Source organism: Paraburkholderia lebeckiae (genome assembly GCF_050436325.1).
GTDB lineage: Bacteria > Pseudomonadota > Gammaproteobacteria > Burkholderiales > Burkholderiaceae > Paraburkholderia > Paraburkholderia tuberum.
The window spans coordinates 229,680-344,341 of record NZ_JBNDLZ010000001.1; the positions used below are offsets into that span (position 1 = coordinate 229,680).

Here is a 114,662-nt window from a genome sequence, read left to right on the forward strand (position 1 = left end):
GGTTCCGCCGCGCTGCTCGCTGACTGGCTGGCAAGCAGCACCGGCCACGAACTGCGCCGCACGTTCGCCCTTTCCAATTAATGCCGCGATGCGATGCGTTTCGCGAGCGCGTTCCCCCTACCTGATCAAACCCGCATGACAGCAAAGCCCAACATCCTGGTAATCGGCACCGGCGGCACCATTGCCGGCCGGGCCAAAGCCGCCGTCAACACGTCTGCCTACCTGTGCTCGGTGCTTGGCATCGACGAGGTTCTCGATACCATCCCTCATGCCTTGGCGCTGGCCAATCTGCGCTCGGAGCAGTTGCTGCAAACGGGCTCCGAGAACTTCAATAACGAGCATCTGCTCGCAATCGGCAAGCGCGTTGCCAATGTGCTTGCCCGGCAGGATGTGGACGGTGTGGTGATCACCCACGGCACCGACACGATCGAGGAAACCGCGTATTTTCTGCATCTGACGCTCAAAAGCGTAAAACCGGTCGTCGTAGTCGGATCGATGCGCCCACCGTCGGCGATGAGTTCCGATGCGGCGCTTAATCTTTACGATGCAATCGCGGTCGCGGCGCACCCGTCGTCGAGCGGCATCGGCACGCTGGTCGTCGCCAATAGCGAAATACACACTGCGCGCGATGTCGTGAAGAGCAACAGCTTCAAGCTCGAAGCGTTTCGTTCGCCCTATGGTGCGCTTGGATATGTGATCGAAGGCGTGCCGCATTACTATCGCCGCCCATCGCGCGCGCATACGCTCGACACGCCGTGGTCGCTCGACGGGCTTGCCGGCCTGCCCAAAGTCGACATCGTCTACGGATACGGCGCACTCGAGTCCGTTGCGCTCGCGTCAATCGCCGCGAATGCGCGCGGGCTGATCTTTGTAGGCACCGGCAACGGCAACGTCGCCAGCCATCTGCTCACGACACTTCGGGAAGCAGCGCGGCGCGGCGTGCACGTGGTTCGGGCATCGCGCACCGGCAATGGCATCGTGCTGCGCAACGGCGCGCAACCCGACGACGAGTATGGCTGGCTGACCGTCGACGACCAGGTTCCGCAGAAAGCCCGACTGCTTCTCACATTGGCGCTCACGCAAGGCTGCGACACGAATACGTTGCAGGCCGCGTTCGAGCGCTATTGAAACCGCCGTTCCTGACGACCAACTCTCATCTGACCCGACACAACATCATGCATTTCATTACCGACGACCATGTGCGCCGTCTGATCACCATGCGCGACGCAATTGCCGAACTGCGCCTTGCGCTGATCGAACACGGCGCGGGCCGCGCATCGGTTCAGCCGCGCGTCAGAACGAAGGGCGAGCATGTATCGATTAGTGCGATGGGTGCAATCCTGCCGAGCGCGGGTGTGTGCGGCGCGAAGATCTATTCGACGCATCGCGGCCGGTTCGATTTCGTCGTTCCGCTCTTCTCGAGCGAAGACGGACAATTGATGTCGATCCTCCACGGCGATGCACTGACCGAATTCCGCACCGCCGCAGTCACGCGTATCGCCAGCGATGCGCTCGCACGGCCCGATGCACGCGTGCTCGCGGTGTTCGGCACCGGCCGGCAGGCCAGAGCCCATATCCGGGCGCTCGCCGACAATTCCAGCATCGAGCGCGTGCTGATCGCCGGAATCGACCATGTCGCGCAGACGGTTGCGGAAATGCAGGCGTATTTCCCCGACAAACTGATCGAAGGCAGCCACGCGCATGCAGCCGCTCAGGCCGCCGATGTGATCGTCACCGCGACGCGAAGCGCGACGCCCCTCTTTGACGGCACGTGTGTGAAGGCGGGCGCATTCGTCGCGGCGATCGGTTCGAGCAAACCCGATGCGCGCGAACTCGACGACGCGCTGTTGGCGCGCGCGAGCACGCTTGTCGTCGAATCGCTGGAGCAGGCGCGTACCGAAGCGGGCGATCTGCTGATGGCCGCGTCGGGTGTTGTCGACTGGGACCGCGTCGTCGAACTCGGCGTGGTACTCACGAATCCCCAGATTGCGGATCGCGCACGAGGCGACGTGACAATTTTTAAGTCGCTCGGCTTCGGTCTTTCGGACATTGCGCTAGCCGGCCTGATCACACGCCGTATGACCCGCGAAGAGTAGTAGCACGCCTTCCAGATCATGTATTAAATCGCCGAGACTGTGAGTGAATGACTGGCCGCGATAGCCCCACTTTGAGTCATTCGGCGTCACGGTGCGATGGTCGGTTCATGGCCGCACGCAGCCTTCCGTGACAGGCGAACCGCGTGCCAATCTCTACCCTCCTGCGAATCCAACGAATTCGCGTCGCAAACCCGGCAATTCCAACTTATTTCGCTTCCGGGCCGTCAAACGCGCGACCGAATAAATTGGCAAGTCTTTGATTTTCTATGAGGCCCACTCCAACGTATTCCGTTCCCCAGCAGGAGTTGCAGGGAAACGGAAATCATTGGACTAGCGCCGGATTAGCTGGACTCGAAGACACGGAAATGATTAGATTTTCGCGCTTTTCGTCAGACAGCACTCAACGTTAGATTCAAGTCGCATATTTTGAGGGGTGCTATCCAGCCGCGATTGGCTTGAATTGCCCGGTTGAGGAAGTCGAAGGGGTTACAGGTCAACAGCCTGTAACCGCGGAGCAGCATGGTTGGATGTTGTCCAAGGCGCGAAAAGACTATCGGCCCTCACCACTCTATCTCGCACTGTTGGCTGCAAAAGCCGCATTACGGGATGAGACCGCTCGCCTCAAAGAGGGATGCAATCCGGCCAAGACTAGACGCTCCAAACCTGGCAAAGCGCAGCGGGAAGTAATGGTTCAGCGTAAGGAAGCGCGCCAGTCACAATTGCCGCTGGAGCCCGAACCGGAAGATGTCGCAGGCACGGATCCGAGTCTCGACGAACTAGACGATGCGCAGGAAATCCCGCTTTTTCCGATCGTGGAGTTATCTCGCCAGCGATTCCCGACCAAGATTCCGCTCAATTCTGATTAAGTTTGGACTAGGCCGGTCTTCCGGCCTGCAAAGGAGACTTTGCCGTGAACACCGAAAACTTCATGGAGAACGAAGGCGACTGCGTTGAAGTGGGTTCGCGACCCGTGCGCTCGCGGCCGAAACGGATCGGCCCAGGAAACAGATACAGCAGATCGCCGGACCGGGAGGGGCGCGGATACTCGAACGTCGCCTCCACGATCAGGATCTTTTGACGAATCAGCCATGACGCCACCCCGTGCACGAGCTCCAGCATCAGCTCGCGCGCAAGCCCGCTGACCGGAGGGCCGTCCGAGGTTGCGACGAATTCGATCGTCGCATGCGGCCCGTCCCGCGTCGACTCGAGCCGGCAGTCGTCGAGAATCAGGTGCAAGAACTGCCGGAAGCGATGAAGCGCGACCTCGAGCCGCGGTCCATCGAGGAGGCCCAGGCACAGGAACTTCCGGGTGCCGCTGCGCAGCGGGCGCGAGAAGATGCCGGGCATCTCGTCGTCGAGCTCCGTGTAGAGCGTCGAAAACTGCTCCTCGGTCACGCGGGCCGCGGCCTTGCGGAGCAATTCGTGCGGAATGCCCGAGGGTTCGGCGAGGCGAGCCACCGCCGCCCGGTCGGCGCCGCAAAGGAAGCCGTTGACGACGGAGATCGAAACGGTTGAGGAAGGAAACCTCATGACAGCTATGGCCGCCTATGTTATACCCTGCCCGCCCGCGAGCCGACCACCGTGCGATTCAAGGTTCGGCTACTGCACGGGCCATCAGGAAGCGGCCGGCTCGTCTTCGCCATAACGGCGCTCGACGCAATCGAACATTTCCGTAATGGAAAACTGCAGCGCCACTTTTGCCATCAGACTGTCTCGCTGACGAAGTGCCCGCATCAGCATCGTGCTGGCCGCTTCGCTAACGACGGTCGGCGAGCTGAGTTCGGCATGCACGAGCGGTCCGGCCTGAATCCACAGGTTTTCGATGCAGTTCGTCAACGTCGGACGTCGCGCCTTCTCGTAGAGGTGGAAATGAAAGCGATGGCGCACCGACATCGCGGTTGCCGCGTCGGCTTGAGACTTCGCATCATTCAACTGCCTCGATAGCGAACCGGCCAGCGTCACGTCGTCTTCGGTCAAGTGGGGCACCGCCATTTCGATCGCCTGTCCTTCGAGCTCGATGCGCAAATCCCGGATCTCGCGTAAGCGCCCGCGATCGGCCAAGGGAACCGCCACGCTGCGGTCGCTCAAACTGACCAGCGCCTGCTCGGACACCAATTGCAAAAGCGCTTCGCGCACTGGCGTAATGCTCACGCCGAGCGCCTCCGCGAGCGGCTTCAATAGCAGCTTCTCGCCTGGCGCGAAGTGCCCCCGCATCAACCCCAGCCGCAGAGAGACCGGTACGCTCGCGAACTCAAGCTCCCCTTATCGAACGCGTGCAGATTGGAAAGCTCCAACGCATGAGAGAGCTTATCCGTCGGATCGGTACTTTCTTTAGGTGGAAACGACAAGTCGGAACTCCGGTCTTTTGATCCGAACTACTCGAGAAGCGTTGATTATACTGTTCAAAGGTCCCCCGTATGCCGGCGCAAGGAGAGTAAGGCGCGGCCTTCCCCGCCGCGCCGATACGCGTTCGATGCCGGCGCTCATGCGCTCATGCTCACGGCGGCGTCGCGGTAGCGTTTCAGCCATTGCTCGCGCCTCGTTGCCACCGCCGCCATGTTGCGTGCCTTCACATGGCCGAAGCCGCGAATATCTCCGGGCAGTCCGGCGAGTTGCAGCGCCGCATCGAACCGTTCGGCATTGAGCGACACGCAGAACTCGTCGACCATCGCGCGGTATTCATCGATCAGCGCACGCTCGCCACGACGCTCCTCTGTCTTGCCGAACGGATCGAACACGCTGCCGCGCAAACCCTTCAGCTTCGCGAGAACGCGGAACACCGGCAACACCCACGGTCCGAACGGCCGCTTGACCAGTTCGCCGTGCGTATCGCGCTTCGCCAGCAGCGGCGGCGCGAGGTAGAACCGCAGCCGGTAGTCACGCCCGGGTTCGCCTTCGAACTGCTCCCGCAGCTTGTCGAGATAGGCCGGACCCGCATAGAGACGCGCTACTTCGTATTCGTCCTTGTACATCATCAGCTTCGCGAGGTTCATCGCGACCGCGCGCGTGAGCGGCAGCGTCGCGTCGAGGCGAAGATCCGTCTCAACGGTACGCACGCTCTCGACGGCTTCACGATACGTGCAAGCATAGGCGGCGTTCTGATACGCGGTCAGCATGGTTTCGCGCGAAGCGATCAAGCGGTCGAGCGATTCGGGCATCCTCACGACGACGGCGCGCGGCGACGGTTTCTCGACGTTCGTCCGAAGCATGGCTTCGACCGCCTTCGCGCCGTGCTGCGCAACATAGCGTCCCCAGTTGAATGCCTGCTGATTCTTCGCCACCGCCACGCCATTCAACTCGATTGCGCGCATCAGACTCGACAGCGCGAGCGGTAGCCAGCCCTTCTGCCAGACGAAGCCGAGCAGCAACGGATTCGCATAGATCGTGTCGCCGAGCAGGGCGAGCGCGAGTGCGTTCGCGTCGACGAACGCGCAATCGTCGCCCATGGCATCGCGCAGGTCGCTTTCGATCTGCGTACCGGGAAACCGCCAGCCGGGGTTGTGGATGAACTCGGCAGTCGGCGTGGCGCCGCTATTGATCGCCGCGCGCGTCGTGCCGCGGCCCACGCGCGACAGCACGTCGGCGGCGGCCGACACGATCGCATCGCAACCGACGACGAGGCGCGCATCACCGACCCCGATGCGCGTGGCGTGCAGCACCTCGGGCGAAGCGGCCAGCTGCACGTGGCTTAGCACCGCGCCGCCCTTCTGCGCCAGCCCCGCCATGTCCAGCACCGACACACCCTTCCCTTCAAGATGGGCGGACATGCCGATCAACCCGCCGATCGTCACGACGCCCGTCCCCCCGACGCCCGTAACGAGCACACCGTACGGCCGCGCAAGATCGGGAAGAATCGGTTGTGGCAACGCATCGAAATCCGGGCTTGCCGCGTTTTGCCCCGCGCGCGCGCCGGGCCGGCGCAACTGCGCACCCCGCGCCACCACGAAACTCGGGCAAAAGCCCTTCACGCACGAGAAATCCTTGTTGCACGAACTCTGGTTGATCTTGCGTTTGGTTCCGAGCGGCGTTTCGAGCGGCTCCACGGACAGACAGTTCGACTGTACGGAGCAGTCCCCGCAGCCTTCGCAAACCGCATCGTTGATGAACGCACGATGCGCGGGGTCCGGGTAGGTGCCGCGCTTGCGACGGCGACGCTTCTCCGTCGCGCATACCTGATCGTAAATCAGTACCGTGGTGCCCGACGTGTCGCGCAGCATGCGCTGCACGTCGTCGAGCCGGTCGCGATGGAATACGTGCACGCCTGCCGGCCGGTTCGCCGCGTTGCGATACTTGTCCGGCTCGTCGGTCACGATCACGATGCGTGCCGCGCCTTCGGCGTGTACCTGATGACAGATCTGCGGCACGGTGAGCTGCCCGTCCACCGGCTGGCCGCCGGTCATCGCCACCGCATCGTTATAGAGAATCTTGTACGTGATGTTGGCCTTTGCCGCAATGGCCGCACGAATCGCCAGCAGTCCGGAATGGAAATAGGTCCCATCACCGAGATTCGCGAACACGTGCTTGTCGCCGGCAAAATGCATCTGGCCGATCCACGTCGCCCCCTCGCCCCCCATCTGGCTGAGGGTTTCGGTGCGGCGGTCCATCCACGTCGACATCGTATGGCATCCGATGCCCGCGATGGCGCGCGACCCTTCCGGCACGTGGGTCGACGTATTGTGCGGACAACCGGAGCAGAACCACGGCTTGCGTTCGACCACGATGCGCGGTCGTGCCGCCCTGCGCTCGTTCGCTTCGATCGCGGCGACGCGCGCCAGCATGCGGGCGCGCCCGTCTGCGTCGATTTCGGCATCGGTCAGAAAGTCCGCGATCGTCTTCGCAATGACCGCCGGCGAAAGCTCGGCGTGCTCCGGCAATAAGCGCTCCTTGCGCGAATGGCCACTCGCATCGCTGCGTTCCGTATACTTACCGACGATCGTCGGGCGCACGGGCAAATCATAGAGCGCCTCCTTCAACGCCTGTTCGAGAAGTTGGCGCTTTTCCTCGATCACGAAGATCCGTTCGAGACCGGCGGCGAAAGAGAGCGCCGTTTGCGGGTCGAACGGCCACACGCATCCCACCTTCAGCACGCGCAGCCCAATCCGCGCGCAGGCCGCGTCGTCGAGCCCCAGATCCCCGAGCGCCTGGCGTACGTCGCTATAGGCCTTGCCCGATGCGACGATGCCATATCGTGCTTTCGGCGGGTCGATCACGACCTCGTTCAATCGATTAGCACGCAAGTAAGCAAGCGCTGCCTGCCACTTCTGCTCGACGAGCCGGGCCTCCTGTTCGAGCGGCGGATCCGGCCAGCGGATGCCGAGACCCGCGGCCGGCGCCACGTAATCCTCCGGCACGACGATGCGCACGCGGTCCGGATCCACATCGACCGATGCGCTCGATTCGACGACATCCGTCACGCATTTCATCGCCACCCACAGGCCGGTGTAACGACTCATGGCCCAGCCATGCAGGCCGAAATCCAGGTATTCCTGCACATTGGACGGATAGAGGACCGGGATGCCTGCCGCGATCAACGCGTGCTCGGACTGGTGCGCGATCGTCGACGACTTGGCCGCATGGTCGTCGCCCGCCAGTACCAGCACGCCGCCGCGCGGGTCCGTTCCCGCATGGTTGGCATGCTTGAACACGTCTCCCGTTCTATCGACGCCCGGCCCCTTGCCGTACCACATGCCGAACACACCGTCACGACGAGCATTGGGCCACAGGTTCACCTGCTGGGTACCCCATACCGCAGTAGCGGCCAGATCCTCGTTGACCCCCGGTTGAAACACGATGTCATGCGCTTCGAGATGACGCTTTGCATTCCACAGAGCCTGATCGACCGCGCCGAGGGGCGAGCCGCGGTAGCCGGAAATAAACCCGGCGGTATTCAAACCGGCGCGCCGGTCGCGCGCCTTTTGCAGCATCGGAAGACGAACCAGCGCCTGCGTGCCGCTCATATACGCGCGGCCTTTCTCCAACGTGTATTTATCGTCGATGGATACCGCGCGATTCGCATCGCCGGCCGCTTGTGTCCGGGTTGGGATGGAAGAATTCATTACAGACAATCTCCAATAACACGCAGTTCAGTCATTTCCACAGTCCATCGCATAACACCTCGATCGCAACGGGTCCGGGCGCCGATATGCCATTCCGGAAGCCGGACCCGTGCACCTTTCCTGTTTGACAGTCGTGACTCCAGGCACTCAAAACTTATGTCGCAAGCCGATCTGGAACGTCGCTTCGTTCTGTCCGGAGGCAGCGGTCACATTGGCAATAGACGCCACTGCTGGACGCCCGAACGAGTCGAGTCCGCTTGCATGCTGATAGCCCGCGAGCCCATACACGTCAGTACGTTTGGACAGGAAATAGTCCACGCCGATATTGATCTGGCGGTAGATCGCGCCGATGTGACCTCCAACCGAACTGCCACGTGTGTAATTTCCAGCCAGTCCTGCAAGAAAGTCCGGCGCGAAGTGGTAGACATAGTTCAACTCGACGTTGGAAAATCCAGCCGATCCCGAGTAGCCCATCGGGTTGGGGCCGGACGTTGCGACGTCTCCCAGATGGCTGAACATGGTTCTCGTGTAGATCGCAGCGACCGTCGATTTTCCGAGCGTGTACGAGACCGCGGCGGCGCCCACGTTGAGAGAGCCTGCTGACGCGAATCCCGCATAGACGGGATTCAATGAAGCAGCCGTTGCCGACCCGGCCGATCCAAGATTGTTTCCGCTGGCTCCTGCCGCGTTCGCATTGGTCCCAAAGTAAGAGAGGTTGGGATTGCGCGCATTCAGATACGCGAGCGCCGCCTGAAAACCGCTGGCCGTATAGGACGCGGCCGCCGACCAAAGCGACTGCCGTGCGACGCTCCCCGATACGCCTCCAAGGCTATACATCCCTTCAACCGTCAGATTACGCGTCGCATTGAAGACCGCCTTGATCGAGTTGTTCACCCTTCGCGTGCCCATCGTGTTGTCGAGGTCGTCTGGATGCGCTGCCACGTAGCCAGCCCAGGAGCGGCCGGCGACGAATGACCCGACGGTGTCACTTAGCGGGTCATACTGTCTGCCCATTGTCAGCGTACCCATTCGATTAGACAGCCCCACCCACGCCTGCCGCCCAAACATCGCACCGCCATTTGAAAGCATTCCGTTGTTCACCAGGAACCCGTTTTCCAACTGGAAAACCGCTTGTACCCCGCCCCCGAGATCCTCCTTTCCGAGGAAACCAAATCGGTCTCCGGACAGACCGGTGATGCTATTGAGCGTTATCTGCGTCCCACCTCGCACCGGTATGCCGTTGACCACCGCCGTCTGCGCATTCGTGACGACGTTGATGCCAGTGTCCACGACGCCGTAAAGCGTGACGGAGCTTTGCGCATACGCGCTCGGCGCGCCCACCGCAGCGGCGGCTAGCCAGATGATTGACCCTTTCCTCATTCCATTTGTCTCCATTGAATAGTTATTTACCGTTTTTTTATTGCGAACTACATCGTTGACGCGAGGTGCTCACGCCGGTCGAACAATCAAACGTCGATCCTTCGACCGGGGTCATTTCCTGATTCGGGTGGTGGTCCTCCGGTGCGCGGCTGCTGCAGACATCAGGCGGACTGGCTGCGCTCCTTGATTGCTTTCAACACCCATGAACGGTCGATCGTGCCTGCCTCGATCGCCGCGAGTTGGGCTGCCTCGGCGGACATTTTCGTCAGTGCGCGTTCGATAACGCTTTGCGCGTCGTCCCTCGGAATCGCGACGACGCCGTCGGCGTCGCCGACGACTATGTCGCCAGGGTTCACGACCATTCCGGCCACGGAGACCGTTACGTTGATCTGCCCGGGACCGTCCTTGTACGGACCACGGTGCGTATGGCCACGCGCGAAGCACGGGAAATCCAGCCTCGACAACGCGTCGACGTCGCGGACCGCGCCGTCGATCACGAATCCCGCCAGGCCGCGACGCTTCGCGTAGGACACCATGATCTCGCCGATCAGCGCCCGGCCGAGGTCGCCGCCACCGTCCACGACGATCAGGTGTCCGGGCTCCGCGATGTCGAGCGCGTGGTGCAGCAGCAGGTTATCGCCCGAACGCGCCCTCACGGTGAGCGCCGTGCCCACCACGGCTTTCGGTCCGTGATAGGGCCGCAGCCCGACAGCTCCCGGCAGCCTCGCCATCACATCGCTGAGAATCGACGTTGGAATCGCTTCAAACGCACGCACCAGCCGACCATCCACGCACGAAATCGACGGCTCAATCAGGAAACTATCGCTCATGGGAATCACCTGTCCTGTTGAACGGATGCTTCGTCACGCCTGGGTCCACTCGACGTGCGCACGGACGCATCCTTCCTTCACCCATCCGTGGCGGGAGGCCCAATCCAGCATTTCCCGAAACCGCGCGTCCCAGTCCGGTTCGACACGCCCGGATGCAGTGGCACGCACGAAGGACTCGCTGATCCACGCGTGGTCGTTTCCGTCGAACGCGAGGATGTGCGGCTGATAGCGCTCGACGAGGCGATCCTTCTGCAACGTGCTCACGAGTTTGAACGTCTTGAAATTCGCGCCGTCTTCGAGGGTGCAGTCGCCATCTCCGGAAAACAGAAGCCACATGATCAGGCCTCCTTTAGCGCGGGCGATGCCACGTCGGCCTCGCCCGCCTCCTCGGCCTCGTCGGTCACAGCGTTCAGATGGGGCATCACGCTCTTGCCGAACAACTCCATCGATACAAGCGTTTCAGCGGAACTCATGCCCGGCAGCCCCATAATGAAGCTCATCTGTACGGGTCGAAGCGCTCGACGCTGGCGCACCAGCCGTTCCGCGACCGTTTCTGGATCACCGATCGCGAGGCGCCCGAGCAGTTCGTCGACGGTCGGCTCGTTTGGCGCGGGCTCGTTCTTCATCAACGACCCGTCGAGTTGCGCTTCCTTGTTCTTCATCGCCGCGTGCACGCGTATCACGTAGATGACTGCCTCCGCCGCCTTGCGCGCCGCCTTCGGATCTTGCGTCACGTACAGATACTGGTTCAGTGCGAACGGCATGACAGGCGCTGGCCCGCCACACGCGCGGTAGACTTCCTCGATCTGTCCACGCTTCTCGATGACCCAGTCCGTGGAATTGGCCACCATGGATACGATCGACGCGTACTGGCCCGACACCATGCGCTTTTGCACCGCCGCGTCGGTGGTGCCGCTTGCGATATAGACCTGCGGCGCGCGTTGCTTCGGCCGCAACGTAAACAGCGTTTTGGGGATGCTCGCGAGCGTACCGTCGAACTCGATGGCACCGGTACTCATGTACTGGTTGAATATCTCGAGAAAGTCGGAAAAGTACGCCCTGTTCTTGGCGATTTCGAGGCCGAACTTGTGAAACTCGAACTCCTGGTATCCGCCCCCCAGACCGATGGCCAGCCGGCCGTCGCTCAACTGATCGAGCAGCGCGAGTTCCTCGACGACGCGAATCGGATGATGCAGCGGAACCACCACCACGGCCGGTCCCACCTTGATGCGCGACGTGCGAGCGGCGGCGTACGCGGCCAGCATCGTCGGATTCGGACAAATGGAGTAATTCGTGAAGTGATGCTCCGGAAACCATGCGGTCCCGAATCCGAGCTGCTCCGCGAGACCCACCTGATCGCAGGCTTCCATGAAAATGCTGTTTTGCGATTTGGCCGGGTCACGTTGTGACACCGTACTGAAGAGCGCCAGTTCCATCTCACCCATCCTGATTGAAAGTAAAGACTGTTAAGCGAAGCTCAATGGCGTGGCGGACGTCAACGCGCTGAACTCCCGATTGCAATACATGAGCGGCGATCCCGTCCCGTTCACACACGAACGCACCATGCCGACGACGACCAGATGCGTGCCGAAGCGGCTCGCCTTTTCCACCGAGCATTCGAATATCGTGATCGCGTGTCGCATCACCATGATTCCCGACGCAGAACGGCGCCATTCGGCCGGATCGAATTCATCGGTGCCGCGCCCGGGCCTTGCGAACGACCTCGCGATCGGCACGTCGTCAGCATCCAGCACGCTGACGCCGAGCAGCCCGGAGGTTTCCATCGCCGCAATCAAACGCGATCGCGTATTGACACATGCGAGGAGGAGCGCCGGAGAATCCGAGACTGCCTGCACTGAGGTCACCGTAATGCCGACGTCGTCGTCCCCATTCCTCGCGGTGAGAACGCACACGGTCGACGCCATCCGGCTCATCGCGTCCCGGAATTCCAGTTCGCCGATCATGGAATTTCTGTCAGTCATATGCAGTCCTATTCATATACGAAACGAAAACAGCCTCGTTGCGGCGGGAATCAAACTGTGAAAGGGATGATCAGGCTGCCGGATCAACCACGCGCTGCACCTGTTCGCCGAGGCGCTCCACGCCGAGGCGCATCGTCTGGCCATGACTCAGAAAAATATTCGGCCGCTTGCCCAGGCCGACGCCCGGCGGAGTGCCCGTGGTGATGATGTCGCCGGGCTCCAGTGTCAGACATTGACTGCAATAGCTGACGAGCTCGGGAACGGAGAAAATCATCTTCCGGGTGTTGCCCGTCTGCATGCGCTTTCCGTCGAGATCCAGAAAGAGGTCGAGGTTGCTCACGTCCGGGATTTCGTCCGGCGTGACGAGCCACGGCCCGACCGGCCCGAATGTATCGAAGCTTTTCCCCTTGTCCCAGGTTCCACCGCGTTCGAGTTGCCATTCGCGCTCGGAAAGATCGTTGCAAACCGTATAGCCGGCGATGTACCGGTGAGCGTCTTCGACCGACACCTGTTGCGCACGCATACCGATCACGATCGCCAGCTCAACCTCCCAGTCCGTTTTGCGTGCGCCGGGCGGAAGCATCACATGGTCGTTCGGGCCGCACAGCGAGCCGACCGACTTCAGAAACACCACGGGCGTGTCGGGAGCCTTGACGCCGGCCTCTTCGGCGTGATCGGAATAGTTCAGACCGATACCGACGAAATTGCGCGTGCCGGCCACTGGCGGCCCAAGTCGCGTCGTCGACGGGACGACCGGAAAGCGTTCGAGGTCGAGTGATCGAAGCGCGTCGATCGAGGCCGCGCCGAGTGCACTACCGGCCAGATCCTCGATGACGGAGGAAAGATCGCGGATATTGCCTTGCGCATCCAGAGCGCCGGGCTTCTCAAATCCGGGCAGACCAAAGCGGAGCAGTTTCATGAACGAGTACTCGGGTTAGTTTGGAGTGTGTGTCGAAGGTGATGCAATCGGTACCGCGGCAATGCCGTCAAGCGTCCGGCGGCCCGACCAGATTGTCGATGTTCGTCATCGCAACCCCTTCCCAGATGGGGGTACAGGAGACCGGGAAATCCTGCCGGAACCGGCCGCCCTCAGCCAGAACCGCATCGAGAAAGTGCGGCAGACGCTTGATCGATCCTTCGATCGGCAGGTCGTGCACCACGACGACGGACCAGGGTTGCGACCGGCACTGGTGGAGTGCAATCTTGTCCCACGTATCGCGGTTTTCCCAGTCGCGTGGCAACGCGTTCCACAATACGCAGGTGTACTGCTGCTCGAACAGATAGTCCCGCACCGACGGACTGAGCAGATGTCTGCCGATGGAGCCGCCGTATCCGAACGGGCGGAATAGCCGCTTATGCCCGATGAACGGGCGGATGAGCTCGTGCGTGCGGATGATCTCGTCGGCAACGACGGTGTCGTCGAGACGCTCACCCAATGGCGTCGAGTGCGTGTAGGTATGGTTGCCGATCCAATGCCCGTCGTCGTACGCGCGTTCGCACGCGTCCATCGCCCCGCTCGTCTCGAACTGCTGTCCAACCACAAAAAAACTGGCGGCAATGCCCCGCTCTTTCAGGACATCCAGTACGTACGGCGTGATGCGCGGATCAGGACCGTTATCAAAGGTCATGGTTACATCGAACATTTTCAGTTCCTTGATGAATGCTGACGGGAGCCGGAGCCGTCCGTCTCAAACGCAATGCAGGAGGACACATAGTCCGGCCCGTCGGTGTTCACTAGCTGAAACAGCGTTCTGTAAATCCCGGCAAAGGTGATTACCTCGACAAGCAAAGCGTCATCCAGAACATCGGTCCGTTCGACTGGCCGGTTGTCCAGCACGCCACGGGTAATGCGCGCCACCGCGTCGATCGTGTCGTCTCCGTAGCTGGCGTGAACCGCGACGGCAAGCTTCTCCAACGCGCGGGCGTTGACGCCGGCCGAAAGGGCGAGCGGCACGTGCGCATGCCATCCATACGGGCAGTTCAACGCCCTGGCAACGGTGAGCACCACGACCTCTCGCGCAGGGAGCGATAGCCGACTCGCGCTTTTGTAATAAAGCAGCATGTCGTACATGCATAGCCCGACTTCAGCTGCGCGGGCAAGCGCGTTGAACGGTCCAGGCCATGGCGCGCCCGGTTTCGCCACCGCGGCCGACAGGCGCCGCTGCACGTCACTGAGTCGAGCTGCATCAAGTTGCGGAAAGTAGGACATGGTGCCTCTGGCGCTTCGTCGTCAAGCCGCCGCGAGGCGCCTGTATCCGGCGCCGAAGATGACGAGCGGATCCCCGTCGTGCACTTCGGCAGCTGTGACGTCGCCGATCAGAAGCCGGTGGTCGCCGCTGCTGATCGCGTGCGCGACGCGGCATTCGATCACCGCGGCCGCGCCCTCGATGGCCAGACAGCCGGAGTTCAACCGACGTGTTTTCACGTTGGCGAACTTGTCGTCGATCCGGCTCGCGAACTGGTCGGAAAGCGTCTGCTGGTCTGCGGTCAAATAGTTGATGCAAAAAACCTGCGACGCCAGAATCGCTTTCAGCGAACGCGATTGTTCGCCCGCGCAGATCATGAATCGCAACGGATCGGACGAGACAGGGCTCACCGCCCGCATCGTCAAACCGGCCGGACTGCCGGACACATCGATCGTCGTGACAACCGCCACGCCGCGAGGCCATGCGTTGGAAAGCTGCCGAAACAGGTCCATGTTGGACTGCCCTTGCAGGGGCGGGTGTGCCTCAGTGGTCATGAACTTCTCCATTCAAAGGATCGAGCCGGGACGAGTGGCGCATCGCCGAAACCGCATGATCGGTGGCGTCAGGTCGAGGACGCGTTTCAGAACGTCCCGCGGGAAATCTTTTAGGCAGGACCAGCGGCACGATTGCAGCTACTGCAAAGAACGCGGAAAACCATGCGAGCCCGGCGCTGAAACTGCCGGTTGCACCGCGCATGAGACCGAATGTGTACGGGCCGAGAAAGCCGCCGATATTGCCGACACTGTTGATCAGCGCGAATCCGCCGGCGGCTGCCGCGCCGCTGAGCGCGGCAGCGGGCCCGTTCCAGAAAATCGCCATGTAGCAGAACGACGACCCCACGGCAACCACGATGGCGGCATACGCCAGCACGGGATTCGCGGCGATAGTGGATGCATACAGGGATGCGCCCGCCAATGCGGCCAGCACGACCAAGTGCCAGCGGCGATCGCCGGTACGATCGGAGAATTGCGGGACCGTCAGCAACAGCACCACGCCGAATAAAAAGGGTAAAGCGCTGATCCAGCCAATGGACGCATTGGACAGATGCGCCGCGCTAGCCTTGACGATTTGCGGAAGCCAGAAAAAGAGCGCGTAAATACCCGAGAGAAGCGCGAAGTAGGTCAACGCATACACCCAGACCTTGAAAGACTTCAGACTGCGCAGGAATTGGGTTTCCTGCGGACGCGAGGTCGTGCTTCTCTCGTGCGCAAGTTCGGCCATCAGAAACTGACGGCTGGCGTCCGGCAGCCACGATGCGTGCTCCACGCCGCGCGGCAGCATCCAGTACAGAAAGCAACCGAAAACGACGGTCGGCACGCCTTCAACAACGAACATCCATCGCCACCCTTCGATGCCCAGCATGTGCACACTCAGCAACAATCCCGATACCGGACCGACCAGCACCCCGGCCAGCGGCGACGCCGCCGACCAGACGCCGTTGGCGCTACTAAGACTACGGCGCGTGAACCACAGCGACACGTAATACAGCACGCCAGGCGTAAAGCCCGCTTCGGCGACCCCGAGGAAGAAGCGCAGCAGATAGAAGGTAGTCGCGTTGGATACGAATGCCATCGCGCACGACAGCAATCCCCACGTCACCATGATCCGGGCGATCCAGAGCGGCGCGCCCATTCGATGCAGCAGCAGATTGCTGGGAATTTCGAACAATGCATAGCCGACGAAAAAGATGCCTACGCCCAGTCCAAAGGTTTCCGGTCCGAAGCGAAGGGCGGTGTTCATCTGCAGCGCGGCGAATCCGACGTTGATACGATCGAACTGCAGGAGGAAGTGTGCAATGAATAAAACGGGAAGGATGCGCACTGCCACCAGTCGATATGTCCTTTGCTCCTCTGCGTTCATACGTTGTCTCCTCGTTGGGCGGAGGTCCGTCCGAAATCCAGCACGACCCCTTGTTTATAAGTTATAAAAGATTCCACAAGTTCGAAATTGGGGTAAACCTGCGTCGGATCGCTGCGGCTCGAATGCGTCAAACATACAAAAACCTGACTTTCCCGCTTTTTCAAGGGTTTAATGGTACTCGCGAACCGTGAAGATGTCTGTTTCAGTTGTGGTGACGCTTCCGCCAGCCGGGAAAATTCCGCCGTCCTCCTGGCTTCACTTATAAAAGAAGGCGCCGAGGCGGATTCCGCTCGTCAACCCGCGCCGTAAGACGCTTTTAGAGGAGGACTGTGACCGTGGCAAGCAGAGGATTTGCGCCGAGTCCGGACATCGCGTTGCGGCGCCGGCCGAAGCAGGAACGTGGACGCGTCGCAGGCCGCTCAGCCGCTAAGGTTGTTGTGACTCGCCGGGCGGCACTGCCGGAAACTGGGGGCGGTGGCGCTACTCCGGGCGTTCCCTTTTCACGAAAACTAGCGATTGCACTCGCGAGGGGCGGGGCGCGCACACTGTCATTGCCAATCGTCCGGTTTGCGGGCGAGCCACGCTGAATGCATCCGCTATTTGGTTCTCGGCGCCGTTGGGATCGCTGGCGCCGCATCAAGCCCGGCGATATTCGCGATGTGCTCCACGCCGAAAATGGTTCATGTTCTCGTATACGTTTTCCAACCTGTATCGACGCATCAAGTGCGTGCCTGCATTCGGCGTGCAATCCATACAGTCCAACAGTCCAACTAACTCGTGACACAAATCCGGCTAATCTAACTATTTCGTTCGGGTCTCGCGCCCAGTGTGTCCGAAAAAGTTAGCAAGTCATTGATTAATAAGAAGCCGCAGTCTAGCTAATTCGATCTCCCTGCAGGAGTGTCGGGAAGCCGAATTCGTTGGACTAAGGAGCGGTTGGCTAGACTCGAAAGCACGAAATTGACTGGACTGCCCGGAAACCGCGGATCGAAGGATCACCGGGCGGCGTAGTTCGCCGCCCCGGTACTGTGCTGATCGACGCTTCCTGCGGGAGGGCGAGAGACGCTTTACGTTAAGGGTTAATCGACGCCTGCCCTCATTCACATGGCTGCGCGCGTGCTGCGGCGCGTGCAGGCCGGTGTAGTGGTCAACTAATTTCGGAAAGGCAGATAGGTTCTTTCGCTGTCGGTTTCGCCTCGTAGGCGGCGGGCGACAGATAGCCCAGCGTGGAGTGCAAGCGCACCGGATTGTAGAAAGCGACGATGTACTGGTTGATATCGCGCCGAGCCTCATCGTGGTTGGCGTACCGACGCTGCCACACGCGCTCCATTTTCAGGTTCAGGAAGAATCTTTCCATCACCGAATTGTCCCAACAATTTCCCTTGCGGCTCATGCTGCAAACCACGTGATGCTGCTTCAGCAAGGCCTGGTACTCATCGCTTGCATACCTGGCTGCCCCTATCCGAATGCAAAACCAGTCCCGGCGCTGGCCTACGCTGCTGCAGCGCCATCGTCAATGCCGATATGACCAGTCCAGCCGGCATGGTCGGGGCCATTGACCAGCCGACGACCCTGCGCGAGTACAAGTCCAGCACGACAGCCAGATAGAGCCAGCCCTGCGCCGTGCGGATATACGTGATGGCTACGACCATGACGCTGGCCGGCGGTGGGCAACTCGCCGGGCCAGCAACGCGCAGGTCAAACCGGAGGGCTTCGGAGGAACAGGCTCCCGTTCAAAAAAACTTGACGGACCACCTCAGGGCGTCACTTGGCCGTACACCCAAGCAAAATGATTGTCTGTATCCAGTCCTGCAACGGTCACCGGATCTGCTAATCTCCCGACGAATTTTTCCGGAAATCAACCACGACGCTCGGTCAGTGCTACGAACGCGAAGGCTAGTATTTTGGCCATCGCGTTGCGTCGCCTTCTCCTCTTTGCCGCAAGTTCCGATGGGAACAAAAGCGAGCGATCTTCCGCCGCAGAGTCGCTTAAAATCATCTTTTCGGCACTCTCCGAGGCCAATCATGCGCTCATGGCGGCTTGATCGTCCCAACCTCTCCGGCCATCTGGATCTGTCACGGGCAACGAGCCTGGTCTCGGCCATCGGGTCTAACGATGCGAACGCCTTCGCCGCGGAAGTTCTGAAACTCCTAGGGGACGCCGCAGGCATATCGCAGTGCACCGTCTTTGCTTACGAGTTCAACAATCGTCCTCGGACGGTCTCGGTCGCAGACCACCGTGGCGGTCGATATCTGAGCAACGTCGCGGATACCTACGCCAGGACTTTCTATGCGTTGGACGGAAATCAGACGATTATCTCCTCTGCCCGTCCTCAGAAGCTCGACTCGGCCGTCCTGCTCCACCAGCAGGCCATCGAAGACATCTCGCATGAAGGGTATCGAGCCGCTTGCTATCACCAGCCGGACGTTTCGGGCCGACTCTCCCTTTTGCTGCAACCCTCGCAGGACATCTGGCTCTCCGTCAATCTCTACCGCGACCGCAGGCGCGGCCATTTCCACGCGAACGAGATCGCGCTGATTGAGGCCTTTGCGCCGCTCATCGCCCAGACCGCCAAGCATCATTACGTGCTATGCGGCCAGATTCAGACCGGCATTCCGCAACTGATGCTGGTGCGTATTCGAGGGATCTGCCCCGAGTTGTCGAAGCGCGAACTCGATGTCCTATGCGGCGTTCTGGAGGGCCGTACCGCGAAAGACATTGGAGAACTTATGGGCGTCAAAGCCTCCAGCGTCGTGACCTATCAAAAGCGGGCCTTTCGCCGCCTCGGCATTTCGAGCCAGCGTCAGTTGTTTGCGTTGTGCCTGGCTACCAGCCGAGAATGATCACGCACTGCGTCATCTCTCTGACCGTGCCCGCTCTTCTGCTTGCCTGGCACTGAGGGTTTTTCCTAATCCGTTTCACCCGTCAAGTCGTACCCATTTTGGGGACAGCGCGCGCGGGCGAATCTCCATACTCCACTCATCGCCATACCTCGCCGCCCTGACGAGCCTGACGCGATTGCATTGAGTGCTGCGGCGCTCGACATAGAGCTGAGTTTGGAGACGACCCGTATGGAAACGACCCCATTGGCTGACCGCAGTCCGCTTCCTGGCGGTCCGGCAAACGGTGCTGGATCTGGTGAATCGATGCGAGAGCAGCGTGTCATCGCCAAGGTCTCCCGGCACCTTCTTTGGTTTCTCTTCGTCCTGTTCTTCTTCTCGTTCATGGACCGGATCAATATCGGATTTGCCGGCCTTACCATGATGAAGGATCTCGGCCTCTCCGGCGTCCAGTTCGGTCTGGCGACCACGTTGTTTTATATTGCATATATCGCGTTCGGCATTCCCAGCAACATCGTCCTGGCGCGCATCGGCGCGCGGAAATGGATCGGGACTATCATGATCGCCTGGGGTCTGGCCTCTACAGCGACGATGTCCGCATCGAGTCCGGGAACGCTTTACCTGTTGCGAATCCTCGTCGGCGTGACCGAGGCGGGCTTTCTACCAGGCATCCTGCTTTACATGACGTATTGGTTTCCGAGCGCATATCGCGCGAGGGCCAACGCTTTGTTCATGATCGCGATGCCCGTCACGGCCGCGGTCGGCTCCGCACTCTCGGGATACATTCTGGCGCTGGATGGAACGCTTGGCCTCAAAGGATGGCAGTGGCTCTTCTGTCTGGAGGGTCTGCCTTCGGCGATCTTGGGTCTGGTCGTATTCGGCTATCTGCGCGATGTTCCCGAGAAGGCGCACTGGCTCACTGCCGATGAGAAGCGCACGCTTTCGAAGACCCTCGCGGCCGAGCACAACGCCGACCCCGTGCCGCATTCGCCCGCCACCGACGAAAGAAGCCTTCTCAGCGAGCTCTTCTCGCCAACGGTCCTCAAATTTGCGCTCGCTTATTTCTGTCTGGTCAACACGCTAGCAATGGTTGCCGTCTGGACGCCCCTGATCGTCAAAAGCTTCAGCGCTGACGCGAGCAATCGGACCGTCGGCCTGCTGGCCGCGATCCCGCAAATCTGCACGATCGTTGCAATGATCTGGTGGGGAAGACGCTCTGATCGCAAACAGGAGCGCAAATGGCACCTGATGTTGCCGATGCTGTTTTCCGCTGCTGGCTGGCTTTGCACCGCCTATTCCACCAACCCCGTGATTCAGATGTTAGGCATCTGCCTCGCGTCGGCGGGATCGTACACCGCCATGTCGATCTTCTGGACAACCCCTGATCACGCATTGAGCCTCCGGGCCCGTGCCGTTGGGATCGCAGTGATCAACGCGACCGGCAACATCGGGTCGGCGCTGAACCCCCTGGTCGTGGGATGGCTGAAGGATCTCTCCCATAGCTTCTCGGCCGGATTGCTCTATGCAGCGGCATTGCTCGTGATCGGCTCCATCGTGGTGGCAAGTGCTGCCCGTTCAGCCCAAGCGCTCCCGCGACGCGGAACTATCTAGCAACGCACGTTAGTGCGGATTGCCCTACTTGGGCGAATACGCCGATGGCGTTACGGCAGCATCGAGGCGCAGCTCATGCGCGGCCCCCCGCTTACCAGAATTCGTTAAGGAGCAAACGATGGAATTCAAAGCTTATCCCTTCACTGCAAAAAAGTACGCTGGCCAGATGCCGAATCTTGACAACGGCATCGAGACAAAGCGACATGCAGTGACGATCGTCGGCGGTGGCCCTGTCGGACTCGCCGTGGCACTTGGCCTCGCCAATCACGGCGTTCCTTCCGTATTGATCGAAGCCGATGATTCCGTATGCTATGGCAGCCGGGCCATCTGTATCTCGCGTCGAAGCCTGGAAATCATCGAGCGCCTGGGTGCAGTGGACGGGTTTCTGAAGACCGGACTGCCGTGGGCCGGTGGGCGCAGTTTTTATCGCGACACCGAAGTGCTGCACTTCAAGATGCCGCAGGACGACAACCAGAAACTGCCTCCGATGGTGAACGTCGCGCAATATCACATCGAACAGTTTCTCCTGGACGCCGCGCAACGGAAGTCTGATCTGATCGACATCCGCTGGCAGACCAAGGTGACCGCCATCGATTCGCGTACGGACGGCGCCATGCTTCGCCTCGCGACTCCCGAAGGCGACTATTCGCTCAATACGGACTGGGTGGTCGCCTGCGATGGTGGGCGCAGCACGATCCGCGAGGCATTGGGCTTGCAGCTCAATGGGACGAGCTACGAGGGCCGTTATGTCATCGTCGATATCGAGCTCGAGAGCGAGCGGCCGACCGAGCGTCTTGCCTACTTCGATCCATCGTCGAACCCGGGCTCCACCGTGCTGGTCCACAAACAGCCTGACAATGTCTGGCGCATCGATTACCAATTGCGGGACGGCGAGGACGCCGAACAGGCAGTCAAGCCTGAAAATGTCATGCCACGGGTGCAAAGCCTGTTGGACATGATGGGCGAACGTGGCGCCTGGGCACCCATCTGGATCACGATCTACAAGGCCAATGCCTTGACCCTGGAAAGCTATCGTCACGATCGCGTGCTGTTTGGCGGCGATGCAGCCCATCTGGTGCCGATTTTTGGCGTGCGCGGCGCGAATTCAGGAATCGATGACGCGGACAACCTCGCGTGGAAACTGGCGTTCGTCGTCCGTGGCCTTGCGTCCGAAGGATTGCTCGACAGCTATTCAGACGAGCGCGTCTTTGCGGCCCACGAAAACCTTAGCTACGGTACCAAGAGCACCGAATTCATGGCGCCGCCCTCATTCGCCTTCGAGTTGATGCGCAAGGCCGTATTGAGTCTGGCGATCAAGCATGAACGCGTGCGTTCTCTGATTAACCCGCGGCAGACTTCGGCCATCAGTTATACGGAGTCGCCGCTCAACACGCCTGAAGCGCAGTCGGGCGCGTTTGAGGCTGGTCCTGCGCCGGGGGCCGTGTTGACCGAATGCCCACTGACGATCGTCGAGGGCGGCAGCGCGAGGGAGGCTCATCTGACGGACTTGATCACTCCAAGGTTCACCGCTCTGCACTTCAGCGAAGACGGACGCGTACCGGTGGAATTTGCCGAACTCGAAGCAACGCTTCAAGAGGAAAAGCTGCCTTTCAAGCTGATCCCCGTGACTTCGCATCTTCACCCCGAGACGAAAAACAATCACAACTGGGACCACACAGGTCGGCTGTTCGCCATGTACAACGCCAGACCCGGCACCGTATACCTGGTTCGCCCGGACGGCCATGTACTGGGACGCTGGCATGCGGCAGCGGCTGCAGATGTTGCAGCCGCCATCCACCACGCCCTTCAAATGTGATCACCAAACCGGTAAAGGAGAACGCCATGACCGACAGCGAGCTCGACATCATTTATACCCGGCTGTGCAAGACCATGACTCAACTGGGTCAGCCGAACACTTCGCTTTTCCTCGCGCGCTTCGCCATGCTCGCGATCGACAGGATCGACGACCCCGCCGTCGCACTGAATTTAATCGACGACGCAAGCGAAGGAATGACTGAATCAGCGCCGCGGTAGGGTTCCAATCCACAAGCCCGCCTCGTAGCACTTTTTCTGGCTTCCCATATCCTTCGCAGGAACACGAAACAATGACCGTCAATTATCAAACCGGCTTCGCCAATGAGTTTGCCACCGAGGCGCTGCCGGGCGCCCTTCCCGTGGGGCGTAACTCTCCGCAACGCGTGCCTTATGGCCTATACGCAGAACAACTCTCAGGGACTGCATTCACGGCGCCGCGTCATAACAATCGGCGTTCGTGGTTGTACCGGATCCGGCCAGCGGCCATGCACTCGCCATTCCAGCATATCGAGAACTCGCGCCTGTTGAGCCGCTTCGACGAAGTACCGACGCCACCGGATCAGTTGCGCTGGGATCCCCTTCCGATGCCCGATGCACCGACCGATTTCGTGGCTGGCCTTGTAACCATGGCGGGCAACGGGGCGCCCGATGTAGGGCGAGGATGCGGTATCCACCTGTATGCCGCGAACTGTTCCATGACCGACCGGTTTTTCTACAACGCCGACGGTGAGTTGCTTGTCGTGCCGCAACAAGGACGGCTGCGCGTGGCAACCGAAATGGGACTGCTGGAAGTCGAACCGCAGGAGATCGTCGTCATCCCGCGAGGCGTGCGTTTCCGGGTTGAACTGCCCGATGGCGAGGCGCGCGGCTACGTGTGCGAGAACTATGGCGCGCTGTTCAAGCTGCCCGACCTTGGCGTCATTGGCTCCAACGGCCTGGCGAATCCGCGTGATTTTCTGACGCCGGTCGCGTCGTATGAAGACCGGGAAGGCGACTTCGAACTGATCGCGAAGTTCGAAGGCAATCTCTGGCGAGCCCGGATCGACCACTCGCCGCTCGACGTCGTCGCATGGCACGGAAACTATGCGCCGTACAAGTACGACCTGCGGCGCTTCAACACGATTGGTTCAATAAGCTTCGACCATCCCGACCCCTCGATTTTCCTGGTGCTCCAGTCCCCCACTGATACCCCCGGCGTCGATTCGATCGACTTTGTCATTTTCCCGCCGCGTTGGTTGCCGATGGAAAACACGTTCCGTCCGCCATGGTTCCACCGAAATTTCGCAAGCGAGTTCATGGGACTGATTCATGGCGCGTATGACGCGAAGGCTGAAGGTTTTGCGCCCGGCGGTGCGTCGCTTCACAACTGCATGAGTGGTCATGGCCCAGATGCCGAAACCTTCGCCAGGGCGAGCACCGCAGACACGACCCGGCCTGATCACATCACGAACACGCTGGCGTTCATGTTCGAAACGCCCGCCGTCATCCGGCCGACGCGCCATGCGCTCGAATCGTCGCAGCTCCAAGGCGAGTATTACCGGTGCTGGCAGGGCCTCAAGAAGCATTTCAACCCGGCACAAGCCTGATAGGACGTTGGAGAAATCACATGTCGTTGATCGACGAGACGCACAGCCCGGCTCTGAAAAGTTGGGTGGAACAGGCAAACCGACCGGGGAGCGATTTTCCGATCCAGAACCTTCCATTTGGTCGTTATCGACCGATGGGCACGGACGAGGACTTCAAGATTGGGGTAGCCATTGGCGACCAGATTTTAGATCTGCAGGGCACAGGCCTGATCGACGGTCCGGACATGAACGCGTTGATGGCACTTGATTCAACAACTCGACTGGAGTTGCGTCGCGCCATTTCCCGAGGCCTGGCGCACGGCAGCGAGCAGCAACAAGCATGGTCGACGCTGCTTATCAACCAGAGCGCGGCGCAGATGGCAACGCCTTGCCGAATCGGAGACTACACAGATTTTTATACGGGCATTCACCACGCCATGTCTGTCGGCAAGCTGTTCAGGCCCGACCAGCCGCTGATGCCGAATTACAAATGGGTGCCGATTGGTTATCACGGTCGGTCTTCATCCATTCGCGTGAGCGGCCAGACGTTTCGGCGTCCGCGTGGGCAAACCAAAACGCCGGAGGCCGCGCAACCCACCTTTGGTCCCAGCCGACGACTGGACTACGAACTCGAACTTGGCTACTTCGTCGGTCGCGGCAACGATTTGGGGCAACCCGTCTCCATCGAAGACGCGGAGAATCATCTTTTCGGTGTGACACTGCTCAACGACTGGTCCGCGCGCGACATCCAGGCGTGGGAGTACCAGCCGCTCGGCCCGTTCCTGTCCAAGAACTTCGCCACAACCGTCTCTCCGTGGTTAATCACGACCGAGGCACTGGCACCCTTCCGCGCGCCGTTGACGCGTCCCGACGGTGACCCGCAGCCGCTCCCTTACCTCGACGCCGCCTGTAATCGCAAGGAAGGCGCATTCGACATCACACTTGAGGTGTTGATCCTAACGGAGCGCATGGTCGGGTCAGGCCTCCCACCTCAGCGTTTGACGCTGGGCAACGCTGGCACAGCGGCCTACTGGACAGCGGCACAACTGGTGACCCACCACACGGTCAACGGCTGCAATCTCCAGCCAGGCGATCTGCTTGGTTCCGGTACATTGTCGGGCCCCGCCGCCAATGAGGCTGGCTCGCTACTCGAATTGACCGAGGGCGGCAGGCAGCCCGTCGTGCTGGCCAATGGCGAGCAGCGGACCTTCCTGGAGGACGGCGACACGCTGATTCTGCGTGGATGGTGCGAACGTCCCGGCGCGGTTCGCATCGGACTCGGCGAAGTCCGTGGCACCGTCCTGGCCTAAAAAGGAACCACCGATGACAGTTTCGAACAAGCCGGAAGCGGCGGTCTCAGATCGCGTCCTTTACACATATTTCCGCAGTTCTGCGGCGTACCGGGTGCGCATTGCGCTCAACCTGAAGGGTCTCGATTACCGTACAGTGCCCGTCCACTTGCTTCGTGACGGCGGACAGCAACATCAACCCGAATATCGCGCGGTAAATCCTTTCGGGCTCGTGCCGAGCTACCGCGAGGATGGTCGAACCTTCCGTCAATCGTTGGCCATCATCGAATACCTCGAGGAATGCCACCCCGACCCGCCGTTGTTGCCCGACGCACCATTTGCGCGTGCAGAGGTAAGGCAGTTGGCGCTATCAATCGGGAGTGAAATCCATCCGCTTAACAATCCGCGGGTTCTAAAATATCTGGAGCACGAGATACATGTCGACGAGGCGGCACGGCTAGATTGGATGCGCCACTGGATGACGACCGGACTCGAGGCGTTGGAAACGCTACTGGTGGATATGGGTTCATCCGGGCGCTTCTGCGATGGCGATCGACCCACGCTGGCAGACTGTTGCGTGGTGCCTCAGTTGTTTAATGCGCGACGGTTCGAGGTCGATCTCTCCCAATGCCCGCGTTTATTGGAAATAGACGAGGCCTGCAGCGCACTACAGGCTTTTCAGAACGCGCATCCGAGCAGACAGCCAGACGCGGCGTCGTAAAAGGACCATGACTTATTGTCGACTTCGGAGATTCAGCCATCGCAAGGGCCGTTCTCTGTCGGTTGCTCGAACGGCCGCTATCCGCCGACATACCTAAGCCGTTGGAGTGGCGGCAGATCGCCCCGTCGAACGGCGGAAGTTGGCCGAGGATCGCGGTAGGGATGCCCATTACTGAGCACCCCCCGCACAGATCCCGGCGTGCCCAATTCGGGCACCGGGCTCCTACCTCGGGTGTTTGACGGCGAAGCGCCGGTCAGGCCACGGATGAAGGATTCGCGGGGGCGGAAGCCAGGCATTGGAGATTCGTCTCATTCGCTCCCACGTCATGGCGTCCTTCTGACTGCGCCGCCGGAGCGTGCGCCGCCATAGAGCGGTGACGTGATGTCGAAATGCGCCGAGTGCCCGCGAGTTGGTAGGCACCGCGTGATACGCAAAGTATCCGCGAACTACCTGCCTGAGCCATTGCCCTTGCACTGGAATCGGTTCGTGCATGCGCGTCCGTAGCGCCTCCTTGATCTGCCTGAGTCTCGCCCGCATGCGATCCCCTCGGGTCTTCCGCTGCAACTGGAAAGCCCCGCGACGAGACCGGCCGCAGATCAAGATGAAACCCAGGAAGGTGAAGGTCTCCGGTCGGCCAAGACCCCGGCTCTGGCGGTTGACCGCTGCATAGCGGCCGAACTCCAGCAGCCTCGTCTTGTCCGGGTGAAGCACAAGCGAGAACTCCTCCAGCCTCAAACGCATCGCGTCCCAGAATCGCCGCGCGTCAGCTTCGTGCTCGAAGCCGACAACGATGTCATCTGCGTATCGCAGAATGATGACGTTGCCTTTGGCTTCCCGCCGTCGCCACCGGTTGGCCCAGAGGTCGAAGACGTAGTGCAGGTACACGTTCGCGAACAGCGGTGAAGCCACTGATCCCTGTGGTGTCCCTGTCTCACTGACGCTTATCTCTCCGTCTTCCAGAACACCCGCCTTGAGCCACTTGCGCACAAGACGGATGATGCGCTGGTCGCCGATCCGGTGCTCCATGAAACGGACTAGCCATTCCTGGCTAACCGAGTCGAAGAAGCTCCGAAGATCCGCGTCCAGAATCCAGTTCACCGGGGTGTGGGTGATGGCCGTCGCCAACGCATCCAGCGCATCATGTTGACTACGCCCGGGCCGGAACCCGTACGAGAAACCCAAAAAGTCTTCCTCATATATCGCGTTCAGCACTTCCACCACCGCACGCTGGACGATCTTGTCTTCCAGCGCGGCAATCCCCAACGGGCGCTGTTTGCCGTCCGGCTTCGGTATGTACTGTCGCCGAACAGGCAGTGCCCGGTACGCTCCGCTCTGTACCTGCGCGTACAGGCGCTGGAGATTCTCTTCCAGTCCCGCCTCGTAGTACCGCCACGTCAGGCCTCATCCACTCCGGGCGCCGCATTGCGTTTGAGCGCAAAGAATGCCCCTCGGAGCCGGTCGGCCGTAACGTGATGCAGAAGCGCGGTGAACCGTTCCTTCTTCCGCTGTCTTGCGGCTTGCCGTACACGTTCCAGCCCCTGTGGCACGCTTGCCCGGTTCTGCGCCCGGTGCGTGTGTGGCTGACCCGTGTTCCCCTCGGTCCCCGCCCTTGGCTCCGCCCACTCCGCAGCTGGTTCCCCAGCCTTGTTCGCAGGCTTCATCGCTACTACGGCGGAGTCTGACTTCTCCCGTCCGTTCATCATCAGCTACGGCTCCTCGCCTTCCCGATGCGGACCTGTCCATCCTGCGGCAGGCCAGACTGGAGATCTCCCGGTTCCCGAACAAGGAGCGTGCGCACATGCCAGGTTCTACGACCACGCCGGGTCATCCGGGCGCTCGCGATTGCGCGCTCAGACGTTTCGCCTTCCGCTACACAGACAGCGTCGGCACCCGGGATCAGTTTTCTATCGTGGCTCAATGGCTGGCCTGCACGTACCCCTGCCGACGCTTCGCCGACATCCTCGCGGACGCCTGCGCACGGCTCGGGGCCGATGTGGTTCGCTATTCCTTCATCGCAGTGGACTTGCACCACCTACTCCTTGCCGGTCTCCCGGCGCACCCGTGTGAAAACGCAAAAGTATTCGGTTTTTGGGTGTCGCTTTACCCTTCCCGAGTTGCCACTAGGCCAACACAGAGCGATCTGGAGGGTCAATTTTTTCGAGCACCGCATTCCGCATGCGTTTTCACACGGCCTCGGCCGGCTACTGCCTGATGCGGTCGGCCGGAACCAGCCGAGGCGGTCGATCGGCTTGTTCCTTCTGACGGTATCTTTCCGGCCGACCGGCACCTCTTCGATGACACGGCCGGAGTGGTTGCCCAGGGGGACAAGAGGCGTGGCCCGTAATGGATTGATTGTCGCAACAGTGACAGATTCACGGCGGTCTACGGAAGCGCGGGACGATTTGCGAGAAATCAGGATTGATTGAGCTGCTGCCGAACTATTGACGTCCAGGAGCACGGCCTTTTCACAACCTTTTTGCGGATGCACTCCCTTTCCAATACTTGTACGCATAAGTCGGTGGTGTGACCACCGAAACTGATCCGGCAGACAGCTTCGCTATAATCGGGCTATCTTCCCAGACCACCCTGCTTCGAGTAGATGTCCGTCAAACGAAACCGGTCTCGGACCGGCCAGCCACGCCGGCCGCTGACAAAGGCGCTGTTGTTACCGATGGATCGTGCGTCCGCTAGCGAACAGTCCCTGAGGCTGCATCTGGCGCTGGTCGCTTGTCGTGAGTGCCAGGCCAATAGTCACCTGATCAACGAACTGATGCGCGCCGTCTATCTTGCTTATTTTTTGCAACGCGCGGGCTACGGAAGGCATCCCGCCGCGCACTTCAAGGTCGCCGAGTGCGCTGTGGAGGTGGCGCTGGCGCACGCGTATGGGACGGGCGAATGGCGTCTGACGCCGGACGTCATCGGTGACTTTGAAGAACTGATAGCGCTGTATGACGCGCAACTTGCCCGCGCACCACTGCATGCGGTACGTCACGCCGAAGAGCAACTCAGGGATTTTCTCGCAGGAACCGAAAGTTCGCCTATCGTCGTCGAGGAGTAACGCTCGCGCCGCTGCACTGGCTTGTAGGTGTATGAGTTCAAGCTACGACATTCCTGGGTGTGAGCGGTGATCTCTAGGGAAACACTGATTTATCAGGCTCGGCCGTCATCGCTGACGTGTCCGAGTACGTTATAGAAGGAAGCTCACGGAACGGACCAATAGTGATGAAGCGGCAGATCAGCTTTGCAGAAGCGGAGAGTGCGGGCAAGAAACGGGTGACCAGGCGCCAGCGCTTCCTGACAGAGATGGAGAGGGTCGTACCGTGGCCGCGGTTGCTGTCGGCGATCGAGCCGTATTACCCGAAGGGTGAGCGTGGCCGTCCGCCGATTGGTCTGGAGCGCATGCTTCGAATCTACTTTCTGCAGCAGTGGTACGGCCTGTCGGACGAAGGTCTGGAAGACGCGCTGTACGATAGCATTGCGATGCGCGCCTTCGCCGGCATCGATCTGGCCGTCGAGAACGCGCCGGATGCGACCACGCTGTTGAAGTTCCGCCGCCTGCTGGTCGAGCACGATCTGACGCGGAAGTTGTTCGACGAGATCGGCATCTCGCTGTGTGAGCGCGGACTGATGATGAAGGAAGGCACGTTGGTCGACGCGACGATCATCGAAGCGCCGCCGTCGACCAAGAACGCGGAGAAGAGCCGAGACCCGGAGATGCATCAGACGAAGAAGGGCAACGAGTGGCACTTCGGGATGAAGGCCCACATCGGAGTCGACGCCAATTCGGGTCTGGTGCATAGCGTGGTCGGCACGTCCGCCAACGTGTCGGATGTCTCGCAAGCCCACGCGCTGCTGCACGGGCACGAAGAGGAAGCGTTCGGCGACGCGGGCTACATCGGCGTAGACAAACGCGACGAAATGAAGGGCAAGTCGGTGAAGTGGCGCGTGGCGGCCAAGCGCGGAAAGATCAAGGCGATGCAGGATGGTCCGCTGAAGGATCTGGTGATCGCGGTCGAGCGGGCCAAGGCGCAAATTCGTGCTCGGGTCGAGCATCCGTTTCATATCGTCAAGAATCTGTTCCGTCATCGCAAGGTGCGCTACAAGGGGCTGGCCAAGAACACGGCGCAACTGTTCAGCCTGTTCGCCTTGGCGAACCTGGTAATCGCCCGAAACCGGTTGCGGTCAGTTCACGGGAGTAGTCCGTCATGTGCATGAAAAATGTGAGGAGGGGGCCCCGAATCCGGGCAAACCCCGCCTCGCTTGCGACCGAATTCCTTCGACATTCTGATAATTGCAAGCTGACTCGTCGGCAACGCCGGCGACGAGCTTATTGATCAGTGTTTCCCTAGCAGCGCGAAGCCAAGCCTGGGGATAAGCAGTTTTTCGGCACGTTTCTCGAAAACTTGATCGCGTGGACGCACGATTTCTCCGCGGAGCCCGTCGCTGCAGCAGTTGGTGGAGTCGTTGCGGATGGTCGCCCCACACTGACGCAGTGAGCACGCCGTGGATCCGGCGCGTTGCACGCAACACAGCTCCTTCGATACTCCCGTGCGGCCTACCCCATCTTTCGTCCAGGAAGAAGCGTCAAATATTTGATGCTATAATTGATGCAATTCAGCATCAACTGGAAGTCAAATGCGAACCACTGTTACGATCGACGACAACCTTTACGAGCGCGCTCTTGAGCTCGCCGACCCTGACATGGATAAGGCCGACCTGTTTCGAGTGGCGATGCAGACGTTTGTTCGCGTTCAGGCTGGGAAGCGTCTGGCGTCGCTGGGCGGCACCGAACCCGGTATGCCCGACATCCCGCGGCGCCGATCGGAGCCTGCGGCTCAATGAGCGTCCTCATCGATACATCTGTGTGGGTCGATCATTTCCGTCGCGCGAATGCGAGACTTGTCCAGCTGATCACCAGCGATCAGGCGCTCACCCATCCAGTCGTGCTTGTTGAGCTCGCCTGCGGCACTCCACCTGCACCCCGCGCACGTACGCTCCACGACATCGGGCTGCTGCAACATGCGACGCACGCGACATGGACCGAGGTGATGGCGTTTATCGAGGCAAGACAATTTTATGGTCGAGGCTGCGGCAGCAGCGACCTTACGCTGCTTGCGTCAACTTTGATGACTCCCGGTGCGTCACTTTGGACCTTGGACAAACGACTCGCCCAGCTCGCCGGTGAACTCGGCATCGCGGATATGCATGACATCCACTAGGCGCGGCATCCCCCGGGCACGTCATTCGGCACTTTCCAGGATCAGCGCTATCGCTGTGCAAAAACCTGCGGTCTTACAGCTCACCCACCTGAGCAGTTCCTGACGAGGCTTCTCCGGTCCGCAGGCGGATTTTATATGTCGCATGATACTTTGTTATCCTAATGAAACTGCTAATTCCTTTTATGTCAAATAATTTTCCGGTTGTCGGCCGAGCGGCTGGCGTGGCCTTGGACTAACGACCGGATTCGCCGAACGGCTCAGCAGATTATTGATACACGTTCGGCGAGCCAGCTTTCGCGCTGTTCGCTTACGCGAACAGCGCGACACGGCATAGTTCCTAATGTGTCGACGGTTCGAATGGTCTCCTGGAACCGACCCAAAGTCTCCATCGCGTCAGATAGCCCGGTTTGCACGGTCGTTCTCGACAATAGCTGAACGACGCCACCGGCTCTACAAGTGTCGGTGCGTCGGCCCGGTACGGGGTTGAAGAGACAGCTCTGCGACGTTGGCCAGAGCATTTCTCTCTCGCACCGGAAGCCAACCGCAAACGGCCTCACAAGCGCATGAATTCAGAATGCCGTTGAAACCGCGTTCTTGCTGGGGTTGTTGAGGACCGGCAACTCACGCCGGGTACTCAGCTTCCGGCGAATTCCTGAAGGCGTGTATACGTCGAGGCGTGAACCGGCGCAGCCCGTTTTGAGTCAGGCAGGCGTACATCGGCCATGAGCGATGTACGCCTGCCTTTCCTTCCACCCGTCTGATTTAAGTGAAGGCATGGGCCAACGCGACGCTCGAACTAGCGACGAAATCTTTCGGACATCGCTGAATTCATCGACCCCACGCGATGAGCCAAGGAATAGCAGACGCGAGAGAGGCCGCCCCCGACACTGTTAGCAGTCCAAGCACGATTTTCCGGAACGCGACTTCACTCATGCCGATGTAAAGCCGTGCGCCGATTACGGATGGGACGACCATTGCCGGCGCCACTACGGCAAACATTGGAAGGTCCGTTGCCGTAATCGTTCCGCTGAAAGTGTACATGACCATGGTTACCGAAAGTATCGTGAGATTGAAGTTTTGAACGAGCCCGCGCTGACGATCTTTATCGAATCCACGAAGTACGCACCACAGGTTCGGAAATACACCTGCAAATCCCCCGAGGCCGCTCATGACGCCACCCAACAGGCCAACCACGCCGTCGGCCATGGGACCGCCACGTGAGATCCGCGGCAATCTGCTGGCGAAAAACATGATTGGGCACCATAGCACCAGTAGGGCGCCAAGGAAGGCCTTGAACCGGTTGACGTCCAGTACCGGGAGGAGCGCAGCGCCGACCGGAATCCCAATCAAGCCGCCCAGTATGAGCGGCAAAAGATCCCGCCAGCAGATCCTTCGACGCACGGTGATAACCGACATGATCTGACCGGTCAAGGCTCCAAAAATCGCTAGTGGGGCTGCAAGCTGTGGGTCGAGGCTCCATACCCATACGGACATTGCCACAAGGCCAAAAGCGAAGCCAGAGAGCCCCTGAACAAAGCCGCCCGCTGCAGCGCCTAACGCTACGATAATAACGGAGCTTACTGACATGGTAGCGGCCTTCTTCCTGGCTACGAACTGCGATTGATAGATTGCAACCAATGCACGGTATGCGGACCGACGATCAACCCCGTCGATTCAACGTATCGTGCTCTACGACCGAAGCAACCCGCGGATCGCGGCCGACAACCCCGCATCAGGCTTTTCAGGTGGCTTGGCAAAGCTGCCGATTTTCGGGCTGACCGAGCGCAAGCGGCAAAGCGTCTCTGCCTGGCAAACCGCGCTGGATACGCCATCGACGACAGGTACCGGAAGCCTGTCCGCGACCGTTCGCGCAAGACCTGCTAGCGGCGCACCGGCGAGGATCAGCACGTCGGCCCCGTCTTCCTGAACAGCTCTATCGCACAGACCGAGCAACAGGGATGCATGTTCATCCTGAACCGTTGAAGCGTCGCGTAGGGGACGATCGAGATGGCGTATTCCCCCGAGTCTGCTCAGCATGCCGTATCGATCGACCGTCTCGCGATACCAGGCGGTAATGCGCCGGGAGATGGCGATGATGCCGATACGCTGCCCCATTTGCGCTGCCGTCATCAGCGCAGCCTCGGTCATGCCGACCACCGGCACGTCGAGCACTTCGCGCAGTTCAAGGAGACCCGGATCGCCGAACGCCGCGATCATCACTGCGTCGTGTTGTCCAATGCGCTCACCTGCGATGGTTGCTGCCGCGTGTGCACCGAGCAGCGCTTCAAACCGCGTTTCGATATAGGCGACCCCACTCGCCGCCGTTGCCATTTGGATTTGAGTGTCGCTGGCAGCAACACGCCGCGCTTCGGCCTCGATCAAGTCGGTCACGCCGAGAGATATATTCGGGTTGATGATCAGCAGTTTCATGATTTCACTCTCGAAGGATGACTGTCCAGGCGCAAGCCACGAGGCGGCGACTAGCCGAAGATCGCGGAAAGATCGACTTCCATATCTTCGGGCAGAGAGAGATCAAGAGTTGCCTCGATGTGATCGAGGTGCCCGATCACTGCTGCTACCGCCGCAGTCAGATCGCCCTTCTGCATCAGTTCGACGATTTCCGTGTGTTCGTGATTCGGACACGCGGGCACGTTCGGGGAATCGAACAGCAGGATGATCAGACACGTCAGCGACGCGAGTTCCCGCATCAACTTGGTCAGCGGCGGGCTGCCGACCATCTCGGCGATCAGGAGATGAAACTCACCAGACAGGCGAATGACGGCGTGCTTGTCGCCCTTGTCGCGAGCCGCCCTCTCCTTCGCAATATGCGCGTGCAGCCGGCGGAAATCGTCCTTGTCCGCGCGCTCGACCAATGTGCGAATCAGCGCTGGCTCCAGAATCCGGCGAGCCTGGAAGATATGACGTGCGTCCTGTACCGATGGACTCGCGATATAAGCGCCGCGGTTCGGAATAGTCGTCACGATGCCTTCATGCGTCAGCCGGGCAAGCACCTTACGGATTTGCGTGCGGTTCACCTTGAACACACCTGCCAGCTTCTCTTCCACCATCTTCGTACCGGGCAGGAGCCGGTGCTCCATCACGGCCGTCAGGATGCGCCTGTATATGGCATCGAGCTTGTCGTCATCGACGCCGAGTATCTGTTCGGTGCTGCGCGCCTTGCGCGAGCGTGGCTCTTTCTCGGTCAACACTTCGGGCACCCTCGTCACGCATGTTTGTGTCGATGCAATTGTAGATTGTCACAAACAAAATTGGAATTGTTCAAATGTGCCCTGCCATCGTTCATCAGCACCCCACGTACGCGCTCAACGATAAGCGACTGCACCTGAAGAGTGCCGAAGACGCGTCAGGCATGCGTTCAGCCAAGGTGTCCGCAGGAGTATCACGACATCGCCGATACGGTGCCGATTGTCGCTTGCCTGAGATTCAGATGCTCAAGATGGCTGAACAAGACGCGAATTGGCACACGAGTTGCTTTAACTGTCACAACAACAATCCGTTTTGTGACAAAAAAGGAATCTCCTGATGCAATTTGCCCGTCTCTCTTTCTCTACGCTGATGCGTGCCGCCCGGGCGCTCGTCGCACCCCTCATGATGGCCGCTGCGCTCGCGCCAACCGCCGGCCATGCGAAGGACGCCGATCCGGTTCAGCTTGGATACGCGAAGTGCGCGCATTGCACGCCATTGTCGCTGACTCCCCAGTACGCAACTGGCGTGAAATTAACCGCGGTGCCGTTCAATACGGGCAACGACGTGCTCACCGCGCTGCTATCGAAGAGCATCGATGTCGCACAGGTCACCTACCTGCACTACGTGACCGCACTCGATAAGGGGTTCAAGGTCGTGGCGATCTCCGGCCAGATCAACGGTGGATCGCGCATTCTGGTAGCGAACAGCCTTCCGGTTCAGCCGGGCGACTGGGACGGCCTTAAAAAGCTCATCATGGAATACAAGAAGGAAGGCAAGCCTTTCCGCGTCGCCGCCTCGCGCGGCAATGCGCAGGATATCCATATGCGTGGCGCGTTTCTAACGCACGGCATCGATATCAATAAGGACGTTCAGTTCATCAACATTCCGAACCCGTCCGATCACGCTGCAGCGCTCCGCCGTGGTGAGGTCGAACTGATCACGTCGGTCGAGCCGTTCGCGACGCAGATCAGCGCCGTGAAAGCCGGCAAGTTCTTCGCCTTTCCGTACGACCAGGCCGCGGGCAAGCTGACCAACCTGATCGTCACGCGTCCGGACGTGATCGAGAGCAATCCCCAAGGTGTGCTCGAAACAGTCCGTGCCATCGTTAAGGTCGATGAACTGATGGCGGGTAACAAGCCGCTTTTCATCGACACGATCCAGAAAGTGACGGGCCTCGATAAGGAGATCGCGACGGGTGCAGTACAGAACCTTGATCCGGACTACAAGATGTATCGCACCTCGGCGGTTGCCATTGCCAAAATGATGCACGACCTGAAGTACGTGAACTCGGATGTGAGCGACGCGGTCCAGAAGAATCTCGACTACAGCTTCCTGGAGAAGGTGACCGGCAAGCCCAAGGCTCAACTCGGTTATTAATTCGGATCGCGTGATGACATCGATAACTTCATCGCGTTTCTACCGGCGCATCGAGCGGGGCATTGTCCCGGTTCTGCTGATTGCCGGCTGGGAAGCGTTCTCGCGCTCAGGCATCCTGCCGGCGGCGCTGCTGCCCGCGCCTTCGCAGGTGTTGATCGCCTGGGCTGACTGGATCTTTTCGACCGATGGCAACACCCAGACCTATTCGGGCCACTGGATCTTCGACATTGCGGCGAGCGCCGGCCGCGTGTTCGCGGGTTTTGGAATCGCCACGGTATTGGGTGTCGCAATTGGCATGGCGATCGGGTGGTCGCGATCCGTAGAGTCGCTCGTCGAGCCAACCTTGCAGACGCTGCGCCCGGTTCCACCTGTTTCATGGATTCCGCTCGCGATTATCTGGTTCGGCATCGCCAACAAACCGGCGATCTTCCTGGTGTTCATGGGCGCGTTCTTCCCCATATTGCTTTCGACGATCCACGGCGTCAAAACCTGCGACCGTAACCTGCTGAGAGCGGGCGCGATGACGGGCGGCACGGGCTCCATGCTGCTGCGTCACATCGTCTTCCCGGCGGCACTTCCCAGCATCTTCTCCGGTCTGCGCATCGCCATTGGCTCCGCGTGGATGCTGACGGTGACCGCTGAGATGGTCGCGGTCAAAAGCGGCGTCGGCTATGTACTCTGGGACGCCTACTACTTCCTTCGATACGACGTCGTCATCGCGTCGATGGCCAGCATCGGTCTGCTCGGCTTCCTGAGCGACTACGTGATCAAGGCAATCTCCGCGCGCGTCCTGCGCTGGCAACGGGGTTCCACACTGCAGGCACGGGAGGGCTGAAAACATGGCACTTATCACGATCGATCGCGTCTCGCGCACCTTCGAAGACACAAAGCGCAAGCAGACCGTTACCGCGCTCGACAACGTCAGCCTGAGCGTCGAGCGCAACGAATTCCTATGTCTGCTCGGCCCAAGCGGCTGCGGAAAGTCGACGTTGCTCAACATGATCGCAGGCTTTGACAAGCCTACTGCGGGCACCGTCAGTGTAGGCGGTTCGGTCGTCGAGGAACCCGGCGCCGACCGTGGCGTCGTCTTCCAGCAAGCCAACCTGATGCCATGGCTGCCCGTGTGGGAAAACGTCGCCTTCCATCTGAAGATGCGTAACGTCGGGAAGTCCGAGCGACGCGAGCGTGCACAGCGATACATTGAAATGGTGGGGCTGAAAGGCTTCGAAAACCATTTCCCGAGCGAGTTGTCGGGCGGTATGAACCAGCGGGTCGGCATCGCGCGTGCGCTCCTGATGAATCCGGAGGTGATTCTGATGGACGAGCCATTCGGCGCGCTCGACGAGCAGACCAAGATGGATATGCATGCCGAGTTGATCCGGATCTGGCGCCAGAGCCGCAGCACGATTGTTTTCGTCACGCACGGAATTGACGAATCGCTTGCGCTCGGCACTCATGTCGCGGTGATGTCGGCGCGGCCGGGACGCATCCGCGAACTGCTGCCTATCGAACTGGAACGGCCTCGCGATCCGACCAGCACGACATTCAACGACTACAAGCGGCACATCCTGTCCTTGCTGCGCCCCGAAACCGTGGCGGAGCTGGCCTGATGACAACCTTTGTCACAGGAAGCAGCGGCTTTGTCGGACTGGCGCTGACCGAGCGGTTGCTGGCCGAGGCCGAAACGGTCATCGGCTTTGACTGCAGCGCACCGCGCGATGCCGCGTTGCGCGCGTTCGCCGCGCTGCCCGGCCGCTTTGTTGCCCTGACGGGCGATACCCGCGACACCCATGCGCTGACAGATGCGATGCGTACGCACCGGCCATCGCGTCTGGTCACGCTGGCAGCGATCACTGCGGATGCCGCCCGCGAGCGCGCCATGCCGCAGACCATCTTTGAAGTCAACGTCGGCGGCGCGCTTGCCGCGCTCGACGCGGCAGCGAAAGTGGGCGTCGAACGGATGGTGCATGGCAGCTCCGGCTCGGTCTACGGCGCCAGCGGCCGGCAGAACACGCATCAGCTTAGCGAAGATCTGACGCCGCTGTTACCCGAGGCGCTCTACGGCATCTCGAAGCGAACCGCTGAAGAAGCCGTGCTGCGGCTTGCACGGCTGCATGGGCTCTCGCTGACCATTGGCCGTCTCGGCACATGCTTCGGACCTTGGGAAGCCGACTCGGGCGTGCGCGACACGCTTAGCGCACCGCTCCAGGTACTGCAACGGGCACGCAGAGGCGAGACGGTCATACTGCCGCGCGCTCATCGCCGCGACTGGCTGTACGTGCGCGATGCGGCGGCAGCGCTTGCTGGACTGCTCGCGCACTCATCGCTTCCCCACGTCGCATACAACGTGGCAGCAGGCTTCGAATGGAGCGTTGCGGACTGGTGCGAACGGCTTGCAGCAAGGTATCCCGGCTTCGACTGGCGCATAGCCCGCGAAGGCGACGTGCCCAACATCGATTACTACGCGGACTACGATCGGGCGTCGATGGATATCACCCGCCTTCTGAACGACAGCCCATTCGTCCCCCAATACGACCTTGCTGCCGCGGAAGCCGACTTCGACCGATGGATAAACAGCTGATTCCATGAACGCCAAACCTTATTTGACTGCAAACCTGACCATGGAAGGCAAGGTCTGCATCGTGACGGGCGCCGCATCCGGCATCGGACGCGCCATCGCGCGACAGCTCGCCGCGAATGGTGCGATTGTCGTGGTCGCGGACGTAACGACCGACGTCATCGAAGGCGGTGAGCCGACCGCGGCATTGATCGATCGCGATGGCGGCATAGCACACTTTATTTTTACCGACGTCAGCGACACGGCCCAGGTCGATGCACTCGTTGCGCAGACAGTCGCGCGTTTTGGCCGGCTGGACGTGCTGGTGAACAATGCCTGCATCCGGCATGCGCGCCCCCTGCTCGACATGGAAGAGGCAGACTGGCAGCGCGTGCTCGACGTGAACCTGACTGGCGTCTTTCGCTGCAGCCGCGCCGCCGTGCGGCAGATGACCGGCCAGCCGCCAGTAGATGAAGTGCGCGGTCGCATCATTAATCTGTCGTCGCAACACGGCATGATCGCGGCGCCGGGGGATCTCGCTTACGGTACCGCGAAAGCCGCGATCGACTACATGACGCGGCAGATCGCAACCGACTATGCGCCCCACGGCATTGTCTGCAACGCCGTCGCACCCGGCAAGATTCAAACCGGTGCTAGCGGCCGCGCAGTGGATCCCGTGGTGCTCGATCGCGCGACCCGGCGAACGCCGTGGCCCCGCCTCGGTCACCCGGACGACATTGCGCGCGCCGTTCTTTTCCTGGCAAGCGATCTCTCCACGTTCACGACCGGCACCACGCTGATGGTCGACGGTGGCTGGATGGCCGCATGAGCGAACACGACGATCTGCACGCTCCACTCGATCTGCTGATCACCGATGCCACGCTGCTGCTCGCAAATGGCCAGGCGCAACGGGCGTCGCTCGGTATTCGAGGCGCGCAGATCGCGTATATCGGAGGAGCGGCCGGCGCGGCGCCGCCCGCCGCCCGGCGCGTAATGCCGCTTCCGGGCCGCGTCATCACGCCCGGATTCATCAATACGCACTACCATGCAGGGCTGAACTTCGTGCGCGGCGTCGCGGCGGACTGCGGGTTTGCGCCGTCGTACACGCCCGGCTTACCGCAGGCGTCCTGGCTCACGCCCGACGAAGCGTGCGCGCTGTCGCGGCTCGGCGCGCTCGAAGCCTTGCGGGCGGGATGTACAACGCTCGTCGACAGTTTCGTGCACGCCGAGGCAACGGTCGAAGGCATCGCCCAGACAGGCGTGCGCGTCTTCGCGAGCCAGCGTCTGGCCGATGTCGATTTCACGTCCTTATTGGCGGGCGAACGGCGGTTTGAACGCGCCCGTGGCGAGCGTCAGCTCGAACGCGCCGAAGCGTTCGTTGCACGATGGGCGGGCTGCGCCAACGGACGAATCCAGACCCACCTGACTGCTCACGCGCCCGATACCTGTTCGATCGACATGCTGAAGGATGTCGATGCGCTAGCCCGCCGCCTGAATCTGCAGGTCAGCACGCACCTCGCGCAAAGCGCTGAAGAAGTGGCGTGGGTGCGAGCCCAGTATGACCGCTCGCCGGTCGAACTGCTCGATGAACTCGGACTGCTCAATGAGCGCCTGCTGGCCGGCCACTGCATACACGTCAATGACACGGACATCGCACTGCTTGGCAAGAGCGGCGCACACATCGTCCACATTCCATTGGGCAATGCGATATCTGGACGCGTTGCGCCGACGCGCCGCCTGATGGAAGCAGGCGCGTCCCTGTGCCTCGCCACCGACACCATGCATGGCGACATGATCGAAGCCATGCGCTGGGCGCTCGCCATGGGCCGGCTTCAGGCAGGCGGCGTGGACAGTGATTGGCAACCTCACGATGTCTTCTCGATCGCTACACGTCACGGTGCGTTGGCGCTCGGCCGGGGCGATCGCCTCGGCGAGATCGCGCTCGGCCGTCTCGCTGATCTGGTAATTCTCGATTTTCGCCGCTCACATCTCACCCCGTGCGTCGATGCGCTCGGCAATCTCGTTCACAACGCGAGCGGTGCCGACGTCGAAAGCGTCATCGTCAATGGCGAGTTCGCCGTCAGCGACGGGCACGCTCTGTTTGTCGATGAAGACGCCGTTCGCGCGGAAGCCCAAAGCGTCTGCGAGGCCGTCTGGCGACGCTGCGACACCCCACGGCGTTCCTATCCACCTGCTTCAGCTATTCACTCATGAGCCAACGCATCCGGCTGGGTATTCTCACGCCCTCTTCCAATACTTCACTTGAACCGCTCACGCAGGCACTTGTGGCCGCCCTTCCCGGAGTCAGCGTTCATTTCGCCCGCTTTCCGGTTACACAGATCGCACTTAGCCCCGACGCGCTGGGCCAGTTCCAGCGCGAACGTATCCTCGATGCCGCACGGCTGCTCGCCGACGCGCATGTCGACATGATCGGCTGGAGCGGCACGTCTGCGGGGTGGCTCGGCTTCGATCAGGACGAAGCACTGTGCGAGGCGATCAGCCAGGCCACCGGCGTGCCGGCGAGCACCTCGGTGCTCGCGCTAAACCGCGCGCTCGATGCCCTCGAGATCCGCCGGCTCGGGCTCGTGTCGCCGTACCTCGTCGACGTTCAGCAGAAGATCATCGCGAACTACGCGGCACGCGGTATCGATGCGTTGTGCGAAAGCCATCTCGGCATTCAGGAAAATTTCGCCTTCGCTCTGGTGGACGAACCGACGTTGGACCGCCAGGTGGCCGACGTGGTCGCTGCCGGCGCAGAAGCCGTAACGACTTTCTGTACCAATCTGTATGCCGCGCACCGTGTCGTTCATTGGGAACAGCAGCACGGCGTGCCTGTGCTCGACACTGTGACAACCGTCGTTTGGGACATGCTTCGCCGTCTTAACGTGGACACTCGCCGCATCGACGGCTGGGGCCGACTTTTTCGGGAAATCTGATATGCCTGCATTCGATACTGTCATTCGCAACGCACGCGTGGTCACGGCCGCGGATATCTTCACCAGCGACATTGGCATTCGCGATGGCCGGATCGTCGCCCTCGGACTCAGCCTGGACAGCGGCGAGCGTGAAATCGACGCAGCCGGCCGCCACGTGACACCGGGCGGCGTCGATAGCCACGTGCACTTCGACCAGCCGACCGGGGACGGCTCCATCATGGCCGATGACTTCCTGTCCGGCACGACATCTGCAGCCTGCGGCGGCACGACCACAGTGATTCCGTTTGCCTGTCAGCAGAAGGGACACACGTTGCGCGAAGCGATCGACGATTACCACCGCCGCGCCGGCGCGAAAGCCGTGATCGATTATTCCTTCCACATGATCATTACGGACCCGACGCCTCACATTCTCAAGGAGGAGCTGCCCGCGCTGATCGCCGAAGGCTATACCTCCTTCAAGATCTACATGACGTACGACGCGCTCAAGCTGAGCGACCGGCAAATGCTCGATACGCTGTCGGTTGCGCGCAATGAAGGTGCGATGGTAATGATCCACGCGGAAAACGCCGACTGCATTGCCTGGCTGACAGAGCGTCTGCTCGAAGCGGGTCATACCGCGCCACGCTATCACGCGACGTCGCGACCGATGCTCGTCGAGCGCGAAGCCACCCATCGCGCAATCGCCTTCGCCGAACTGGTCGACGTGCCGATTTTGATTGTGCACGTGTCGGGCCGGGAGGCCGTTGAGCAGATTCGCTGGGCTCAAAGCCACGGTCTCAAGGTCTACGGCGAAACATGTCCGCAATATCTGTTTCTCACTGCGGACTCGCTTGGCTGCGACGACAGTTTCGAAGGCGCCAAGTGCATCTGCAGTCCGCCACCGCGCGACGAGGCGAACCAGCAGGTGATATGGGACGGCCTCGAAAACGGCTCGTTCGAAGTCTTCTCGTCCGACCACGCGCCGTTTCGCTACGATGGCCCGGATGGCAAGAAAGCGCACGGGGAGAATGTTTCGTTCGACCAGATTGCCAACGGTATTCCCGGTGTCGAGACACGCATGGCTTTGCTGTGGTCCGAAGGCGTGCGTCAAGGCCGCATCACGCCGCAAAGCTTTGTCGCCCTGACGTCGACGAATGCAGCAAAACTGTATGGGCTGTATCCGCGCAAGGGGAGTATCGCGATCGGCGCCGACGCCGACCTCGTCATCTGGGACGAAGGGCTTGAATTCGAGATCAAAAACGAAAACCTTCACCATAACGTCGATTACACCCCATACGAAGGCATGCAACTGAGCGCGTGGCCCGCCCTCACGATGGCGCGCGGAGAGGTGGTATGGGACGGGCAGAAGTCTTGCGGGGAATCGGGACGAGGCCAGTTCCTGCCTTGCGCGCGACCCGATCCGGCGAAGCCCCGGCGGCGCAAGACGCTGTTGCCGCTTTGATCATCCGCCTCGAAGTCCGGGGCTCGGCCAGAACAACGCGGCGCTGATGCGAGGGCACGGCTGCATCGTCGTCGGGCGCACATTAAGAGAGGCCGTCTGTACGGCGGTATGCCGCCGGAGAGGCTGCCGGTCGTACAACTGAAGAAAGTGCTCGCAAGCTCCCGGAAGTCACAGCGGCAAACCTCGAGTCGCTACCGGGCACCGGTGGAGTTTGGCGCGTGCCGCCCGGATCCTGTTCTCGGTCCGACGAGGCGACTATTTTAATGTCGATCGATGCGCATCCGCTTTCCCGCACGGGAAGTCGGTCGGCCAGCCCCGGATACACATGCCGGCATGCAGCCGGGAGCGTCGCTCGCGTTCAGTTCAGAACTGCTGCGCGTCCCGGCAGCATTTGCCGCGATTTTCTGCGCAAAATGCTACCCTCTATCAAGTTCATGTCGCTCGGCAATGCGCTGTCAAAGAGGTCTGGAATCGCTTCGGTCGCCGGTTGCCGCGACGGCATTGAGCCGCTCCGGACCTGCGAGAGAACATCCGGCGGCAGCCAGGCATCCTCAATAGCGCCGATGCCGACCTCGATCATCTGCTGCAGGAAAAACGATTGGCCGCGTCCCGTCAATTCTGCCAATAGCCGCAACCTTTGCTCGATCTGTGGGTTGACGCGTACCGCGACCACCTTCCGCTGATTTTCGGCGGTTCGTTTCGCCGCATACTCCTGTCGTATTCTCCGCGCCGCAAACGGGCGCGTTCGTGCGGTGCTTCTACCATGGTGAATCGCGGTTCGCAACGCTAGTTAAAGGACGGGGTTCCTCTATCACGCTACCCGCATTGCCAGACTGAAAAGAAGAACGATGATGACGTAACGTCGAAACCGGGCGCAATGCCGAACAGTGCGAGAAGGCCGCACAGTTTCGTGAGTGTGGCGGCCACCTCTGCGAGGTGAATTGAGATCGGCGCCGACGTGGCGTAACCGCTCGACCAGGATGTCGTCGCATTTGAACTGCGGCCAACTGTGCGCGACGAGTCATCTCGTGGATGTCCCCGCGCTGATCCGTTTCCAGAGAGTAACGGATTGCGTCGGTCACGACGCGCCTGTCATGCGATGCCAAGGCCAGGATCGAACCGGTACACCGCTTCGTCGCACAGTGACAGGAATAGTCCGCGACCAATTCGGGAGTAATTGCTTCATCGATCGTGAGTCCATAGGCGATGGAAAGCTCGTCCCCCGGCAGCACACAGAAGCGACAGCGCCCCAACAAGGCTGATGGCATAGACTCCCGCCCCCTCCGGGGCGATACTTACCTCACCAATTCCCGGGAGAACATCAATGCCTGCACTAACCATTGGTCTGGATATCGCAAAAAACGCGTTTCAGATTCATGGCGTCGACCACCATGGCAAGACCGTTGCACAGCGGAAACTTCGCCGGGCTGACGTGTTGAAGTTCTTCGCAAAACTGCAATCGAGTCTGGTTGGTATCGAGGCCTGTCACGGCTCCCATTTCTGGGCCCGTGAGCTAACCGCGTTGGGCCACACGGTCCGTTTGCTGCCGACGCAATATGTGAAGCCGTTTCTGGTCGGTGGCAAGAACGACGCAAATGTCGCGGCAGCGATTTGCGCGGCAGTGACGCGCTCAGGCATTCACTTCGTTGCAATCAAGAGCGCTGAACAGCAGTCGCTGCAGTCGGTTCATCGCATGCGCCAACGGCTCATCCAGGAGCGGACAGCGAAATCGAATCAGATCCGGAGCATGTTTGCTGAAGAGGGTGTGATCTTCCCGATCGGGCTTCCACAATTGAGAAAAGGAGTGGTTGAGCTCGTCAACAATCTCGATTCCCCCATTACCGCTTTGCTCAGACGGCTTGGCTCGATGTACCTCGAGCAACTAAAGGCACTGCAGCAATGGCTTGACGAACTTGCTGCTGAGATAGCGGAGATCTTCAAGAGCAATGAAGCTTGCCAACGGCTCGCTACCGCTCCAGGAATCGGACCGGTCATCGCGACTGCGCTCCTAAGAAGTGTGGGCGATCCATCGCAGTTCAGGAACGGCCGGCAATTTGCAGCCTGGTTGGGGCTGACGCCGATGCAAAGATCGAGCGGAGGCGCAACCAGGTTAGGCAGCATCACAAAGCGCGGCGACACTTATCTGAGAACCCTACTTGTACAGGGCGCCCGCGCGATGATGCACTTCGTGAATCATCGGGATGACCGTCACAGCCGATGGATCAAAGCCGTAATGCAACGCCGCCACGTGAGCATCGCGGCGATCGCCCTGGCGAACAAGACGGCGCGCATTGCCTGGGCAATATTGACGGGTAATGGTTGCTTCAGGGCGGCGGCGTAACAGGCAACTGACATCGAGAACTGTTTCATTTCTTTCGCGATTGCGCAAGAAGCGGCAAGCATGGCGAACCGGTCGGACCGGGGTCTTGTCGCGATAAGGGCCGTAGGATAAGCAAGTCCCATATGTTCAGGATTGCTTACATTATGAGCGAATGGAATTGCTCGGCAGCATTTTCCGTTCGGCGTTGATGGCTTGCAGGGCGGCCAGATGGGCACCCCTTTTGTCTACGGTGATGGTCTCCGGTTCGCCGTTCTGATCGATGGATTTCTCGAAGTAGCGACGCGCGGCGGCCTTGTCACGATGGGCTCGCAGCAGGAAATCGACGGTCTTTCCGGCCTTGTCGCGCTAACGATTACAGCCTGAGTAAAGCGTATATCAGTAGGACTACTTACACTGCCAACGAGTAGGATTGTTCGGCTGCAGTCGAGGCGACGCCATCGTCACACAACTGCCCCTTGCGGATCATGTGTGCGATCTCTATGCCAGACAGGATGATGCGCGCACTGCGGAAAGCCTTGAACCCCCAGCATCGGTTTGATGATGCGTTTGATGGCACGGTGATCCTGCTCGACGGCGTCGTTCAGGTATTTGTTTTGACGGACCTTGATCGGTGTAATCCCTAGCGCGAGGACACTTGCTTTGCGGCGGCGCTCCTGGTAAATTAAATTCCATATACCGGTATTTAATTCCGTTAAACGGAATTTGGCGGAACAGACGATCTTTCATCCTTATAATCATGCTGGAGACCCCCATTCCATGTCGGCGACTTCCCGTTCGAACGTGCCCAGAGCACGTTGGTACAAAATCGGCTTCCTACTGTTTCTGATCTATCTGATCTGCTTCGCGGATCGCAGCAATATCGGCGTGGCCGCGCCCGAGATGGTGCGCGAGCTCGGATTGAGCGGCGCGGTGACCGGCGCATTGCTGTCCGCCTTCTTCTGGGGATATGTGGTGACGCAGTTGCCGGGGGGCTGGCTCGCCAGCCGTGTCGGACCTAAACGCGTGATCGTCGGCGCGCTGGTGGTCGTCGGCGCGACGGGGTGTCTCACCGGCATCGTCACGCATCTGCCCGCGCTGCTCACCATCCGCTTCGTGATGGGTCTTGCAGAGGGCGTCGTCTGGCCGTCCTTCGCGGTAATGTTCATCAACTGGTTTCCCACTGCCGAACGCGGCCGCGCCGTCAGTCTCTCCCAATACGCGTTGCCGCTCGCCTCGGTGATCATGGCGCCGCTGGCTGGCTGGATGATCCACGAGTTTCACTGGCGCACCATGTTCGTCATGCAAGGCATCCCGGCACTCGCCCTCGCCGTGGTGTTCTGGATTTTCGCATCCGAAGATCCGGTGACCGACCGGCGTCTGTCGGCGGCGGAGCGCGACTACATCGTCGCGGGCCGCACCGAAGCGATGATCGAGGAAGGCCGTTTCGCCGATGTGCTGCGCATGCCGATCGTATGGGGCCTGTGCCTGACCTATTTCTTGTGGATCACCGGCATGTACGCGTTCGGCATGTGGGCGCCCACCCTGCTCAAGCAGCTGTCCACGACCATGGGCATGGATACCGTCGGCTGGCTGACCGCCGTACCGTATGCTTTCGCCACGGTTGCCATGTACCTTGTCTCGCGCGCGGCCGACCGCTCGCGCTTCTCCCGCGGATGGTACGTGTCGGGCGCCTTGTGTCTGGCCGGATTCGCACTTCTAGGCCAGCATTTCGTGGCGAACACGCTGACGATGAACATGGTCATGCTGGTGCTCGCCGGCGTCGGCATCTACGCCGCACTCGGCGCGTGGTGGAGCTGGGCGTTGGCCAACGTGCCGCGCAATCAGGCTGGCCCGGCAATCGGACTGATCAACCTGTTCGGCAATGCGGGCGGCATTTGCGGACCGCTGTTCGTCGGCTTCGCCTCGGCCGGCGGCAAGGCCAGCGACGGCCTCTATCTGATCGGCTTCGCGCTGCTGCTCGGTTCGTTGGTGGCCCTACTGCTTGCCTCGAAGAATCCTGTGACGCAACCGGCCAACGTCAGCCACGTGTTGCACTGACGCACCGGCTTCACACGCGCCCCCCGATCATGAACTCACGCATTTTTCTTGCCGACGACGGCGCCAGGCTTTACTGCCGAGGCCCGTCGGATAGCGCCGCGCACGACGCCGTGCCCGTGCTGATGCTGCATTCGCTGTTCTTCGACGGCTCCATGTTCGACGCCGTCCGCGCTCTGTTGTCCACGGACCTCGCGGTCTATGCGCCGGATCATCGAGGCCAGGGGCGCAGCGGAGCCGGCCGCGAGGCACCCTCGATCGACCGTCTCGCCAGCGACACAATCGGCATCATCGAAACACTGGGTGCCGGGCCCGTGCACCTGGTGGGCAGTTCGATGGGCGGCTATGTCGCGCTGCGCATCGCGCAACGGCGGCCCGATCTGCTGCGCTCGTGCGTGCTGTCCTGCTGCACCGCGCACGCTGAGCGGCAGCCCGAGCGGTTCGCAGCGCTCGAACAGCGTATTCGCGACGAAGGCACCGCGCTGTTGGGACCCACGTTATTGCAAACCATGTTCGGCGAACGCTTTGTCGCCGAAGACGGCGAGGTCTGCCGCGCCTGGCGCCGTCACTTCGAAAGTCTGGGCCGCAGCGCCGCCGACCCGGTTCAGGGCGTGTTCGCCCGTCCCGGCTACGAAGCGCTGCTCGCCGACGTGCGTCTGCCGTTGCTGCTCTTCAGCGGTGAACTCGATCGCGCCAAACGTCCGGCGGATATGCAATACATTGCCGAGCGCGTGGCGGGCAGCCGCCACGTGACAGTGGGCGATTCGGGCCACACGCCGCCGGTAGAAAACCCTGCTTTGTTCGCGGCAGAACTGCTGCGATTCTGGAATGAATCGACACCCGTTGCCGCGCGTGCGCTGAATTGACACACGCGGTCGGGCATTTTTCGAAAGGAGTTTAATCAGCATGCCAACAGAAATCGCCGACCAGACGTCGGGCAGCGGTTACGCGCAGGACGCGCTGCCGTTGCGCGACATTGCCGAGGGACCGCGCCCCGCCACGTTCGAGCTGCGCCATGGCGACGTGCTGCTGCGCGGCAGCCAGAGCCGCTCGTCGGGCAGCAAGGCGTTTCCCGCCCGCGAGGTCTGCATGGAAACCGGCGCGCGCGACATGGAGCCGATGCTGTTCGGCCCGCGCGGCACGCTGTATTCGTTCTCGACGGTACGGGTATCCTCCACCCGCACCACGCCCTATACGATCGGTTACGTCGATTTCCCGAACGGCGTGCGGGTGCTCGCGAATCTTGACCCGTCGATCGATCTGTCGAACTTCGTCTGCGATAGCCTGGTGGAAGTGCGCGCGGACGGCGACGTCTGGTTCGTGACGCCCGTCACGGCACACGCCGGAGAGAAAGCATGAGTGAAGCCTACATCGTCGGCGCTGCGATGATTCCGATGGCCAAACATCGCGAATCGAGCTACTCGGGACTCGCGCTACCCGCCGTGCTGAACGCGCTGAAGTCGGCGGGCGTTCCGCCGAAAGAAGTCGGCGCCGTGATTTGCGGCCATGCGTTCGGCGGCATGCTGACCGGCCAGCGGATCGTCAAGGAACTCGGCATCGGCTCAGTGCCCGTCACCAATGTTGACAACGCCTGCTCGGGCGGTGCGACGGCCCTGCACCTCGCGTGGAAAGACGTGCAGGCGGGCCGCCACGATATCGTGCTCGTGATCGGCGTGGACAAGCTCACCCAGTTCGGCGGCGGCACATTGCCGCTCGTCACCGAAGACCCCGAAGTCCAGCAGGGCATGGTGATGCCCGCGCTGTATGCGATGCGGGCGCGGCGCTACCTGCACGAACGCGGCGTAGGCATCGAGACGCTCGCCGGCGTGAGCGTCAAGGCGCGCCGCCACGGCGCCCGCAATCCGTATGCCCAGTTTCGCAGCGAAGTGACTGCGGAAGAAGTGCTGGCTTCGCGCCCGATCTGCGATCCGTTGACGCTGCTGCAATGCTGCCCGACCGGCGACGGCGCGGCCGCGGTGCTGGTGGTCTCGGAAGCCGCGCGCAAGCGGCTCGGGCGTCCGGCCGTGCGGATCGCGGCTTCGGTCCTGCACTCGGGTCAGGCGACCGCCGGGTTTCGCGACATGCTGCGTCCCGAGATTTCCTATCACTCCGCCGCCGACGCTTATGAAGCCGCCGGCTTCGGCCCCCAAGACCTCGATATGGTGGAGCTGCACGATGCGTTCTCCATCGCCGAACTCGTCTACTACGAAGCGCTCGGCCTGTGCGAACCGGGCGCCTCCGCGGATTTTCTGAGGGCGGGACGCTCGACCTATGGCGGCGATGTGGTGGTCAATCCGAGCGGCGGGCTTTTGTCGAAGGGTCACCCGGTCGGCGCGAGCGGCGTCGCTCAGGCGGTCGAGGTGTACTGGCAGCTCACCGGCCAGGCCGGCGAGCGCCAGGTGACGGACGCCAAACGCGGCTTGAGCCATGTGACGGGCGGTGGCATCGCCGGCCTCGACCACGGCGCCTGCACTGTGCATTGCTTCGAGCGGGCCTGACATGAGGGAAATGGAAACCGCCGCACCGACGCAGGAAGCCACCAGCGGCACCGTGAGCCGCGCGCTGCAGTTGCTCGCGCTCATCGCGGACGCGGGAGGCACCGTGAGCGTCAAGCAGATCGCCGAGCAGATGCGGCTCGCGCCTTCCACCGCGCACCGGTTGTTGAACCTGTTGAAGAAGGAAGGCTTCGTCGACTCGGCGGTCGAGGGTCGTCAGTACGTGATCGGCGCGCAGTTCTACCGCGTCGCCGCTCGCGTGGTCAACGCCGTTTCGCCGCGCGACATTGCACAGCCGGTCATCGAGTCGATCGCCAATGCGTTCAGCGAAACGGTGCTGTTCGGCGTCTATCAGGCTGCCCAGCACGCCTTGCATTTCGCGGCGCGTGCCGACGGCCAGCAGAAGCTGAAATACGAAATCGCGATGAACCAGCCGCTTTCGCTCGTCTGGGGCGCATCGGGCAAGGCGATTCTCGCGTTCCTCTCTCCCGACGTGATTCGCACGATCATCGATCTGGAAGGACCCTCGCCCGCGAACGGCGCCACCTTGCCGCCAATCTCCGAACTTGAACTCGAACTCGCGGAAATTCGCGAGCGCGGCTACGCCGTCAGCGACGGTGAAAAACTTCCGGACGCCCGCGGCATCGCCGCGCCGGTATTCGGCCCCAAAGGTGTGATTGGCTGCATCTGCCTGACATCGCCTAAAGCACGCATGCCGCACGCCGACATCCACGCGATCGGCGTCGAAATTTGCGCGCGCGCCGAAGCGCTTTCCCGCGACCTTGGAGCACCGTCGACATGAGCACCACTCCCCTTGCGAACGCCGCGGCACACGCTTGCCTGCCGCTCGCCGGCTACCGGATTCTCGATCTCACGACCTTCCTGTCGGGCCCGTTCTGTACGCAAATCCTCGCCGACCTTGGCGCGGAAGTGGTCAAAGTCGAAGCACCGGAAGGAGACTCGAGCCGTGCGATTCCACCGCACTTCGTCGGCGACGACAGCGCTTATTTTCTCGGCGCGAATCGCAACAAGAAGAGCCTTGCGATCGACATGAAGCTCCCCGAGGGCCTCGCGCTCGTCAAGCGCCTGATCGGCGAGGCGGATGTCGTCGTGGAAAATTTCCGCCCGGGCGTGGCGGCCCGCATTGGACTCGACATTGCCGCTTTGCGAGCTGTGCAGCCATCGCTGATCTGGGCGTCGATCAGCGGCTTCGGTCAAACCGGACCGTGGCGTGATAAACCGGCATACGACATGATCGTGCAAGCGTTGTCCGGCGTAATGAGCCTGACGGGCGAACCCGGACGCCCCGCCGTGCGGCTCGGCATTCCGGCCGGCGACATGGTGGCGGGCATGTACGCGACGATCGCGATCAATGCGGCCCTCGCAGATCGCGAACGTCACGGCGAAGGGCGGGTGATTGACGTCTCCATGCTCGACTGCCAGCTTGCCATGCTGTCGTATCAGAGCACGTACTCGCTCGTGGCGGGCGTCACGCCGCAGCCGCAAGGCGCGCGTCATGACTCGATCCCCACCTATCGGTCGTTCAGCGCCGGCGACGGCCGCGAACTCGTCGTGACGGCGAATACCGAGCGGATGTGGCGCGGACTGTGCACGGCGCTCGGCCTGGCCGATCTGCCCAGCGATCCGCGTTTCGACAGCGGCGGCAAGCGGCTCGCCAATCGCGAAGCCTTGTGGCCATTCCTCGAAGCCGCATTTCGCACGCGCGCCGCGATGGAATGGATCGAACCGTTGACGGCCAACGGCGTACCCGTCGCCCTCATCAAGACCGTGCCGGAAGCGCTCGACGACGCGCGTGAGGCGGGCCGCAGCATGATCGTCCATCTGTCGGACGATCTGGGCCATAGCGCGGACGTGGTGGGCAATCCAATCAAGTTCGCGGGCGCCGCCGAAGTGCCGGCGACCTATCCGCCGGCGCTCGGCGCCGATGCGCACCGGGTGCTGGACGACTGGCTCTCATGCCCGGCGAGCGAGATCGACCACCTGCAGGACAAAGGCGTGCTGCTCAACCGCGCCGCGCTCACGCCATGAGCGCGCCGGTCATCGCCCCGGTCAAGCTCGGGACACTCGCCACAAGCTGGTTTGAGAGCGGCAGCGGCACCGCGGGCGCGGTGCTGATGCTGCACTCGCTCGGGCTCGACGCCCGCGCGTTCGATCCGCTGCGCGACGCGTTGCCATCCGACTGGCGAGTCGTTTCATTCGACCAACGCGGACACGGTGCCGCAGCGGCGGAATCGCCGCGTTCGCTCGAACAGCTGAGCGACGACGCTTGCGCCGCTATCGAACAATGCGGCGTCAACGGCGTGCACCTGCTCGGCCATTCGATGGGCGGCGCGGTGGCCGCGCTCGCCGCGGTGCGGCTCGGCGGCCGCGTGGCATCGCTCACTCTACTTGCCACGCCGGCCGCGGGTCATCCCGTGTTCGAGACGCGAGCCCAGGCCGCGCTCGACGACGGCATGGCAGCCGCCATCGACGCGACGCTCGAACGCTGGTTCGGCGCGCCCTGCATGTCCTTTGCGTCTCCCGGCTCTCACGCGATCGCTTATGCGCGCGCCGCCTTGAGCGCCATGAACCCAGCCAGTTTCGCGGCTGCATGGCGCGCGCTGGCGCGCTTCGAGGGCTATCCGCCCCTCGCGAAACGGCTGCCGCGCACCCAGCTGATCGCGGGTGCCAAGGACCTGTCGACGCCGGCCGTCGCCATGCGCTCAATCGTCGAGGCCATCATCGCGGGCGGCGCGACCGACACACCGGTTTTCCATCAGATCGAAGACGCGGGGCACATGTTGCCGCTCACGCATCCGTCGATCGTAGCGGCGGCGCTGCTATCCCATTGGCGGGCAGCGGCAAGCCGTCCGTGACAGCGCGTTTTACTTCGGGAATCGAAACATGACTCAACAGAACAAGTTCTCCACGCCCCGCCTGCTGAGCGAATGCGTGGCCGTCGTAACGGGCGGAGCCGCGGGTATTGGCCAGGCGGTCGTCGCCGCACTCGTTGAACGGGGCGCGCGCGTGGCATCGATCGATCTCGGCACCGACGGTGTCCCGCCGGGCGCCGCCGCGCTGGTCGCCGACGTCCGCGATCAGGCCGCGCTGGATCGTGCCATCGGCGAATTCGGCAATCAGCACGAGCGGATCGACATCCTCGTGAACAACGCCGGTGTCAGCTTCGTCGGCACAATCGAGGACGGCAGTGAGGACGACTGGCGGCGCCTGTACGACATCAACGTGATGGGCATGATGCGCGCCACCCGCGCCGCCCTGCCGTTCCTGCGCCAGTCCGGCGCGGCCTCGATCGTCAACATGTCCTCGTGCACCGCCGTCAATGGCATTGCGCAGCGCGCGCTCTACTCGGCGACCAAGGGTGCCGTTCATTCGATGACACTCGCCATGGCTGCCGACCTCATCAAGGAAGGCATTCGCGTCAACGCGGTGGCGCCAGGCACCGTGGATACGCCGTTCATGGTCGAGCTTGCCGCGCGCGCCGCGGACCCCGAGGCGAAGCGCGCGGAGTTCGAAGCGCGTCAGCCGACCGGAAAGATGGTGTCTCCGCAGGAAGTCGCCGAGGCAGTGGCCTATGTCGCCAGCCCGGCGGCACGCTCGACGGTCGGCGCAATCATTAATCTCGACGGCGGCATGGGCCCGTTGCGCGTCATGCGTTGAACGCCCGCGTCGCAATCCTGCCATCACTCTTATTGCCATGTCATCAAAGAAGGAGCACACCATGGATTTCGCAGGAAAAGTCGTCATCATCACCGGCGCGGGTCAGGGCATCGGTCGCGCGTATGCGCTCGAATTCGCGAAAACCGGCGCGTCGGTCGTGATCGCCGATCTGAATATCGAACAGGCGGATAAGGTCGCCGCCGAGGTCACGGCTGCCGGCCACAAAGCGCTCGCGGTCAAGGTCGACGTGGCGAACAAGGAGAGCGCCACGCTGATGGCCGCGGCGGCCATCGAAGCGTTCGGCCGTATCGACGTGTTGATTAACAATGCGGCGATCTTCTCGACGCTGAAGATGAAGCCGTTCGAAGAGATCGACGGCGACGAATGGGACCGCGTCATGGCGGTTAATGCCCGTGGCGTGTTCTTCTGCTCGCAGGCGGTCGCGCCTTCGATGAAGAAAGCGCAGTACGGCAAGATCATCAATATCTCGTCGAGCGTGGTCGTGACCGGCCGGGCAAACTATGCGCACTACGTGGCCTCGAAAGGTGCCGTCGTGGCGCTCACACGCGCCCTCGCGACCGAACTCGGCGAATTCTCGATCAACGTGAACGCGATCAGCCCGCACGGCATCGTCACCGAAGTGCCGCGCGACACGATCAAACCCGAACAATGGGACGCGATCCTGTCAGCTCAGGCGCTCAAGCGCAAGGGCGACGTGAGTGACATGCTCGGCGCGACGCTGTTCCTCGCGTCCGACGCGAGCAGATATATGACCGGTCAGACGCTCAACGTCGACGCAGGGTTGCGTTTCAACTGATTAACCGCCGGCGGCGACGCTGAGTGCCGACATCAATGTCGCGCGCCGCAGTTCAACGACGGACAAGCAAGTCAAAGGAGGCAGTCTCATGGTCACGGCATCTACCGCACAGATCCAACGCACCGGCAATCGCAAACATCGCATCGCGGTGATCGATGGACCGAACATGTCCAATCTCGGCGCCCGCAGCAAGAAGGTCTACGGCAAGATCGGCTCGCTCGACGAGTTGAAGGCCTATGTCGCCGATTACGGACGTCAGCTCGGCGTGGAAGTCGAAAGCTTCTCGTCGAACCATCAGGGCGACATTCTGGAGTTCATTCACGAGTCGGCTGCGCGCGTGGATGGCTACATCATCAATCCGGCCGGGGCGACGACCATCGGCGAAGGCATTCGCCACGCGCTCGAAGACTCGGGCCGACCGGTCATGGAAGTGCATTTCGCAAATATCGCGGCTTCCGCCGGAGCTTCGCGAGGACTCGGTGGTGGCAGCATTCAGTCGAGCTTCACGCACACCGCCACCGGCATGTGCATGGGCATGCGGCAATACAGCTATATCGCCGCGTTGACGGCGCTCGTGTTCGGACTGGACGACAAAGACTTCCTCGGCGCCGGTCACGACCAGTAACGCCGCACGACTCACCACACCGCCTTGACGAGACGGGTTGCGCAAGACAACCCGCTCGCCGCAGCGCATGTCGCGCAGCACCCTCGGGAGACACCTATCGTGGCCAATCAGAACGCAACACCACGCCGCGCGAGTTCGCCGCTGCGCGTGACAGCTGCCAGCTTCGTCGGCACGACGCTTGAGTTCTACGATTTTTTCATCTACGGGACGATGGCGGCGCTCGTCTTCAAGCAGCTGTTTTTTCCGGGCTACAGCACACTTGCCGGCACGCTTGCGTCGTTCGCCACGTTTGCGGTCGGATTCGTCGCGCGGCCGCTCGGCAGTGTGTTCTTCGGTTATATGGGCGACTGGTTCGGGCGTCGCGGCACCCTCGTGGTGTCGCTTACCATGATGGGCGGCTCGACAGTTGCAATCGGTCTGCTACCGAGCTATGCCACCGCGGGTCTCGCCGCGCCGGTGTTGCTGGTGGTTCTGTTGCAATAGCGGAGGCTGGTATGCTGCGGGACCTAACAGAATGATGTGAGCGGCAATGAAAGCGCTGAGTCCGGCGGTAGCCAAAGTGCTGAAGCGGTTGCACTATCCACTTGTGATAATATTGGTTTGCGTGCGTTGGTACGTCGCCTACCCGCTCAGCTTGCGCAATCTCGAGGAGATGATGGCCGAACGGGGGATCCCGGTCGATCATTCGACCGTTCACCGGTGGGCCATCAAGCTGCTGCCGGTGCTTGAAAAGGCGTTCCGCCGCTGCAAGCGCCCGGTCGGCAAGAGCTGGCGTGTCGACGAGACCTACATCAAAGTCAAGGGGCAATGGACCTATCTGTACCGCGCCGTCGACAAGGCCGGCAACACGGTTGACTTCCTGCTGCGAGCCAGGCGGGACAAGGAAGCGGCCCGACGGTACTTCGAGAAGGCCATCGATCAGAATGGCGTGCCCGAAACCGTAACCATCGACAGGAGTGGTGCCAATCTGGCCGGGCTGCACGCCGTGAACGCCGAGCGTGAGACGCCTATCAAGATCCGCCAGGTTAAGTATCTCAACAACATCGTGGAACAAGACCATCGGGCGATAAAGCGCCGTACCCGACCCATGTTGGGATTCAAGATATTTCGTTGTGCGCGCATCTTGTTAAGCGGCATTGAACTTATGCATATGATCGCCAAAGGGCAGATGAAAGACTGTGGTATCGGACAGACTCCCGCGGAGCAGTTCTACTCGTTAGTGGTATAAGTAGTCCTTAGCATGCTGGCCATTGTTCAACGCACTTTTCTTATTCCGACAGAACCTGCCGTGCTGTCTGCGCAGATAATCAGTCGCCCGACCGACCTCCTGCGCCGAGTCGGATTACCCATCGCATCGATCGGCCATAGCCACGCGATTCACGCACCCCAGGGACCGACGTTTAATCGTCAACCCGGGATACGGGCGGGCGCCTCCCTAAAAACTATCCCATTCCCCCGCCTCACTGGTTTGCGCCGTCCGCGCGGGCGGTGATGCAGACCGCTTCACGGCGACTTCCGTGGCGGGCGTCCGAGGGCGCGACGGCACCGTCGTGCGCGTCGTCGGCGCGATAGAACGACTAACCTCAGCGTCGTGTGAACCGTGCAGCTTGAACATCGAAACGGACGCTTTCAGATCGTTCGCCTGCGACTCGAGCGAGCTGGCAGCCGCCGCCGCCTGTTCGACCAGCGCCGCGTTCTGTTGCGTGACTTCGTCCATCTGCGTGACAGCCTGGTTGACCTGGCCGATGCCCTTGCTCTGTTCACGTGAGGCGTCGGTGATTTCACCCATGATGTCGGTCACGCGCCTGATCTCGTGAGTGATCTCGCGCATCTTCGCACCCGCTTCGCGCACATGGCCGGCGCCTGCCTGCACGCGCTCCACGGAATCGTGAATCAGTTCCTTGATTTCCTTGGATGCCGCCGAGGAGCGCTGCGCCAGCGCTCGAACTTCCGAGGCCACCACCGCGAAACCGCGACCTTGTTCACCCGCGCGCGCCGCTTCGACAGCCGCATTCAGCGCAAGAATATTGGTCTGGAAGGCGATGCCCTCAATGATGCCGACAATATTGGCGATCTTGTCCGAACTGGCGTTGATACCGTCCATGGTTTCGACCACGCGGGAAACTACGGTGCCGCCCTGTTCCGCCACCTGGGCGGCCTGCGCGGCGAGCTGGTTGGCCTGACTGGCGTTGTCGGCATTCTGGGTGACGGTCGAGGTCAGCTGCTCCATGCTCGACGCCGTTTCTTCGAGCGACGCTGCCTGCTCTTCAGTGCGCTGCGACAGGTCCTGGTTGCCCGCCGCAATCTGGTGCGTGGCGGTGGCAATCGAGTCGGCGGAAATCTTGATCGTGCCGATCGTCTGGGTGAGCTGCTCCTGCATGCGCTTCATCGAAAACAGCAGGCTCGAACGATCATTCGGCGCCGTCTTCACCTCCGCAGTCAGATCGTTGTCAGCAATCTGGTTGGCGATCTCCGCGGCATAGGCCGGCTCTCCGCCCAGTGAGCGGAAGATGCCGCGGTTGAGCAGCACCACGACGACTGACAAGGCGCCGGCCAGGATCACCAGAATTCCGAGGCTGTGATACAGGGACGAGCGGAATGCCGCATCGATGTCGTCGACATAAAGACCCACCGTAAGAATCCAGTCCCACGGCTGATAGGTCAGGTTGTAGGCGATTTTCGGGGAATATTCGGTTCCTCCCGGCTTCACACCGGAATAGGCGGTAAAGCCTTTGCCATCACGCTTGATGACGGCAACCATATCCCTGAAAAGGTAAATGCCGTTCGGATCCTTGTAGTCGCTGACGTCCTTGCCATTCAATTGCGTTAGCGTCGGGTGCATCAGAACCATCGGCTGCGAATTGACAATCTGGAAATAGCCGCTCTCGCCAAACCGCATGTTCCGGACGGTGTCCATCGCCCGTTTCTTGGCTTCCGCAAGGGGCATTGACCCGGCGGCGGCCTGATCGCCCAAGGTCTTGACGGCACTCAACGCGAGCTCCGCCGTGTGTTGCAGGTCCAACCTACGCTCCTCCATCCGCATCTCCCGCGTCTGGTAGGCGTTGTATATCGATATTCCGGCGAGACACAGCAAACTGAGGATGAGTGGCAGCCAGAGCTTCTGAACGAAAGACAGCTTCATATGTTCCGAACCTTTCAGCGTGAGAGCAGCGAGCGGGCAAAATCGCCAAACGAGACAATGGAGCGTGACTAAATAAATCGTTAATAAGCTATAACGGCAGCCAAGCCGAAATCTCCATACTTATTAAGTTGTCCCTGCCCAATTAGGATTCGATGACCGTCCATCTCTCGAGAGGGCAGCCAGCCGGCCAATGCCACCAGCGCCTCGAACAGACGTGACAGCGGCCCGCTCCTAAAGGCAGCGGCCGCTCAAGCAAAGGCACCGGGTCGTTCCCCGACCCAGGTTTATGCAACGATGCCCCTATGCGTTCACGTATGCGGTCTTGACTGTCGTGTAAAACTCGCGCGCATAACTGCCTTGTTCACGCGCTCCGTAACTTGACCCCTTGCGTCCGCCAAAAGGCACGTGATAGTCGACGCCCGCAGTCGCGGTATTGACCATCACCATGCCGACCTGCGCATGACGCTTGAAGTGCGTGGCGTACTTGAGCGAGGTCGTACAAATCCCGGCCGACAGTCCGAACTCGGTGTCGTTGGCGGTGGCGAGTGCGGCTTCGTAGTCTTTGACCTTGATGACGGATGCCACCGGGCCAAACACCTCTTCGCGATTGATACGCATCGTGGGCGTCGTGTCGGTGATCAATGCGGGCGCGAGGAAGAAACCGTTGGTGCTGGCGGCGACGCGCTCACCGCCGAAGACCGTACCACCCTCTTCACGCGCAATCGCAATGTACCGTTCGTCTTGCGCCAGCTGCCGTTCGTCGACCACTGGACCGATCTGCGTATCCGGCGCGAGGGCGTCGCCGATTTTCAATGTCTTGAGGCGCGCTTTCACCGCCTCAACGAAGCGATCGTGGATGCCTTCGGTGACGATGAGACGGCTCGACGCGGTGCAGCGCTGGCCGGTCGAGAAGAACGCACCGTTCACGCACGCCTCGACTGCGACGTTGAGATCCGCATCATCGAGGACCACCATCGGATTCTTACCGCCCATTTCCAGCTGCACCTTCTTGCCGGTCGCGACGCATTTGGCAGCGATGCTGCGCCCGGTCGATACGGAACCGGTGAAGCTGATGGCGTCCACGTCCGGCGAATTGACCAGCGCCTCACCAATCACCGAGCCACGGCCCATAACCAGATTGATGACGCCAGCGGGCGCGCCCGCCTCCGCAATAATTTTGACGAGTTCCCACGCGCTGCCCGGAACCAGATCGGCCGGCTTGATGACGACGCAGTTGCCATAGGCAAGCGCAGGCGCAATCTTCCAGGCCGGAATCGCAATCGGAAAATTCCACGGCGTGATCATTCCGATCACACCAAGCGGTTCGCGCGTCACTTCAACTGTCATGCCGGGACGCACGGACTGCACGATCTCGCCGCCTAACCGTAATGCCTCGCCAGCAAAGAACTTGAAAATCTGGCCGGCGCGGCCTGCTTCGCCGATCGCCTCCGGCAGCGTTTTGCCTTCCTCGCGGGCGAGCAGGCGGCCAAGCTCTTCCTTGCGGGCGAGAATCGCCGTGCCCGCGCGGTCGAGGACATCGAATCGCTGCTGCGGTGTCGACAGCGACCAGCTCGCGAATGCCTTGCGCGCGGCCTGGATAGCACGTGCTGTCTGCTGCACGTCCGCCTGGGAATACTCACCGACTACGTCGTCGACGTCAGAGGGGTTTACGTTGCGCGAAAAGGTCGGGCCGTCCAGCCATTCACCATCGATGAAATTTGCGTAGCGGGTCATTCTATTTATGCTCCATGTGTGTCGATTCTATTGGCGTCGCCGGGTATCCGAAGAACCCGCTCAAAGCAGTCCGCGCTTCGCGAGACTTGCATACAACGCTCGCACACCGAAGGTCCACGCAGGAATACCGGTAGAAAGTTGCACGGTGCTGACCAATGCACCTAGGGAAGGTGTGGCAATCGTCACGACGTCGCCCAGATGGTGCGTAAACCCGCCGCCAGGCGCATCGCGATCCTTGATCGGCGAGAACATCGTGCCGAGGAACAGCATGAAGCCATCCGGGTATTGATGATGCGCACCGTAGGTCTGGTTGACGAGGTCGGCCGGGTCGCGGCTGATCTCGGTCATATGGCTCACCCCTTCGAGAACGAAATCATCGTCGCCCTCGATCCGCAATGACAGGCTGGCCCCGCGTACCGTATCCAGGGTGAATGATTCGTCGAACAGACGTACAAACGGTCCAATCGCGCACGAACCGTTGTTGTCCTTCGCCTTGCCAAGCAACAACGCCGAACGGCCTTCGATATCGCGCAAATTCACGTCGTTGCCCAACGTTGCGCCAACGATCCCACCCGCGCTGTTCACCGCCAGCACGATTTCGGGTTCCGGATTGTTCCAGGCCGACGTCGGATACAGGCCCACAGCAGCTCCCAGTCCCACCGACGACATCGGTTGCGATTTCGAGAACACTTCGGCGTCCGGGCCGATCCCTACTTCCATGTATTGCGACCACGCGTTGCGGCGTTCGAGCTCGGCCTTGAGCCTCATGGCTGCCTCTGAACCCGGCTTGATTTTCGCGAGGTCCGTGCCGATCAGTTCCGTGATCATGCTGCGAACTTCGACTGCTTTCGCTGCGTCGCCACCGGCTTGCTCTTCGATCACGCGTTCAAGCAGACTCACTGCAAACGTCACGCCGCACGCCTTGATGGCCTGCACGTCGCAGGGCGCCAATAGGCGCAGGCTCCCTTCATCGGATGACGCGAAGCTCGCTTCAACCAATGCGCTGACCGGCCCGAGGGACTCGCCGCGCGCGTCACGTGCGATGGCGACAGCATCGGCCCGATCAAAAAGATCAGCGGTGGTGGGGACGGTCGCAGTGATGTCGAAGACTTCACCATGGCGGACCACGACGACCGACGGACCATTAATGGGCGCCGGCCGCCAGACGCGTCCGATCAGCAGTGCGTTATCGAGGTCGTCGGGAAGGCAGGAGGCAGTAAGTGGTCGCATTCGGGTCGGATGTAGCACGCGTTAAGTGAGCCGTGATCGTAGCCACGCATTGGCAGAGTGTCCATCTTGTTGATCTTGTATCCAATGTGTTGGACAATCGGGCGACTTAAAAATCACCTGGATTGCGGTCATGAAGACCCTCTACGAAGTTCCGGCGCTCAAGCGCGCCCACGATGTTCTCGAGATCCTCGCGCAAGCAACCGCGCCCGTGCGGGCGTCCGCACTCGTCGAGGGGACGGGTCTGTCGCGCAGCACGCTCTATCTGCTGCTCGATTCGCTGGAACACCGTCACTGGATCGCGAAACGAAGCGACGGCTACATCATCGGCCTGAAGCTGTTCGAACTGGGAAGCGCCTACGTTCGGCACGACGGTTTGCAGGTCGCGTTCAGGAATGAGGCCAGCGCTTTTGTTGCGGCGCATAACGAGGTCGTGCAACTCGCGGTGCTCGACGCGGCGGAGGTGGTCTACATCGCGCGCGAAGACGCACAACGTCCCGTGCGGCTCGTCTCGGATCTCGGTTCGCGACTGCCGGCGCACTGCAGCGCGCTCGGTAAGGCGCTCCTGGCGAGCCTCTCCGACGAGGAAGTGACAGCGGTATTGCCAGAGCGCCTCGCCGCCATGACTTCGCACTCGATCACCCGGCGCAGCGCGTTGCTGCGCGAACTCGCAGGCATCCGCGCGTGCGGGCTTGCCACCGAGCGCGAAGAGGTCAGTGTCGGTCTTGCGTGCTTCGCGGCATACGTCGGGGTGACGCCGCTCGGCAAGCGCGTCGCCGTCAGCACCAGCGTGCCGCTTGGCCGCCTCGAAGGGAGACGGGAAAAACAGATCGTCACCGGAATCGCGCGCATCGCCAGCCGGATCGCGGCAACGTTGTGACAACAGTTACCCGCGTCAGACGAACACGTCGACGCCGGTTCGCGAAGCTCACGTATATCGATGCGGTGCCGGCTGCCATTTCTTCCAGAAATCGGGGTCGTGGCAAATCACCAGATCGCCGCCGAAAAACTCGGTCAGCAGGCGCAGCCGGGCAATCGACGCGATGGCCTGCTCGGTCGTGTGCGCATTGCCCGGCGGCATATCGGGATCGAGGTTCGCTGGGCAGAACACTGCGTCACCGGTCATGATCATGATCGCGCCCGACGGCAGAGTCAGCATCAGCGATTGATGCCCCGGCGTGTGCCCCGGCGTGGTCAGCACGGCGACGCCGGGCTTGATCATCTGATCGCCGCCCAGCAGTTCATACTGAATGCCACAATCGAAGTACGCACGCTCGTACGGTCGCGCGACAAAGGTGTCGGGCTGATACGCGAAACGATATTCAGTGCGTTGCACCAGAAAACGCGCATGCGGAAACAACATGTTGCCGCCCGAGTGGTCCCAATGGAAGTGACTGTTGATAACCAACTTGACGTCTTCCGGCGTATGACCGAGATCGGCCAGCCGTGCACGGATATCGTCCTGCCGATCGTAGCGCGCGATCATTTCGGAAAAGCGCTTCATCGACAGGCATGGATCGGTGCCCTCCTGCTCGCAATCATGCGGCAGCAGGCCCGTGTCGAACAGAATGTGCTCGCCGTCGGCCATTTCGATAAATGCGCCGGTCACGGGAATCTCGACCCGCGTGCCCATGCCGCGTCTGAGCGTCAATGACGACTGGTCGTTGATCAGTGTGCCTAGGTTGAACAGCGAAACGCTTTTGACGAGCGTCTCGTTTGCGCTGCGGGTGCTGCCTGGTGTAGTCATCTGTCGGGCTTCCAGTAGTGCCATGATCAGGTTTGGCCGAATCGTGGCTGCATTGCTTGACCGTGTTGAAATTCGCATTTGTGGTTCTGACTCGCGCCGCGCTCGAACTGCGCGCTTCGCCAACGGCACGCTCTTGCGGTGCTGCTCTGCCGCGCGGCAGATACTCGTTCACCGGTTACTGTTCAGACTGTCGGCGCGTGCTCCAGTGATGCAGATGAAGCATGCAGCGACGCCGCAGCGGCACCGATGGGATGATAAAATCCAGCCTGCGCTCGATGCGCCGGCGCGGCAGTGCGTGGTTCCCGTGCCCGTATGCGTATCCGCCGGCTTCCCGTCGCGTACTTCATCTGATTTAAACAGGAGCCATCTTGCCTATCGCTGCCCTCGGCCCTCCGCGCCGGCTGTATCGCGAAATCGCCGCGCAGCTCGAAGCGCTGATCAGTAATGGCGAGTTTCCCCCCGGTACTCGCCTGCCCGGAGAGCGCGAACTGGCAAAGCTGTTCGGCGTGAGCCGTCCGCCGCTGCGCGAGGCGCTGCTCGCGCTGGAGATCGCCGGCCTGGTCGATGTGCGCGTTGGCTCGGGCGTGTGGGTGGTCGAACGCGCGTCCAGTCCGCGTGCAGATGTTGCCGTGAGTACCGGGGACAGCGGTGAACCCGGGCCGTTCGAACTCATCAAGGCGCGCGAAGTGCTCGAGGGCGAAATTGCCGCGCTGGCAGCCAGTGCCGCCACTCAGTCCGACCTCGACGGCATTCTCGAGACCATCGACCAGATGATCGAGGAGAACGCTCACCACGTCGTCGAGCAGGAAGCCGACAGGCTGTTCCATCTGCGCATCGCCGCTGCCACCGGCAATAGTGCGTTCGTTCATCTGATACGCTCGATCTGGGCATTCCGCTACGACCCGATGTGGATCAAGATTGAAGAGCATTTTCTGACGCCGCAACGCCGCGCGCAAACCGTGAAGGATCATCTGACGATCTATAAGGCGATCAAGTCGCGCGACCCGGAACGCGCACGGGCCGCGATGCATGCTCACCTGCGCCGCGTTCATGACGAATTCACGAAGGGATGGGACAAGGCAAATCGTCCGGTTGAAACTAGCGGCGCGCCGTCTGTTGGTACCCACGACTGAGTCACCGGTTTCACGCCATGCGAAGGCATGGCGTGTCAGGTTATCCATCGGATGTCCATAAGCTTCGGCGAACGTTGTCGCCATCAGCAAAAGCGGCGGGCCTCAAGTCCCAGGCACTACGCGTCGAGCGGGGTCGGGAAGGCGATACCGTAGCGCTGCCCGCACACCTCAAGCGCCGGCCGGATCGTGTCGTGCAGCCGCACGCCGCCTGCAAGTTGTGCCGCTCTGCGAGTCATACCGCCGTCCCCAGGCATGCGCACGCTTTCCACGCCGGGGCGTGGCGGATTGTTGCGGCATGCATCCGCAAGCCAATCCATCTGCCGCTTGAATTCCTGCTCACCGCAGAAAGCCGCCGGGTCATACAACGTCATGAATACAGTCGCCCCCCAGCCCTCGGACGGATCGGCGCGACCGAAGCCGGCCAGGCCGCTCGTCAGCGCTTCGATCAGCACGGCGAGTCCGAAGCCCTTATGGCCTGCTCCCAGACCGCCAAGGGGAAGTATGGTGCCGGGCGGATTTTCGAACAGCACGCCGGGTTCGTCGGTGGCATTGCCTTGCGCATCGAGCATCCATGGCTCGTTGAAACGCTCGCCCGCTTTGTGCCGCCGTGCGGTCATCGCATTGGTGGTGACCGACGATGAAATGTCGATAAGAAACGGCGTATCCGACGTCGGCACGCCGATCGCGACCGGATTCGGTGTGAACACGGCGCGTGTGCCGCCGAACGGCGCGACGCTTTGCACGCTCGGATCGGAACTGGACAGCATCAGCACGAAACCCGCTTCCGTCGCCTTCAGCAGGTACGCGGCGAGGCTCGCAATATGATGGCTGCGACGAATCACCAGTGTCGCGGTGCCGTATTCACGAGCCCGCGGCAACAGCGCGTCAATACCGCGCAGCACCAGCGACGGTCCGGGCAGACGGCGCCCATCCCACAACAAGGTTGCCGCTTTGTCGGCGATCACGAGAGGCTCGCCTTCCTTGGTCATGGTGCCGCCCTCGAGCGCGCCGATATAACCGGCAAGCTGCGCCAAACCGTGCGTGTCATGGCCGAGCAGGTCACCGTCGACCAAAGTGCGCGCCACCGCATCGGCATGCGTCGACGCAAGGCCTGCCGCTTCCAGTAGTTGATTCGCGTAGCCGATCAGCGCGTCGGCAGCGTAGCGTGGTGTGCTCATCGCGTCACCCCGCTCGGCATGCCGTAGGTTGTCGTGGATAGCGCGGCAATCGCATCACGCGCAATGGCCGCAAAGGCGTTCGAAGTCATACGGATTATTCTCCTGAATAGCTTGCTGCAGATGCACGGGAAGGTTTCACATGACCGCGCCCAGTTGCCATGGTACGAACTCTGATTGTCCGTAGCCATGCAACTCGCTTTTGGTACGCGTTCCCGATGCGGTAGCCAGCATTGTTTGGAATATCTGCTCACCCATCTCGTCGATGCTTGACTCGCCGTCCAGTATGGGTCCGCAATTGATGTCGACGTCGGCTTGCTGACGCGCCCAAAGCGCGTTGTTGGTGCCGAGCTTGATCGACGGAGACGGCGCGCAGCCATAAGCAGAACCGCGCCCGGTGGTGAAGCAGATCAGGTTCGCGCCACCGGCGACCTGGCCGGTTGCCGACACCGGATCATAGCCAGGGGTATCCATGAATACCAGGCCATGCGCCCGGACCGGCTGAGCGTATTCGTAGACCGCCTGCAGTGCGGAAGTGCCACCTTTGGCCACCGCCCCGAGCGACTTCTCGAGAATGGTGGTCAATCCACCGGCCTTGTTGCCGGCGGACGGATTGTTGTTCATGCTGGCACCGTGCCGTTCACAGTACTGGGTCCACCAGTTTATCCGTTCGAGCAGTTTCTCTCCGACTTCGCGCGACACAGCACGGCGCAGCAGCAGATGTTCGGCGCCATAGATTTCCGGGGTTTCTGACAGGATCGCGGTGCCACCGTGCGCCACGAGTCGATCGACCGCGGCGCCCAGAGCTGGATTCGCAGTGATTCCCGAGTAGCCGTCCGAACCGCCGCACTGCAGGCCGACGATCAGCCGGCTGGCCGGCACTGGCCGGCGCTCGACGCGTGGCAGATCGGCCAGCATGGTCTCGATCAGACGCACGCCGGTCTCAACCGCCGCAGTAGTACCGCCAACTTCCTGAATGTTGAACGTTCGCAGCAGCGCCGATTCGCTCAATCCCTGCTCGGCCATCAGGCCGGAAATCTGGTTAGTTTCGCAGCCAAGTCCGACGATCAGCAGACCCGCAAAGTTTGCATGTCCCGCGTATCCGGCCAGCGTGCGGCGCAGCACGGTTAGTCCCTCGCCTTCGCTGTCGGTGGCGCAGCCGGCACCGTGCGTCAGCGCGACCACGCCGTCGATGTGCGGGAAATCCCGCAACGCGGCGCCATCGCGGCGTGGACCGCTGAAATGATTAGCGATACCACGAGCGACGGTCGCCGAACAATTTACGGACGTCAGGATACCAATGTAATTACGTGTGGCGATGCGTCCATCTTCGCGCTCGATGCCAAGAAATGTGGCCTCTGACGGCGCAGGAGGCAGAGATCGCAGATCCTCGCCGATCACATAATCGCGCGCGAATTCGCTCATCGCGAGATTGTGCACATGGACGTGGCCGCCGCTGTCGACAGGCTGCGTCGTGACGCCGATGATCTGGCCGTAGCGCCGCACGGGCTCGCCGGCCGCGAGCGGCCGGGTCGCGACCTTGTGGCCGGCCGGCACCAGATCCGCGGCGACGACGTCGGCTTCGAGGCGATTGCCAGGTATCAACTGACGGCGCGAAATGACGACATTGTCGTCCGGATGCAACCGTATGACGGGCGATGGGGAGCTCATAGTGCTTTTGGATGAAATGAGGCAGCCCGCTCAGGCTGCCGTGGCATGACGGGTGGAATTGAGCTAAGCTGGATCGTTGCAGATGTGCTTCGGTATCATGAAGAGCACCAGCACCGCAGCCACGGCAGTCATGGCGGCGATCACATACATGCCGAGATCCGTGCTGCCGGTCATGTCGGTTAGCTTGCCGATCGCATACGGGCTGACGAAGCCGCCCAGATTGCCGATCGAATTGATGATGGCAATACCGGCCGCGGCCGCGCTACCGCTCAAAAACTTCGGCGGCATGGTCCAGAAGATGCCGTACGAACTGATGATGCCGACCGCAGCGAGCGACAGCCCGGCGGTGGCGATCACCGTATTGTGCGAGAACCACGCGCACACGCAGTAGCCGACGGTGCCCGCGAAAATACAGAGCGCGAGGTGCACGCGCCGCTCGCCGGTGCGGTCGGAGCTGCGGCCGATCAAGACCATCAACAGACCCGTCACCGCGTAAGGCACCGCCGATAACATGCCGATTGACAGTGGCTCGGACACCCCTGAATTTTTAATCAGTTGCGGCATCCAGAACGACAGGCCGAACTGGCCGTTGAGCACCAGGAAGTAGATCAGCGCAAGCAGCGCGGTGTAGGGATTCTTGAATGCGCTTTTTACGTCGTGCGAGTGCTGCGGCGTGACCTCAGCAGCGAGGTTGTCCCGCAGCAGCGTCTTTTCTTCGTGCGTCAGCCATTTCCCGTCCTCGATCCGGTCTACCAGCATCAGGTACACGATTACGCCGAGCACGATAGTGGGCAAGCCTTCGACCAGCATCAGCCATTGCCAGCCGGCCAAGCCGCCGATCCCGTTAAACTTCGTCATGACAAAGCCCGCAAGCGGGCCGCCAATCGTGCCGGCGATCGCGATGCCCGTCATGAACAGCGCGACCATCCGCGCGCGCCGCCGTGCCGGGTACCAGTAGGTGAAGTACAGGATCACGCCGGGCATGAACCCGGCTTCGAATGCGCCTAGCAGGAAGCGCAGCACGTAGAACGCCACTGGACCGTTGACGAACATCATCGCCGACGACGTAATACCCCAGGAAATCATGATCCGGGTAATCCAGCGTCGCGCGCCGATCCTGTGCAGAATCAGGTTGCTCGGTGTCTCAAACAGAAAGTAGCCGATGAAGAAGATCGCGGCGCCCAGTCCATACACCGTATCCGATAGCCCTAGAGCGCTTTGCATCTGCAGCTTCGCGAAACTGATGTTGACGCGGTCGAAGTAAGCCGCGACATAGCAAATAACCAGGATCGGCACGATCTTGAGCGTGACTTTCCGGTAGGTCCGATCCTCAAATGATTCGCCGGCCGGCAAGACGTCGGTGGTACTCATAGTCACAATCGCATCTCCATTTTTTCTGTTCAATTTTTCGGCGCAGACATCAACCGGCAACCCGACATGACCAATGCCATGCAGCGAACGCTCGCGCAAATCGGTAATACCACTTTACCGGTGAATGTTAGGGACGCGGCGTGGGAGTGTCAAGTAGGAAAGTTTTACATTTGGATAGGGGCTGACTTACCGACGCTGTACGCGCCACTGCCCGGAGACTCTGTCCCCGTTACGTTAGCGGCAGAGCAGACGCCTTTGCTGAGAAAGTCGACGGATGCGGATCAGTTCAGTACAGCGGCGCCATGCGGCACGTGCTGCGTATAGCGCGTTGCTCGATGATCTGATGCGTAGGCCAATCCGGTGAGAGACGGGATCGCCGGTACTGGGGTCATCAAATAGAAAAGGCCGGTAACGTGTGAACGCGGCGAGTGGCGGGTCATGAGGCGTGAACCGCCCGATCAGCGCGCGTTGCGCACTCGGTACGACGACGCCTGCGCATCGTGCGTATCACGTGCCGAAAATACCTGCTGCGCACCGTGCGTCGCGTCATTGTCCCGATAGTAGTAGCCAAGGTCCGCGCACAGCGTCGCGTTATGCACGAGCGCATAACCTTGCCAGCACACTTCCAGATAGAAATAGTTCAGCGGGTTCTCGAGCTGGTGTGCGTGGAGAGAAACTCCGGCGTCGCGTGCCGGCCCAGAAACACCGCCTAATCCTCGTTGACGATGTCCAACTGATTCATCAACGCGATGAACTCCGCCAGATAGAACGTGTTGTATGCCGACACGTGTTCCAGCAAATCCGGTTCGATGCGATGCGCCGCTTCGCAACGCAGTAACGGAATGAAGCCCGTCTTCACGATGCAGACGTTCGGGGGCGATAGCCGAATCGAACACAGTCGGCGAGTATCGCGACTTCGCGCTCCAGCACCACCGGGCTTCACAGATGCGGCCGAATCCGCACATGCGCACGGATCGCGCTGCGATAGTACGGGGCGGCCGATTTTTCGTACTGCGGCAAGGTCCAGATTTTATCGTATGGCGCGCCGCTGATCAGCAGCCGGTGCGGCATGTCGCACACCACGCGTTCGCTATCTTTCACGTAGTCGTTGCCGACCCGCATCGTCACCACCTTGCCGCCCTGCGGTTTTGATAATCATATAGCCGACCTCCCTCCGTTCGAATCGAACGGCCGGCGTACAGTCAGGGTGCGAACACCGACGTGACGCACAGGAGGCCAGCATGAATAAGTTTAGTGGAATCGACCTGCACTCGAACAACAGTGTGGTCGTCGTTAGCGATGACGCTGACCGGGTTGTCTACCAGCGACGGTTGCCGAACGATCCGGTGCAGATCCGGGCGGCGCTGGCGCCGCACCGCGAAGATCTGGTGGGCGTGGTCATCGAAGCGACGTATAACTGGTACTGGCTGGTGGATCAGTTGATGAACGATGGCTACCGGGTGCATCTGGCCAACCCCGCGGCAATCAGGCAGTACGAGGGACTGAAATACAGTGGTGACTTCACCGATGCCGCCCATCTCGCACAACTGCTGCGTCTTGGACTATTGCCTGAAGGCTACATTTATCCAGCAGAAGAACGTCCGGTGCGTGACCTCTCTCGCAAGCGGATCCAACTGGTGCAGTGTCGTACGGCCCAGATCCTCGCGATTGAGAATCTGTTCTCACGCCATACTGGTGGGCAGATGCAAGGTGAGCGGGTTAAGCGTCTGGATGAGATGCAGGTGAATGGATTCGGTTTTGCATCTGACGTGACGCTCGCGATGCAAGCCAATCTCGCGGTCATGCAAACCTTGCAGGAGGAAATCGGGATCATCGAGAAGCGACTCATGGAGCGGGTGAAACTGCGCCCGGATTACGCGTTGCTGAACACGGTGCCGGGCATTGGCCCGGTTCTCGCAACCACGATCATGTTGGAAACCGGGACCATCTCCCGTTTCACCAAGGTTGGCAATTTCAGTTCGTACTGCCGCTGCGTAGACAGCCGGCGTGAAAGCAACAGCAGGAAGAAAGGCGAAGGTAATACGAAGAACGGCAACAAATATCTGGCGTGGGCGTTTGTCGAGGCGGCCAACTTCGCGATCCGCTCGTGCCCGGAAGCCAGACGCTTTTACGAGCGCAAGAAACGCTCGCGAAACGGGATTGTGGCGATCAAGGCGCTGGCGCACAAACTGGCGCGCGCCTGCTATCACATGCTTCGGGAGCACAAGTCATTTGAGGTAACCCGCTGCTTTGGCTAAAAGGTGGTGCAAGGGGAACGAGCCCAGTAATGCGACTGGTGGAAAGCCATGGTTTTGATTGGGCCTTTCCTTTGCCCCACCGACTGCTTGCGGATGACCGGGTCGCCCAGGCGATGAGCCACCATTGACTGGCGTTGCGCAGGCAACAGCCACGGTTCTGCGAAACCCATTGGACCTCGTCTGGCACCAACGTTTCTCTGGGGCGGCAATGGCCGCCAGGGCAGCCGTGAGTGACATCACGGCATGCTTGATCCCGATGGGTGTCTGGTGCGATCCGGTTCGCAACCAGTTTGGAGAAAACGGATGCGGCTACGATCGGCAGACAGCATGGCAGGTAACAGAAAGAATTCCGCCCGATTGCAGTGGCGATAAAAATACCATCGCCACTGCAATCGGGCGGTGAGTAAATTTGTGCCTTGACTTTGGTCGGCTGATGGGTGTCGCATTAACGCCTCAAGTAAAATGCGTCGACCGCAACGCATGAGAAGCATGATGGCAAAGACGAAGGCGCCACGCAAGACGCTGCCCGCTGGCATTGGCAAGGTACTGAAGCGGCTGCACTACCCGCTGGACGTGATCCTGCTGCGCGTGCGGTGGTACGTGGCGTACTCACTGAGCCTACGTGACCTCGAGGAAATGATGGCCGAGCGGGGTATTGAGGTGGATCATTCGAGCGTGCACCGGTGGGTTATCAAGCTGCTGCCGGTGCTTGAAAAAGCATTCCGCAAACGCAAACGGCCTGTGGGCAAGAGCTGGCGCGTCGATGAGACCTACGTCAAGGTCAAAGGCAACTGGAAATACTTGTACCGTGCCGTCGACAAGGCGGGCAACACTGCCGATTTCCTGCTGCGCGCCCATCGCGATAAGGCTGCAGCTCGCCGCTACTTCGAGAAGGCGATTGAACAGAACGGCGAGCCCGAGACAATCACCGTGGACAGGAGCGGCGCGAGGTTTTGATAATCATATAGCCGACCTCCCTCCGTTCGAATCGAACGGCCGGCGTACAGTCAGGGTGCGAACACCGACGTGACGCACAGGAGGCCAGCATGAATAAGTTTAGTGGAATCGACCTGCACTCGAACAACAGTGTGGTCGTCGTTAGCGATGACGCTGACCGGGTTGTCTACCAGCGACGGTTGCCGAACGATCCGGTGCAGATCCGGGCGGCGCTGGCGCCGCACCGCGAAGATCTGGTGGGCGTGGTCATCGAAGCGACGTATAACTGGTACTGGCTGGTGGATCAGTTGATGAACGATGGCTACCGGGTGCATCTGGCCAACCCCGCGGCAATCAGGCAGTACGAGGGACTGAAATACAGTGGTGACTTCACCGATGCCGCCCATCTCGCACAACTGCTGCGTCTTGGACTATTGCCTGAAGGCTACATTTATCCAGCAGAAGAACGTCCGGTGCGTGACCTCTCTCGCAAGCGGATCCAACTGGTGCAGTGTCGTACGGCCCAGATCCTCGCGATTGAGAATCTGTTCTCACGCCATACTGGTGGGCAGATGCAAGGTGAGCGGGTTAAGCGTCTGGATGAGATGCAGGTGAATGGATTCGGTTTTGCATCTGACGTGACGCTCGCGATGCAAGCCAATCTCGCGGTCATGCAAACCTTGCAGGAGGAAATCGGGATCATCGAGAAGCGACTCATGGAGCGGGTGAAACTGCGCCCGGATTACGCGTTGCTGAACACGGTGCCGGGCATTGGCCCGGTTCTCGCAACCACGATCATGTTGGAAACCGGGACCATCTCCCGTTTCACCAAGGTTGGCAATTTCAGTTCGTACTGCCGCTGCGTAGACAGCCGGCGTGAAAGCAACAGCAGGAAGAAAGGCGAAGGGTAATACGAAGAACGGCAACAAATATCTGGCGTGGGCGTTTGTCGAGGCGGCCAACTTCGCGATCCGCTCGTGCCCGGAAGCCAGACGCTTTTACGAGCGCAAGAAACGCTCGCGAAACGGGATTGTGGCGATCAAGGCGCTGGCGCACAAACTGGCGCGCGCCTGCTATCACATGCTTCGGGAGCACAAGTCATTTGAGGTAACCCGCTGCTTTGGCTAAAAGGTGGTGCAAGGGGAACGAGCCCAGTAATGCGACTGGTGGAAAGCCATGGTTTTGATTGGGCCTTTCCTTTGCCCCACCGACTGCTTGCGGATGACCGGGTCGCCCAGGCGATGAGCCACCATTGACTGGCGTTGCGCAGGCAACAGCCACGGTTCTGCGAAACCCATTGGACCTCGTCTGGCACCAACGTTTCTCTGGGGCGGCAATGGCCGCCAGGGCAGCCGTGAGTGACATCACGGCATGCTTGATCCCGATGGGTGTCTGGTGCGATCCGGTTCGCAACCAGTTTGGAGAAAACGGATGCGGCTACGATCGGCAGACAGCATGGCAGGTAACAGAAAGAATTCCGCCCGATTGCAGTGGCGATAAAAATACCATCGCCACTGCAATCGGGCGGTGAGTAAATTTGTGCCTTGACTTTGGTCGGCTGATGGGTGTCGCAATAGCGATGCTGCGGTAAAGTGCAGGTTGCCAAAACTTTGCTTCTGCCCACGATGAAGAAGACCGCAACACCACGAATGGCCCTTGCTGCTGGCGTTGCCAAGGTGCTGCAGCGGTTGCACTATCCGCTGGACGTGATGTTGTTGTGCGTGCGGTGGTATGTGGCCTATTCGCTAAGTCTTCGGAATCTTGAGGAGATGATGGCTGAGCGCGCCATTGGCGTGGATCATTCAACAGTGCATCGTTGGGTCATCAAGTTGGTGCCTTTGTTCGAAAAGACATTTCGCAAGCACAAGCGCCCGGTGGGCAGGAGTTGGCGCATGGATGAAAGTTATATCAAGGTGAAAGGCTCGTGGAAATATCTTTATCGGGCCGTGGACAAGGCCGGCAACACCATCGACTTTCTGTTTAGAGCCAAGCGGGACAAGGCTTCTGCCCGGCGGTTTTTTGAAAAGGCAATCGGTCAGAACGGCTCGCCCGAGGCGGTGACCATTGACAAGAGCGGTTCCAATCTGGCAGCGCTTCATGCGGTGAATGCCGAGCGCGAGACGCCCATCAAGATTCGTCAAGTCAAGTATTTGAACAACGTGGTCGAACAGGACCATCGGGCCATCAAACGCATCACTCGGCCGATGCAGGGGTTCAAGGACTTTGACTGTGCTCGCGTTATTCTCAGTGGCATTGAGACCATGCACATGATCAAGAAAGGGCAGATGAAATGCCGGGGTAAAATCCCGCTGTCCGCTGCGCAGCAGTTCTACTCGCTGGTTTCATAAGGTATCCTTTGGATATCGCATTTTCTCGTCTTTCCCGTCTTACTGCGACACAACCCGGCGGCGCAGTGCTCGCGTGGTGTTCGTTCGTTGCCGCTTCATGCGACCGCGACGACAGTCCAGCCAGGCGCCTATACCCAAGCTTCGCCTGACGCGGAATCTCGGCGCTCGCTGAGGAATAGCCGACATAGAGTTCCTCACTGAGGGTCCTAGTGACCTACAGGTATAGCGAGGGTTGTCTCCGACAGACTCAAAAATGCTCGGCGTTGAGAATCAGTTTTCCGTGGACCCGTCGAGGTTGAAGGGGGCACCACCTGCGTGCTGCTCGAACCCAAGGGAGGGCATCTTCCGAGCCGAGAAACCTGACGCGCTCTCGTGCAGCTTTCAGCGTCTTCACCTGGTCCTTGATGTCCGACGGCGGGTTGCCATAGGCGTTCAGAATTGCCTTGCCCGCAAATAGGCGTTCATAAGGTACACCGTCCCTGGTCAAGGTGACCATGAAAAAGCCACGCGAAAGGGGCTCGTTTGTCAGGCTGTCGTCCGCAGTAATCACCTCGACAGAGGCATCCGGGTCAGTCGCCTCCGACCATAGCGGCGAGCCACTCGCCGTATCAGTGCCTATCAGTTCAGCGGCTCGCGCGTAGCCATCCGGGACACTTGTCACAGTCTTGCGCAGTGGGTCGATGAGAAAAGATACGTCCATTGGCTCCTCCTGTGCTGACAACCTGCTTCGGGGCAACGTCGGTGTTCACGATAATACACGACGCCCGCTGGCCGGAGGCTAAGCGGCCGAGCGGTGTACTTCGGCAAAACGACGCGGTAATCTCAGGAGGAGTGAAACAAGCAGATTAGCTGTCGACGCCAAAATGATTTTGACCCGCATGCCGACATCGGATTGGCCTACCTGCATCAAACCAAGGCTCCAGCGTCGATGCCTCGCGGCCCAATCTAACTGGTCATCCGAATTACGGCATGCGGGTCAAGCTGGCATTGGCGACAACAGTCCGGCCAGCGCGTGTCTCGCCTTGAGCTGCAAGATACATCCGGTTTGAGCCGGTGTCGTAGGTCACAGCGTGCTAACGGGCCGGCCTGGCCGTAGCCTTGAGAGGCTCGGCAAAAAGCGGTCGTGCAGCCATCTTGCTTTTCGTCCATCTAACTCAACATATTGGCCGTTTACCGCGCTACCAGATAAGTGAACGTGAACCGCAAAATTCGCTCTCAAAAACACAACCGCCCGGCTATGTCACCTTTACTGCGAGCGCTGACTTACAGCCACGCTTCGCTTGAGTCCGTGACGCAGGCGATGCTTCTGCGGTGCTACATTGCACTGGATGCTTTCCGACGGGGACACGGCTCACGCGACCTGTTTTCAGCGCTTGGTCGAACCCTCCTGTTTGCGGAAGAACTCGGACGGCCCGGTCATCGGGCAAGCGCGGCGGGCGACATTGAATCGGCACAAGCCGCGCTCATGCGTATCAACGCCGAAGAGCACGCAGGCGGCGGGTGGCGTGTCTGCGATGCAGATTACCTGGCTTTATCCACCGCTCTTGCTGTATTCAATGAGCAACTCAACGCAGCCTCCCTCAGCGACATCAGGAAAGCTGAGGCCCGGATGCTTGAGGGTCTTCTTGGTTCGGAGCGGGCGACGCGACAGGCTAAAGAGCTGGCCTGAAGGCTTTTCGTCGCGTGGCTCGCTGTCGTCGGATGCCGTCGCAAGGCAGTGGGGCTTTCGGCCCGGGCAAGAAGTGTCGTGCGCCATACTCCGCGCTGTAAGCGAAAGCGTTTTACAGTCGTAACTCTCCGAAGCGAGCCCCCGGCCCGACGACTACTGATGAATGACCGACGTTTCGCGACCGTTTCCGGCGGCCGCAACCAGATGCGCATGAACCCCGCGACGCTAGGCATCCTGCTTGCTGAAGTAAGCTAACTGTATTAAAGGCGCGGCGCAAGTTACGTCGCGTCGCACCGCGGAGCTGGTTATGAAAACGCCGGATGCAACGTCGCGCGAGGGCGGCGTCGTTGCGGTGGTGGTCCTGTCCGCAGTTTTGTCCGGTTGCTACTACTACATGCCCTACGGCTACGTTCCGTACGGCGAAGCGCCGGCGGCAGCGCCGCAGCAGCAATATCCTTTCTCGATGACCGACGCAGCCGCGACCGGTGCGGCCGCGTCAGATGTAACGGCATCGACGAACACCTATATTGCACCAGCCGCGCCCGTCTTCGTCGTGCCTGCGTATTACCCCGTTGCGTATCCGTACTACGGCTGGCCCGCGTGGTGGGGACCATCGGTGTCACTGAGCTTCGGCTATTGGGGCGGATGCTGTTACGGCGGGGGCCGGCAAGGCTACTGGGGCCACCACGGCTATTGGGGTCATGGATATCGCGGCGGTAGGGGCGGTCACGGCGGCTGGGGTGGGCAGGGATACCCAAGGGGTGGCATGGGCGGCGGCCATTACTGGGGCGGTGGCGGCGGCCACGGGCATTCGCATTGAACGCTAACAGAGATTCGCTCGTCGTGTTCAACAGTTCCCCGACAGCTGAGGCCGTCGGTGAACTGGATGCAACCCGCCAACGCGCGGCAGCGTCGGACTGTGCGGTGACCAGTTTTAGCCTCCATTGCATGTCGACGAGTCTTTCAACACCTCCACTGTCAATTCAACCGACGTATGACGATAAGCAGAACTATCTACCAGCGGAAGAGCGCGGACGTCGAAATTTGACTCCGGCATTCTGGCGGGGGGCTGCCTATTGCCCGCGCGATAGAGAGTGAGCCCAGGCGGCGGCACGTCCGGCGCGCTGAAGCGAAGACCCCGGGCTTTGGCAGCTTCGCTGCTTCCATACGTCCCTGGTTGCATCGTCGACCTTGTCCTTCGCGTCGTATGGAGCATATTTAAATGCCTGCAGAACGGGGCCGGGGTTATACTTAAGTATTAATCTGTAAAACTAACGTACAGGCAACGCCATTTAATAATATTTTATTACATAAGAAGCATTCTTGGCAGCGCCGCGAACTTCGCGTAATAAGGATATTGAATGAATGTGCTCGTCGTCGACGATAATGAGTTCGTCGCGGACAGTCTGGCTTTCCTGCTGGACTGCATTGGTCACCGCGCCGTGATGGCGCACGACGGGGAGACTGCGCTGGAACTGCTCCATGCCGGCGCTTTCGAACTCGTTTTCCTGGACGAAAACCTCCCCGACATCAACGGCAGTGCCGTCGCGCTGTCGCTGCTGCACAGGCCAGTCTTCCCCCGGCCCTTTGTTGCCTCCATGACGGGTGACAGCGATAGCAACGAAGAGTTTGCCCGGCTCTTCGATGTGTGTCTGCAAAAGCCCTTCTCCCTCGAAGCACTCATGCAAGTCATCGAAGATGCACGCTGCAGCAGCGATGCGAGCGCTCTCCTGGCCGCCTAGGGAAACACTGATCAATAAGCTCGTCGCCGGCGTTGCCGACGAGTCAGCTTGCAATTATCAGAATGTCGAAGGAATTCGGTCGCAAGCGAGGCGGGGTTTGCCCGGATTCGGAGCCCACTCCTCGCATTTTTTCATGCACATGACGGACTACTCCCGTAAACTGACCGCAACCGGTTTCGGGCGATTACCAGGTTGGCCAAGGCGAACAGGCTGAACAGTTGCGCCGTGTTCTTGGCCAGCCCCTTGTAGCGCACCTTGCGATGACGGAATAGATTCTTGACGATATGAAACGGATGCTCGACCCGAGCTCGAATTTGCGCCTTGGTCCGCTCGACCGCGATCACCAGGTCCTTCAGCGGACCGTCCTGCATCGCCTTGATCTTTCCGCGCTTGACCGCCACGCGCCACTTCACCGACTTGCCCTTCATTTCGTCGCGTTTGTCTACGCCGATGTAGCCCGCGTCGCCGAACGCTTCCTCTTCGTGCCCGTGCAGCAGCGCGTGGGCTTGCGAGACATCCGACACGTTGGCGGACGTGCCGACCACGCTATGCACCAGACCCGAATCGGCGTCGACTCCGATGTGGGCCTTCATCCCGAAGTGCCACTCGTTGCCCTTCTTCGTTTGATGCATCTCCGGGTCTCGGCTCTTCTCCGCGTTCTTGGTCGACGGCGGCGCTTCGATGATCGTCGCGTCGACCAACGTGCCTTCCTTCATCATCAGTCCGCGCTCACACAGCGAGATGCCGATCTCGTCGAACAACTTCCGCGTCAGATCGTACTCAACCAGCAGGCGGCGGAACTTCAACAGCGTGGTCGCATCCGGCGCGTTCTCGACGGCCAGATCGATGCCGGCGAAGGCGCGCATCGCAATGCTATCGTACAGCGCGTCTTCCAGACCTTCGTCCGACAGGCCGTACCACTGCTGCAGAAAGTAGATTCGAAGCATGCGCTCCAGACCAATCGGCGGACGGCCACGCTCACCCTTCGGGTAATACGGCTCGATCGCCGACAGCAACCGCGGCCACGGTACGACCCTCTCCATCTCTGTCAGGAAGCGCTGGCGCCTGGTCACCCGTTTCTTGCCCGCACTTTCCGCTTCTGCAAAGCTGATCTGCCGCTTCATCACTATGGGTCCGTTCCGTGAGCTTCCTTCTATAACGTACTAGGACACGTCAGCGATGACGGCCGAGCCTGATAAATCAGTGTTTCCCTAGGCATTGCTTTGCTGTCTGCTGCGGTGACGCCGGCGGTCGAGCGGGTATTCCACAGAGAAATTGATTATGACCCGGCGTCAGACGAGAATGCTTCTCGCGCTGCCAGCCATCAACCCACGCGTGAACGCGAGCGCCGGATGCGAGGGTTTCGCTTGCCCGAACGCACGCAGTCATTCCTGTCGTGCTTCGGTCCGATCCGCCAGCACTTCGCGCTCAAGCGTCATCTGCTGAGCGCCTCGCTCTATCGCAAACAGCTCGCCGCGCGATTTGAACCCTGGCGTCTCTCTTCACTGGCATTGCCCAAGCTCCGTCCACCGTGTTCTGAGACACGACTGTCCGTGCCGATATCTCGTCACGGGGACAGTAACGTGACAACGCCCGCGCGAGTCCCCAGCTATTGGATACTGCCCGGTTATTGCACCGGTGCGCTGGCTTCGTCGAGCAGTTTCATGTCTTCGGAAGAAAGCTGCAAGCGAGTGGCTGCAGCCAACCCTTCCAGTTGCTCCACCGACGTCGCACTGGCAATCGGCGCCGTCACGCTCGGCCGCGCGATGATCCAGGCGAGCGCCACCGTTGCAGATGTCGTGTTGTTGCGCTTCGCCACTTCAACGAGAGCATCGACGATCCGCAAGCCGCGCTCGTTGAAATACTTGTCCACGAGCGCGCTGCGCGCACCCTTCGCCGCGTCGGCCTTCGAACTGTATTTTCCGCTCAGGAAACCGCTCGCCAGGCTGAAGTAAGTAACCACCGCCAATTTGTGGGCCTGCACGACCGGCTCGAGATCGGTTTCGTAGCCCTTCCGATCGTAAAGGTTGTACTCCGGCTGAAGAACCTGATACGCCGGTAACCCCGATTCCTTTGATACCTTCAGTGTCGCCTCGAGCCGCTCGCCACTGAAGTTCGACGCTCCGATCACGCGCACTTTGCCCGCCTCGATCAGCCTCTGATATGCGCCGAGCGTCTCTTCGAACGGCGTCTTGTCGTCGTCGATGTGGGAGAAATAGACGTCGATGTAATCGGTCTGCAACCGGCGCAGCGACTCGTTCACGGCTGCCTCGATGTTGGCCGCCGACAGCCCCGGCCGCTTCTTCCACATGCCGACCTTGGTCGCGAGCACGATCTTCTCGCGCTTGCCGCTTTGCCTGAACCACTTGCCGATGATGGTTTCGGACTCGCCCCCCTGATTGCCCTCGGCCCAGTGCGAGTAGCTGTCGGCGGTATCAACGAAGTTCAAGCCAAGGTCGACGAAGGCGTCGAGGATGGAAAACGACGTGCGCTCATCGGCCGTCCAGCCGAAGACGTTGCCGCCAAAGACGAGCGGTGCGATTCGAAGGTTCGACGTTCCAATGGTGTATTGCTGCATTTTTTCTCTACTCCGAGGTATGGGTTGGAAACACAATAGTAAAGATGCCGCATCAATGGCCGAGATGCTTGTCGAAAAATGCGGTGATTTCTCCGAACGCCTCCTTGGTCTCCGGCACACGGTCATCGAACTGGTATTGAGCGTGCGACATGCCGTCGAAAACCTCGAGTTGCGCATCGACACCCGCCTCCCGAAGCTTCCGCTGCACACGGACCGTGTTGCTCAGCAGCAGGTCCCGTGTCCCCGTGGTCAGGATCGCCGGCGGAAAACCGTGCATGTCTCCGTAGACAGGTGAGAGCAGTGGGTCTTTGAGATCGTGGCCGTGCGCATAGACCACGGCCGCGGCATCGCAGAATCCATCGCGTGACACCAGGACGTTGTCGACCTTCTCATTGGTGTAGAACGAATCGCCAGTCTTCGTGAGGTCCGACATCGGTGTACCTGGCGCGATCGCGCCGGGCATTTGCAGGCCTTCCTGTTTCGCGCGCAGCATCAGCTCCAGCACCAAAGCACCACCCGCCGAGGTCCCAAAAACGCCCACGTTCTTCGCATCGTTCGACCGCAGTACCGCCTTGTACACCGTCTCGACATCGTCAAGCGCAGCGGGGAAGTAGCCCTCAGGCGGCATGCGGTAGTCAACAGAAATCACCTTGTAATGCCCCAGGCCCGCCATGATGACGGCTTCGTTCGTGCCCGCCTCGCCCGGGTAAAGCTCATAGCAGCCGCCATGAATGTGAATCAGCACCTTGTCGTGGTGATCGGGCGGAATAACATCGGGCGTCACGACGTACACCCTCACCCCGTTCATCGTCGAGGGCTGCACTGTAACGCCGAGGCGTTCCCGCATGGCCGGAAGCGTTTGCATGGCCTTGGCAGCCTGCGCGTTGGCAGCGGCTCTCCATTGCTCGCCCGTCGTCCATAGGACATTCCAGGAGGGGTTCAAAGGCACCGCGATGAGCTTTTGCAATTCAGGGCTGACATCGGTCGGCACTGGCAGGGTCTTCGCGGGGACCTGCCGGGGCGCAAGCGGGCCGTCGTCGGCAAGCGCAATGCCGGATACACCGACGAACGCAGCGCACGCGAGCACAAGCAAGCCGGTGAACTTCATTGGATGACTCCTGTTTGCTCGCCTAAACCGCAAGTTCATACACCTGGCGGCTGAGTTCGGGCGTGACGTCACCGTGTTCCCCCAATGCGGTCATGCCGTGCTCCTGCAGTTTCGCGATCAGCGTCTCGATTGAGTCGCCGCCTATGTCGTAATCGCGCAGTCGCGTTGGGACCGTCATCCGCTCGAAGAACGCGCGCGTGGCGGCGATCGCCGCGGTCACGCGTTCTTCCTCGCTGCCCTCAGTGACGTTCCATACGCGTTCGGCGTACTGCAGCAACTTCGCGTGCTTCTGCGCGCGGCGTGCCGTCAGCATCGCAGGCAGGACGATCGCAAGCGTTTGTGCGTGATCGAGGCCGTGCAACGCGGTGATCTCGTGACCGAGCATGTGCGTCGCCCAGTCCTGCGGCACGCCGGCGCCAATCAGGCCGTTGAGCGCAAGGGTCGCGGTCCACATGAGGTTTGCTCGCACGTCATAGTTGTGCGGCTCGGCGAGGGCTTGCGGACCGACTTCGATCAGCGTGGCGAGCAGCCCTTCGGCAAACCGGTCCTGCACCTTTGCCTCGACAGGGTAGGTCAGGTATTGCTCGACGATATGGACGAATGCATCGACCACGCCGTTCGCGATTTGCCGCAGCGGCAACGAGTAGGTGGTCGTCGGGTCGAGGACGGAAAAGCGGGGATAGGTCGCCTCACTACGAAACGGGAGCTTGTCGCCTTTCGCCCGGTAACTGATCACGCCGCCGTTGTTCATTTCCGAACCGGTCGCGGGCAGCGTCAGCACGCTGCCAAACGGCATCGCATCAGTCACCTTGGCTTGCTTCGCCAGGATGTCCCACGGCTCACCGTCGAACTTCAGCGCCGCCGCGATGAACTTCGTGCCGTCGATCACGGAGCCGCCGCCCACCGCGAGCAAGAAGTCGATGTTCTTTTCGCGTGCCAGTTCTACGGCTTGCATCAGCGTTTCGTAGGTCGGGTTCGGTTCGATGCCGCTGAAGACGAACCATGCGCGCTCACCGAGCGCCGCCTGCACTTGCGCGAGCACACCATTGCGCTTGATGCTGCCGCCGCCGGAAGTAATCAGCACGCGCGCGTCGCGCGGCACTTCCGCGTCAAGCGCGGCGATCTGGTTTTCACCGAAAATGATCTTCGTCGGATTGTGGAAAATGAAGTTTTGCATGGAATCCCTTTTTCTTGCACTAACCGGCCAGACCTCAGGCGCCCCCCTCCAGTACCTCTGGGCAGGCGTCGCTGTGCGGTCGCAGTCATGCTACCGCGTCATATGCACTCGAGAGCGCGCGGATAGTCAACATCGTCTGGGTCACGGCCGTTTTTCCTGTCGTCACGAATGCGAGGGGTGGGGCCAGTCATGCGCCCCTTGCCGCTCGGCAGTCGCAGCCGTCGGCACGCTCGGTGACTTACTTTGCGTGCGCCGCTTCGTTCAGCTTCGCTATTGCCGCAATCACCCCTTCCGCGTAAGCCGGATCGGCGCGATGGAAATGCTCGATCTGCCGGGCGACGATGTCCTGCGGCACACCGTTGATATGGCGCGCGATATTGCCGAACAGACGCTCACGCTGTGCCGTGTCGAACAGCGCGAACAACATGCCCGGCTGCGTGTAGTAGTCCTCGTCCGCGCGATGATCGTAGCGATCCACGGCGCCCCGCAGGAAGTCCCCTTGGGGGACATCCGCCGCGAGCGGCGGCTCCGACGCGTTCGGATCCTGCGCGAAGTCGCCGAAGCGATTCGGCTCGTAGTTCACGTTGCCGCCGCGATTGCCATCCGTGCGCATTGCGCCGTCGCGATGGAACGAATGCGGGTCCGGCACGCGCGACGCGTTCACCGGAATCTGATGGTGATTGATGCCGAGGCGATAGCGCTGCGTATCGCCGTACGAGAACAGACGCCCCTGCAGCAGACGGTCCGGCGAAAAGCCGATGCCCGGCACCACGTTCGCCGGCGTGAACGCCGCCTGCTCGACGTCGGCGAAATAGTTCGCCGCGTTGCGATTCAGTTCGAGCGTGCCGACGTCGATCAACGGATAGTCCTTCTGCGACCACACCTTCGTGATGTCGAACGGATTGAAGCGGTAATTCGCCGCTTCCGCTTCCGGCATCACCTGAATCGCGAAGCGCCACTTCGGGAAGTTGCCCGCGTCGATGCTGTTTACCAGATCGCGCTGCGCGCTTTCGCGGTCATTGGCGACCACCTGCGCGGCTTCGGCGTCGCTGAAATTTTCGATGCCCTGCAGCGACTTGAAGTGGAACTTGACCCAGAAACGCTCGTTGTTCGCGTTGATGAACGAGTACGTGTGCGAGCCGAAGCCGTGCATCTGCCGGTAGTTCTTCGGAATGCCGCGATCGCTCATCAGAATCGTCACCTGATGCAGCGACTCCGGATGAGTCGACCAGAAATCCCACGCGGCGACATTGCTGCGCAGATTCGTGTACGGATCGCGCTTCTGCGTATGGATGAAGTCCGGGAACTTCAGCGGATCGCGGATGAAGAACACCGGCGTGTTGTTGCCGACCACGTCCCAGTTGCCTTCTTCGGTGTAGAACTTGATCGAGAAGCCGCGCACGTCGCGCTCGGCGTCGGCCGCGCCACGCTCGCCGGCCACCGTCGAAAAGCGCATGAAAAGCGGCGTTTCCTGGCCGACCTGCGCGAATACCTTCGCCTTCGTGTAGCGCGAAATGTCGTGCGTGACCGTCAGCGTGCCGAACGCGCCCGAACCCTTCGCGTGAACGCGCCGCTCGGGAATCACTTCGCGATCGAAGTGCGCAAGTTTTTCGAGCAGCCAGACGTCCTGCAGCACCACGGGGCCACGCGGGCCGGCGGTCATCGAGTTCTGGTTATCGGCGACGGGCGCGCCGGCGGCATTAGTGAGCTTACGTTCAGACATGCTTTGTTCCTTAGAGGCTAGTTTCGGATACTTTTGGGGTATCACGTGCGTGGCATTGACTCGGGACTTGATGTTGCGATGATCCTGGTCGGGTAGCAGCACGTTGCCTTCGCGGTTATTGCGCTTGTTGGCCTCGGTCGGCCGTCGGCTGCGCATAAGCTACGGTTCGTTCGCCACTGCGCTTAGCCTCCCATTTGCCGATGACCGCAGTGGCAACGCTATTGCCGATCACGTTCGTCATTGTGCGGCCCATGTCGAGAATCTGGTCAATGGCAAGCACCATTACGACGCCAGCCGCGGGCAGATGAAACAACGGGGCTACGGCGGCCACGACAACGATCGATCCGCGGGGCACGCTCGCCATACCCTTGCTGCTGAGCATGAGCACGAGCAGCATCAATATCTGCTGCGATAGCGGCATGGCAATGCCGAACGCCTGAGCGATGAAAATGGCGGCGAACGACTGGTACATCATGGAACCGTCGAGGTTGAAGACGTAGCCGAGAGGCAGAGTAAAGCCGACGATCTTCTTGTCAACGCCGAACTCTTCCAGCTTCTCGGTCAAGCGGGGATAGGCAGCCTCGCTTGCCGAAGTGGAAAACGCGATCATGGCGGGCTCACGCACTGCCTTCATGAGCGATCCGACGCGCTTTCCGAGGAACATGTATCCGATGCCGATCAAGATCGCCCAAAGCAGAACGAGGCCGAGATAAAACGAGCCGATGAGCTTGCCGTAGGTGATCAACACGGTCAGACCGCGCAGGGTGACCGCCGAAGCGATGGCACCGAACACACCGAAGGGTGCCACGTACATCACGTAGCCGGTCAAGCGCAACATGACGGGCACCATGCCGTCGATCGCCTGCAGGAGCACGTTGACACGAGGATCGTGCTTGAGGGCTCCGAGCCCGAGGCCGAACAGCAAGGAAAAAACGAGAATCTGCAGGATGTCGTTGCGCGCCATCGCGTCCAGCACGCTCGTCGGAAACGCGTGAGTAACGATGTCCTTGAAGTTCAGCGCACTCGTATTCAGACCGGTATTGACATCCGAGGCGTCGGCAGTCATATGGAGGCCTGCCCCGGGCTGCAGCACGTTGGCCAGGACGAGCCCGAGAGCAAGGGAAATCAGGGAAGCTGCGACGAACCAGCCGACAGTGCGCGCACCGATGCGGCCGATGTCGCGGCCGTTATCCATGCCGGCGAGACCGGAGACCAGCGTGGTCAATACCAGTGGAGCGATGATCATCCGGATCAGTCGCAGGAAGATGTCGGTCAGGATCGAAAAATTGCCTGCAAGGACCTTCGATGTCGCAGCATCAGGCGCGCTGCTGTGGCATAGGTAGCCGGCGACGATGCCGAGCACCATGCTAACCCCGATACAGAATGTGAGCCGATTCTTCATTGTCTTCTTCTACGGATGTTTGTGAGTAGGCGCCGACACAACGGTGCGGTCCATGTGCGGCGCGCAGGCAAACCTGTCGAGGCCGTCAGGCGTACGCCGATCGCGTGGTGACGCAAAAGGTTCGGCGGGCGGCTGCCCTACCAGCCATAACTGCGGGACCACTCGGTCACTTCGCCGTTTGCAGCCACCGCTTGATATGCAGGGTATTGCGCACCGGTCGCGCAGGCGTGATTGGGCAAGATGCGCAGCTTCGTTCCTATGGGCAAGCGCTCTGAGATATCTCCTTCACGCTCGACGTCTGCGCCGCCTTCGCCGGCGAAAGCGATAATGCCATGCTCCTGGTTCGCGCCTACCATCTGGTATCCGGGCAGCACCGCGCCGTCCAGCGCGCATACCTGCCCGTATCCATAGTCGCGAGATTGCTTTGCCGTCCCGCGGTCGCGGCTCATCGCCATCCACCCTGCATCGACAATCGCCCAGCCCTTTTCGGTCTGGTGCCCGATAACCGTTGTCAGGACGCTGAGCGCGATCTCGTCGGTGCTGCACACGCCGACGTTATGCATGACCAGATCGAAGAACACATAAACGCCGGCGCGTACTTCGGTTACGCCATCCAGCTGTCGTGCGGCGAGCGCGGTTGGAGTCGATCCGATGCTGACCGTCTCGCACGGCAGGCCCGCTTCGCGCAGGCGCTGCGCAGCCCGCACGCAGCCCGCGCGCTCTTGCTCCGCCATGGCAGCTAGCGCCTCCGGCGTATTCAGTTCGTAACTTGAGCCGGCATGCGTCATCACCCCTCCGAGGCGCACCCCGCCTTCGTGAAGCGCCCATCCAACGTCCATCAAGAGCGAATCCTCCGGCTTGATCCCTGAGCGGTGACCGTCCGTATCGATCTCGATCCAGACTTCGAAAGTCTCCTTGTGCGCACGGCCAAATACGGCAACCGCTTGAGCCGTCTGAACGTTGTCCACGATCAATTTCAGATCGCAGCCTCTCCGACGCAGTGCGAGCGCGCGTTCGAGCTTGGGCGGAATGATCGTCACGGCGTACAGAATGTCTTTCGCGCCCGCCGCAAAAAATTGCTCAGCTTCCCGCAACGTCGATACCGTAATTCCCGAGGCACCGGCATTAGCCTGGGCCTTCCAGACCTCCACGCATTTGGAAGTCTTCACATGAGGTCTAAAGCTCACGCCGAGCCGGCTCAGGCGCTCCTGCATGCGTGCGATGTTGCGCTCCATTCGCGGCTGGTCAATGAGCACCGCCGGTGTGTCGAGCGTATTGAGTGTGTCGAATGACATGGGTACAAATTCCAACGATAGACGAGTTCGGGCTGCGCTACTGCGCAGCGGTCGCGGAATGCGGCCGGCTACGGAAAGTCCTTTCGAATTCAGGCGGCGAGAAATCGCGCGTAACGCTCGAGGTCGACATTGCCACCGCTGATGATGACGCCCACTCGCTTGCCTTTGAGTTCGTCACGCATCTCGCGCGCTGCGGCAAAGCCGAGACAGCCGGTCGGCTCGACCACCATCTTCATCCGTTCAACAAAAAAACGCATGCTGACGATGAGCTGATCGTCTTTGACAGTCAGGATGTCATCCACGTCTCGCTGAATGATCGGAAACGTGCACTGCCCGAGATGCTGGGTCTGTGCGCCGTCGGCAATCGTCTTGGGCGTGTCGATGTGCACGATCGAGCCGGTTCTGAACGATTGCTGTCCATCGTTGCCAGCCTCGGGCTCGACACCATAGATCCTGCAACGAGGGCTCAACGCACGGGTCGCGAGTGCTGAACCGGCCAGCAGGCCACCGCCGCCGAGGGATACGAACAACACATCCAGTTCGCCTACCTCTTCGATCAGTTCTTTTGCTGCTGTCCCTTGGCCCGCGATCACATGCGGATGGTCATACGGTGGGATCAACGTCAACCCATGTTTGGCGGCCAGCTCGCGACCGATCTGCTCGCGATCTTCCGTGTAGCGGTCATAGGTAACGACATTGCCACCGTAGCCCTTTGTTGCAGCAACCTTAGCCGCGGGAGCGTCAAGCGGCATCACGATCGTCGCCGGGATTTCGAGCAATGCGGCCGCCAGCGCAACAGCCTGTGCGTGATTCCCCGAGGAAAAAGCCACGACACCCGCCCGTCGCTGGCGCGCGTCGAACTGCATCAGAGCGTTCATTGCCCCTCGGAACTTGAACGCTCCCATGCGCTGATAGTTCTCGCACTTGAAATACACGTTCGCGCCGAGTTTGGCATCGACGGTACGCGAGGTAACGACAGGCGTCTTGTGCGCCCGGCCTTCGATGCGCTCGGCTGCCGCTGCTACATCAAGATAGGTGGGAAAATCATGCATCGCTGATTAATGTTGATGAATGCGTGCTGGTTGTATAGCCGGTGGTCGAACCAAACTTCACGTACCGACCGACGAAATGGAGCCTGCTCGTTACCAAGGCCAGGAGATCGAGGTTCCGACATTTGCATCGGTAGCGCGATCACGCAGCGCTCTAGCCACCGTGAGATCCTGCAGAGCAAGGCCAGTCATGTCGAACACGGTGATGTCGTCGCGTCGCCGCTCGACACGCTTTTTGCCGGTCAGCAAATCGCCGAACTCGACGGTTTCGGTGTCGGGCGCCCATTGCATTTCGCCGATCTCGGCCGCCTGAGGTCGATCGTCGACAAAAAGCACGACGCGCTTCAAAAGGCCATCAGGCAGTTCGCGCTTGCCCTTGGTATCCGTGCCGACACAGTTGAGATGAGTGCCCGGCTGCACTGCATCGAGCTCAAACAGCGGTCCCGCCCCCGGTGTCGCGGTAATGACGATGTCGCTATCCGCAACCGCGGCATTCCGATCTTTCGCGAGAGCGATGTCGCAATCCGCACCAAAATGGGATTCGAACGCTTCGTCTCTCTCGCCAGTCACCGAGACGTACTGGATACGCCTGAGAGAAGGCATGAGTCGGAGTGCGAACGTCAATTGAATGCGAGCCTGCACACCGGTGCCGAAGACACAACCCTTCGCGCTTTTCGGGCGGGCGAGCTGCTGAATGCCCAGGCCGCCGGCAGCGCCAGTGCGCATCGTTGTAATGGCATTGCCGTCTATCATGCATGTTGGGCGCCCCGTTGCGGGATCGATGAGTATGATCGTCGCCTGATGCGGCTCACCGCCTCGTTCCCGGTTGGCAGGCCAGAAGCCGGCTGCCTTGAACCCGAGCAGGCCTTGTGTCTGCACGTCGCCCGATTTGATGCCGAAGATGCCGCCCGTCGAAAGCCGCTCCCGCACTACCTGGAAGACCCTGCCCTCGCGCTGGCTATGCAGCGTGAACGCTTCTCGCACAGCAGCCAGCGCGTCGTCAAAGCTCAGCAGAGATTCGACGGCACCCTTGTCGAGGAGCAGGAGTTTTTCGTTATTTCGCATAGTTGTATATCGTTGCTCGTGATACGCCCAAATGAAGCGCGGCGATTTCAATGGCCCGCCGCACTTCCATGCAGCCAGATTGCTTGAGTTCGTGTATCAGGGCGCGCCGGTCCTCCGCCTTCAGCGCGCGGGGCATCGTTCCCAGCCGCGCCGCGAACTCGTCAATGCGCCGCCGTATCGCGGCGCCTGAAGGCTCCAAGGACTCCTGCGCATCGACCGCTTCGTCGGTGCTCGCGAAGCGTCCCAACGCGCTTTGTAGCGCGCCGAAAAGCGTCAGGTCGATGTTGATGCACAGTGCTGCCACGTATCCGCCGCGAGAATCTTTGATTCCGATCGACGTGCTCTTGACTCGGCGTCCATCTGAAAACTGGTTTGCGTAGTTTGAAAGGACCTGGGGGTACTCGTTGTCCGCAATCCGTGCGAGCCCAAGCTCTGTCGCCGGCTCCCCCTCGTTTCGACCTGACAGATTGTTATGAATCGCCACGATCGCGTGCTCGGCGTCAGCCAGGTCGTGAACAACCACTTCGCAAAACGGCGCAAACGTTTCGCCTAGGCCCTTCGCGACCTGCTTCAGTTGGTCAATGATCGTTTGTTGCTCAATGGTTCGTTCTGGCATGTATACAGAATGAATAAATTTAGATGTTTTGTCAAATCGACGGTTATTTTCCTGCACAAAGGCTTCGGCAGGCGTCGGCCAATCGCGCCCAGGGCGCTGTCAGGTTAGAGGACCTGCCGCGGTAAAATGAAGCAATGAAAAAGACGAAGTCGCTTTATCACGGTCATCGGTTCCCCGCTGTCGTCATCAGCTGTGCTGTTCGCTGGTATTTCCGGTTCAGCCTGAGCCTGCGCGACATCGAGGAGTTGTTGCTCGAGCGTGGTGTCGTAGTCACATACGAAACGATCCGTTGCTGGTGCGACAAATTCGGCGCTGGATTTTCTCGGCGCGCCAAGGCGGTGCGGCGCGAGCCGGGCAGTACGTGGCACCTCGACGAAATGTTCGTGACGCTGCGGGGGGAGCCGTATCTGTTGTGGCGCGCGGTCGACGAACATGGCGCCGAACTGGATGTGCTGGTGCAAAAGCGGCGCGACAAGGCTGCGGCAAAGCGCTTTTTCCTGCGGGTGCTGCGTTCGAACCCGGTGCCGCGCAGGATTGTTACGGACCAGTTACGCAGTTACCCGGCAGCAAAGGCTGATATTCCCGAACTCGCTCAGGTGAAGCACGTATTCGTCAAAGCGGCTGCACGCGTGAACAATCGCGCCGAGAACAGCCATCAGCCGACCCGCAGGCGCGAACGGCACATGTGCGGCTTTCGCGATGCACGTCGCACCCAGGCGTTTCTCTCATGCTTTGGCCCGATCCGGCAGCACTTCGCCTTGCCCAGACATCAGATGAACGCAGCATGTCATCGCGCCATACTCAAGAAACGCCTCGCCGTCTGGCATGGTTGGGCCGTGGATGCTGAAATCGAGCATGCTATCTGATCAGGATACCTACGTTTAGCCAAAAACATAGCCTGTGCTCGTCAAGTTGACAAAGCCGTATCGACGAGTTGCACCTGGAGCATCCGTTTGCCGGCGCGCGCATGTTGATGCGCCTGCTCAAGCGAGAGGGCATCGTGGTCGGACGCAAGCATGTCGGCACGCTGATGCGCAAAATGGGCATCGAAGCGCTGTATCGCAAACCGAACCTGAGCCGCAAACATCTGGCGCACAAGATCTGGCCGTACCTGCTGCGCGAACGAAAGATCGAGCGCAGCAACCAGGTGTACGCATTGGACACGACATATGTGCCTATGGCACAGGGCTTCGTCTATCTCACTGCTGTAATCGATTGGGCCAGCCGCCGTGTTTTATCGCACCGGGTTGCGATCACGATGGAAGCTGAGCATGCGGTGGCAGCGCTTGAAGAAGCATTCGCGAAATATGGATTGCCTGAGATCGTCAACACGGATCAAGGCAGTCAATTCACCAGTACAGTATTCACCGACGCGGTGCTCTCACGCGGGATCGCTCTGTCGATGGATGGCAAGGGCAGCTGGCGGGACAACGTTTTTATCGAACGGCTGTGGCGCAGCGTGAAGTACGAAGAGATATATTTGAAGGCCTACGAGTCCGTCGGCCACGCACGCAAGTCCATCGCTAACTACCTGATGTGGTACAACCAGCAAAGGCCTCATTCAAGTCTGTCGGACAAGACCCCGGATGAAGCTTACTTCGCGATGCTGCCCGCGATTAAATTGGCAGCGTGACCGCCCGGCGTTCCACTTAAAAATCGACAAAAACTGTCCGAACGAACGGGGCCACCTCTCTTCAGTGTGTTGCATCCACCGGTTGAATCCGCCGGGTGGAACCGACGCCTGAATGTCTAAGTGACAGTGCACGCGAATGACCCTTCGTGGCCGGTCACTGCCGCATGGATCTGCATACACACCTTGAACACCGCATGGCATCGATCAGCAACACGCGACCCAGGCTGTGTGGAAACCCGATGGAATTACAATGTGACGCATAACCGCTGACTCCGGCGGCGCGCTTGGCTGCCTTTTCGGCCATCACGGCGACCGCGAGAGGGAGAGCCTCTCCGATGCGCTCTGACGAGTTTAAGGGCGGTGTTTCAAGACCTACGGGGGGCTCATGCACCCGCCCGCCGCATTGCCTTCATCGTCTTACTGAAGCCGAGGATTTTCAGCACTCGAGTGAGATTGTAGGCGAGTACGTTCAAACTCATCTCGGTACCTACGTTGGGTAACCTGCGCATCAGGAAGTGGGTGTAGCCCATCCAATGCTTGAACGTTCCGAAGACATGTTCGACGGTTCGCCTGCGTACTGTCATCGCATCAGGCGTCTTGTCCAGCCGACGTTGAACTGCGTCCAGCACCGACTCATGCTCCCATCGACTTATTCGCCGTTGGCCGCTGGGCGTGCACTGTGACTTTATTTTGCATTGCGAACAGGCACTGCTCCAGTATCGATGTAGCTGCATCCCGTGTTCCTCGCTGGTGTAACGGTAAATTGCCCGCTCTCCAGCTGGACATTGGTATTCGTTGTTAGCGGCGGTGTAAAAGCGCCATTAGATGGCGGCGCAAAGTTGAGTAGAAGCGTCAACAACAGGGGCGGTTATGGGCCACTGTTGTTGGGTGATGGCCATCAGAATGGATCGTCGATGTCGCGACGGTGAGGATTGTCGGGAGGCGCGCGCTGTTCGTGCAGCAGGTCATTTAGCGGAATCTGGTAGTGCGCGGCGATCCGCTCGCGTAGATCGTCGATGAGTTCCACGACGGCGAGCGCCTGATCTGCGGACCGGTTGTCCGGGATCAGGAAGTCCAGCCCGTGAGTGATGCCCGAAGGCAGATGAAGGCTCTTCATGTTTTCTTCTTCTCCATGCGTGCCGCGCTGCGTTTCTTTGCGCGCTGCTCGGCCCGTTCACGTGCCTCCTTCACCCGGTAGGACTCGCCTTCGATCGCGACGACTTCGGCGCGATGCACCAGCCGGTCAACCAGCGAGACGACGCAGGCGGCGTTCGGAAACACCTCCGACCATTCTGCGAACGGCCGGTTTGTCGTGACCACGGTGCTCGCTGCGCCATACCGGCGGCTGATCAGTTCGAACAGCAGGTCGGCGTGGCGGTTCGAGTAGGACAGGTATCCGACCTCGTCAATTACAAGCACGTCAGGCGTGGCGTACCGGTGCAGCCGCCGGCGTAACGCCGAGTCACTGTCAAGCGCGGCGAGCTCACCGAGCATCTGGCCAGCAGTTGTGAACAGCGCCGTGTGCCCGTTGACGAGCGCCTGGTAGGCGAGGTTCAGCGCCAGGGTCGACTTGCCCACGCCATTCGGGCCGATCAGTACGACGTTGGCGGTGTCCCTGACGAACTCGAGCGACATCAGTTCTTCAACGGCGGCCCGGTCGCAACGCGTGGGCCAGGCCCAGTCGAAGTCGCACAGCGGTTTGAAGCTACCCAGATGGGCATCCCGGATGCGTCGCTCGAGCGAACGGCGGGCACGCTCGTCTTCTTCCCACTGCAGCAGCGGCGCAACCCAGCCGGCGTCCGTGAGATCCGGCCAGTGTGCCAGCAGCCCGTACAGGCGCAGGGCGTTGGCGCGCTCCTGCAGGTTCTCAGGCGAGCTCATCAGCACCTCCCGTTATCTGGTCGTAGATGTCGAGCCGGTGAGGGGTCACCAGCGTGTCCTTGCTACGCACGTGCTCGGGCAGGTTCACCGTCACCGGCGGCGGTATCTGCCGCGACTCGCGCCGACGCTCCAGCGCCAGACGCACCGGATTCTGGTGAGGCGCGGCATCGCTGGCGAGCGTTTCCTCGATCGCTGCCTGCAGTTCGGCTGCACCATAACGGTCGAGCAGCCGCAGCAGGTGGGCGGTGATATTGCCCAGATTGGCGCCGCGTTCAGCCGCGCGCAGCATGAGCGTGTGACTGGCCGGCGCCGCGCGGGCGAGATGGTCGAGGCCGCGATGGTGACGGGCTTCGCGTTTGCGTGCAACGAGGGCGTCGATGTGCGCGGCAATCTCGATCTGCGCGCCGCGATCGTAACTGCGCACATGGGTTGCAAGCAGATCGGCGCCGTCGAGAATGCGCACCTGCCGGGGATCGGCCCGGACCGTGAGCACGCGCCGCACGTGGGTATGCGGGATCGTGTAGTCGTTCAGATCGAAGCGCACATACGGCTGCTTGCCGACCTTCACGGCCAGTTGCAGTTCGCAGGGATACGGGTTCTCCGGCAAGGTAAGCAGGCTGGGCTGCTCGCGGGCGAAGGCTTCACGCACCGTGATCGTGGGCTCTTCCCGGCAGGGACGATCCGCCGCCATGCCCGCGCACCATTGCGCGGCCTGGATGTTCAGATCGTCGAGATCGGCGAACTTGCGCGCGGCAAAGAAATTCTCACGTACATACCTGATAGCTCTTTCGACGCGTCCCTTCTCGTTTCCTCTGGCTACTGCCACTGGACGGGGCTCGAAGCGATGATGAGCGGCGAACGCGAGAAGCGTCGGGTTGAAGCGGATCGCATCACCCTGACGCTCGAGCACAGCGCTCCTGAGATTGTCGTAGAGGAGGATCCGTGGCAATCCGGACCACGCCGCGAACGCGCCGGCGTGGCCTGCCAGGAAGCTGTCCATGCGGGCATCGAGGAAGAAGCGCAGATAGATCTGCCGCGACCACGACAGCACCATGACGAAGGCCATCAGCGGCCGGCGCGCGCGCCCGATCTGCAGGTGATCGAAATGGGCCCAGTCAACCTGGCCCTGCTCTCCGGGCAAGGTGCGCAGCCGCAGATAAGCCTCGGGTGTAGGTCGCGGACGGTGTACCGCGATCAGGTGCCGGAAATGATGAGGGTTGCCACGGTAGCCGCGCTCGGTGACCATCGCATACAGCCGGCTGGCCGTGAGCGACGGAAACCTGTTGAGCGTGTCATGGATAAACGGCAGGTAGGCATCGATCTGCGAAGGTCTGAGCATCCCGCCGACGCGAGGCAGACCGGCCTGCGCCAGCACGCGCTGGACCGTGCCACGGTGCACGTGCAACTGCCGTGCGATGGTGCCGCAGCGCCACTTCTCCACGTGGTAGTAGCGCAGGATCTGCGCCTCGAGTTCAACTCCAATGGTCATGGGTCACTTCCTGTGCAGTAGGTAGTAGTACGAACATCACGGAAGACCCGACGGCGTAGTGGCCCGAGGCGCACGAAGTCCGGACAGACGCAGTGGCAGAAATGGCACCGCTCAGGCACAGCTGGGGCGGTGGCGGATACCGCCGCTGTTGCCGCCGACGTCGTCGAAGTCGGTGCCAGTAGAGCATCGGCGGCAGGCACAGAGGAACCCTGATGCGTCACTTTATTCTGGCGGCTGCGATAGCGGCGCATCCGTTCGGCATGCGCGAAGCGGCCGTGACGACTGCGCTGATAGCGCCGGCCGGCCACGCGGATGCTGGCCTGACGTGCGACCTCAGAACAGTCACCGTCGCAGTAGATCTGGCCGCGGTCGCAACGGCGGCAAACGATGACCTGCGCCCTGCAGCGGGCGCACACAAACAGGCGGCCGGTGGCCGGCATCGGCAATCCCCGTCAATGCCGAAACGCTATCGACGGGACTGGTGGGCCGTGCCATACTGGCCCGGCACCCGTGCCCCATGCGCGTGTGGGGCTCGACATCGGAGTGAACTTGGCGGTTTGAGCCGGTGTCGGGCCTGTTTCTTCGGCGGTAAGCCTTCTTCTACCGCATCCCGACTTCAGCGTCATCACTTCCTGAAACGAGCCGCGTCGGGTGCGTCTGCACTCGCCCTACGGGCTCCTTCCGACGCGCCCGGTAGCGCCCCCGCTCTTCGCGCAAACCATTCCCAAACCGCTCAGCAGAGCATGACCATTCCGTATTTCTGATCGACGCCGCCGTTTGGTGTCGGCTTCTCACAGCCGTTCACATTCGTCGTCCCGCGCAATGTAGATGAAGTCTGCCTTGTCGAATCGGCCGTGGTATTTCGCACCTGATGTTGTCGGCTTCGGCAGCATGACTGCAATCCCCGCATCGGCGCACTGCTTGATTTGAGGTCCACTGTAGTAGCCACGATCGGCGACTGCCCGCAGTCTGCTTTTGCCCATTGCGTCGCGTGCAGCTTTTGCCATGGGGCTAAGCTGCGCCCGGTCACTGCCAGAGTTTGTGACCTCGTGAGCCACGATGAGGTGGTGTTTGGCGTCAACGGCCACCTGCACGTTGTAGCCCACCATTCCCGAGCCTTTGCCGCTCGTCGCCATGGAGCGCGCGTCGGGATCCGTCATCGAGAGTTGGCCGTCGGGCTGCGTCTTGAGTTCCTGCTTGATCTGATCGAGGTTTTGCATCTGCTCGCGTAGGCGCGCGATCTTGTCTTGCAATCTGGTCGTCTTCGCCTCCAGCTCAAGCGGGTTGCGTACGATCGGCAGTCTCCAGCGCGTTCAGATATCGCTGGATGCTCTCCTCGATCTGCTTCTGGCGCTTTTCGACCTTACCCTCAGTGAAGTTGCGATCGCGAGTGTTGACTGCCTTGAACTTGCTGCCGTCGATGGCAACCAGCGCTTGCGAGAACAGCTTCAGTTCACGGCATAAGACGACGAAGCGCCGGCATACGTTGCGGATGCCGGTACCGTTGTCACGACGGAAGTCAGCTATGGTCTTGAAATCCGGCGCCAAACGGCCCGTGAGCCACATCAATTCAACATTGCGCTGGCATTCACGTTCCAGGCGGCGGCTAGACTGGACCCGGTTCAGGTAGCCGTAAATATAGATCTTCAGCAGCACGCCCGGATGATAGGACGGGCGACCTGTAGTCGAGGGCATCGCGCCATCGAAGCCCAGTGATGCCAGGTCAAGCTCTTCAACGAACGCCTCGATGATCCTGACCGGATTGTCCTCGGCAACGAAGTCATCCAGGCACTCTGGAAGCAGCGTCACCTGCTTGCGATCTTCACCTTCTATGAATCGCTTCATCCGGTCACCCATGCTGAATGAGTTAATCCAGTCTAGGTGATCAGCATGTTTTCACACAAGCTCGACCCGGTGCGGCCACACAATTTTCTCCAAAGCGGCCCTTTACCCCCTTGATGGGCGATCCAACGCTCTCTGTCAAGGCCTTTGCCGGCCGCCGTGGGTTGCCCTCGCGCCCCCCCAGCCCAGAAGGTTGACGAGGCTACGCATTGCAATATTTGATCCTTGCCCTATGATTTTTACGGCAAGTCAGCTACTTCGCGGGGAGAGCATCGGCGCTCCATCGCAAGTGCAGACCTAAAAATCTGAAACAGGGGTTAAACATGTTCGCTCGCTAAGGCTAACAGGCACTGCTGTGATATCAGGGACCGTACGGCCTCAATGTCTTTAATTGCTAGCGGACACGGCGTCCCAAGGTGAAAATTAAGCCAATGTGCCGCAGGCATCTCCTCTATGCGCGAGTACAAGGCTTCTGGCAGTGCCCATCGTTTTGTCAGTCTCACGAACAGCCGAGAACGTTGATATGCCGAATGTCCTTGACGCGATTGCTGACCATCCTCGGCCGAACGATCTTGCGACCTGGTGGTCACGCCAAGATCGAGATCAAATGGCTGCGGCACCGCTCGAAGACGAAGAGCAGGCGTATTTGGACGTGTACACCTCCGATTCGGTTCCCAGAGAACTGCGCATCGGCCAAGGCATTGCCGATCCGATAACGCTTACGAGCGAGGATCTAGAGCGGGCGCGGCGTTTGTTCGGGGACAGCTTTGCTCAGCGAACGCAGTTCTGCAATCGCGAAAATCGCCGCCGCATTGTTGCGCACTACATTTACACTCATCCGGCGACGATTGCTTATGCCTTGAATCTTTACCGACTCACTCGGGATGTGGTCCCTCCCCTCTTCATCTTGGAGCGAATCTATGAGCTTTTCAGCGGGGAAGAGGCATTCACCGGTACAAAAATTTCTCGAATAAACGCCGCTGTAGATTTGGCCATACCGATCGTGGCAATGCGGCTGTTACGCTTGGCACGTGCCGGCTTAACAGTCGTTGAACCGAAAGGTCCACGTCGCCTTTTAACGGATACAATCTGGGACCTGCCGCCCGAAGGTGGTGGCATACGGATTAATGATCGTTGGTACACCGAACACGCGCTTGAGCGCATGGCACCTGATACTGCAGAGATCCGAGCTCTAATGCGGACTCGGGCGGGTGAACGGCTTCGCCGCATCGGAATCGTAGAAGGATCGACAGAGTGGAACCTATGCCTCAAACGTGCGCTCGAAAAGATTAACCCGCGAGGGGTGCCGCCCTCAGTTGTCGAGGCCGAGATTGCGCAGCGGGGCTCAACTAGCGTGCGCGTTATCACCGCGTATAGGGGGCAAGTGGTCATCACGGTAATACCGCGACACTGAGCGGTGTGACTTATGCAGTTGGTCAATGTGCTCACGAGACGGAGTGCGTACACGATGAGCGATAAATGGATGCATGCAAGCTGTCCATAGGACGAGAAAACTATTCGGGATCGCATCATTGAACTTGATCGTCGACATAGTGCTCATTCTGATGAATGGATCTGGTGAAATGGTGCTTCGGATTCAATCTAACTTGTCGTCATGGCAACCCACGAGCCGCAACACCGCCTAAACCGCGCGAGTCAGCAAACTCGAACGCCCGTTTTTTCGTGCGTTGCACAAGCCGCAGTAACCGAACAGCCAAGGCCCACGTCCAGACGGCGGGCAAACCCATCGTGTCGTATGTTCTCGGCATCGTGCTGAGTCGCTTGACATGCTGCTATTGAATGCCCTTCGCAGTTCGATTGTCAACGATCGTCCCAGTGATGTCGGATGACCGAAATTGGCCGCACCCTGCCCGTCGCAGCCGACGCCGACGGCCCTCAACTGCCGTTGGCGACAACCCCACGCACGGTCAGATGCCGGGACGTCCCCCGCCCTGACAGGATGCGTCCCGCGCCTCAGTCGCCATGGACGTGGGTCACTATAATCAAGAAGCACCGGCGCCCTTCCGCTTGACGGGAGGCCGTTTGTTCCGGTGTGACTGCCGTGCCCAATTGCGGGTCAATTTTTTGCTCGGAGGTATTCCATGGCCACGTACGTCATCCTCAGCCGTTTGTCTCCTGACGCGTTCAAAGATCCCAAGGACATGAAACAGCTCGCCGCCACGGTGGCCGGGAAAATCAAGGCTGAATGCCCTGCCGTAACCTGGAAAGACAGCTATCTGACACTCGGCCGCTTCGATGTGGTGGACGTCGTCGAGTCTGACGACCTGAAACAGGTCGAGCGAGCGGCGTTGATCATCCGCGCCTCTGGACACGCCACCACTGAGACCTTGCTAGCGACGGCGTGGGACGAGTTTATAGCGACACTGTAACGGGGCTGCCCGCCACGCGCTTCGCGACAAGGCGTTCTGGCGAACTGTGGCGTTTCAATCGGCTTGTCGGCCAGACGATGCGAACTACCAGGGGGCGCTCTGAAGCGCTCCCACTTTCCCCTCGACGCGTGCCTTGGCAGCGTGCCCGGCTGCGTCGCTACGTCATGAAATGCGAGCAGCGTTCGGCGCCTCGAGCTGTTGAGGACTGGCCCGACGTCCATGGATCGGATTTCGAAACGGCAGACTGACCGCGTGACCCATGATGGACGGGCTCACCTGACATACCAAATGCTGCTCATGTTCAATGCAGACTCGCACCGCGCCCCTTGCGCCTAGCACGTGACATGCAGAATCGCGTTGGTCTCGTCGGGTTGCTCCTTCAGTCTGGCAATGGCTTCCGCCGTCGGCAGGATCACCAGTTCGACCTGTTGACGCTCGGCCTCGTGCTTGACCTCGTCCATCACCGGTAATGCTCCAGTACCGGTGCCAATCACCAACCTCCGGCATTTCCATGGGATCGCCTCTGCCATTGATAGCGGTGTATGCCCAAAGGCCTCGCGGAACGCCTTGGATGGCTTCTTCTTGCGTTTGCGAACCTGCCCATGGTCGATCACCACGTCATGCTGGTAGGTAACGCCATCGATACGGATGGAACCAAAGGAAAACGCTTCGAAGTGCATACCATCTCCGCGAATTTTGTCCTGGCAGCCACTCATTGCGTCAACAGAGCGCTCGTCCAACACAATGATTATAGGTTGGAGGCAGCGTTGCGCAGAATGCGTTCTGCCGGTGGCCAACCAGGGCAAAGCGACACCACAAAACTCCCGGGGTCTCGTGGCCGAGCCGGCCGAAGCCGCGCGCGGTACAGCCATCGTCTTTCATGGCAATGCGGGGCATGCCGGGCACCGCAAGTTTTGCGCCACAGCGTTTAACCCGGCGCGAGGCCCGCGCCGAGCCACATGCGCAGCGCCTCGATCTCCTCCTCGCACACCGTATGCGGCATCCGATACGCGCTCCATTCGACCTTGCAACCTTGTGCGATCGCAACGTCGCGGGCAACCTCCCCTTTACCAATTGTGGCCGGGTGGCCAAAGTGGTCCCTGGACGATGAGCGAGCGATCGGTAGTGAAGCATCCCGGGTCTAACCAGGCCTTTCGCCAACCAGCGCCGACGTAGCGGACCATGCCGCCTGCACTTCTGCAATCAGTGCTGCCGAGCGTCCTTCGTATCGTGGCGAGAAGTGGAACGGCACAACCGCCCGGGCTCCGATCCGGCGCGCGATCAGACCGGCCTGGCGGGCCGTCAGGTGATTCTTGTGCAGGCCATGCGCCTTGTCCTCGTCAAGAAATACGCTCTCGATAAAAAGCAGGTCCACGTCGTGCATCAACTGCGACAGCGTCTCTATGTTCGGTTCCGTGTAGCGCAAGTCCGTTACGTAGCCAATGCGCTGCCCAGGAACGATGTCGAGAATCAGGTGACGCAGTTCGCCGACCTGCCGGGTCATGGCGTGCTCGCCACGCCGGTCGCGCCACCGCATGTCAATTATTGCCTCGTCAGGGGCGCCGGTCAGCACCGCGTGCTTCAGTTCGCGCAGCCACCCACCCGTCGACACCCCCAGCGCCGCGAGCCGGTCCTTCGCGACGTTGACGCGGGCCTTCTCCTCGAGCACGTACGCAACGCACGGGATGCCATGATCGACAAAGCGGCCACGTACGCGAAAGGTTGCTTCGTCGTACACCACGTCACCTGATCGGTCAAAGGATGGAACGGCTTCGGGGGCGAACCGTCGCCGACTTGAAAAGAGTGCGCGCTGCCCGCCTCCGTCCACTCCAATTTCGCGCGCGTCGATCACCAGCTCGACCTCGTAACGATGCACAACGTTCCAGGTATAGGCGCTCAGCTTGTGTTGGATTTGTGCAAGAAAGTTGGGTCCGCCAAACATCACGATGCCAGCCTTGCGCCCGAGCGTCACACGCAAGAGATGATCGAAGCCCGAAAAATGGTCCATGTGCGTATGGGTGACAAACACATGTGATATGCGCATCAGTTGGCGGGGCAGCAGCCTGGCGATATCGCCGAGATCGAAAAGGGGGGCCCGCCGCTCGGCGCGAAAGTCCACGTATACACCTGGGTCGCCAAACGCGTCATTGACAAGCCATGGTTCGAAGAGGGCGTGCATGGATCTGTCAGCGCGACGCACGAATGGTTGTTGGCGTACCGGGCCGAACCGCCGGGACGATCGAGGCGCGGACCTCCGCCTCGATTTGCAGATGTGCGTCAGCGGTTATCGGAAGAATCCCGAGTCTATATGCATGTTCAGGCAAGTGTTCAGTAGACTTCGAGGAGTCGCGCCGCGTCGTTTAAGTAGCTGCTCCGATATGGGGCCAGTGACGCGTCACTCAAACAACCGGTCCTCTCATATGGGCCCATCCCTCAGGTGGACAAAACTGGTACGGGTCTCCTTCCTGCTACGGAGCAAAAATCAATACAGCTCGGGTCTCAGTCCCGGCTCGTAAAGACCGTCAATACCCCGGTGTAGCCGTAAAGGTGATCCCTTGCGATCTCGCCGCCGGCGAAGAATCCCACCAGCGGCACCTCACCTAGCGCCTTTCGCACCGTCTGCAACTCCGCATGCCGCGCTCCGAAGTGCGGGCCGCCCCGTCCCGAGCAACTGACATACAGGGCGCCCGACATGTGCCCCGCCGTGCCGCCTTCCAGTTCCGCGCGGATTTCCGTTGTAATGCGGGCTCTGGTGCAAATAGGCGGTCTGGACGAGATTTTTGTTATAGAAAGGATACCTCATCAAGCAGACAGGACAACCTCCCAAACTGCGGGCGCAGCGGTATCTTTGAGGCCGAGCTTCGCGAGGCTGAATTGGCCCTTGCGAATACGATGGACCAACTCAATACCTGAGAGAGTAATCGCTGCGGTCCTGAAACGTTTGAAGCCGAGCATGACTTTCGTCCGGGACTTGATGTTGCGGTGGTCCTGCTCGACCAGATTATTGAGATATTTCGAGGATCGGACGTTTGTGTCCTCAGGCAGCAAGCCATCGGCCTTCATCTCGCGCACGGCGCGGTGCGAGGCTGCATAACCATCAAGCGTGATGGTCTTCGGTGGCTGGCCTTGATGTTCGATTGCCTTCCTGAAAAAGGCTTTTGCCGCCTTCACGTCGCGCCTGGCGCTGAGCATGAAGTCTACTGTCTGGCCCACCCGATCCACCGCTCGATAAAGATAGACCCACTTGCCGCGCAGCTTGAGGTAAGTCTCGTCGACACGCCACGACCGCCCGGTGGGCCTGCCAAAGCGGTTCCACCGTTTCACGAACTCCGGCGCAAAGCGCCGCACCCAGCGCAGGATCGTCGTGTGCGCCAGCGACAGACCCCGTTCCGCCATCATCTCGACCAGATCGCGCAGGCTAAGCTTGTAGCGCAGGTACCAGCGAACACACAGAATGATCACATCGCGGTCAAAGTGACGGCCTGCGAACAGTTCGTCAAGGCTCTTCAGCTTGCTCATCGTCGGTTCTCAATTCGTTCAGCCTGACACCTTAACCGATTCGCCCCCGCGCTATTTGCACCAGAGCCCTATAGTTCATGGTGAACCTCCTTCCGGTCAAAGTGCTTGGCAAACTCACTTTAACCCCGGCCGCTCCGAAGGGCGGCGGAAGGCCCGCTAGATGATTTTCAAGTTCCGCCGTCTGCTGCTGCGCCTTGAACGCATCAGTGACGTTCACTATGCGTTCAAGACGCTTGCCTATACGATGATCAACCTGCGCCACTACTGCTGAACCAGCGCGGGGCTCGCACTTCACTGACTGCGGCACGCGCCGTGATTGCTCACGCCTGTTGCATTCGCATTCCTGATCATAATGCAAATTCCGATATCGAGATACCAGTCGCTTTTCACAACGATGTTCCTGGCTTCGCACGATTACCAACGGTCATCGTAGTTCTTCCGTTCGCAATGGACGGAAACGCGCAACCAGTTGGGCGACAATCTCGGCTTCAGCGGCCACAAGAAGCTCAAGGGCTGCAAGGTGGTTGCCCTGTGTGACCGGAATTGCAACGTCATCGCGCCGTTCGTCAGAGCACCGGGCAATCGCAATGAATCGCCGTTGTTACGCGAAGCGCTGCCGCAGCTCACGAGCATCGCCCGTGCGGTGGGGCTGGATCTGCGGGGCACGGTCATGAGCCTGGATGGCGTGTACGATTGCCGGCCCAACCGCAAAGCCATTTTCAATCGCGGCATGGTGCCTGACATCAACCCTAAGGAAGCGCTGATCAATGGACCAACTGCCCAAGTTGCAGACGAGATGCCGTCGAATTTTCCGGATGACGAAGCGAATCGATGCTCAACTCGGTGAATTGGACGCGCAAACGAGGCTCCCTGCTCGCATTTTTTATACGCATGACGGATTGCTCCCATGGACCGATCGCGACAGATTTCGCGCAATCACCAGATTCGCAAGAGCGAACAGGCTGAACAGTTGCGCGGTGTTCTTGGCCAAGCCCTTGTATCGCGTCTTGCGATGGTGAAACAGGTTCTTGACGATATGGAATGGATGCTCAACCCGCGACCGGATCTGCGCCTTGGTTCGCTCGACCGCGATCACCAGGTTCTTCAGCGCCCCGTCCTGCATCGCCTTGATCTTTCCCCGCTTGGCAGCGACGTGCCACTTCACGGTCTTGCCCGCCATTTCCTCGCGCTTGTCTACGCCAATGTAGCCCGCGTCGGCGAACGCCTGCTCTTCATGTCCGTGCAGCAGGGCATGCGCTTGCGATACATCCGACACGTTGGCCGATGTGCCAACCACACTGTGGATCAGGCCCGAATCGGCATCGACGCCAATGTGGGCTTTCATTCCAAAGTGCCATTCGTTTCCCTTCTTCGTCTGATGCATTTCCGGGTCACGACTCTTCCCGGCGTTCTTGGTCGACGGCGGCGCTTCAATGATCGTTGCGTCAACCAGCGTGCCTTCCTTCATCATCAGCCCACGCTCGCACAGCGAGATGCCAATTTCGTCGAACAACTTCCGTGTCAGTTCGTGTTCGATCAGCAGGCGCCGGAATTTCAACAGCGTGGTCGCATCAGGCACGTTCTCAACTGCCAGATCGATGCCGGCGAAGGCTCGCAGCGCGATGCTGTCATACAGCGCGTCTTCCAGTCCTTCGTCCGACAGCCCGTACCACTGTTGCAGGAAGTAGATTCGCAGCATTCGCTCCAGGCCAATCGGCGGGCGGCCTCGCGTGCCCTTCGGATAGTGTGGCTCGATTGCCGACAGCAAGCGCTGCCACGGAACGACCTTCTCCATCTCGGCGAGGAAGCGTTGGCGCCTCGTCACTCGCTTCTTGCCTGCAATTTCCGCTTCGGCGAAGCCGATCTGCCTCTTCATCATCGTGAGTCTGTTCCGTGAGTTGCCTTCTATAACGTCCTCAGCTACGCCAACGATGACCACCGAGCTGAATAAATCAGCGCTTCCCTAATTCGCGCGGCAGAAAAGGACCGAAGCGCGGGCGCAAGCCGCTGTTCGATCCGGCCATCTTCAAAGAACGGTTCGGGACGATCGAGCGGGTGTTCGCGTGGGAAGATACCGATTAGCGGGCCCGCGTCAAGTAAACAATCCACATCCCCGGCTGCACGAGCAGCCGTTACCCAGTTCCAGCACCCGCATGCAGCAGCCAACCGCGTCCGTTTCTTCATTTCTGGCTGCGACGGATCGCGCCAGACACCCATCTGGATCAAGCGAATGGCAATACTGCCGGTGCCTTTCGCCCTGGCGGCCATGCCGCCCCGGAAGAACATTGGTACCGCAACGCGTCCAGGGAATCCGTACAAATTCAAGGGCTGCCCCCATCAGGGCGCCAATCCATCGATGGTTCGCGTCGCAGGCGATCCGCCATGACTGCATGTCGGCGACGGCGACACGGCATCCCATTCAAATTCCTGGGCTGGGGCCCAATCCTCCCACGGGGCTTGCCGGTCGCCGTCGAAAGCCCTACGTGAAGCAGCGCGTCACATCAAAAGGTTTGTGCTCCTTCAGAATATGAAAGCACGCGCGCGCCAGTTTATGTGCGAGCGCCTTGCGTGCGACGATCGGATTTGTCCTGGCTTTCTTGCGTTCATAAAAGCGCCTGGCCTCGGTGCAGTAGCGCTGGGCGAAATTGGCTGCCTCGACGAACGCCCAGCACAGGTACCGGTTGCCGTTACGGATGTTGCCTTCTCCCTTCTTCTTGCCGTTGCTGGTGTGCCGGCTGTCCACGCAACGCGCATAGGAAGCGAAGTTGCCGGCGCTTGCAAAACGCTCAATCGGGCCGGTCTCCAGCAATATGACGCTTGCCAGGATCTGGCCAATGCCGGGCACGCTGGTCAGCAGTGCATACTCTTCGCGTGGCCTGACTTTTTCGGCCAGCCGCTTTTCTACCAGCCCGATCTGGGTGGAAAGCGTGCTGACGACCGCCAGACCGGCCTGCATTGCCAGCGCGACCTCGGCCGGCAGCGCCATCTGGTCAACGTCTTCGGTCGTCAGCCGCAGGACCTGTGCGCATGATATTCCGGTACCGCAGTGACGAGCCGTGATGTTTTCGATCGCGAGTATGTGGCTGGTGCGACTGCGTACCAGCTGCATGCGCTTGCGGGCAAGATCACGCACACTGCGCGCTTCGGGTGGCAGGATCGTACCCGTGGGCAGGATCCCCAGCCGCAGCAGCCGGGCCAGGTAACGTGCATCCGTCTCGTCGCCACTGTACTTGAGCCCGTTGTATTGCCTGATCGCCGTGGTGTGGGCCAGATGCACAGTGAAGCCCGTTGCCTGCAGGCCATCGACGAGCCAGTACCAGTTGAAGGTCGACTCGACCACGACGCCAGCAAGCCCGTCTTTCCACGGCGCAAGGAAATCCAGGATCTTCGTCAGGTCGTTGGGCAGGCGCCTTTGAGCCACGATCCGGTCCGTTTCATCGATCACGGTAACCATGCTGTTGTTCGAATGCAGGTCAATGCCACTATAGTTCATGGTGAACCTCCTTCCGGTCAAAGTGCTTGGCAAACTCACTTTAACCCCGGCCGCTCCGAAGGGCGGCGGAAGGCCCGCTAGATGATTTTCAAGTTCCGGCGCCTGCTGCTGCGCTTCGAGCGACTCAGCCACCTACACTACGCATTGAAAACCCTCGCGTACACGATGATCAATCTTCGGCACTACTGCCGAAGCTGATCACTTGCTTCGAGACCTTTGTTTCATCGCCGGCCATCGCGCCGTGGTCACACTCGCCCGCACCATGCCGATACCTTCGCACAACAACACACATGGTCGCATCGCAGGCCTAGCCGCCGCGATTCCTTCCCATCCCAAGGGCTTGTCCAACCGCGCTGCGCCGAGCCTGCTTGAAAGGCGCAACCAGTTGCGAGCTAACAAAATTGATCTCGGACATGAACTTGGTAACCACGCGCTGGTTGTCCAACTGGCAAATCGCGTAAATGGCGGCTTCTTCGTCGATCCAGCGCAGCAGGCTGCCGCCGAACAGCGTGCCGTTCGGGTTCAGGTCCTCCGGCTTTACCCATTTTCTGGTGTGGAAATTCATTGGCGTATCGTGGACTTGATTGGTCTGGTTCAACGTTGGCGCAAAACTAAGGGTTAATGCTTAGATTGTGCCACATAGGGTTTTCCCCAATATGTCAAAAATGCCGAAAAATGCGGTTGCCATGGCCGGTCGTGGTGGCCCGGTTTGGCGCGAAGCGCTGGCGCGGCGGAGGGTTTCACGGCATTTGTTCGCCGGTCGCATATCTTTTTTGCCTGTTGGGGAATGTTCCCCCGGCGGAAGATGCCGCGAGACGGTCGCTACCGGTCGAGGTGGGCCGGCTGTCGCGGACGAGGCGGACTGTGTCCGGCCGTCTACGACCTGTCGTCGTCGGGCCAGCATAGACACTCGAACGTCTGCTATTCGCACAGACAACGGACTCAGGTCGCGACGCACGCAGTCGAACTCTTCACCAACCCTGCGCTTGATCGATCCACATGTCACCGGCCGTTACGACTCGCGAACGCTCTCGTCGCCAATGACATGTGCGATCAATTACTTGTTTTGCGCGGATGATCCCGTAGCGCTGGCCGAGAACGGCGAGAAGATGAGGCCATTGATCGACGCTGGCGTCGTCGTGAACCTGCTCAAGTTCGCACAGCAGGTCGACGATGTCCGGATCGTAAGCATTCACGTTGGATGCATAGAGTGCCCGCAGCAGCTTGCCGTCCCCGGCGTGCCGATAATACGAAATGCCAATCCCTTCGATGTCCGGATGATAGAACTCGTCGCTGATGAGCGATCCGACCGCGCACTTGCGGCCGTTGTTGCCGCGCAGCCGGCACGAGCCGTTTTCGTCCTCCGAGACGGCTCCCTGGTTAAGCAGATGAGCGCTCACGCGCTCGTAAATCTCTCTTGCGCACCACATCACAACACCTACAACCCTCACGCAGCGGCGTTCAGAAACTCGGCCGACAGGGCGAATTGACAGGCGATTGATGCCAGCCGCTCGCTCCATTCCCATGTGCCAAATACATCGTGGACGTTCTGCAGACAACTGAGCAATTCAACGGTCATCGGATCGGACACATCGATGCGCGAGCGCAGCAGCGCGCGCTTGAGCGCCGCGACACCGATATCCATATAAGACGGGACGTCCTTCAGCGGTTTCGCGATGCAGCGGATGGGCACGCCTTCCATCGCCGTCATGTAGTCGCGCGGCTTAATGAAGCTGCCGACCGGACAGCCGCCGCAGTAACCCTGATATGCGCCGCCGCCACGAGGCAGCAAGGAGGCTTGCGCCTGGCTGAATAGATGCTCCACGGCGTGGTTGAAAATCTCCTGATGTGTCAGGAAACTCACGCTTTTCATGTTCATCTCCTTGCGCTCGACGCAGCGGCCAATCGTTGCAAATCGGGCAACCTACGCTTTCAGTATCGAACGTCGGCGCTGTTGCGGCTGGGTTGCCGCGAGCACAAACGACGCGATGTTTTGACAAACCTCGATTTGGCTCAAAGCCGCCTGCGGATCAGACTGGGGACCGTTGGAGGCGTAAAGCACGACCGCATCGGGTATGGCCTTACATTACAGCCGCGACCGGAATTGGGCTATCACACGGAAGTAAGGAATGCCTCTACGGAGGGATGTACTGGCACCGCGTTAGCGTTGCTTGGATATACGGGCGTATAGGCTCTCAGAGATTCGATAACGGTTGCGTACGGAATGCGAACGGGCGACGGTAGGGGCCATAGCCGCATAAGCCAGATGCAGGAGGAAGCGATCAGGCGGATGCGCGAGGTGTGGCTAACCACTTTCGCAGGCTGCAACACCGCAGGACTCAAGCCTGTCTATCCAAACGTATAAGCGCACGATACCTGCGGAGGACCGCAGCAAACGTTCGTAGAATGGTTTTCTTTGGGACGTCCGTCTATCCTGATTCCATGGAAGGACGCGGCTCGATTCCGCGTCCAGCAACCACCATGTCTCCTCGCTCGAGTGACCCTGTCGCGAGTTTCGCCCGCCCAGCCTCAGCTGTCGCGGGCTTTTTGTTATGCTGCCCCAGTCGGCCGTGGGCCAGAAACACCGGCAGCCGCCGACGAGATGGAAGCCACCTCCTTTGCCCGTGCAATACGTGTTTCAAAAGGCGGCAGGTGGCGACAACTCGGCGAAAGATCTCGGTGAAACTGTTTCGATGGCTGCGGCGTGATATCCAAAATTGCTTGTCGCTACGACGAGCGCGCGCGCCAACATCGAAGACAAGTGACGAGTAGGAATGCAATCAAACTAAAGAAAAGGCATGAAGCGTTGTCGCTGCCAATGACAAGACCGTCGACGCGCGGTCACGCTTTTAGTCAAACGAAAGTCCGCTAACCGGAATGTCGACTGTCTCTTGTGGGTCCTCTACGGAAGTTCAACGTAGCGTGCCCCTCGTCGCCACGCTGGGCAGGGAGATATACACTCCCCGGCAGGGGACTTCCACAGTTTCAGGACCGGTTGGATCAGCTAGTGTTCCGTTCCGCTGATTCTCGTACAAAGTCTTTGTAGCTTTGCGAGGATGGAGTCAGCGGAAGCGGTCCATGTAAAAGGTTTGCAATTCTCGTTGTAGTGGGACACGAATTGATCGATACGCTTAATCAGTTGCTTGACCGAGCCGAACGAACCGCGACGTATGGCCTTGCCGGTGATCAACGCGAAGAAGCGTTCCACCTGGTTAAGCCACGAACTATAAGTGGGGATGAAATGCATGTGCCACCGAGGCCGCGCAGCCAGCCATGCCTTGACCTTGGGATGCTTGTGGGCACTGTGGTTGTCGACGATGCAGTGCACGTCGAGACCTTCGGGCACCGCCTTGTCAATCTCGCGCAGGAACGACAGAAACTCCTGGTTGCCGGTGACGCGGCTTGCAGGTGGCCAGTACCGCGCCGTTGAGCACATTCAGGGCTGCAAACAGCGTGGTGGTGCCGTGACGGACATAGTCATGCGTGACGCCCTCAACGTAACCGAAGCCCATCGGCAGCATGGGCTGCGTGCGTTCAAGCGCTTGGCATTGGCTTTTCTCGTCTACGCACAGCACCAGCGCGTTCTCTGGAGGGCTCAGGTACAGGCCGACCACGTCGCGCAGTTTCTCGATGAAGAACGGATCGGTGGACAGTTTAAAGCTTTCGCTCCGGTGCGGCTGGAGGCCCAGCAGTTTGAAGTATCGATGGACGCTGGTCGCAGAGATTGTCGTCTCCGCGGCAATTGTGCGTACGCTCCAATGCGTGGAGCCGTCGGCAGGCTTGGTATGCAACGTCTTATGGATCAACTCGGCCACCCGCTCGTCATCGATCGTGCGGGGCTTGCCGGGCCGCACTTCGTCGTACAGACCGTTGATGCGTTGTTCAAGGAACCGGGCGCGCCATTTACCCACCGTGGCGCGCGTGAGTTGCAAGCGCCGCGCAATATCGCTATTTGGTTCGCCAGCGGCCGCAGCCAGAACAATGCGTGCCCGCGTAACCAGTGCAGCCGGAATCGAGCGCGAGCGCGCCATCGAAGCAAGTTGCGATTGTTCGGCTTCGCTCAACGTCAACTCCACCTTCGGCCGCCCCATTGGCATGTTGGTATCTCCAGTTCCGTTGATACCAACATCCTACGCAAACATAGTTCAGTTAACAGCGGAACAGCACACTAGTCAGGTTCGTCAATGAAAAGAGTTTACGTCTACCAGGGCTTTGAGGTCACCGTGGAGCTAGAGCCCGAGTGGGTGACGGAAGCCTCCGGGAAAGGCTGGTTGTTGCCTCCGAAGGGCTTTGTAGCTGTCGTGTCCATCTGCATGGAGGGTGCGACTCGCCCCATGGTTGCGCCGATACGCCTCATGGCAGATAGCCAGCGCCTTTTCGCGACGGAAGGCGATGCGCTCATGGCAGGGTATAGCGCTGGGCAGCGGCTAGTGGACGACACGCTCGTGCGCTGACAACAACTCGTTACCGGATGGCCCTGGTCGACGACTGCTTCCCTCGACTGGGCGTACGCATGACGGCGACTTTGGCGGGTTGACCATGGCCGCGTTGGCCGATCCTTGCCACCAGTTAAGCCCTGCACCTTTTGATCGCTGCACAATTGTCCTAGGATACAAAAACTGAGGCGTCACAGTCGGCTCGCCGAGCGCGGACAAGGAGCACCATCCCATGCACGCTGAAGCCGTGGAATACAAGACATCGACGATCATGCCCGTTGCGCCAGTTTCCATGGGGGGCTACGCAGCAACAGCGATAGTCACGCACCGCAACGGCAAGCGCGAAGCATTGGGCATTCTTGGTTACTTCGCATCCGAGAGCGCGGCATGCATGTTTGCCGTTGAATACGCAAAAGCCCATATTGACGGTCGGCGACGCCCGAGGCCGCCGTTTTCGCTTCGGTAAGCCTCCGCCGGCCGTTCGCGCTTAGTCCGGTCGATGTGTGGCCGCTCTGCGTCGGCCGCTGCCGATTGCCGTCGGCAGAGGTCGGCCATCTTGAGACACTCGTAGGCGCGCCGCGGCGGACATTGCAACGTCGGCTTCGAGCCAGACAGCGGACGCTGGCCGATCGACCATAGCTGCCGCCTCGCCGGCTCAGCCGGCTCGCGGACCGCAACCGCCAGAAAAGTGCTCGTGCTGCGTGCAATCACGATAAAAGTTCTGGATAAACCGGCACGGTGAACTGAAAGACAGCGCCGCGCGGCACGTTCGCGCTCGCCCACAATCGGCCGCCGTGTGCTTCGATGATCGAACGGCAGATTGACAGTCCCATCCCCAATCCGGCGGACTTCGTGGTGTAGAACGGGGCGAAAACGTGTTCGGCGCTGTCCGCGGCAAAGCCCGGCCCCGAATCGAGCACCGCCACGAGCACGCAGCCAGCGTCGGCTGTCCCGGTGGTGACTATTATTTCTCGTGCGCCATCGCTGACGCCGCTCATCGCCTCGATCGCGTTGATGACCAGATTGAGGAGGACTTGTTGCAGTTGCACCCGGTCGCCTTCGATATGCGGCAAGCCCCCCGCGAGTTGCGTCTGCACCGAGGCGCCGCGCTTCGTTGCTTCGCCACGCGTGAGCTCGATCACCTCGCGGATCGCCTCGTTGAGGTCCATCCGTTCCTTCCGTGGTGGCGCCTTCCTGATCAGCTCACGAATCCGGCCGATTACGTCCTCCGCACGATTGGCGTCTTTCACGATACGGCCGAGCGCCTGCCGGACCTTATCCGCGTCAAGAGGCTGCGCGCTCAGCCAGCGCAGCGCCGCCTGGGCGTTAGTAACCGTCGCGGCGATCGGCTGGTTGACCTCATGGGCGATCGAGGCCGCGAGCTGGCCCATGGTGGCCACGCGGTTCGCGTGTGCCAGCTCGATCTGCACCTCACGCAAAGCCTCCGCTGCGCGCCTGGCCTCGGTGATGTCCTCGCACACGATCAATACGACCGGTCGCTTCTTGATCAACATCGTTCTGGCCGTCTCGCGAACCCAGAGCACCGCGCCATCCTTGCGGACCTTGCGCAGTTCCCAGCTCATCGGTCGGCCGGGTTGTTCGAGACAAAGGGCGGTATTCCTCTGGACGGCCTCCCGGTCCGCCTCGAGAAACAGGTTCTGCACGGGAGAACCGGTCAATTCGTCGGCCGTGTAGCCAAGCTGCTCGGCACCAAGGAGGTTCACGGACAGGATGATGCCGGCCGCATCCACCATGAAGAACATGGTCGGGTTGTTCTCGAAGACGGCCTTCCATTGCTCCTCGCTCTGCCGCAGCGCCTCTTCCGCCCGCTTGCGCTCGGTCAGATCGAGCACGAACGCGACACCTTCCTTCCGACTTGCTTCAAACGCGGCCGTACCGATCATGACGGGCACACGGCTGCCGTCCTTCCTGATGTACTCCTTTTCGAAGGGCTGCGCGCGCCCCGTCTCCCTGATCTCTCGCAGGACTCGTTCGTCGCCCTGACGCCATTCCGGCGGCGTCAGGTCCGTCCACCTTATGCGGCCTGCAACAAGGTCCTCACGGTCGTAGCCTACCATCCGAAGAAACGCGTCATTAGCCTCGAGAATGTCACCATCGTGATTCCGGACGATGATCCCGATGATATTGGCGTCGACGAGGCGCCGGATCTTGGCTTCGCGTCCGGCGAGGTCGCGGTACAAACGGGCATTCTCCAGCGCGATCGCCGCCTGCGAGGCCACCAGCCTCAGCACGGCGAACCGGGCCGGGCTGAACACGCGGGTAGTCAGATTGTTTTCGAGGTAGAGCGCGCCGGTCAGCCTGGCCTGATTCATCAGGGGCAGGCAGAGAATCGAACGGGCACGTTGCTGACGGATGTAAGGATCGGTGGCAAACGGGGGCTCGGCCACGGCCTCGTCGAGAATGACGCTCTCGCGGGTGCGCAGGACGTGGTAGAGGACCGACTCCGGCAGCATCGCCGCGCTCACCGGCACATCGCGCAGCTGCAACTGGGTCGCGTCGCCGCCGCTCGTCGCTTCCGCTGCTATCCGGTGTTCGCCGCCGTCCGACAGAATCAACAGGCCGCGTTCGGCGCCGGCCTGTTCAATCGCCGTGCGCATCAGCGTATTGATCAGCTTTTCCAGGACAATGTCACCCGAGACGGCCTGCGACACCTTGATCACGGTGGCGAGATCGAGGCGCTCGACCGGTGTCGCGATCGTGCCCGCGGGGCCGGGTGCGGGCTCTTCCGTCCTCAGATGCGGATACAACTCCTCAAGCTGCCGCACCTTGCCATCGGCGCCCCAGCGAAGGTAGCCGTAGCGGGCGTTGCGCAGGTAGAGCTCGGCGAACTGGTCGAATCGGCGTGCTCGGTAGAAGGCGGAAGCACGCTCATAGGCGATCGCCTCGTTGTGGACAAAGCCGTTCTCCCGTGCCGAGCGAATCGCCTGCTCATACAGGTGCTCGGCATCGACCGCGCGGCCTTCGATGCGGGCGAGCTCCGCGCCCACCAACGCGGCCCGATTCTCGAAGTTCTCCGGGCAATTCTCTTTCCAGACTTGGAGCTGTCGGTGATGGGCGGCGAGCGCCGCGACGTGCGGCCGGCGCTGGCCGGCCGCGGCGGTGTCGCAAGCTGCCGCGTGGGAAAGCGCGCCGTAAAAGTGATATTCGGCCGTTTCGAACAGTGACTGCGATGTCCACAGCAGCCGTTGCGCCATCGATGACGCCTCAATAGCTGCCCCATAGTCGCAAGCAAGGAAGCGCGCCTGCAGCTTGCGGATCCAATACCAACATTCGGCACGCGCCAAATCCCGGTTGCTTGCGAAACGGCGCTCAATCCGAAACTCGTCAAACCGCTCGTCATTAAAGGAGCCGAACGTCGGCGTCAGGCCGCGGAGCGTCCGGACGAGCCCGAGCTGCGTGCCGATGATGTCGCCCGCGAGACCGAACCGCAGTTTCTGCGCAACCGCCAGGCCATGCTCGGCTTCGCGCTGCACGTCGACGAGCGGATCGCCCGCCGCGAGCAGGTTCGTGACAATGTGGTAGCTGGCATACGCCGTATAAGTGAGATCGCCAATCTCGTTTGCGACTTCGAACGCACGACGCACCAGATCGCGGCCAGCGCGGACATGTCTCACCCAGGGCAGGCAGACCGCGCCAAAGTTCATATAGGTCCTCGCCTGAAAGCGCTTCAATCCACGTTGTTCGACCAACTCATAGCCGAGTCGGCCAAACCGAAATGCGGCTTGATAGTCGCCAAAGCGCGCACCGGCGACCGGGCCGAGCACTACATAGGCGAGGCATGAGCCATCGCTGTTGCCCCGCTCGAGGCTGAGATTGATGGCCCTACAGACGACCAAGGAAACAAGGTTCTCATCCGTAAAAAATGCAGGCGGCAGAATCTTCGTCAAAACGTCCAGCGTCGCAAGGGATGTCGTATCGCTCATCAAAGGCAGATCAAAGATCTCTTCGATTCTGCGGCCTCCGAGCTGGGACCAGATCCGGTCGTATTCGCGTTGCACTTCCTCTTCCGTCGGATGCGGCGACCAGTCGACGCCCAGATGTCGAAGGTACTCGAGCCCGACTGATACCGCGCGGTCGCTCTGACCGAGGTTCGTGTACAAATCGGCGCGCAAGCACGCGACCGTGGCTCGTTCACGCGTATTTGCGGTGCGGGGCGAAAGCGCATTCAATCGCTGCTCTGCGGCCGCCAGGGCGCCGGTGAGGAACTCGCATTCGGCCCCGTGCAGCTTCAGCGCAAAGATCAGCTCATGCTGGCGCTCCCAGCTGTCCTCCGCCAACAGTGCCGCGCCGACATTGAGATAGGCGAGTGCCGAGGCGTATGCGGTGGACTTCTTGGCTCGCGTGCCGGCGATCAGATTGAGTTCGGCGAGTTGGTCCCGTTCCTGTTGCTCGGTAATCAGAGCGACGCCGCGGTTGAGCTGGTTGACGATGTCGAAGATCGCCTCCTCTCGTTTGTCGGGAGACGTTTGAGCCGCGAGCAGCAGCCTGCCGATCCGGAGATGGACTGCCGCGCGCGAGGCACCCGGGAGCAACGAATAGGCGGCCTCCTGCACCCGGTCGTGCACAAATTTGTAGGAGCCGTCGAGGTGCATCACCAGTTCCTGACGGACCGCTGGCCACAGCGCCGCATGAACGTGCTCGTCCGGTGTCTGGAGAACGATCGACAGCATCGCCAGCTCGGCGATGTTGCCGAATCCGGCGAACTGTTGCAAAGCATTCAGCGTCTCGACCGGCAAGCGGGTCAGCTTGCCCACCATGAGGTCCACGACATTG

Annotated in this window: 98 protein-coding genes and 14 pseudogenes (2 of these 112 cut by a window edge); 54 read left to right on the top strand and 58 right to left on the bottom strand. The window is 60.7% G+C overall.

Features of this window, described 5'->3' with window-relative positions:
• The 4 genes from OKW44_RS01135 to OKW44_RS01150 all read left to right on the top strand — a co-directional run.
• Positions 1-81 carry the 3' portion of a D-amino acid dehydrogenase gene (locus tag OKW44_RS01135; protein WP_018420266.1) on the top strand. Its footprint begins 1,170 nt before the window's first position, so the window shows 81 of its 1,251 coding nt (coding positions 1,171-1,251); the start codon falls outside the window, past its left edge; its stop codon occupies positions 79-81.
• A 54-nt stretch (positions 82-135) separates the two neighbouring features.
• Positions 136-1,128 carry an asparaginase gene (locus OKW44_RS01140; protein WP_018420265.1) on the top strand — a complete coding sequence of 331 codons (993 nt, stop codon included), beginning with the start codon at positions 136-138 and terminating at the stop codon, positions 1,126-1,128.
• A gap of 47 nt (positions 1,129-1,175) precedes the next feature.
• Positions 1,176-2,096, top strand: a complete 921-nt coding sequence (locus OKW44_RS01145; RefSeq protein WP_026225746.1) for an ornithine cyclodeaminase family protein — start codon at positions 1,176-1,178, stop codon at positions 2,094-2,096.
• Between the two features lie 527 nt (positions 2,097-2,623).
• Entirely contained in the window at positions 2,624-2,962 is a 339-nt protein-coding gene (locus tag OKW44_RS01150; RefSeq protein WP_162633944.1) for a hypothetical protein, read from the top strand.
• 7 nt (positions 2,963-2,969) lie between these two features.
• Here OKW44_RS01150 and OKW44_RS01155 read toward each other — a convergent pair whose 3' ends face one another.
• From OKW44_RS01155 to OKW44_RS01220, 14 genes and pseudogenes are all read right to left on the bottom strand, one after another.
• Positions 2,970-3,554 carry an AraC family transcriptional regulator ligand-binding domain-containing protein gene (locus OKW44_RS01155; protein WP_429409315.1) on the bottom strand — a complete coding sequence of 195 codons (585 nt, stop codon included), beginning with the start codon at positions 3,552-3,554 and terminating at the stop codon, positions 2,970-2,972.
• A gap of 156 nt (positions 3,555-3,710) precedes the next feature.
• The gene (locus OKW44_RS01160; protein WP_429409317.1) at positions 3,711-4,313 is read right to left on the bottom strand and encodes a GntR family transcriptional regulator; all 603 of its coding nucleotides are present in this window, start codon (positions 4,311-4,313) and stop codon (positions 3,711-3,713) included.
• Between the two features lie 266 nt (positions 4,314-4,579).
• The gene (locus OKW44_RS01165) at positions 4,580-8,152 is read right to left on the bottom strand and encodes an indolepyruvate ferredoxin oxidoreductase family protein (protein ID WP_018420260.1); all 3,573 of its coding nucleotides are present in this window, start codon (positions 8,150-8,152) and stop codon (positions 4,580-4,582) included.
• A 147-nt stretch (positions 8,153-8,299) separates the two neighbouring features.
• Positions 8,300-9,532 (bottom strand): porin, encoded by a 1,233-nt coding sequence (locus OKW44_RS01170; RefSeq protein WP_018420259.1) that lies wholly within the window; start codon positions 9,530-9,532, stop codon positions 8,300-8,302.
• A gap of 161 nt (positions 9,533-9,693) precedes the next feature.
• Positions 9,694-10,362: an RraA family protein gene (locus OKW44_RS01175; protein WP_018420258.1), complete on the bottom strand. Its 669-nt coding sequence runs from the start codon at positions 10,360-10,362 to the stop codon at positions 9,694-9,696.
• A 33-nt stretch (positions 10,363-10,395) separates the two neighbouring features.
• Positions 10,396-10,698 carry a hypothetical protein gene (locus tag OKW44_RS01180; protein ID WP_018420257.1) on the bottom strand — a complete coding sequence of 101 codons (303 nt, stop codon included), beginning with the start codon at positions 10,696-10,698 and terminating at the stop codon, positions 10,396-10,398.
• Positions 10,699-10,700: 2 nt separating this feature from the next.
• A complete protein-coding gene (locus tag OKW44_RS01185) occupies positions 10,701-11,798 on the bottom strand; it encodes an LLM class flavin-dependent oxidoreductase (RefSeq protein WP_018420256.1) in 1,098 nt (365 codons plus the stop codon).
• A 30-nt stretch (positions 11,799-11,828) separates the two neighbouring features.
• Positions 11,829-12,344 carry a flavin reductase family protein gene (locus OKW44_RS01190; protein ID WP_084754050.1) on the bottom strand — a complete coding sequence of 172 codons (516 nt, stop codon included), beginning with the start codon at positions 12,342-12,344 and terminating at the stop codon, positions 11,829-11,831.
• 70 nt (positions 12,345-12,414) lie between these two features.
• On the bottom strand, positions 12,415-13,263 hold the full coding sequence (locus tag OKW44_RS01195) for a fumarylacetoacetate hydrolase family protein (protein ID WP_018420254.1): 849 nt from the start codon (positions 13,261-13,263) through the stop codon (positions 12,415-12,417).
• Positions 13,264-13,330: 67 nt separating this feature from the next.
• Positions 13,331-13,987: a polysaccharide deacetylase family protein gene (locus OKW44_RS01200; protein WP_018420253.1), complete on the bottom strand. Its 657-nt coding sequence runs from the start codon at positions 13,985-13,987 to the stop codon at positions 13,331-13,333.
• 2 nt (positions 13,988-13,989) lie between these two features.
• Positions 13,990-14,553 (bottom strand): carboxymuconolactone decarboxylase family protein, encoded by a 564-nt coding sequence (locus tag OKW44_RS01205; protein ID WP_084754049.1) that lies wholly within the window; start codon positions 14,551-14,553, stop codon positions 13,990-13,992.
• A 21-nt stretch (positions 14,554-14,574) separates the two neighbouring features.
• Positions 14,575-15,084 (bottom strand): flavin reductase family protein, encoded by a 510-nt coding sequence (locus OKW44_RS01210; protein WP_162633943.1) that lies wholly within the window; start codon positions 15,082-15,084, stop codon positions 14,575-14,577.
• Positions 15,074-16,450 carry an MFS transporter gene (locus OKW44_RS01215; RefSeq protein ID WP_018420250.1) on the bottom strand — a complete coding sequence of 459 codons (1,377 nt, stop codon included), beginning with the start codon at positions 16,448-16,450 and terminating at the stop codon, positions 15,074-15,076. Before OKW44_RS01215 ends, OKW44_RS01210 begins: the two co-directional genes overlap by 11 nt.
• 1,147 nt (positions 16,451-17,597) lie before the next feature.
• Positions 17,598-18,114, bottom strand: a pseudogene (locus OKW44_RS01220) (IS3 family transposase); the annotation flags it as partial.
• 361 nt (positions 18,115-18,475) lie between these two features.
• Between OKW44_RS01220 and OKW44_RS01225 the strand changes: the two are divergent.
• From OKW44_RS01225 to maiA, 7 genes are all read left to right on the top strand, one after another.
• Complete coding sequence (locus tag OKW44_RS01225; RefSeq protein ID WP_018420249.1) at positions 18,476-19,294, top strand: LuxR C-terminal-related transcriptional regulator; 819 nt, start codon at positions 18,476-18,478, stop codon at positions 19,292-19,294.
• A gap of 228 nt (positions 19,295-19,522) precedes the next feature.
• On the top strand, positions 19,523-20,902 hold the full coding sequence (locus tag OKW44_RS01230) for an MFS transporter (RefSeq protein WP_162633942.1): 1,380 nt from the start codon (positions 19,523-19,525) through the stop codon (positions 20,900-20,902).
• 118 nt (positions 20,903-21,020) lie between these two features.
• Complete coding sequence (locus OKW44_RS01235; protein ID WP_018420247.1) at positions 21,021-22,718, top strand: FAD-dependent oxidoreductase; 1,698 nt, start codon at positions 21,021-21,023, stop codon at positions 22,716-22,718.
• A gap of 26 nt (positions 22,719-22,744) precedes the next feature.
• Positions 22,745-22,936, top strand: coding sequence for a hypothetical protein (locus tag OKW44_RS01240; protein ID WP_018420246.1), 192 nt, complete (start codon positions 22,745-22,747; stop codon positions 22,934-22,936).
• 71 nt (positions 22,937-23,007) lie between these two features.
• Positions 23,008-24,303: a homogentisate 1,2-dioxygenase gene (gene hmgA, locus OKW44_RS01245; RefSeq protein ID WP_018420245.1), complete on the top strand. Its 1,296-nt coding sequence runs from the start codon at positions 23,008-23,010 to the stop codon at positions 24,301-24,303.
• 20 nt (positions 24,304-24,323) lie between these two features.
• Positions 24,324-25,592: a fumarylacetoacetase gene (gene fahA, locus OKW44_RS01250; protein ID WP_018420244.1), complete on the top strand. Its 1,269-nt coding sequence runs from the start codon at positions 24,324-24,326 to the stop codon at positions 25,590-25,592.
• A 13-nt stretch (positions 25,593-25,605) separates the two neighbouring features.
• Entirely contained in the window at positions 25,606-26,292 is a 687-nt protein-coding gene (gene maiA, locus OKW44_RS01255) for a maleylacetoacetate isomerase (protein WP_018420243.1), read from the top strand.
• A 222-nt stretch (positions 26,293-26,514) separates the two neighbouring features.
• Here maiA and ltrA read toward each other — a convergent pair whose 3' ends face one another.
• Positions 26,515-27,690, bottom strand: a complete 1,176-nt coding sequence (gene ltrA, locus OKW44_RS01260; protein WP_503129136.1) for a group II intron reverse transcriptase/maturase — start codon at positions 27,688-27,690, stop codon at positions 26,515-26,517.
• Positions 27,691-28,963: 1,273 nt separating this feature from the next.
• On the opposite strand from ltrA, the gene OKW44_RS01265 reads away from it, so the two are divergent.
• The 4 genes from OKW44_RS01265 (at position 28,964) to OKW44_RS01280 (ending at position 31,511) form a co-directional block, all read left to right on the top strand.
• The gene (locus OKW44_RS01265) at positions 28,964-29,350 is read left to right on the top strand and encodes a hypothetical protein (RefSeq protein ID WP_018420242.1); all 387 of its coding nucleotides are present in this window, start codon (positions 28,964-28,966) and stop codon (positions 29,348-29,350) included.
• 164 nt (positions 29,351-29,514) lie between these two features.
• Positions 29,515-30,507 carry an IS5 family transposase gene (locus tag OKW44_RS01270; RefSeq protein WP_018420241.1) on the top strand — a complete coding sequence of 331 codons (993 nt, stop codon included), beginning with the start codon at positions 29,515-29,517 and terminating at the stop codon, positions 30,505-30,507.
• Between the two features lie 420 nt (positions 30,508-30,927).
• Positions 30,928-31,134: a type II toxin-antitoxin system VapB family antitoxin gene (locus OKW44_RS01275; RefSeq protein WP_018420240.1), complete on the top strand. Its 207-nt coding sequence runs from the start codon at positions 30,928-30,930 to the stop codon at positions 31,132-31,134.
• Positions 31,131-31,511 (top strand): type II toxin-antitoxin system VapC family toxin, encoded by a 381-nt coding sequence (locus tag OKW44_RS01280; protein ID WP_018420239.1) that lies wholly within the window; start codon positions 31,131-31,133, stop codon positions 31,509-31,511. The genes OKW44_RS01275 and OKW44_RS01280 overlap by 4 nt, the downstream gene beginning before the upstream one ends.
• Before the next feature lie 828 nt (positions 31,512-32,339).
• On the opposite strand, the gene OKW44_RS01285 is transcribed toward OKW44_RS01280, so the two are convergent.
• The 3 genes from OKW44_RS01285 to OKW44_RS01295 all read right to left on the bottom strand — a co-directional run bounded on the left by OKW44_RS01285 (position 32,340) and on the right by OKW44_RS01295 (position 34,720).
• Entirely contained in the window at positions 32,340-33,098 is a 759-nt protein-coding gene (locus OKW44_RS01285) for a sulfite exporter TauE/SafE family protein (RefSeq protein ID WP_026225743.1), read from the bottom strand.
• 102 nt (positions 33,099-33,200) lie between these two features.
• Positions 33,201-33,941: an aspartate/glutamate racemase family protein gene (locus tag OKW44_RS01290; RefSeq protein ID WP_018420237.1), complete on the bottom strand. Its 741-nt coding sequence runs from the start codon at positions 33,939-33,941 to the stop codon at positions 33,201-33,203.
• A gap of 50 nt (positions 33,942-33,991) precedes the next feature.
• On the bottom strand, positions 33,992-34,720 hold the full coding sequence (locus tag OKW44_RS01295; RefSeq protein WP_026225742.1) for a GntR family transcriptional regulator: 729 nt from the start codon (positions 34,718-34,720) through the stop codon (positions 33,992-33,994).
• A 334-nt stretch (positions 34,721-35,054) separates the two neighbouring features.
• On the opposite strand from OKW44_RS01295, the gene OKW44_RS01300 reads away from it, so the two are divergent.
• From OKW44_RS01300 to OKW44_RS01340, 9 genes are read left to right on the top strand one after another with little or no spacing between them, the layout of a single operon-like run.
• Positions 35,055-36,095: an ABC transporter substrate-binding protein gene (locus tag OKW44_RS01300; protein WP_018420235.1), complete on the top strand. Its 1,041-nt coding sequence runs from the start codon at positions 35,055-35,057 to the stop codon at positions 36,093-36,095.
• 13 nt (positions 36,096-36,108) lie between these two features.
• The gene (locus OKW44_RS01305; RefSeq protein WP_018420234.1) at positions 36,109-36,930 is read left to right on the top strand and encodes an ABC transporter permease; all 822 of its coding nucleotides are present in this window, start codon (positions 36,109-36,111) and stop codon (positions 36,928-36,930) included.
• A 4-nt stretch (positions 36,931-36,934) separates the two neighbouring features.
• A complete protein-coding gene (locus OKW44_RS01310; protein WP_018420233.1) occupies positions 36,935-37,705 on the top strand; it encodes an ABC transporter ATP-binding protein in 771 nt (256 codons plus the stop codon).
• Complete coding sequence (locus OKW44_RS01315) at positions 37,705-38,676, top strand: NAD-dependent epimerase/dehydratase family protein (RefSeq protein ID WP_018420232.1); 972 nt, start codon at positions 37,705-37,707, stop codon at positions 38,674-38,676. Before OKW44_RS01310 ends, OKW44_RS01315 begins: the two co-directional genes overlap by 1 nt.
• 4 nt (positions 38,677-38,680) lie before the next feature.
• Positions 38,681-39,481, top strand: a complete 801-nt coding sequence (locus OKW44_RS01320) for an SDR family NAD(P)-dependent oxidoreductase (protein WP_113061908.1) — start codon at positions 38,681-38,683, stop codon at positions 39,479-39,481.
• On the top strand, positions 39,478-40,866 hold the full coding sequence (locus tag OKW44_RS01325; protein WP_018420230.1) for an amidohydrolase family protein: 1,389 nt from the start codon (positions 39,478-39,480) through the stop codon (positions 40,864-40,866). Before OKW44_RS01320 ends, OKW44_RS01325 begins: the two co-directional genes overlap by 4 nt.
• The gene (locus OKW44_RS01330) at positions 40,863-41,588 is read left to right on the top strand and encodes a maleate cis-trans isomerase family protein (RefSeq protein ID WP_026225739.1); all 726 of its coding nucleotides are present in this window, start codon (positions 40,863-40,865) and stop codon (positions 41,586-41,588) included. The genes OKW44_RS01325 and OKW44_RS01330 overlap by 4 nt, the downstream gene beginning before the upstream one ends.
• Before the next feature lies 1 nt (position 41,589).
• Entirely contained in the window at positions 41,590-43,029 is a 1,440-nt protein-coding gene (gene hydA / locus OKW44_RS01335; RefSeq protein WP_018420228.1) for a dihydropyrimidinase, read from the top strand.
• Positions 42,986-43,171, top strand: a complete 186-nt coding sequence (locus tag OKW44_RS01340) for a class II aldolase/adducin family protein (RefSeq protein ID WP_429409429.1) — start codon at positions 42,986-42,988, stop codon at positions 43,169-43,171. Before hydA ends, OKW44_RS01340 begins: the two co-directional genes overlap by 44 nt.
• Positions 43,172-43,387: 216 nt before the next feature.
• Here OKW44_RS01340 and OKW44_RS01345 read toward each other — a convergent pair whose 3' ends face one another.
• The gene (locus OKW44_RS01345; RefSeq protein WP_051103776.1) at positions 43,388-43,702 is read right to left on the bottom strand and encodes a YlcI/YnfO family protein; all 315 of its coding nucleotides are present in this window, start codon (positions 43,700-43,702) and stop codon (positions 43,388-43,390) included.
• A 651-nt stretch (positions 43,703-44,353) separates the two neighbouring features.
• On the opposite strand from OKW44_RS01345, the gene OKW44_RS01350 reads away from it, so the two are divergent.
• On the top strand, positions 44,354-45,370 hold the full coding sequence (locus OKW44_RS01350) for an IS110 family RNA-guided transposase (RefSeq protein ID WP_018420226.1): 1,017 nt from the start codon (positions 44,354-44,356) through the stop codon (positions 45,368-45,370).
• Positions 45,371-45,541: 171 nt separating this feature from the next.
• Here OKW44_RS01350 and OKW44_RS01355 read toward each other — a convergent pair.
• Together OKW44_RS01355 and OKW44_RS01360 are read right to left on the bottom strand one after the other, a co-directional pair.
• A pseudogene (locus OKW44_RS01355) lies at positions 45,542-45,712 on the bottom strand (DDE-type integrase/transposase/recombinase); the annotation flags it as partial.
• Positions 45,713-45,758: 46 nt separating this feature from the next.
• A pseudogene (locus OKW44_RS01360) lies at positions 45,759-45,978 on the bottom strand (DDE-type integrase/transposase/recombinase); the annotation flags it as partial.
• A gap of 148 nt (positions 45,979-46,126) precedes the next feature.
• Between OKW44_RS01360 and OKW44_RS01365 the strand changes: the two are divergent.
• The 12 genes from OKW44_RS01365 to OKW44_RS01420 all read left to right on the top strand — a co-directional run bounded on the left by OKW44_RS01365 (position 46,127) and on the right by OKW44_RS01420 (position 56,247).
• Positions 46,127-47,407, top strand: a complete 1,281-nt coding sequence (locus tag OKW44_RS01365) for an MFS transporter (RefSeq protein ID WP_018420223.1) — start codon at positions 46,127-46,129, stop codon at positions 47,405-47,407.
• Positions 47,408-47,436: 29 nt separating this feature from the next.
• Positions 47,437-48,270, top strand: a complete 834-nt coding sequence (locus OKW44_RS01370; protein WP_018420222.1) for an alpha/beta fold hydrolase — start codon at positions 47,437-47,439, stop codon at positions 48,268-48,270.
• A gap of 40 nt (positions 48,271-48,310) precedes the next feature.
• Positions 48,311-48,763, top strand: coding sequence for a Zn-ribbon domain-containing OB-fold protein (locus OKW44_RS01375; protein WP_018420221.1), 453 nt, complete (start codon positions 48,311-48,313; stop codon positions 48,761-48,763).
• Positions 48,760-49,902 (top strand): thiolase family protein, encoded by a 1,143-nt coding sequence (locus OKW44_RS01380; protein ID WP_018420220.1) that lies wholly within the window; start codon positions 48,760-48,762, stop codon positions 49,900-49,902. The genes OKW44_RS01375 and OKW44_RS01380 overlap by 4 nt, the downstream gene beginning before the upstream one ends.
• A gap of 10 nt (positions 49,903-49,912) precedes the next feature.
• Positions 49,913-50,701, top strand: a complete 789-nt coding sequence (locus OKW44_RS01385; RefSeq protein WP_018420219.1) for an IclR family transcriptional regulator — start codon at positions 49,913-49,915, stop codon at positions 50,699-50,701.
• Complete coding sequence (locus tag OKW44_RS01390; RefSeq protein WP_018420218.1) at positions 50,698-51,948, top strand: CaiB/BaiF CoA transferase family protein; 1,251 nt, start codon at positions 50,698-50,700, stop codon at positions 51,946-51,948. Before OKW44_RS01385 ends, OKW44_RS01390 begins: the two co-directional genes overlap by 4 nt.
• Complete coding sequence (locus tag OKW44_RS01395; RefSeq protein ID WP_018420217.1) at positions 51,945-52,775, top strand: alpha/beta fold hydrolase; 831 nt, start codon at positions 51,945-51,947, stop codon at positions 52,773-52,775. The genes OKW44_RS01390 and OKW44_RS01395 overlap by 4 nt, the downstream gene beginning before the upstream one ends.
• A 28-nt stretch (positions 52,776-52,803) precedes the next feature.
• Positions 52,804-53,577 (top strand): SDR family NAD(P)-dependent oxidoreductase, encoded by a 774-nt coding sequence (locus OKW44_RS01400; protein ID WP_018420216.1) that lies wholly within the window; start codon positions 52,804-52,806, stop codon positions 53,575-53,577.
• Positions 53,578-53,638: 61 nt separating this feature from the next.
• The gene (locus OKW44_RS01405; RefSeq protein ID WP_018420215.1) at positions 53,639-54,394 is read left to right on the top strand and encodes an SDR family NAD(P)-dependent oxidoreductase; all 756 of its coding nucleotides are present in this window, start codon (positions 53,639-53,641) and stop codon (positions 54,392-54,394) included.
• A gap of 88 nt (positions 54,395-54,482) precedes the next feature.
• Positions 54,483-55,019, top strand: coding sequence for a type II 3-dehydroquinate dehydratase (locus OKW44_RS01410; RefSeq protein WP_018420214.1), 537 nt, complete (start codon positions 54,483-54,485; stop codon positions 55,017-55,019).
• 99 nt (positions 55,020-55,118) lie between these two features.
• Positions 55,119-55,502 (top strand): MFS transporter, encoded by a 384-nt coding sequence (locus OKW44_RS01415; protein ID WP_018420213.1) that lies wholly within the window; start codon positions 55,119-55,121, stop codon positions 55,500-55,502.
• Between the two features lie 46 nt (positions 55,503-55,548).
• Positions 55,549-56,247 carry an IS6 family transposase gene (locus OKW44_RS01420; protein ID WP_018420212.1) on the top strand — a complete coding sequence of 233 codons (699 nt, stop codon included), beginning with the start codon at positions 55,549-55,551 and terminating at the stop codon, positions 56,245-56,247.
• A gap of 207 nt (positions 56,248-56,454) precedes the next feature.
• Here the strand turns inward: OKW44_RS01420 and OKW44_RS01425 are convergent, their stop codons facing one another.
• The 3 genes from OKW44_RS01425 to OKW44_RS01435 form a co-directional block, all read right to left on the bottom strand.
• Positions 56,455-58,161 (bottom strand): methyl-accepting chemotaxis protein, encoded by a 1,707-nt coding sequence (locus tag OKW44_RS01425; protein ID WP_018420211.1) that lies wholly within the window; start codon positions 58,159-58,161, stop codon positions 56,455-56,457.
• A gap of 300 nt (positions 58,162-58,461) precedes the next feature.
• Complete coding sequence (locus OKW44_RS01430) at positions 58,462-59,895, bottom strand: aldehyde dehydrogenase family protein (RefSeq protein ID WP_018420210.1); 1,434 nt, start codon at positions 59,893-59,895, stop codon at positions 58,462-58,464.
• 60 nt (positions 59,896-59,955) lie between these two features.
• Positions 59,956-61,125: a fumarylacetoacetate hydrolase family protein gene (locus OKW44_RS01435; protein ID WP_018420209.1), complete on the bottom strand. Its 1,170-nt coding sequence runs from the start codon at positions 61,123-61,125 to the stop codon at positions 59,956-59,958.
• A gap of 130 nt (positions 61,126-61,255) precedes the next feature.
• Here OKW44_RS01435 and OKW44_RS01440 point away from each other — a divergent pair, with 130 nt between their 5' ends.
• A complete protein-coding gene (locus OKW44_RS01440) occupies positions 61,256-62,002 on the top strand; it encodes an IclR family transcriptional regulator (protein ID WP_018420208.1) in 747 nt (248 codons plus the stop codon).
• A 48-nt stretch (positions 62,003-62,050) separates the two neighbouring features.
• Here OKW44_RS01440 and OKW44_RS01445 read toward each other — a convergent pair whose 3' ends face one another.
• Positions 62,051-62,869: an N-acyl homoserine lactonase family protein gene (locus OKW44_RS01445; RefSeq protein ID WP_018420207.1), complete on the bottom strand. Its 819-nt coding sequence runs from the start codon at positions 62,867-62,869 to the stop codon at positions 62,051-62,053.
• A gap of 368 nt (positions 62,870-63,237) precedes the next feature.
• On the opposite strand from OKW44_RS01445, the gene OKW44_RS01450 reads away from it, so the two are divergent.
• Positions 63,238-64,002 (top strand): FadR/GntR family transcriptional regulator, encoded by a 765-nt coding sequence (locus OKW44_RS01450; RefSeq protein ID WP_018420206.1) that lies wholly within the window; start codon positions 63,238-63,240, stop codon positions 64,000-64,002.
• Between the two features lie 116 nt (positions 64,003-64,118).
• Here the strand turns inward: OKW44_RS01450 and OKW44_RS01455 are convergent, their stop codons facing one another.
• The 6 genes and pseudogenes from OKW44_RS01455 to OKW44_RS01480 all read right to left on the bottom strand — a co-directional run.
• On the bottom strand, positions 64,119-65,180 hold the full coding sequence (locus OKW44_RS01455; RefSeq protein ID WP_018420205.1) for an Ldh family oxidoreductase: 1,062 nt from the start codon (positions 65,178-65,180) through the stop codon (positions 64,119-64,121).
• 135 nt (positions 65,181-65,315) lie between these two features.
• Positions 65,316-66,848 carry a UxaA family hydrolase gene (locus tag OKW44_RS01460; protein ID WP_026225736.1) on the bottom strand — a complete coding sequence of 511 codons (1,533 nt, stop codon included), beginning with the start codon at positions 66,846-66,848 and terminating at the stop codon, positions 65,316-65,318.
• Positions 66,849-66,911: 63 nt separating this feature from the next.
• Positions 66,912-68,219 carry an MFS transporter gene (locus OKW44_RS01465; RefSeq protein ID WP_018420203.1) on the bottom strand — a complete coding sequence of 436 codons (1,308 nt, stop codon included), beginning with the start codon at positions 68,217-68,219 and terminating at the stop codon, positions 66,912-66,914.
• Positions 68,220-68,677: 458 nt separating this feature from the next.
• The gene (locus OKW44_RS01470; protein WP_275426077.1) at positions 68,678-68,998 is read right to left on the bottom strand and encodes a DUF2827 family protein; all 321 of its coding nucleotides are present in this window, start codon (positions 68,996-68,998) and stop codon (positions 68,678-68,680) included.
• Positions 68,929-69,162, bottom strand: coding sequence for a DUF2827 family protein (locus OKW44_RS01475; RefSeq protein ID WP_162633941.1), 234 nt, complete (start codon positions 69,160-69,162; stop codon positions 68,929-68,931). Before OKW44_RS01475 ends, OKW44_RS01470 begins: the two co-directional genes overlap by 70 nt.
• Positions 69,159-69,356 (bottom strand): annotated as a pseudogene (locus OKW44_RS01480) (DUF2827 family protein); the annotation flags it as partial. The pseudogene OKW44_RS01480 and the gene OKW44_RS01475, both read right to left, overlap by 4 nt.
• A 104-nt stretch (positions 69,357-69,460) precedes the next feature.
• Between OKW44_RS01480 and OKW44_RS01485 the strand changes: the two are divergent.
• From OKW44_RS01485 to OKW44_RS01500, 4 genes and pseudogenes are all read left to right on the top strand, one after another.
• Positions 69,461-70,477: an IS110 family RNA-guided transposase gene (locus OKW44_RS01485; RefSeq protein WP_018418421.1), complete on the top strand. Its 1,017-nt coding sequence runs from the start codon at positions 69,461-69,463 to the stop codon at positions 70,475-70,477.
• Between the two features lie 492 nt (positions 70,478-70,969).
• Positions 70,970-71,425: pseudogene (locus tag OKW44_RS01490) on the top strand (IS6 family transposase); the annotation flags it as partial.
• A gap of 98 nt (positions 71,426-71,523) precedes the next feature.
• A pseudogene (locus tag OKW44_RS01495) lies at positions 71,524-72,541 on the top strand (IS110 family RNA-guided transposase).
• A 521-nt stretch (positions 72,542-73,062) separates the two neighbouring features.
• Positions 73,063-73,761, top strand: coding sequence for an IS6 family transposase (locus OKW44_RS01500; RefSeq protein WP_280783551.1), 699 nt, complete (start codon positions 73,063-73,065; stop codon positions 73,759-73,761).
• A gap of 247 nt (positions 73,762-74,008) precedes the next feature.
• Here the strand turns inward: OKW44_RS01500 and OKW44_RS01505 are convergent, their stop codons facing one another.
• Entirely contained in the window at positions 74,009-74,461 is a 453-nt protein-coding gene (locus tag OKW44_RS01505) for a hypothetical protein (RefSeq protein ID WP_280783481.1), read from the bottom strand.
• A 495-nt stretch (positions 74,462-74,956) separates the two neighbouring features.
• Here OKW44_RS01505 and OKW44_RS01510 point away from each other — a divergent pair, with 495 nt between their 5' ends.
• From OKW44_RS01510 to OKW44_RS01520, 3 genes are all read left to right on the top strand, one after another.
• Positions 74,957-75,430, top strand: a complete 474-nt coding sequence (locus tag OKW44_RS01510) for a hypothetical protein (protein WP_026225848.1) — start codon at positions 74,957-74,959, stop codon at positions 75,428-75,430.
• A gap of 307 nt (positions 75,431-75,737) precedes the next feature.
• Entirely contained in the window at positions 75,738-76,250 is a 513-nt protein-coding gene (locus OKW44_RS01515) for a hypothetical protein (RefSeq protein WP_018420729.1), read from the top strand.
• 541 nt (positions 76,251-76,791) lie between these two features.
• On the top strand, positions 76,792-77,172 hold the full coding sequence (locus OKW44_RS01520; protein ID WP_018420728.1) for a response regulator: 381 nt from the start codon (positions 76,792-76,794) through the stop codon (positions 77,170-77,172).
• A gap of 131 nt (positions 77,173-77,303) precedes the next feature.
• Here OKW44_RS01520 and OKW44_RS01525 read toward each other — a convergent pair whose 3' ends face one another.
• A complete protein-coding gene (locus OKW44_RS01525; protein ID WP_018420727.1) occupies positions 77,304-78,296 on the bottom strand; it encodes an IS5 family transposase in 993 nt (330 codons plus the stop codon).
• A gap of 195 nt (positions 78,297-78,491) precedes the next feature.
• Between OKW44_RS01525 and OKW44_RS01530 the strand changes: the two are divergent.
• Positions 78,492-78,712, top strand: a pseudogene (locus OKW44_RS01530) (IS6 family transposase); the annotation flags it as partial.
• Positions 78,713-78,799: 87 nt separating this feature from the next.
• Here OKW44_RS01530 and OKW44_RS01535 read toward each other — a convergent pair.
• The 9 genes from OKW44_RS01535 to OKW44_RS01575 all read right to left on the bottom strand — a co-directional run bounded on the left by OKW44_RS01535 (position 78,800) and on the right by OKW44_RS01575 (position 89,185).
• Positions 78,800-79,750: an aldo/keto reductase gene (locus tag OKW44_RS01535; RefSeq protein ID WP_018420726.1), complete on the bottom strand. Its 951-nt coding sequence runs from the start codon at positions 79,748-79,750 to the stop codon at positions 78,800-78,802.
• A 52-nt stretch (positions 79,751-79,802) separates the two neighbouring features.
• Positions 79,803-80,858, bottom strand: coding sequence for an alpha/beta hydrolase (locus OKW44_RS01540; RefSeq protein WP_018420725.1), 1,056 nt, complete (start codon positions 80,856-80,858; stop codon positions 79,803-79,805).
• 22 nt (positions 80,859-80,880) lie between these two features.
• Positions 80,881-82,035 (bottom strand): alcohol dehydrogenase, encoded by a 1,155-nt coding sequence (yqhD, locus tag OKW44_RS01545; protein WP_018420724.1) that lies wholly within the window; start codon positions 82,033-82,035, stop codon positions 80,881-80,883.
• Between the two features lie 238 nt (positions 82,036-82,273).
• A complete protein-coding gene (locus OKW44_RS01550) occupies positions 82,274-83,758 on the bottom strand; it encodes a catalase (protein WP_280783476.1) in 1,485 nt (494 codons plus the stop codon).
• A gap of 115 nt (positions 83,759-83,873) precedes the next feature.
• Positions 83,874-85,160 (bottom strand): dicarboxylate/amino acid:cation symporter, encoded by a 1,287-nt coding sequence (locus OKW44_RS01555; RefSeq protein ID WP_026225845.1) that lies wholly within the window; start codon positions 85,158-85,160, stop codon positions 83,874-83,876.
• 137 nt (positions 85,161-85,297) lie between these two features.
• The gene (locus OKW44_RS01560; protein WP_018420721.1) at positions 85,298-86,455 is read right to left on the bottom strand and encodes a DSD1 family PLP-dependent enzyme; all 1,158 of its coding nucleotides are present in this window, start codon (positions 86,453-86,455) and stop codon (positions 85,298-85,300) included.
• 89 nt (positions 86,456-86,544) lie between these two features.
• Complete coding sequence (locus OKW44_RS01565; protein ID WP_018420720.1) at positions 86,545-87,507, bottom strand: threo-3-hydroxy-L-aspartate ammonia-lyase; 963 nt, start codon at positions 87,505-87,507, stop codon at positions 86,545-86,547.
• A gap of 90 nt (positions 87,508-87,597) precedes the next feature.
• The gene (locus OKW44_RS01570) at positions 87,598-88,569 is read right to left on the bottom strand and encodes an ornithine cyclodeaminase family protein (RefSeq protein WP_018420719.1); all 972 of its coding nucleotides are present in this window, start codon (positions 88,567-88,569) and stop codon (positions 87,598-87,600) included.
• Entirely contained in the window at positions 88,559-89,185 is a 627-nt protein-coding gene (locus tag OKW44_RS01575) for a helix-turn-helix transcriptional regulator (protein ID WP_018420718.1), read from the bottom strand. The genes OKW44_RS01570 and OKW44_RS01575 overlap by 11 nt, the downstream gene beginning before the upstream one ends.
• Positions 89,186-89,319: 134 nt before the next feature.
• Between OKW44_RS01575 and OKW44_RS01580 the strand changes: the two genes are divergently transcribed.
• Both OKW44_RS01580 and OKW44_RS01585 read left to right on the top strand, forming a co-directional pair.
• On the top strand, positions 89,320-90,051 hold the full coding sequence (locus OKW44_RS01580; protein WP_018420717.1) for an IS6 family transposase: 732 nt from the start codon (positions 89,320-89,322) through the stop codon (positions 90,049-90,051).
• A 56-nt stretch (positions 90,052-90,107) separates the two neighbouring features.
• A pseudogene (locus OKW44_RS01585) lies at positions 90,108-90,818 on the top strand (IS3 family transposase); the annotation flags it as partial.
• A 383-nt stretch (positions 90,819-91,201) separates the two neighbouring features.
• On the opposite strand, the pseudogene OKW44_RS01590 reads toward OKW44_RS01585, so the two are convergent.
• The 5 genes and pseudogenes from OKW44_RS01590 to OKW44_RS01610 all read right to left on the bottom strand — a co-directional run.
• Positions 91,202-91,630, bottom strand: a pseudogene (locus OKW44_RS01590) (transposase); the annotation flags it as partial.
• Positions 91,631-91,716: 86 nt separating this feature from the next.
• Positions 91,717-91,935 (bottom strand): hypothetical protein, encoded by a 219-nt coding sequence (locus OKW44_RS01595; RefSeq protein ID WP_018420311.1) that lies wholly within the window; start codon positions 91,933-91,935, stop codon positions 91,717-91,719.
• The gene (gene istB, locus OKW44_RS01600) at positions 91,932-92,699 is read right to left on the bottom strand and encodes an IS21-like element helper ATPase IstB (RefSeq protein ID WP_018420312.1); all 768 of its coding nucleotides are present in this window, start codon (positions 92,697-92,699) and stop codon (positions 91,932-91,934) included. The genes OKW44_RS01595 and istB overlap by 4 nt, the downstream gene beginning before the upstream one ends.
• Positions 92,686-94,188: an IS21 family transposase gene (gene istA, locus OKW44_RS01605; RefSeq protein ID WP_018420313.1), complete on the bottom strand. Its 1,503-nt coding sequence runs from the start codon at positions 94,186-94,188 to the stop codon at positions 92,686-92,688. The genes istB and istA overlap by 14 nt, the downstream gene beginning before the upstream one ends.
• Positions 94,189-94,994: 806 nt before the next feature.
• A pseudogene (locus OKW44_RS01610) lies at positions 94,995-96,033 on the bottom strand (IS1182 family transposase); the annotation flags it as partial.
• A 604-nt stretch (positions 96,034-96,637) separates the two neighbouring features.
• Here OKW44_RS01610 and OKW44_RS01615 point away from each other — a divergent pair.
• A complete protein-coding gene (locus tag OKW44_RS01615; RefSeq protein WP_018420714.1) occupies positions 96,638-97,444 on the top strand; it encodes a hypothetical protein in 807 nt (268 codons plus the stop codon).
• A 688-nt stretch (positions 97,445-98,132) separates the two neighbouring features.
• Positions 98,133-98,420 carry a GYD domain-containing protein gene (locus OKW44_RS01620; RefSeq protein WP_018420713.1) on the top strand — a complete coding sequence of 96 codons (288 nt, stop codon included), beginning with the start codon at positions 98,133-98,135 and terminating at the stop codon, positions 98,418-98,420.
• Positions 98,421-98,752: 332 nt separating this feature from the next.
• Here OKW44_RS01620 and OKW44_RS01625 read toward each other — a convergent pair whose 3' ends face one another.
• Complete coding sequence (locus OKW44_RS01625) at positions 98,753-99,100, bottom strand: MTH938/NDUFAF3 family protein (protein WP_035470809.1); 348 nt, start codon at positions 99,098-99,100, stop codon at positions 98,753-98,755.
• A 133-nt stretch (positions 99,101-99,233) separates the two neighbouring features.
• Here OKW44_RS01625 and OKW44_RS01630 point away from each other — a divergent pair.
• Positions 99,234-99,371, top strand: a pseudogene (locus OKW44_RS01630) (alpha/beta hydrolase); the annotation flags it as partial.
• A gap of 190 nt (positions 99,372-99,561) precedes the next feature.
• Here the strand turns inward: OKW44_RS01630 and OKW44_RS01635 are convergent.
• The 3 genes and pseudogenes from OKW44_RS01635 to OKW44_RS01645 all read right to left on the bottom strand — a co-directional run bounded on the left by OKW44_RS01635 (position 99,562) and on the right by OKW44_RS01645 (position 101,930).
• Positions 99,562-100,599, bottom strand: a complete 1,038-nt coding sequence (locus tag OKW44_RS01635; RefSeq protein ID WP_280783461.1) for a ribonuclease Z — start codon at positions 100,597-100,599, stop codon at positions 99,562-99,564.
• A 320-nt stretch (positions 100,600-100,919) separates the two neighbouring features.
• Positions 100,920-101,165, bottom strand: a pseudogene (locus tag OKW44_RS01640) (FIST C-terminal domain-containing protein); the annotation flags it as partial.
• Positions 101,166-101,222: 57 nt separating this feature from the next.
• Positions 101,223-101,930 (bottom strand): IS6 family transposase, encoded by a 708-nt coding sequence (locus OKW44_RS01645; RefSeq protein WP_429409422.1) that lies wholly within the window; start codon positions 101,928-101,930, stop codon positions 101,223-101,225.
• A gap of 478 nt (positions 101,931-102,408) precedes the next feature.
• Between OKW44_RS01645 and OKW44_RS01650 the strand changes: the two genes are divergently transcribed.
• Positions 102,409-102,786 (top strand): hypothetical protein, encoded by a 378-nt coding sequence (locus OKW44_RS01650; protein WP_018420711.1) that lies wholly within the window; start codon positions 102,409-102,411, stop codon positions 102,784-102,786.
• A gap of 36 nt (positions 102,787-102,822) precedes the next feature.
• On the opposite strand, the gene OKW44_RS01655 is transcribed toward OKW44_RS01650, so the two are convergent.
• From OKW44_RS01655 to OKW44_RS01680, 6 genes and pseudogenes are all read right to left on the bottom strand, one after another.
• Complete coding sequence (locus tag OKW44_RS01655) at positions 102,823-103,815, bottom strand: IS5 family transposase (RefSeq protein ID WP_090812378.1); 993 nt, start codon at positions 103,813-103,815, stop codon at positions 102,823-102,825.
• A 603-nt stretch (positions 103,816-104,418) separates the two neighbouring features.
• Positions 104,419-105,432 carry an IS110 family RNA-guided transposase gene (locus OKW44_RS01660; RefSeq protein WP_018420709.1) on the bottom strand — a complete coding sequence of 338 codons (1,014 nt, stop codon included), beginning with the start codon at positions 105,430-105,432 and terminating at the stop codon, positions 104,419-104,421.
• 388 nt (positions 105,433-105,820) lie between these two features.
• Positions 105,821-105,997: pseudogene (locus tag OKW44_RS01665) on the bottom strand (acyl-CoA thioesterase); the annotation flags it as partial.
• A 406-nt stretch (positions 105,998-106,403) separates the two neighbouring features.
• Positions 106,404-106,832, bottom strand: a complete 429-nt coding sequence (locus OKW44_RS01670; protein ID WP_018420706.1) for a hypothetical protein — start codon at positions 106,830-106,832, stop codon at positions 106,404-106,406.
• Positions 106,833-106,879: 47 nt separating this feature from the next.
• Entirely contained in the window at positions 106,880-107,305 is a 426-nt protein-coding gene (locus tag OKW44_RS01675) for a hypothetical protein (protein ID WP_026225843.1), read from the bottom strand.
• Between the two features lie 1,131 nt (positions 107,306-108,436).
• Positions 108,437-109,529 (bottom strand): annotated as a pseudogene (locus OKW44_RS01680) (IS630 family transposase).
• 571 nt (positions 109,530-110,100) lie between these two features.
• Between OKW44_RS01680 and OKW44_RS01685 the strand changes: the two are divergent.
• On the top strand, positions 110,101-110,334 hold the full coding sequence (locus OKW44_RS01685; protein ID WP_018420702.1) for a hypothetical protein: 234 nt from the start codon (positions 110,101-110,103) through the stop codon (positions 110,332-110,334).
• A gap of 241 nt (positions 110,335-110,575) precedes the next feature.
• Here OKW44_RS01685 and OKW44_RS01690 read toward each other — a convergent pair whose 3' ends face one another.
• Positions 110,576-114,662 carry the 3' portion of an ATP-binding sensor histidine kinase gene (locus OKW44_RS01690; RefSeq protein WP_429409345.1) on the bottom strand. Its footprint extends 1,796 nt past the window's final position, so 4,087 of the gene's 5,883 nt are visible here — the last part of the coding sequence; its start codon lies beyond the right edge, outside the window — the gene reads right to left on this strand; the stop codon is at positions 110,576-110,578.

What these genes read in the sequence shown, in the direction of transcription:
- OKW44_RS01660 (WP_018420709.1), bottom strand. Translation starts at nt 105,432, where the DNA reads ATGAACTATAGTGGCATTGACCTGCATTCGAACAACAGCATGGTTACC.
- OKW44_RS01170 (WP_018420259.1), bottom strand. Translation starts at nt 9,532, where the DNA reads ATGAGGAAAGGGTCAATCATCTGGCTAGCCGCCGCTGCGGTGGGCGCG.
- OKW44_RS01315 (WP_018420232.1), top strand. Translation starts at nt 37,705, where the DNA reads ATGACAACCTTTGTCACAGGAAGCAGCGGCTTTGTCGGACTGGCGCTG.
- hmgA (WP_018420245.1), top strand. Translation starts at nt 23,008, where the DNA reads ATGACCGTCAATTATCAAACCGGCTTCGCCAATGAGTTTGCCACCGAG.
- OKW44_RS01445 (WP_018420207.1), bottom strand. Translation starts at nt 62,869, where the DNA reads ATGACTACACCAGGCAGCACCCGCAGCGCAAACGAGACGCTCGTCAAA.
- OKW44_RS01525 (WP_018420727.1), bottom strand. Translation starts at nt 78,296, where the DNA reads ATGAAGCGGCAGATCAGCTTTGCAGAAGCGGAAAGTGCGGGCAAGAAA.
- OKW44_RS01240 (WP_018420246.1), top strand. Translation starts at nt 22,745, where the DNA reads ATGACCGACAGCGAGCTCGACATCATTTATACCCGGCTGTGCAAGACC.
- OKW44_RS01350 (WP_018420226.1), top strand. Translation starts at nt 44,354, where the DNA reads ATGCCTGCACTAACCATTGGTCTGGATATCGCAAAAAACGCGTTTCAG.
- OKW44_RS01270 (WP_018420241.1), top strand. Translation starts at nt 29,515, where the DNA reads ATGAAGCGGCAGATCAGCTTTGCAGAAGCGGAGAGTGCGGGCAAGAAA.
- OKW44_RS01285 (WP_026225743.1), bottom strand. Translation starts at nt 33,098, where the DNA reads ATGTCAGTAAGCTCCGTTATTATCGTAGCGTTAGGCGCTGCAGCGGGC.
- OKW44_RS01280 (WP_018420239.1), top strand. Translation starts at nt 31,131, where the DNA reads ATGAGCGTCCTCATCGATACATCTGTGTGGGTCGATCATTTCCGTCGC.
- OKW44_RS01330 (WP_026225739.1), top strand. Translation starts at nt 40,863, where the DNA reads ATGAGCCAACGCATCCGGCTGGGTATTCTCACGCCCTCTTCCAATACT.
- OKW44_RS01300 (WP_018420235.1), top strand. Translation starts at nt 35,055, where the DNA reads ATGCAATTTGCCCGTCTCTCTTTCTCTACGCTGATGCGTGCCGCCCGG.
- OKW44_RS01390 (WP_018420218.1), top strand. Translation starts at nt 50,698, where the DNA reads ATGAGCACCACTCCCCTTGCGAACGCCGCGGCACACGCTTGCCTGCCG.
- OKW44_RS01625 (WP_035470809.1), bottom strand. Translation starts at nt 99,100, where the DNA reads ATGCACTTCGAAGCGTTTTCCTTTGGTTCCATCCGTATCGATGGCGTT.
- istB (WP_018420312.1), bottom strand. Translation starts at nt 92,699, where the DNA reads ATGAGCTCGCCTGAGAACCTGCAGGAGCGCGCCAACGCCCTGCGCCTG.
- OKW44_RS01365 (WP_018420223.1), top strand. Translation starts at nt 46,127, where the DNA reads ATGTCGGCGACTTCCCGTTCGAACGTGCCCAGAGCACGTTGGTACAAA.
- OKW44_RS01560 (WP_018420721.1), bottom strand. Translation starts at nt 86,455, where the DNA reads ATGTCATTCGACACACTCAATACGCTCGACACACCGGCGGTGCTCATT.
- OKW44_RS01435 (WP_018420209.1), bottom strand. Translation starts at nt 61,125, where the DNA reads ATGCGACCACTTACTGCCTCCTGCCTTCCCGACGACCTCGATAACGCA.
- OKW44_RS01200 (WP_018420253.1), bottom strand. Translation starts at nt 13,987, where the DNA reads ATGTTCGATGTAACCATGACCTTTGATAACGGTCCTGATCCGCGCATC.
- OKW44_RS01375 (WP_018420221.1), top strand. Translation starts at nt 48,311, where the DNA reads ATGCCAACAGAAATCGCCGACCAGACGTCGGGCAGCGGTTACGCGCAG.
- OKW44_RS01430 (WP_018420210.1), bottom strand. Translation starts at nt 59,895, where the DNA reads ATGACCCGCTACGCAAATTTCATCGATGGTGAATGGCTGGACGGCCCG.
- OKW44_RS01225 (WP_018420249.1), top strand. Translation starts at nt 18,476, where the DNA reads ATGCGCTCATGGCGGCTTGATCGTCCCAACCTCTCCGGCCATCTGGAT.
- OKW44_RS01180 (WP_018420257.1), bottom strand. Translation starts at nt 10,698, where the DNA reads ATGTGGCTTCTGTTTTCCGGAGATGGCGACTGCACCCTCGAAGACGGC.
- OKW44_RS01165 (WP_018420260.1), bottom strand. Translation starts at nt 8,152, where the DNA reads ATGAATTCTTCCATCCCAACCCGGACACAAGCGGCCGGCGATGCGAAT.
- OKW44_RS01195 (WP_018420254.1), bottom strand. Translation starts at nt 13,263, where the DNA reads ATGAAACTGCTCCGCTTTGGTCTGCCCGGATTTGAGAAGCCCGGCGCT.
- OKW44_RS01655 (WP_090812378.1), bottom strand. Translation starts at nt 103,815, where the DNA reads ATGAAGAGGCAGATCGGCTTCGCCGAAGCGGAAATTGCAGGCAAGAAG.
- OKW44_RS01305 (WP_018420234.1), top strand. Translation starts at nt 36,109, where the DNA reads ATGACATCGATAACTTCATCGCGTTTCTACCGGCGCATCGAGCGGGGC.
- OKW44_RS01635 (WP_280783461.1), bottom strand. Translation starts at nt 100,599, where the DNA reads ATGCACGCCCTCTTCGAACCATGGCTTGTCAATGACGCGTTTGGCGAC.
- OKW44_RS01370 (WP_018420222.1), top strand. Translation starts at nt 47,437, where the DNA reads ATGAACTCACGCATTTTTCTTGCCGACGACGGCGCCAGGCTTTACTGC.
- OKW44_RS01685 (WP_018420702.1), top strand. Translation starts at nt 110,101, where the DNA reads ATGCACGCTGAAGCCGTGGAATACAAGACATCGACGATCATGCCCGTT.
- OKW44_RS01230 (WP_162633942.1), top strand. Translation starts at nt 19,523, where the DNA reads ATGGAAACGACCCCATTGGCTGACCGCAGTCCGCTTCCTGGCGGTCCG.
- OKW44_RS01290 (WP_018420237.1), bottom strand. Translation starts at nt 33,941, where the DNA reads ATGAAACTGCTGATCATCAACCCGAATATATCTCTCGGCGTGACCGAC.
- OKW44_RS01620 (WP_018420713.1), top strand. Translation starts at nt 98,133, where the DNA reads ATGGCCACGTACGTCATCCTCAGCCGTTTGTCTCCTGACGCGTTCAAA.
- OKW44_RS01595 (WP_018420311.1), bottom strand. Translation starts at nt 91,935, where the DNA reads ATGAAGAGCCTTCATCTGCCTTCGGGCATCACTCACGGGCTGGACTTC.
- OKW44_RS01145 (WP_026225746.1), top strand. Translation starts at nt 1,176, where the DNA reads ATGCATTTCATTACCGACGACCATGTGCGCCGTCTGATCACCATGCGC.
- istA (WP_018420313.1), bottom strand. Translation starts at nt 94,188, where the DNA reads ATGACCATTGGAGTTGAACTCGAGGCGCAGATCCTGCGCTACTACCAC.
- OKW44_RS01520 (WP_018420728.1), top strand. Translation starts at nt 76,792, where the DNA reads ATGAATGTGCTCGTCGTCGACGATAATGAGTTCGTCGCGGACAGTCTG.
- OKW44_RS01310 (WP_018420233.1), top strand. Translation starts at nt 36,935, where the DNA reads ATGGCACTTATCACGATCGATCGCGTCTCGCGCACCTTCGAAGACACA.
- OKW44_RS01380 (WP_018420220.1), top strand. Translation starts at nt 48,760, where the DNA reads ATGAGTGAAGCCTACATCGTCGGCGCTGCGATGATTCCGATGGCCAAA.
- OKW44_RS01410 (WP_018420214.1), top strand. Translation starts at nt 54,483, where the DNA reads ATGGTCACGGCATCTACCGCACAGATCCAACGCACCGGCAATCGCAAA.
- OKW44_RS01190 (WP_084754050.1), bottom strand. Translation starts at nt 12,344, where the DNA reads ATGACTGACAGAAATTCCATGATCGGCGAACTGGAATTCCGGGACGCG.
- OKW44_RS01575 (WP_018420718.1), bottom strand. Translation starts at nt 89,185, where the DNA reads ATGCCAGAACGAACCATTGAGCAACAAACGATCATTGACCAACTGAAG.
- OKW44_RS01615 (WP_018420714.1), top strand. Translation starts at nt 96,638, where the DNA reads ATGGCTGCGGCACCGCTCGAAGACGAAGAGCAGGCGTATTTGGACGTG.
- OKW44_RS01555 (WP_026225845.1), bottom strand. Translation starts at nt 85,160, where the DNA reads ATGAAGAATCGGCTCACATTCTGTATCGGGGTTAGCATGGTGCTCGGC.
- hydA (WP_018420228.1), top strand. Translation starts at nt 41,590, where the DNA reads ATGCCTGCATTCGATACTGTCATTCGCAACGCACGCGTGGTCACGGCC.
- OKW44_RS01580 (WP_018420717.1), top strand. Translation starts at nt 89,320, where the DNA reads ATGAAAAAGACGAAGTCGCTTTATCACGGTCATCGGTTCCCCGCTGTC.
- OKW44_RS01185 (WP_018420256.1), bottom strand. Translation starts at nt 11,798, where the DNA reads ATGGAACTGGCGCTCTTCAGTACGGTGTCACAACGTGACCCGGCCAAA.
- OKW44_RS01320 (WP_113061908.1), top strand. Translation starts at nt 38,681, where the DNA reads ATGAACGCCAAACCTTATTTGACTGCAAACCTGACCATGGAAGGCAAG.
- fahA (WP_018420244.1), top strand. Translation starts at nt 24,324, where the DNA reads ATGTCGTTGATCGACGAGACGCACAGCCCGGCTCTGAAAAGTTGGGTG.
- OKW44_RS01420 (WP_018420212.1), top strand. Translation starts at nt 55,549, where the DNA reads ATGAAAGCGCTGAGTCCGGCGGTAGCCAAAGTGCTGAAGCGGTTGCAC.
- OKW44_RS01465 (WP_018420203.1), bottom strand. Translation starts at nt 68,219, where the DNA reads ATGAGTACCACCGACGTCTTGCCGGCCGGCGAATCATTTGAGGATCGG.
- OKW44_RS01325 (WP_018420230.1), top strand. Translation starts at nt 39,478, where the DNA reads ATGAGCGAACACGACGATCTGCACGCTCCACTCGATCTGCTGATCACC.
- OKW44_RS01570 (WP_018420719.1), bottom strand. Translation starts at nt 88,569, where the DNA reads ATGCGAAATAACGAAAAACTCCTGCTCCTCGACAAGGGTGCCGTCGAA.
- OKW44_RS01675 (WP_026225843.1), bottom strand. Translation starts at nt 107,305, where the DNA reads ATGAAAAGCGTGAGTTTCCTGACACATCAGGAGATTTTCAACCACGCC.
- OKW44_RS01210 (WP_162633943.1), bottom strand. Translation starts at nt 15,084, where the DNA reads ATGACCACTGAGGCACACCCGCCCCTGCAAGGGCAGTCCAACATGGAC.
- OKW44_RS01485 (WP_018418421.1), top strand. Translation starts at nt 69,461, where the DNA reads ATGAATAAGTTTAGTGGAATCGACCTGCACTCGAACAACAGTGTGGTC.
- OKW44_RS01425 (WP_018420211.1), bottom strand. Translation starts at nt 58,161, where the DNA reads ATGAAGCTGTCTTTCGTTCAGAAGCTCTGGCTGCCACTCATCCTCAGT.
- OKW44_RS01540 (WP_018420725.1), bottom strand. Translation starts at nt 80,858, where the DNA reads ATGAAGTTCACCGGCTTGCTTGTGCTCGCGTGCGCTGCGTTCGTCGGT.
- OKW44_RS01565 (WP_018420720.1), bottom strand. Translation starts at nt 87,507, where the DNA reads ATGCATGATTTTCCCACCTATCTTGATGTAGCAGCGGCAGCCGAGCGC.
- OKW44_RS01395 (WP_018420217.1), top strand. Translation starts at nt 51,945, where the DNA reads ATGAGCGCGCCGGTCATCGCCCCGGTCAAGCTCGGGACACTCGCCACA.
- maiA (WP_018420243.1), top strand. Translation starts at nt 25,606, where the DNA reads ATGACAGTTTCGAACAAGCCGGAAGCGGCGGTCTCAGATCGCGTCCTT.
- OKW44_RS01455 (WP_018420205.1), bottom strand. Translation starts at nt 65,180, where the DNA reads ATGAGCACACCACGCTACGCTGCCGACGCGCTGATCGGCTACGCGAAT.
- OKW44_RS01275 (WP_018420240.1), top strand. Translation starts at nt 30,928, where the DNA reads ATGCGAACCACTGTTACGATCGACGACAACCTTTACGAGCGCGCTCTT.
- OKW44_RS01460 (WP_026225736.1), bottom strand. Translation starts at nt 66,848, where the DNA reads ATGAGCTCCCCATCGCCCGTCATACGGTTGCATCCGGACGACAATGTC.
- OKW44_RS01215 (WP_018420250.1), bottom strand. Translation starts at nt 16,450, where the DNA reads ATGAACGCAGAGGAGCAAAGGACATATCGACTGGTGGCAGTGCGCATC.
- OKW44_RS01235 (WP_018420247.1), top strand. Translation starts at nt 21,021, where the DNA reads ATGGAATTCAAAGCTTATCCCTTCACTGCAAAAAAGTACGCTGGCCAG.
- OKW44_RS01175 (WP_018420258.1), bottom strand. Translation starts at nt 10,362, where the DNA reads ATGAGCGATAGTTTCCTGATTGAGCCGTCGATTTCGTGCGTGGATGGT.
- OKW44_RS01440 (WP_018420208.1), top strand. Translation starts at nt 61,256, where the DNA reads ATGAAGACCCTCTACGAAGTTCCGGCGCTCAAGCGCGCCCACGATGTT.
- OKW44_RS01515 (WP_018420729.1), top strand. Translation starts at nt 75,738, where the DNA reads ATGAAAACGCCGGATGCAACGTCGCGCGAGGGCGGCGTCGTTGCGGTG.
- OKW44_RS01150 (WP_162633944.1), top strand. Translation starts at nt 2,624, where the DNA reads ATGTTGTCCAAGGCGCGAAAAGACTATCGGCCCTCACCACTCTATCTC.
- OKW44_RS01140 (WP_018420265.1), top strand. Translation starts at nt 136, where the DNA reads ATGACAGCAAAGCCCAACATCCTGGTAATCGGCACCGGCGGCACCATT.
- OKW44_RS01405 (WP_018420215.1), top strand. Translation starts at nt 53,639, where the DNA reads ATGGATTTCGCAGGAAAAGTCGTCATCATCACCGGCGCGGGTCAGGGC.
- OKW44_RS01205 (WP_084754049.1), bottom strand. Translation starts at nt 14,553, where the DNA reads ATGTCCTACTTTCCGCAACTTGATGCAGCTCGACTCAGTGACGTGCAG.
- OKW44_RS01385 (WP_018420219.1), top strand. Translation starts at nt 49,913, where the DNA reads ATGGAAACCGCCGCACCGACGCAGGAAGCCACCAGCGGCACCGTGAGC.
- OKW44_RS01535 (WP_018420726.1), bottom strand. Translation starts at nt 79,750, where the DNA reads ATGCAGCAATACACCATTGGAACGTCGAACCTTCGAATCGCACCGCTC.
- OKW44_RS01500 (WP_280783551.1), top strand. Translation starts at nt 73,063, where the DNA reads ATGGCCCTTGCTGCTGGCGTTGCCAAGGTGCTGCAGCGGTTGCACTAT.
- OKW44_RS01505 (WP_280783481.1), bottom strand. Translation starts at nt 74,461, where the DNA reads ATGGACGTATCTTTTCTCATCGACCCACTGCGCAAGACTGTGACAAGT.
- yqhD (WP_018420724.1), bottom strand. Translation starts at nt 82,035, where the DNA reads ATGCAAAACTTCATTTTCCACAATCCGACGAAGATCATTTTCGGTGAA.
- OKW44_RS01265 (WP_018420242.1), top strand. Translation starts at nt 28,964, where the DNA reads ATGGATCGTGCGTCCGCTAGCGAACAGTCCCTGAGGCTGCATCTGGCG.
- OKW44_RS01550 (WP_280783476.1), bottom strand. Translation starts at nt 83,758, where the DNA reads ATGTCTGAACGTAAGCTCACTAATGCCGCCGGCGCGCCCGTCGCCGAT.
- OKW44_RS01400 (WP_018420216.1), top strand. Translation starts at nt 52,804, where the DNA reads ATGACTCAACAGAACAAGTTCTCCACGCCCCGCCTGCTGAGCGAATGC.